This window comes from Hyalangium versicolor (assembly GCF_020103695.1).
Classification (GTDB): Bacteria; Myxococcota; Myxococcia; order Myxococcales; family Myxococcaceae; genus Hyalangium; species Hyalangium versicolor.
The window spans coordinates 1-113569 of sequence record NZ_JAHXBF010000036.1 but is presented as its reverse complement, the minus strand read 5'-3'; the positions used below and the strand labels follow the sequence as shown (position 1 = coordinate 113569).

Annotated in this window: 86 protein-coding genes; 53 read left to right on the top strand and 33 right to left on the bottom strand. The window is 67.1% G+C overall.

What is annotated here, in order from left to right; all coding sequences use genetic code 11:
* Positions 1–490: 490 nt before the first annotated feature.
* The gene (locus KY501_RS46490) at positions 491–847 is read left to right on the top strand and encodes a hypothetical protein (protein WP_224371433.1); all 357 of its coding nucleotides are present in this window, start codon (positions 491–493) and stop codon (positions 845–847) included.
* A 260-nt stretch (positions 848–1107) separates the two neighbouring features.
* Here KY501_RS46490 and KY501_RS46485 read toward each other — a convergent pair whose 3' ends face one another.
* A complete protein-coding gene (locus tag KY501_RS46485; RefSeq protein ID WP_224371431.1) occupies positions 1108–3507 on the bottom strand; it encodes an endonuclease MutS2 in 2400 nt (799 codons plus the stop codon).
* 72 nt (positions 3508–3579) lie between these two features.
* Here KY501_RS46485 and KY501_RS46480 point away from each other — a divergent pair, with 72 nt between their 5' ends.
* From KY501_RS46480 to nadD, 5 genes are all read left to right on the top strand, one after another.
* On the top strand, positions 3580–4278 hold the full coding sequence (locus KY501_RS46480) for a tetratricopeptide repeat protein (protein WP_224371429.1): 699 nt from the start codon (positions 3580–3582) through the stop codon (positions 4276–4278).
* A gap of 65 nt (positions 4279–4343) precedes the next feature.
* Positions 4344–5645, top strand: coding sequence for an adenylate/guanylate cyclase domain-containing protein (locus KY501_RS46475; protein ID WP_224371427.1), 1302 nt, complete (start codon positions 4344–4346; stop codon positions 5643–5645).
* 39 nt (positions 5646–5684) lie between these two features.
* Positions 5685–6863, top strand: coding sequence for an exo-beta-N-acetylmuramidase NamZ family protein (locus KY501_RS46470; RefSeq protein ID WP_224371425.1), 1179 nt, complete (start codon positions 5685–5687; stop codon positions 6861–6863).
* A gap of 15 nt (positions 6864–6878) precedes the next feature.
* Entirely contained in the window at positions 6879–7547 is a 669-nt protein-coding gene (locus KY501_RS46465; RefSeq protein WP_224371423.1) for a hypothetical protein, read from the top strand.
* A gap of 7 nt (positions 7548–7554) precedes the next feature.
* Positions 7555–8112, top strand: a complete 558-nt coding sequence (nadD, locus tag KY501_RS46460) for a nicotinate (nicotinamide) nucleotide adenylyltransferase (RefSeq protein WP_224371443.1) — start codon at positions 7555–7557, stop codon at positions 8110–8112.
* Positions 8113–8118: 6 nt separating this feature from the next.
* Here nadD and KY501_RS46455 read toward each other — a convergent pair whose 3' ends face one another.
* Positions 8119–11337 carry a hypothetical protein gene (locus KY501_RS46455; protein WP_224371421.1) on the bottom strand — a complete coding sequence of 1073 codons (3219 nt, stop codon included), beginning with the start codon at positions 11335–11337 and terminating at the stop codon, positions 8119–8121.
* 90 nt (positions 11338–11427) lie between these two features.
* Here KY501_RS46455 and KY501_RS46450 point away from each other — a divergent pair, with 90 nt between their 5' ends.
* The 7 genes from KY501_RS46450 to KY501_RS46420 all read left to right on the top strand — a co-directional run bounded on the left by KY501_RS46450 (position 11428) and on the right by KY501_RS46420 (position 17025).
* Positions 11428–12750 (top strand): hypothetical protein, encoded by a 1323-nt coding sequence (locus KY501_RS46450; RefSeq protein WP_224371419.1) that lies wholly within the window; start codon positions 11428–11430, stop codon positions 12748–12750.
* 189 nt (positions 12751–12939) lie between these two features.
* A complete protein-coding gene (locus KY501_RS46445) occupies positions 12940–13758 on the top strand; it encodes an ABC transporter ATP-binding protein (protein ID WP_224371417.1) in 819 nt (272 codons plus the stop codon).
* Positions 13758–14534 (top strand): ABC transporter permease, encoded by a 777-nt coding sequence (locus KY501_RS46440; RefSeq protein WP_224371415.1) that lies wholly within the window; start codon positions 13758–13760, stop codon positions 14532–14534. Before KY501_RS46445 ends, KY501_RS46440 begins: the two co-directional genes overlap by 1 nt.
* A gap of 25 nt (positions 14535–14559) precedes the next feature.
* Positions 14560–15603, top strand: a complete 1044-nt coding sequence (locus KY501_RS46435) for an ABC transporter substrate-binding protein (protein WP_224371413.1) — start codon at positions 14560–14562, stop codon at positions 15601–15603.
* 73 nt (positions 15604–15676) lie between these two features.
* Positions 15677–16432 (top strand): bifunctional demethylmenaquinone methyltransferase/2-methoxy-6-polyprenyl-1,4-benzoquinol methylase UbiE, encoded by a 756-nt coding sequence (gene ubiE, locus KY501_RS46430; RefSeq protein ID WP_224371411.1) that lies wholly within the window; start codon positions 15677–15679, stop codon positions 16430–16432.
* 57 nt (positions 16433–16489) lie between these two features.
* Positions 16490–16720 (top strand): hypothetical protein, encoded by a 231-nt coding sequence (locus KY501_RS46425; RefSeq protein WP_224371409.1) that lies wholly within the window; start codon positions 16490–16492, stop codon positions 16718–16720.
* Positions 16717–17025 carry a type II toxin-antitoxin system RelE/ParE family toxin gene (locus tag KY501_RS46420; RefSeq protein ID WP_224371407.1) on the top strand — a complete coding sequence of 103 codons (309 nt, stop codon included), beginning with the start codon at positions 16717–16719 and terminating at the stop codon, positions 17023–17025. Before KY501_RS46425 ends, KY501_RS46420 begins: the two co-directional genes overlap by 4 nt.
* Positions 17026–17049: 24 nt before the next feature.
* Here the strand turns inward: KY501_RS46420 and KY501_RS46415 are convergent, their stop codons facing one another.
* A complete protein-coding gene (locus KY501_RS46415) occupies positions 17050–18336 on the bottom strand; it encodes an AAA family ATPase (RefSeq protein WP_224371405.1) in 1287 nt (428 codons plus the stop codon).
* Positions 18337–18376: 40 nt separating this feature from the next.
* Positions 18377–19213, bottom strand: coding sequence for a Rossmann-like and DUF2520 domain-containing protein (locus tag KY501_RS46410; protein ID WP_224371402.1), 837 nt, complete (start codon positions 19211–19213; stop codon positions 18377–18379).
* A 187-nt stretch (positions 19214–19400) separates the two neighbouring features.
* Here KY501_RS46410 and KY501_RS46405 point away from each other — a divergent pair, with 187 nt between their 5' ends.
* Positions 19401–21209 carry a bifunctional lysophospholipid acyltransferase family protein/GNAT family N-acetyltransferase gene (locus KY501_RS46405; protein ID WP_224371401.1) on the top strand — a complete coding sequence of 603 codons (1809 nt, stop codon included), beginning with the start codon at positions 19401–19403 and terminating at the stop codon, positions 21207–21209.
* A gap of 20 nt (positions 21210–21229) precedes the next feature.
* Here the strand turns inward: KY501_RS46405 and KY501_RS46400 are convergent, their stop codons facing one another.
* The 4 genes from KY501_RS46400 to KY501_RS46385 form a co-directional block, all read right to left on the bottom strand.
* On the bottom strand, positions 21230–23839 hold the full coding sequence (locus KY501_RS46400) for an efflux RND transporter permease subunit (RefSeq protein ID WP_224371399.1): 2610 nt from the start codon (positions 23837–23839) through the stop codon (positions 21230–21232).
* A 42-nt stretch (positions 23840–23881) separates the two neighbouring features.
* Positions 23882–24448: a hypothetical protein gene (locus KY501_RS46395; protein ID WP_224371397.1), complete on the bottom strand. Its 567-nt coding sequence runs from the start codon at positions 24446–24448 to the stop codon at positions 23882–23884.
* A 276-nt stretch (positions 24449–24724) separates the two neighbouring features.
* Positions 24725–25474 carry a lysophospholipid acyltransferase family protein gene (locus KY501_RS46390; protein WP_224371395.1) on the bottom strand — a complete coding sequence of 250 codons (750 nt, stop codon included), beginning with the start codon at positions 25472–25474 and terminating at the stop codon, positions 24725–24727.
* Positions 25475–25678: 204 nt separating this feature from the next.
* A complete protein-coding gene (locus KY501_RS46385; RefSeq protein WP_224371393.1) occupies positions 25679–28240 on the bottom strand; it encodes an AAA family ATPase in 2562 nt (853 codons plus the stop codon).
* Between the two features lie 262 nt (positions 28241–28502).
* Here KY501_RS46385 and KY501_RS46380 point away from each other — a divergent pair, with 262 nt between their 5' ends.
* From KY501_RS46380 to KY501_RS46350, 7 genes are read left to right on the top strand one after another with little or no spacing between them, the layout of a single operon-like run.
* Positions 28503–29240 carry a YIP1 family protein gene (locus KY501_RS46380; RefSeq protein WP_224371391.1) on the top strand — a complete coding sequence of 246 codons (738 nt, stop codon included), beginning with the start codon at positions 28503–28505 and terminating at the stop codon, positions 29238–29240.
* Positions 29237–30679 carry a TolC family protein gene (locus tag KY501_RS46375; RefSeq protein ID WP_224371389.1) on the top strand — a complete coding sequence of 481 codons (1443 nt, stop codon included), beginning with the start codon at positions 29237–29239 and terminating at the stop codon, positions 30677–30679. The genes KY501_RS46380 and KY501_RS46375 overlap by 4 nt, the downstream gene beginning before the upstream one ends.
* Complete coding sequence (locus KY501_RS46370; RefSeq protein ID WP_224371387.1) at positions 30676–31941, top strand: efflux RND transporter periplasmic adaptor subunit; 1266 nt, start codon at positions 30676–30678, stop codon at positions 31939–31941. Before KY501_RS46375 ends, KY501_RS46370 begins: the two co-directional genes overlap by 4 nt.
* Before the next feature lie 14 nt (positions 31942–31955).
* Complete coding sequence (locus KY501_RS46365; protein ID WP_373691725.1) at positions 31956–32702, top strand: ABC transporter ATP-binding protein; 747 nt, start codon at positions 31956–31958, stop codon at positions 32700–32702.
* Positions 32699–33928: an ABC transporter permease gene (locus KY501_RS46360; RefSeq protein WP_224371383.1), complete on the top strand. Its 1230-nt coding sequence runs from the start codon at positions 32699–32701 to the stop codon at positions 33926–33928. The genes KY501_RS46365 and KY501_RS46360 overlap by 4 nt, the downstream gene beginning before the upstream one ends.
* A gap of 12 nt (positions 33929–33940) precedes the next feature.
* The gene (locus tag KY501_RS46355) at positions 33941–35170 is read left to right on the top strand and encodes an ABC transporter permease (protein ID WP_224371381.1); all 1230 of its coding nucleotides are present in this window, start codon (positions 33941–33943) and stop codon (positions 35168–35170) included.
* Entirely contained in the window at positions 35167–35829 is a 663-nt protein-coding gene (locus KY501_RS46350) for a hypothetical protein (protein ID WP_224371379.1), read from the top strand. Before KY501_RS46355 ends, KY501_RS46350 begins: the two co-directional genes overlap by 4 nt.
* On the opposite strand, the gene KY501_RS46345 is transcribed toward KY501_RS46350, so the two are convergent.
* The 6 genes from KY501_RS46345 to KY501_RS46320 all read right to left on the bottom strand — a co-directional run bounded on the left by KY501_RS46345 (position 35826) and on the right by KY501_RS46320 (position 43792).
* Entirely contained in the window at positions 35826–38267 is a 2442-nt protein-coding gene (locus KY501_RS46345) for a PAS domain-containing sensor histidine kinase (RefSeq protein ID WP_224371377.1), read from the bottom strand. The genes KY501_RS46350 and KY501_RS46345 overlap by 4 nt on opposite strands.
* A gap of 238 nt (positions 38268–38505) precedes the next feature.
* Positions 38506–39228, bottom strand: a complete 723-nt coding sequence (locus KY501_RS46340) for a hypothetical protein (protein WP_224371375.1) — start codon at positions 39226–39228, stop codon at positions 38506–38508.
* Positions 39225–39821 carry a hypothetical protein gene (locus KY501_RS46335; RefSeq protein WP_224371373.1) on the bottom strand — a complete coding sequence of 199 codons (597 nt, stop codon included), beginning with the start codon at positions 39819–39821 and terminating at the stop codon, positions 39225–39227. Before KY501_RS46335 ends, KY501_RS46340 begins: the two co-directional genes overlap by 4 nt.
* 262 nt (positions 39822–40083) lie before the next feature.
* Entirely contained in the window at positions 40084–40959 is an 876-nt protein-coding gene (locus KY501_RS46330) for a hypothetical protein (RefSeq protein ID WP_224371371.1), read from the bottom strand.
* Between the two features lie 51 nt (positions 40960–41010).
* On the bottom strand, positions 41011–42015 hold the full coding sequence (locus tag KY501_RS46325; RefSeq protein ID WP_224371369.1) for an RNA ligase (ATP): 1005 nt from the start codon (positions 42013–42015) through the stop codon (positions 41011–41013).
* A gap of 79 nt (positions 42016–42094) precedes the next feature.
* Positions 42095–43792, bottom strand: a complete 1698-nt coding sequence (locus tag KY501_RS46320) for a serine/threonine-protein kinase (RefSeq protein WP_224371441.1) — start codon at positions 43790–43792, stop codon at positions 42095–42097.
* A 369-nt stretch (positions 43793–44161) separates the two neighbouring features.
* On the opposite strand from KY501_RS46320, the gene KY501_RS46315 reads away from it, so the two are divergent.
* Positions 44162–46027, top strand: a complete 1866-nt coding sequence (locus KY501_RS46315; protein WP_224371367.1) for a DUF7151 family protein — start codon at positions 44162–44164, stop codon at positions 46025–46027.
* Between the two features lie 34 nt (positions 46028–46061).
* Here KY501_RS46315 and KY501_RS46310 read toward each other — a convergent pair whose 3' ends face one another.
* Positions 46062–47885 carry a sigma 54-interacting transcriptional regulator gene (locus KY501_RS46310; RefSeq protein WP_224371365.1) on the bottom strand — a complete coding sequence of 608 codons (1824 nt, stop codon included), beginning with the start codon at positions 47883–47885 and terminating at the stop codon, positions 46062–46064.
* 355 nt (positions 47886–48240) lie between these two features.
* On the opposite strand from KY501_RS46310, the gene KY501_RS46305 reads away from it, so the two are divergent.
* Both KY501_RS46305 and KY501_RS46300 read left to right on the top strand, forming a co-directional pair.
* Positions 48241–49806: an endo-1,4-beta-xylanase gene (locus KY501_RS46305; RefSeq protein WP_224371363.1), complete on the top strand. Its 1566-nt coding sequence runs from the start codon at positions 48241–48243 to the stop codon at positions 49804–49806.
* 88 nt (positions 49807–49894) lie between these two features.
* The gene (locus tag KY501_RS46300) at positions 49895–50650 is read left to right on the top strand and encodes a hypothetical protein (protein ID WP_224371361.1); all 756 of its coding nucleotides are present in this window, start codon (positions 49895–49897) and stop codon (positions 50648–50650) included.
* Positions 50651–50659: 9 nt separating this feature from the next.
* Here the strand turns inward: KY501_RS46300 and KY501_RS46295 are convergent, their stop codons facing one another.
* The 7 genes from KY501_RS46295 to KY501_RS46265 form a co-directional block, all read right to left on the bottom strand.
* A complete protein-coding gene (locus tag KY501_RS46295) occupies positions 50660–52411 on the bottom strand; it encodes a serine/threonine protein kinase (RefSeq protein ID WP_224371359.1) in 1752 nt (583 codons plus the stop codon).
* Positions 52412–52426: 15 nt separating this feature from the next.
* The gene (locus KY501_RS46290; RefSeq protein WP_224371357.1) at positions 52427–53614 is read right to left on the bottom strand and encodes an Ig-like domain-containing protein; all 1188 of its coding nucleotides are present in this window, start codon (positions 53612–53614) and stop codon (positions 52427–52429) included.
* A 46-nt stretch (positions 53615–53660) separates the two neighbouring features.
* Positions 53661–55667 (bottom strand): Ig-like domain-containing protein, encoded by a 2007-nt coding sequence (locus tag KY501_RS46285; RefSeq protein ID WP_224371355.1) that lies wholly within the window; start codon positions 55665–55667, stop codon positions 53661–53663.
* A 210-nt stretch (positions 55668–55877) separates the two neighbouring features.
* Positions 55878–58100, bottom strand: a complete 2223-nt coding sequence (locus KY501_RS46280) for a peptidase domain-containing ABC transporter (RefSeq protein ID WP_224371353.1) — start codon at positions 58098–58100, stop codon at positions 55878–55880.
* Positions 58087–59034: an efflux RND transporter periplasmic adaptor subunit gene (locus KY501_RS46275; protein WP_224371351.1), complete on the bottom strand. Its 948-nt coding sequence runs from the start codon at positions 59032–59034 to the stop codon at positions 58087–58089. The genes KY501_RS46280 and KY501_RS46275 overlap by 14 nt, the downstream gene beginning before the upstream one ends.
* A gap of 57 nt (positions 59035–59091) precedes the next feature.
* Entirely contained in the window at positions 59092–60057 is a 966-nt protein-coding gene (locus tag KY501_RS46270) for an efflux RND transporter periplasmic adaptor subunit (RefSeq protein WP_224371349.1), read from the bottom strand.
* Positions 60058–60460: 403 nt separating this feature from the next.
* The gene (locus tag KY501_RS46265; protein ID WP_224371347.1) at positions 60461–60985 is read right to left on the bottom strand and encodes a hypothetical protein; all 525 of its coding nucleotides are present in this window, start codon (positions 60983–60985) and stop codon (positions 60461–60463) included.
* A gap of 152 nt (positions 60986–61137) precedes the next feature.
* Between KY501_RS46265 and KY501_RS46260 the strand changes: the two genes are divergently transcribed.
* Both KY501_RS46260 and KY501_RS46255 read left to right on the top strand, forming a co-directional pair.
* Complete coding sequence (locus tag KY501_RS46260) at positions 61138–64317, top strand: serine/threonine-protein kinase (protein ID WP_224371345.1); 3180 nt, start codon at positions 61138–61140, stop codon at positions 64315–64317.
* A gap of 357 nt (positions 64318–64674) precedes the next feature.
* Complete coding sequence (locus KY501_RS46255) at positions 64675–65283, top strand: hypothetical protein (RefSeq protein ID WP_224371343.1); 609 nt, start codon at positions 64675–64677, stop codon at positions 65281–65283.
* Here the strand turns inward: KY501_RS46255 and KY501_RS46250 are convergent.
* From KY501_RS46250 to KY501_RS46240, 3 genes are read right to left on the bottom strand one after another with little or no spacing between them, the layout of a single operon-like run.
* Positions 65277–66641: a Dyp-type peroxidase gene (locus tag KY501_RS46250; protein WP_224371341.1), complete on the bottom strand. Its 1365-nt coding sequence runs from the start codon at positions 66639–66641 to the stop codon at positions 65277–65279. The genes KY501_RS46255 and KY501_RS46250 overlap by 7 nt on opposite strands.
* Positions 66562–68295: a hypothetical protein gene (locus KY501_RS46245; protein ID WP_224371339.1), complete on the bottom strand. Its 1734-nt coding sequence runs from the start codon at positions 68293–68295 to the stop codon at positions 66562–66564. The genes KY501_RS46250 and KY501_RS46245 overlap by 80 nt, the downstream gene beginning before the upstream one ends.
* Positions 68277–68759: a response regulator gene (locus KY501_RS46240; RefSeq protein WP_224371337.1), complete on the bottom strand. Its 483-nt coding sequence runs from the start codon at positions 68757–68759 to the stop codon at positions 68277–68279. Before KY501_RS46240 ends, KY501_RS46245 begins: the two co-directional genes overlap by 19 nt.
* Before the next feature lie 282 nt (positions 68760–69041).
* On the opposite strand from KY501_RS46240, the gene KY501_RS46235 reads away from it, so the two are divergent.
* From KY501_RS46235 to KY501_RS46225, 3 genes are all read left to right on the top strand, one after another.
* Entirely contained in the window at positions 69042–73106 is a 4065-nt protein-coding gene (locus tag KY501_RS46235; protein ID WP_224371335.1) for a protein kinase domain-containing protein, read from the top strand.
* 61 nt (positions 73107–73167) lie between these two features.
* Positions 73168–73824: an RNA polymerase sigma factor gene (locus tag KY501_RS46230; protein WP_224371333.1), complete on the top strand. Its 657-nt coding sequence runs from the start codon at positions 73168–73170 to the stop codon at positions 73822–73824.
* 164 nt (positions 73825–73988) lie between these two features.
* Positions 73989–75302 carry a sensor histidine kinase gene (locus KY501_RS46225; RefSeq protein WP_224371331.1) on the top strand — a complete coding sequence of 438 codons (1314 nt, stop codon included), beginning with the start codon at positions 73989–73991 and terminating at the stop codon, positions 75300–75302.
* Between the two features lie 12 nt (positions 75303–75314).
* On the opposite strand, the gene KY501_RS46220 is transcribed toward KY501_RS46225, so the two are convergent.
* Positions 75315–76055, bottom strand: coding sequence for a class I SAM-dependent methyltransferase (locus tag KY501_RS46220; protein WP_224371329.1), 741 nt, complete (start codon positions 76053–76055; stop codon positions 75315–75317).
* Positions 76056–76113: 58 nt separating this feature from the next.
* Between KY501_RS46220 and KY501_RS46215 the strand changes: the two genes are divergently transcribed.
* The 6 genes from KY501_RS46215 (at position 76114) to udk (ending at position 82052) form a co-directional block, all read left to right on the top strand.
* Complete coding sequence (locus KY501_RS46215) at positions 76114–77766, top strand: MbnB/TglH/ChrH family RiPP precursor modification enzyme (RefSeq protein WP_224371327.1); 1653 nt, start codon at positions 76114–76116, stop codon at positions 77764–77766.
* Positions 77767–77772: 6 nt separating this feature from the next.
* Positions 77773–78441: a hypothetical protein gene (locus KY501_RS46210; protein ID WP_224371325.1), complete on the top strand. Its 669-nt coding sequence runs from the start codon at positions 77773–77775 to the stop codon at positions 78439–78441.
* A gap of 37 nt (positions 78442–78478) precedes the next feature.
* The gene (locus tag KY501_RS46205; RefSeq protein WP_224371323.1) at positions 78479–78991 is read left to right on the top strand and encodes a hypothetical protein; all 513 of its coding nucleotides are present in this window, start codon (positions 78479–78481) and stop codon (positions 78989–78991) included.
* Between the two features lie 24 nt (positions 78992–79015).
* A complete protein-coding gene (locus tag KY501_RS46200) occupies positions 79016–79933 on the top strand; it encodes a phosphotransferase (protein ID WP_224371321.1) in 918 nt (305 codons plus the stop codon).
* A 44-nt stretch (positions 79934–79977) separates the two neighbouring features.
* Positions 79978–81294: a metal-dependent hydrolase family protein gene (locus KY501_RS46195; protein ID WP_224371319.1), complete on the top strand. Its 1317-nt coding sequence runs from the start codon at positions 79978–79980 to the stop codon at positions 81292–81294.
* A 113-nt stretch (positions 81295–81407) separates the two neighbouring features.
* On the top strand, positions 81408–82052 hold the full coding sequence (gene udk / locus KY501_RS46190; protein ID WP_224371317.1) for a uridine kinase: 645 nt from the start codon (positions 81408–81410) through the stop codon (positions 82050–82052).
* On the opposite strand, the gene KY501_RS46185 is transcribed toward udk, so the two are convergent.
* Positions 82053–83087, bottom strand: coding sequence for an alpha/beta fold hydrolase (locus KY501_RS46185; protein ID WP_224371315.1), 1035 nt, complete (start codon positions 83085–83087; stop codon positions 82053–82055). It lies immediately after the preceding gene.
* A gap of 56 nt (positions 83088–83143) precedes the next feature.
* Between KY501_RS46185 and KY501_RS46180 the strand changes: the two genes are divergently transcribed.
* From KY501_RS46180 to KY501_RS46170, 3 genes are all read left to right on the top strand, one after another.
* Positions 83144–84055 carry a hypothetical protein gene (locus KY501_RS46180; protein ID WP_309243055.1) on the top strand — a complete coding sequence of 304 codons (912 nt, stop codon included), beginning with the start codon at positions 83144–83146 and terminating at the stop codon, positions 84053–84055.
* A gap of 97 nt (positions 84056–84152) precedes the next feature.
* Positions 84153–85379: a hypothetical protein gene (locus KY501_RS46175; protein WP_224371311.1), complete on the top strand. Its 1227-nt coding sequence runs from the start codon at positions 84153–84155 to the stop codon at positions 85377–85379.
* Between the two features lie 118 nt (positions 85380–85497).
* The gene (locus KY501_RS46170) at positions 85498–87366 is read left to right on the top strand and encodes an NBR1-Ig-like domain-containing protein (RefSeq protein WP_224371309.1); all 1869 of its coding nucleotides are present in this window, start codon (positions 85498–85500) and stop codon (positions 87364–87366) included.
* Between the two features lie 96 nt (positions 87367–87462).
* Here KY501_RS46170 and KY501_RS46165 read toward each other — a convergent pair whose 3' ends face one another.
* Positions 87463–89652 carry an outer membrane protein assembly factor BamB family protein gene (locus tag KY501_RS46165; RefSeq protein WP_224371307.1) on the bottom strand — a complete coding sequence of 730 codons (2190 nt, stop codon included), beginning with the start codon at positions 89650–89652 and terminating at the stop codon, positions 87463–87465.
* Between the two features lie 111 nt (positions 89653–89763).
* Here KY501_RS46165 and KY501_RS46160 point away from each other — a divergent pair, with 111 nt between their 5' ends.
* From KY501_RS46160 to KY501_RS46130, 7 genes are all read left to right on the top strand, one after another.
* Positions 89764–91656: an HTH domain-containing protein gene (locus tag KY501_RS46160; protein WP_224371305.1), complete on the top strand. Its 1893-nt coding sequence runs from the start codon at positions 89764–89766 to the stop codon at positions 91654–91656.
* Between the two features lie 47 nt (positions 91657–91703).
* The gene (locus KY501_RS46155; protein WP_224371303.1) at positions 91704–92618 is read left to right on the top strand and encodes a HEAT repeat domain-containing protein; all 915 of its coding nucleotides are present in this window, start codon (positions 91704–91706) and stop codon (positions 92616–92618) included.
* A gap of 3 nt (positions 92619–92621) precedes the next feature.
* Entirely contained in the window at positions 92622–93212 is a 591-nt protein-coding gene (locus tag KY501_RS46150) for a hypothetical protein (protein ID WP_224371301.1), read from the top strand.
* A 9-nt stretch (positions 93213–93221) separates the two neighbouring features.
* The gene (locus tag KY501_RS46145) at positions 93222–94547 is read left to right on the top strand and encodes a homoserine dehydrogenase (protein ID WP_224371299.1); all 1326 of its coding nucleotides are present in this window, start codon (positions 93222–93224) and stop codon (positions 94545–94547) included.
* Between the two features lie 94 nt (positions 94548–94641).
* Positions 94642–95658, top strand: a complete 1017-nt coding sequence (locus tag KY501_RS46140; RefSeq protein ID WP_224371297.1) for a biotin--[acetyl-CoA-carboxylase] ligase — start codon at positions 94642–94644, stop codon at positions 95656–95658.
* A 42-nt stretch (positions 95659–95700) separates the two neighbouring features.
* Positions 95701–96471 (top strand): type III pantothenate kinase, encoded by a 771-nt coding sequence (locus KY501_RS46135; protein ID WP_224371439.1) that lies wholly within the window; start codon positions 95701–95703, stop codon positions 96469–96471.
* On the top strand, positions 96468–97595 hold the full coding sequence (locus KY501_RS46130) for a hypothetical protein (RefSeq protein WP_224371294.1): 1128 nt from the start codon (positions 96468–96470) through the stop codon (positions 97593–97595). Before KY501_RS46135 ends, KY501_RS46130 begins: the two co-directional genes overlap by 4 nt.
* 21 nt (positions 97596–97616) lie before the next feature.
* On the opposite strand, the gene KY501_RS46125 is transcribed toward KY501_RS46130, so the two are convergent.
* The 4 genes from KY501_RS46125 to ald all read right to left on the bottom strand — a co-directional run bounded on the left by KY501_RS46125 (position 97617) and on the right by ald (position 102688).
* Entirely contained in the window at positions 97617–99548 is a 1932-nt protein-coding gene (locus tag KY501_RS46125; protein WP_224371292.1) for a response regulator, read from the bottom strand.
* 241 nt (positions 99549–99789) lie between these two features.
* Positions 99790–100611: an anti-sigma factor family protein gene (locus tag KY501_RS46120; RefSeq protein ID WP_224371290.1), complete on the bottom strand. Its 822-nt coding sequence runs from the start codon at positions 100609–100611 to the stop codon at positions 99790–99792.
* Positions 100612–100684: 73 nt separating this feature from the next.
* Positions 100685–101326: a sigma-70 family RNA polymerase sigma factor gene (locus KY501_RS46115; protein ID WP_224371288.1), complete on the bottom strand. Its 642-nt coding sequence runs from the start codon at positions 101324–101326 to the stop codon at positions 100685–100687.
* A 231-nt stretch (positions 101327–101557) separates the two neighbouring features.
* Positions 101558–102688 carry an alanine dehydrogenase gene (gene ald / locus KY501_RS46110; protein ID WP_224371286.1) on the bottom strand — a complete coding sequence of 377 codons (1131 nt, stop codon included), beginning with the start codon at positions 102686–102688 and terminating at the stop codon, positions 101558–101560.
* A gap of 206 nt (positions 102689–102894) precedes the next feature.
* Between ald and KY501_RS46105 the strand changes: the two genes are divergently transcribed.
* The 3 genes from KY501_RS46105 (at position 102895) to KY501_RS46095 (ending at position 106772) form a co-directional block, all read left to right on the top strand.
* A complete protein-coding gene (locus KY501_RS46105) occupies positions 102895–104199 on the top strand; it encodes a radical SAM family protein (protein WP_224371284.1) in 1305 nt (434 codons plus the stop codon).
* A 92-nt stretch (positions 104200–104291) separates the two neighbouring features.
* Positions 104292–105827, top strand: coding sequence for a sugar-binding protein (locus KY501_RS54120; protein ID WP_224371282.1), 1536 nt, complete (start codon positions 104292–104294; stop codon positions 105825–105827).
* Positions 105828–105875: 48 nt separating this feature from the next.
* Positions 105876–106772 carry a hypothetical protein gene (locus tag KY501_RS46095; RefSeq protein ID WP_224371280.1) on the top strand — a complete coding sequence of 299 codons (897 nt, stop codon included), beginning with the start codon at positions 105876–105878 and terminating at the stop codon, positions 106770–106772.
* Between the two features lie 41 nt (positions 106773–106813).
* Here KY501_RS46095 and KY501_RS46090 read toward each other — a convergent pair whose 3' ends face one another.
* Positions 106814–107701, bottom strand: coding sequence for a response regulator (locus KY501_RS46090; protein ID WP_224371278.1), 888 nt, complete (start codon positions 107699–107701; stop codon positions 106814–106816).
* Positions 107702–107863: 162 nt separating this feature from the next.
* Between KY501_RS46090 and KY501_RS46085 the strand changes: the two genes are divergently transcribed.
* The 5 genes from KY501_RS46085 to KY501_RS46065 all read left to right on the top strand — a co-directional run bounded on the left by KY501_RS46085 (position 107864) and on the right by KY501_RS46065 (position 113385).
* Complete coding sequence (locus tag KY501_RS46085; RefSeq protein WP_224371437.1) at positions 107864–108346, top strand: chemotaxis protein CheW; 483 nt, start codon at positions 107864–107866, stop codon at positions 108344–108346.
* Complete coding sequence (locus tag KY501_RS46080; protein ID WP_224371276.1) at positions 108343–108714, top strand: Frizzy aggregation protein FrzB; 372 nt, start codon at positions 108343–108345, stop codon at positions 108712–108714. The genes KY501_RS46085 and KY501_RS46080 overlap by 4 nt, the downstream gene beginning before the upstream one ends.
* A gap of 5 nt (positions 108715–108719) precedes the next feature.
* Positions 108720–109982 carry a methyl-accepting chemotaxis protein gene (locus KY501_RS46075; RefSeq protein ID WP_224371274.1) on the top strand — a complete coding sequence of 421 codons (1263 nt, stop codon included), beginning with the start codon at positions 108720–108722 and terminating at the stop codon, positions 109980–109982.
* 62 nt (positions 109983–110044) lie between these two features.
* Positions 110045–112348: a hybrid sensor histidine kinase/response regulator gene (locus tag KY501_RS46070; RefSeq protein WP_224371272.1), complete on the top strand. Its 2304-nt coding sequence runs from the start codon at positions 110045–110047 to the stop codon at positions 112346–112348.
* A gap of 44 nt (positions 112349–112392) precedes the next feature.
* Positions 112393–113385 (top strand): chemotaxis protein CheB, encoded by a 993-nt coding sequence (locus KY501_RS46065; protein WP_224371435.1) that lies wholly within the window; start codon positions 112393–112395, stop codon positions 113383–113385.
* Positions 113386–113569: the final 184 nt, after the last annotated feature.

Below are 113569 nucleotides of genomic sequence, written 5' to 3'. Positions count from 1 at the left end.
TAGGCGTCGACGTCAGCCGCGAGCAGATGGCCGCCCTTCACCTTGAGCGCTCCAACTTCCATGGTGAGTGGAATTACACCCTCCGGCCAAACTGAAACTTTATTTCTGCGCGGCTCCTAAACCCGCGACGGCACACGCCTTTCGAGGAATCGCGAGTAGATATGGGGACTCTGAGTCCACGGGCTAATCCTCGTCCATCTCCCGTGTCCCCTGCCGCCTCCTTGCGTCTTGGAGACATATTGGAGACGAGGTCAGGGGGGCACCATGCTCCAGGAAATTCGGTGAGAGCCCACCGAGAGGAATCTTTTCCGCGCTAAAGACTGTCTGATTTCAAGCTGTCTCCCCATTCGTTGGGGGTGCTTGCACCTGCTGTAGGGTCTCCCCAGATCCTAGCCGCCGCCCACTAGGATTAGTCTTCGAAACCTGAACACTCCGTACTGGTGGTGTGGGTTGTTGCCCTAAACAAAATATGCCCGGAGCTGTTCTTCTTATGAAAGCCTATCGCAATCTCTCGAATATTGCAGCGCTTGCTCTCGTTCTTTCGGCGGGGGCCGCTTTGGCAGCTGGAGCCGAATCCGGCATGGTGAATGACGGTGAATACATCACTGTCCCATACGGGACAGTCAATGACTGGGCAATATTGGTTTCGCCAGCGCTGATGGGGATTGAGGAGTACAACTCGGAAGGAGATAACTCTCTTCTGAGGGTTGAAGCCTACGTTACCCCAATCAATCAGTACACTTGGCGGGTAGTGGCAAGGTTCAAGTTCAAGTGGTGGAACACCAGCCCTGCCAATGGAATTTGGTACTCGGGTAGAGCGAATTATATCTTGGTCTACAAGTATTAGACTGGCCTGCCCCACGGCTACGCGAAGCTCACCACCACCCAATGATGCATGCACATATCTCCGGCGGCCAGGGTTGCGGCGATCAGGCTGCTGAACGACGCAACCCCAGATTTCTGGAGACATCCTGGAGACGGGGAGCGTGCCGCAGGAGAAACCCAGGGGGCTGAAAAGACGAAGGGTCTGGAATCGTTGAAGTGTCCCTCTCGATTCCAGGTCCCTCTATTGGCGAGGAGTACGGGACTTGAACCAGTGGCTCGAAGTTACGCTCGCAGTGCCACCACCGTGACGCCGTCTCCGCCCTCGTGGCTCTCGCCCGGACGGAACATGCGGATGTAGGGCGAGTTGGACAGATAGTCGCGGATAGCTTGCTTGAGCGCCCCCGTGCCGTGACCGTGGATGATCAGCGCTGCTTCCTCGCCACTGCGCATGCCCTGGTCGAGGAACTGCTCTACCTCCGTCAGCGCCTCGTCCGCTCGCATGCCTCGCACGTCGCAGCGGAAGTTCGTTGCCTTCACCTCCGCGGGCGCCGCCGCCGAGGCCTTCTTCAGCGCCACTTCCTGCTTGTTGCGCTCCGGGAACTTCTGTTGCGGCTTCGCCGTCCGTGAGCCCGAGAGCTCCGATACCGGCACTCGCATCTTCAGCAGCCCCGCCGCCACCAGCGCCTCGCCGTCGTGCAACTCCAGGATCTCCACGTCCTTGTCGAATCCCGAGTGCCGCACCCACGCTCCCACCTTCAGCGTTGGCGGCTGTGGCGCTTGCACCTGGTAGAGCTCCGCTCGCGCCTCCTTGGCCCGCTTCGCTGCCTCCTCAGCCCGCTGCTGCAGCGCCGCTCGCGCCTCCGCCGCCGCTTTCTCGTTGCTTTGCGAGCGCAACGCCTGGAGCAGCTCCTTCACCTCCGCCGCCGCGTGCTCGCTCGCCGCCGCCACGTCCTCGTTGAAGCGCATCATCTTCTCCTTGCGCTCCTTCTCGAACGCCTGCTTCTGCGCCTCCAGATCCTTGCGCAGCTTCTCCGCAGCCTCCGCCGCCGCCTTTGCTTTCTCCAACTCCTCCGTCAGCCGCCGCCGCTCGTCCTCGGCCGCCGCCAGCGCCTTCGCCAGCGGACCGCCCGCGTTCATCGACAGGTCTCTCGCGCGCTGGCAGATGCGCTCCGGCAACCCCATCCTCGCCGCCACCTCGATCGCCGAAGACGCTCCCGCCGCTCCCAGTTGCAGCCGGTACGTGGGCGCCATCTTCTTTGCATCGAAGCCCACTCGCGCGTTCAGGAAGCGCTTGTCCATGTGCGCCAGCGCCTTGAGCTCCTCCAGGTGCGTGGTGACGAGCACCACCGCGCCCCTCTCCAGCAGCTCCTCCAGCACCGCGATCGCGATCGCCGCTCCCTCGCGCGGATCCGTGTCCGCCGCGATCTCGTCGATCAGCACCAGCGAGCCCTTGCTCACCTGCGCCGCGATGTCTCGCAGGCTCACCACGTGCGCGCTGAACGTCGACAGGCCCTGCGACAAATCCTGCGCATCGCCCACCGTCGAGTTCACCGAGCGGTACAGCGGCATCCGCGAGCCGTTCTCCACCGGAACCGGCAGGCCGCAGCGCAGCATCAGCGAGCACAGCCCCACCGCCGTCAGCGTCACCGTCTTGCCGCCCGCGTTCGGACCGGACACCACCAGCGCCCGCGCCTCGCCCGACAGCAGCACGTCGTTGGACACCACCTGCGTGCCCTTCAGCACCAGCAGCGGGTGACGCAGCTGGTACAGCGTCAGCTCATCCACGCCGGCGAACGTCGGCGCGTGCGCGTCCAGGTCCGCCGCCAGCATCGCCGCCGCCTCCGCCTCGTCCAGCTCAGCCACCGCCGCCAGCCCCTCCAGGACCCGATCCGCCTCCTTGCCAAGCTGGTTCGACAGCTCCTGCAGGATCCGCCGCTCCTCCTCGGCCACCACCGACTGCGCGATCGCCAGATCGTTGCCCATGCTCACCATCGCCTGCGGCTCGATGAAGAGCGTCTGACCCGTCTGGCTCGCGTTGTGGACGATGCCTGGCACCTCGCCCCGGAAGTTCGAGATCACCGGCACCACGTACCGCCCGTTTCGCAGCGTGTAGTAGTTCTCTCGCAGCTTCGGCAGGAAGCCCTCGTCGTGCAGCAGCTCGTCCAGCCGCGTCTTGATGCGGCGGTGCAGCCCGTTCGCCCGGTCCCTCGCTTCCTTCAGGTCCGGACTGGCCCGGTCCGAGATGGTGCCGTCGGGCTCGAAGCTGCGATCGATGCGAGACGCGAGCGCCTCCAGCATCGGGAGCCGGCGGCCCAGGGTCGCCAGCATGGGGACTGTCTCCTCGCGCTCCTCCAGCGCCTCGCGGGTGCGGGCGAACGCATAGAGCAACTGCGCGGAGGCGATGAGTTCTCTGGGTTCCAGCAGGCCTCCCTTGGAGGCCCGGTTCACCGAGTCCCTCAAGTCACTCACCCCTCCGAGGGGGAGGGAGAACTGCTCCTGGGACAGCGAGCGCGCCTCGCCGACGAGGGACAGCGCGTCCGTGACTTGATCCTCGGTGTCCAGGAAGGGGCGGGCCTGGGCGCGCTCCTTGCCAGGGGCGGTCCGACACCGTTGGGCCAGAGCGCGGAGCACCTCCGCGAAGCCGAGATCCTCGAGGGTTCGTTGGGCTATCTGCACGGACATGGTTTCATGCCTGGCCCTGGGGGCCGTCAAGGGAACATTGAGGGGGCCTGCTGCCTCTGTTATCAGCCGCCCATGGTGTGGCTCATGCTTGTGGGCGCTTTGGCGGGCGCTCTGGACGCCCCCGCGAACAATGCCCTGACGCAGGCTCTGGCTCGCGAAGAGGCCGGAGACTCCGCTGGCGCCCTCTCGGAAATGGAGGCCGTCATTCATAGCTGGCCAGCCTGGGAGCTGCCTCGAATCGAGGCTGCCCGGCTGATGCTCAAGCTGGGAGGAGAGCTGGACCGCATCGAGGCCCACCTGGATGTCGCCTCCGCGCTCGCTCCAGAGAATCCTCGCGCTTATTACCTACGTGGGTTGCTGTGCGAGGAGAGGGGACAACCCCTGCTTGCTGCCCAGGCCTACGAGACAGCGCTCCTCTATCGCCCCTCTTATGAGGAGGCCCGCTTCCGGGCCGCGGGCCTCTGGATGGCCCAGGGCGACTGGCTCAAGGCCGAGTACCACTACCGCTTCCTCACCAAGGCCCGGCCCGAGTGGGTGCAGGTGCGTCTGTTGCTGGCCCAAGTGCTGGAGCAGCAAGGGCGGGTGGGGGATGCAGAGCGGGAGTTGCTGGCCGCGCGCCAGTTCCAACCGGACAACGTGCTGGTGGTCCGGCGGCTCGTCGAGCTGTACGAGCGCACGGGCCGGGAGAAGCTCGCCCAGAAGCTGCGCAAGGCCACCGAGGAGCCCGCGCCCAAGCGTCGCCTGCGGACGCTCCAGCCGTCCCGTCGGTAGCCGAGCGGACGGTGAGGGCCCTGGCCGATTGCGCTGCGAGCGCCGACGCATAGACTGCGCGCGCCTTGAAGACCGCCAACCTCGCCATCGTCTTCACCGACATTCAAGGGTTCACCGAGCGCACCAGTCGGCAGACCCATGAGGAGAACCAGCGTCTCCTCCGGGTTCACCATGATCTGTTGGCGCCGCTGTTCACCGCCTTCGGTGGGAAGATCCTCAAGTCCATTGGCGACGCGTTCCTCGTGACGTTCGAGTCGCCCACCCAGGCCGTGCTCAGCGGCGTGGCCATCCAGGATCGCCTCTGGCACTACAACCGTACCGTCTCCGAGAACGAGCAGCTCCACGTGCGCGTGGCCATCAACGTGGGCGAGGTGCGCGTCGAGTCCCAGGACGTCTTCGGCGAGCCCGTGAACATCGCCGCCCGTGTGGAGGGCATCACCGATGCGGGTGAGGTCTTCTTCACCGAGGCCGTCTACCTCTCCATGAACAAGGCGGAGGTGCCCTCGCAGGAGGTGGGCGCCTTCGAGCTGAAGGGCATTCCCGGGAAGATCCGTGTCTTCCGCGTCCCCAAGGGGCCCTACCGCATGGAGGCTCCCGTAACGCCGGTACCTGCTGCGGCCGGGGTTCCGCAGGAGGGGCCGCCGTTCGCGAACATGGCCCTGTCTCGCGTCAGTGAGCAGCCGGGCTCGGCCGGGGCCGCGCTCTCCGCGGTGGGCCAGCGTGCGGCCGTGGTGGGGGTTCAGGCCCGGGGGCTCGCGAGCCGGTGGCTGGCCGCTGCCTCGCGATTCCTCCAGGGGCTCCCGGAGCGCCTTCCCGCGCAGTGGCGCTCGCGAGTGCCTCCCGGAGTGACGGGGCGCCGCCTGGCCCTGGGCCTGGGTGGACTGGCATTGGTGCTGGGTGTGGCAGTGGTGGCGTTCGGCTCCAGTCCGGCGGAGCGGGCCATCGACGCCGTTCGGGAGGCGCCTCCTTCCAAGCGGGACTCGCTCACGGATGCGGCTCGGAAGCTCATCCGCGAGGAGGCCAAGAACCCCGAGCGTGCGGAGTATCTGTACGCGCAGCTCAGCGAGGCCCGAGGGGACATGCGCGGCTCGGTGGAGCACTACGTGTCCGCCGTGAAGGCCGGTAGCTCGCAGGCCAAGGATCGGATCATCGAGCTGCTGGAGCACAAGGAATGCGGTGTGCGTCAGGCCGCGGTTCTGGCCGTGGCGGTGCTGAAGCTCAAGGAAGCCCGTGGGGAGTTGGAGGATCTGGCCGAGCAGGACGGGCCGGAGGAGGGGGCCTCGAGCGGCTTCCTCGGGACGGGGCTGGGCGGCTGTAACTCGCGACGCGCGGCGCAGGAGGCGCTCAAGCGTCTGGGTGATGACTGAAGCGCTGGGGAATTCCCCAAGGCGCGGAGGGCTGTCGGGATGAAGGTGAAGACGGGACTGGACGTATGGGTGGAGCAGGGCTTCTCGGCGCTGAAGGGCCGGCGCGTGGGGGCCATTGTCAATCCCACGAGCGTGGACTCGCGCTTCCGCCACCTGGCGGATTTGCTGGCGCAGACACCAGGAGTCACCCTGGCCGCGCTCTTCGGTCCAGAGCACGGCATTCGCGGCGAGGCCCAGTACATGGTGGCTGTGGGCGAGGCGAGAGACAGGCGCACCGGCGTGCCCGTGCACAGCCTGTACGGCTCCACCTTCGAGTCGCTGTCTCCCAAGGTGGAGTGGCTCTCCGGGCTGGACGCGCTCGTGTTCGACATCCAGGACGTGGGCAGCCGCTACTACACCTACGTCTACACCATGGCGCTCTCCATGAAGGTGGCAGCCCAGGCCAAGGTGCCCTTCTTCGTGCTGGATCGGCCCAACCCGCTGGGCGGCACCGCGCTCGAGGGGAACCTGGTGGGCGAGCGCTACCGTTCCTTCGTGGGGCTGTACCCGCTGCCCAACCGCCACGGCATGACGGCCGGCGAGCTGGCCCGCTTCTTCAACGCCGAGTTCAAGATGGGCTGCGAGCTGACGGTGGTGCCGTGCGAGGGCTGGCGCCGGGAGATGTTCTGGTCCGATACGGGGCTGCCCTTCATTTCGCCCTCGCCCAACATGCCCACGCCGGACACCGCGTTGGTGTACACGGGCATGTGCCTGGGAGAGGGGACCAACGTGTCCGAGGGCCGTGGCACCTGCCGCCCCTTCGAGCAGTTCGGCGCCCCCTGGTTGGACGCGGATGCGCTGGTGGCTCGGCTCGAGAGGGAGCGCCTGCCGGGCGTCACCTTCCGCCCCGTAGGCTTCACGCCCACCTTCGACAAGTTCCGGGGCGAGTCCTGCACCGGCGCCTTCATCCACGTCACGGATCGGCAGGCCTTCCAGTCGCTGCGCACGGGCATCGCCATCTTCCAGGCCGTGCGCGACGTGGGGGGCGGCAAGTTCGCCTGGCGCGCGGATGCCTACGAGTTCGTGGATGACGTGCCGGCCTTTGATCTCCTGTGTGGCACGGATCAGGTCCGCCGGGGAATCGAGGAGGGTTGGCCCCTGGACCGGCTCGTGGAGGGGTTCTCCGCACAGTCGGACACCTTCGAGCAGCAAAGGAGGCCCTACCTGCTGTACTCTTGAGAACAGGGTCCCCCCGTGATCGGCATTCTCTCCGACAGCCATGGTGATCTCGCCGCCTTCAACGCGGCGTACGAGTTGCTGCGGGAGAAGGGTGCCCGCCGCTTCCTCTTCGCCGGGGGGCGCTACACGGATCTGGATTCATGGATCCTGGAGCGCCGGGAGAAGTCTCGCGGAGGCCGCGAGTACTCGGACATGGACTTCCTGGCAGATGTCACGCAGTGGCTGTCCTCCAAGGACGCCTTGCCCCGGCCTCCCGCCTTCGGCGAGGTTCCCGCGGACGTCTCCGCCGAGGAGGATCGCCGCCTGGTGCTGGAGAGGTTCTCTCGCGTGCCCGAGCGCGACAGCCTCCAGTACATGGATCCGAACATCCCGCGGAAGATGCTGGACATGGTGGGCGATGCGCTGTGCTGCCTCGTCTACGACAAGAACGATCTGACGCGGGACGATCTGCTCAACGCCTCGGTCTTCATCCACGGCAAGGAGTCCGAGCCGAACGTGGTGCAGATCGGCCCTCGCTTCTTCATCACTCCGGGGCGGCTGGCCGGGGCGGCCGAGCAGACGTGTGGCCTGCTGGAGAAGGTGGACCGCAACCTGAAGTACACCGCCTTCCGGCTGGACGGATCCGTGGTGCTGGAGCCTCGGGAGCTCCAGCTTGGGCGTGGGACGAAGCTGCAGGTGAAGTGAGGTGGCCTTGCGGGTCGCGCTGCTGGGAGGTTCGTTCAATCCGCCTCATGTGGGCCACCTGCTGGCCGCCCAGTACGTGCACGCCACGCAGGAGGTGGACGAGGTATGGCTCATGCCCGCCTACCACCACCCCTTTGGCAAGGCGCTGGCTCCCTTCGAGCACCGCGTGAAGATGTGCGACCTGCTCTGTCTGGACACTTCCGGCTGGTTGAAGACGAGCCGGGTGGAGGAGGCGGTCGCCCAGAGCGGAGGCGCAGGGTACACGGTGGAGACGCTCGCCTATTTGAAGGAGCGTTACCCGGAGCGGAGCTTCTCGCTGATCATCGGCTCGGACATCCTGAAGGATGTGCCGAAGTGGAAGAGCTTCGATCGCATCGAGCAGATGGTGAGGGTGCTGGTGCTCTATCGCGCCGGTTACCCAGCGCCGGGCACGCTGGGGCCACCGCTGGCTGAAGTGTCCTCCACGCAGATTCGCGAGATGCTGGCTCGCGGCCAGCGGCCCTCGGAGCTGGTGCCTCGCCAGGTGCTCGACTACGCGCACCAGTCGAACCTCTACGGGCTGTGAGCTTCGTCAGAAGGCCAGGCCCACCAGGTGCAGCGGCTTGGAGCACTGATTCGCGCTGCTTTCTTCCACGCACGAGTCGAAGCGGTAGGCCACCTGGTAGAAGAGGCCCAGAGGGATCAACTGCCCGAGGGTGAGCTGGAGCCGGACCGCTCCGCCCGCGGCCCGGTGGTTGTCCTTGAAGTCCGTGCGAGCCCAGGAGCCGAAGCCCTCCACCTCGAGCTGGTTCACGAAGAGCGAGGGCAACAGGTACAGCGTGGAGGCCCAGCCGTAGTCGACGATGAAGCGGTAGCGGTAGAGCGCGTTGCCGATGACGGCGTGACGGGCCCGGAAGGTGATGTCCTCGTAGCCTCGCAGGTATTCGGAGAAGGCCAGGCCGGGCTGGTACTGCCGTGAGAGCCCCCGATCGCGGTTGTCCTCGGACTGGAAGAAGGGGGCGCCCGCTGCGATTCCGCCCACCTCGAGCAGTCCGTTGGGTGCGCCCGGCAGGAAGCGGCCCGCCACCGAGAGGTACAGGTTGTCCCTCTTGAGCCCCGGCAGTCCGCCCAGGTAGGTCTCCGCCTCGGCGCGCACGTCTCCCATCGCGGAGTCGGTGCCGAAGGCCTTGGGGAAGGCTCCCGCGGACAGGGAGAGCCCGAGCCCTCGCTGCGTGCCTCCGTAGGAAGTGCCCTCTCCGGCGAAATAGGCCGTGGCGATCTGCGGACCGAAGAGGGAGGTGACGTTCTCGCGGGTGCCGTCGGCCGGATCGAGGAACTGCCGCCTCAGGCCGAGGAGTCCGAACGCGACCGGCGTGGTCCAGAAGGTGCGCGAGCCGGTCAGCGAGGCCTGGATGTCCTCTTGATCCTCGTCCCGGGCGTAGGCGGCATCGGTCTGGAGGTACCAGGGAGCCAGCACCGCGTTGCCGTAGCTCACCGAGACGCTCGGCATCGGCCTCTCCACGCCCGAGTCATAGAGGGCGTTGATGGCCCACGCGTGGAAGCCGAGCCGATCCTGCCCCGCGAGCGAGATCAGGCCCACCACCTGGAGCTTCTCGGTGTCTTCGTTCTTGAAGGCGTACACGAACGGGACGCGCAACTCCGGGTAGAAGAGCCGCTCCAGCCGTGAGTAGGGCACATCGGACTGCACTTCCACTTCGGGCGCTGGGGGCACCACGGCCAGCGGGGCGTCCGCCAGCGGAACGGTGGCCAGGGTGAGGGGCGCAGAAGGCGCGGGAGGCACAGCCTCGGTGGCTGCTGCGGTGGGGGCGTCCGAGGCGGGAGCATTCGAGGCGGGAGCGTCCGAGGCTGCGGGCGGGGCTCCGGGGAACTCGGCGAAGGACTCGGGTGAGGGGGGAGAGCCTGGAGCCACCTCGGGTGGATGCGCCGCCGGCGTCTCGGGAGCGGAGGCGGATGGGGGAGGAGGAACGGTCTCGGCAGTCCCGGGCGCAGGCGATGCGGCCACTGCTGTCTGGGGCGGGGGCTCCGCAATCGCCACGAGCGGTGCCCGATCGAGCGAGAAGTCCACGCCATCGCGGTTGAGGAACACCACCTGCCCGTCGCCCGTGGGCTGTGCATCCATCACCAGGTGCGGTGCGTCGGTGATGCGGTGGAGCTCTCCCGTGGAGAGCCGCAGCAGGTGCGCCTGCAACCGCTGGTCATGCTCGCGCAGGAAGAGGATCTGGTCGTCATCCACCCAGGTGGGCGAGTAGTTGAAGCGCCCGTCCCGGGTGAGCCAGCGTACGCTTCCGTCCTGCTCGCGCAGCGCTAGATCCCAGCCATCGGGCCCGCGCATCGCGAACACCACGCGCTGCCCGTCCGGAGACACCGCAAGGGCCCCGAGCGAGATGTGGCCCTCGAACTGGGTGAGCGGCTCCTGCTGGCCCGTCTCCAGGTTCAGGCGGTAGAGGTTCGCGGTGTCTCCGCCTCGGACGTCCACGAAGACGTAGCCCGTGCCGTCCGGCGTGACGCTGCCGCCAATCCCGTCTTGGATGTCCCAGGTGCGCAGGACGTCGCCGGTGCGCGCGTCCACCCGCCACAGCCGGGAGATGAAGGCACCCTGGCTGTTCACGTCGGCGCCCACCAGGTAGAGCAGGGCGCCATCGCGCGTGAAGGACAGGCCGCTCATCGCCGTGGGGCTGCTCACGATCCACGTGCGCCCCGGCAGCAGCAGGGTGAGGCTTCGGGAGAAGCGCACGGAGCCATCCCGCTCGCGCACGGTGAGGTGGGAGGTCTCCTCGCGCCCCACGTGGATGAGCGCGATCGCCCCGTCCTTCGGCGAGGCCGCCATTCGCGCGAAGTACCCCACCTCCGGCGTCATCACCGTCTGGGTGGCCGGGCGCTCCCTCCGGACGAGCTCCTTCTTCAAGGCTTCGGTGTACTCGTCGAAGAGCCCGCCGATCGTCTTCCCATACACGCCTCGGAATCGCAGCGTGACGCCGAGGGGCGGGGCCCAGGCACCGCCCTGCTCGTTGATCAGCTGCCAGAGCTTCTTCTCGCCGTAGGTGTGCGCCAGCCATGCGATGAAGTGGCTGCCCGTGAGGTAGTTGCCGCCGAACGGGTCCGCCTGCCGGTGCTCGGGAGACATGTGGCCGGGGTTCAGGTCCCCTCCACGCTCCTGCACCAGGGACTCGAACCAGCCGCGCCAGATGGGGCTGTGGGGGCGCCCGGTGTCCTTGTCGAACTGCCCCTCGTAATAGGTGGCCAGCCCCTCCAGGAACCAGGACTCGGTGAAGATGTTGGGCTGGAGCAGGCCGCCGGTGAGCACGTTGAGGCCCCGCCAGATGCCCTCCTCCTGCTGCATCTGCACGTAGTGGACGGCCTCGTGGCAGCCCACGTCGCCCAACTCCGTTTCGCCCAGGTCCATGAAATGGAACAGCTCCATGCTCATGTGCGATGGCAGCACCATCTGTTGGGGGGTGCTCACCAGATCCGGCTGGACGTACGCGTTGTTGAAGCCCGCGCTCGTCATATAGATGAGCAGCCGATCCCTGGGCTGTTTGCTCCACGCGAGCCCTCTCAGGCGGTCCACACAGGCCTCGACGCGGGCGGCGACTCGCAAGGCGGCGGGCTTGAGCTGCTCCGGGTAGTACAGCTCCATGGAGCGGGTGGTCAGCTTCCGCATCTCGTCCCGGGCGAAGGACGCCTGTACTTCCTGGGAAAACCGGGGTGAGACGAAAGCGCACCCCGACGATAGCAGGAGCAGGCAGGCGAGGAGGGGGGAGCCCCGGGGCCAGCGACGGAGCGTGAGCATGTCACCATCCTAGGGGCACAAGTCGTAGCCAAGGCCACGTTTTTCACGATAAGGGGCCCCCCACGCTCTACACACTCTCCAGGATGTGACATGGCCCAACCTGTCCCTCAGGATCACCCCGTTCCGCAGCACGTTCACCAGGCGCAGGCGCAGCTCGCCGCCGCGCTCGAGAAGGTCGAGGGCAAGCCCGTCGATCTGCTGACGGCCCCCTGGGCGGACGTGGAGAAGGGCATCAGCAAGTTGATTGGTGGACCGTTCCAGCCGAACCAGCCGCAGCACCAGGCGTTGGCGCTGGGGCTGGCGGGGGCCTTCGCGGGGCGGATGATGGCCGAGCACCGGGCCTTCTGGTTCCCGAACCGGGACTCGCCGGAGGGGGCCACGCTGGGGTTCCCCGAGGCCATCATCATGCTGTCGCCGTTTGGCGCGGTGATGGACTCGCTGAGCCAGGGCAAGCTGGCGAAGCTGGAGGATCTGGCCTCGGACATCCGCCGCTCGCTGGGGCAGGTGCGCTTCGGGGCGAACCCGGCGGCGTCGTTGAGTGGGCAGCCCAAGCTGGGGCCGGTGGACTACCAGCGGCTGTTCGATCCGGGCTTCCTGCAGTTCGTGGTGCTGGATCCGGCCAAGGCGAAGACGACGTTCGATTCGAAGCCGGACTCGCTGGCGCGTGACGTGAAGGACGCGCTCGGCCGCACGCAGCCGCCGCTGCCCAAGGAGGCGCGGGACCAGTTCGAGGGGCAGATTGTTCAGTCGCTGCAGCGGCTGGATGCGAGCAAGTCCCTGGCGGACCAGGTGGAGCGCGCGCCCCGGTTGGTGGAGTTGATGGCGCACATGGTGGCCACGGTGGGCGGCACGGGCTGCGCTCCCGAGGAGTTCTGGGCCGAGATCGTCCTGCCGCTGCTCTTCATCGGCGTGCCGCAGCAGTTCCCGCCGCTCGACGAGGACGAGGTGGAGGCCTACACCCAGGGCGCCGAGCCGCTGGCGCTCTTCGTGGATGTGGTGCCGCACGCCCATAAGGCCCCCGAGGAGGGGCTGCTGGGTGCGTTCGAGATGACGGAGATCGGTCTGCCGCATCCCTCGTTCCAGAAGGTGGGCGCGCTCCGGTTGATCCAGCTCAACCCGGCTCGCATCAAGGGCCTGATTGAGCAGTTCGATCCGGACAAGACCGCGGACGTGGTGAAGCGCTTCACGCAGTATGTGGCCGAGAAGTCCGGCAAGCCGGCGGCGGAGTCTCCGCAGAGCAAGGAGATGCTCCAGGCCGCCCTGATGCTGCTGACGGATCTGAAGCGCGCGGTGACGGGCACGCAGGGGCCACTGTGCCTGCGCCGGCTCACCGAGGCCGAGGCTGCCTCCGAGCAGGCCCTGGCCCTGGTTCGCCGTGCCATGCAGGGCGGTCGCATCATCCTCACGACCTAGCCGCGGACCCGGGTCACGGGAACACCGTGGGGTCCACGGCCGGGGTGCTCGAGGTCGCGGGCCCCTCGGCTCGGTGCGGGTCCCCCCGTCGGCGGACGGGTCCTCCCGCACCGGCCGTCCCACTCTCCCAGGGCACACGGTGCGGGTTCCGTGGCCATTCATCCCTCGCGAGGATACATGCTGTCCGCGATGGCTCCCCTTGCCTCCGAGCTGAGCTCGCCCGTGAATGCCATCCCCCAGTCAGGCAGTGGCATCGGCGTACGGGCGCTCCAGGTCCACAGGACCTTCCCCGGTGGTGTTCATGCTCTGGAGGGCATCGATCTCGACATTGTCCCGGGCTCCTTCGTCGCGCTCGTGGGGCCCTCGGGCTGCGGCAAGTCCACCCTCCTGCGCATCATCGCCGGCCTGGATACCGCCAGCAGCGGCCGCGTGGAGCTGGAGCCCTCCTCGGGTCAGGTGCTCGCCTCTCGGGCTCCCATCGCCTACGTCTTCCAGGACGCCCACCTGCTGCCTTGGCGCACCGTGCTCGACAATGCCGCGCTCCCCCTGGAGCTCTCTGGAGTCAGCAAGCCCGAACGCCATGCCGCCGCCCGCGAGGTCCTCGCTCAGGTGGGGTTGGGCGAGTTCACTGCCCGTCATCCGGGCCAGCTCTCTGGCGGCATGCGCATGCGGGTGTCGCTTGCCCGGGCGCTGGTGACCCGGCCTCGGCTGTTGCTCATGGACGAGCCATTTGGTGCCTTGGACGAACTCACCCGGGGACGGTTGGATGAACAACTCCGTGGGCTGTGGCACGAACTCGGGATGACCGTGCTCTTCGTTACCCACTCGCTCTCCGAGGCCGCCTGGCTTGCCGAGCGCGTGGTGGTGTTCTCCCCACGTCCCGGGCGCATCGTCCTGGACCGAGTGTTGGACCTGCCTCGCGAGCGATCTGCCTCCCTGCGCCTGGAGCCGGCTTTTGCCCGTGAGGTCCAGGTCCTCTCCGATGCCATGGTTCGAGGAGGCGCCTGATGCGCGGCACCTTCCTTCGCTCCGTGGTTCCTCCGCTCGTGGCCCTCCTGGTGCTGCTGGCCCTGTGGGAAGGGTTGGTGCGCATCCTCGGCATCCAGGCCTTCCTCCTGCCTCCTCCTTCCGCGGTGCTCGCCACCGCGGCTCATGATGCTCGGGAGCTCGCTGCCAGCGCCTGGGTCACTGCCGAGGCCGCGCTTCTGGGCTTCGGCTTGAGCGCTCTGGCCGGCGTGCTCGTCGCGGTGGTGCTCGCGTCTTCACGGCTGCTCGAACGCGCGCTGTACCCGTACACGCTCTTCCTCCAGACGGTCCCCATCGTCGCCGTGGCGCCGCTGCTCGTCCTGTGGTTTGGCCCTGGGCAGCGAGCCGTCGCCGCTTCGGCTTTCATCGTCTCGGTGTTCCCGGTCATCGCGAACACGCTCAGCGGACTGCGCTCGGTGGAGCCCGCGCTGCGCGACATGTTCCGGCTCTATGGCGCGCGGCGGATCGCCACGCTGCTCAAGCTGGAGCTGCCCGCGGCCCTTCCTCACATCTTCACAGGGCTGCGCATTGCCTCGGGCCTGGCCGTCATCGGGGCCATCGTCGGCGAGTTCGTCGCGGGCTTTTCGGAGGGGACGGCGGGCCTGGGAATCCTGGTGCTCGCGGCCTACCGGCAGCTGCGCACGGATCTCATGTTTGCGGCGGTGCTGTGCGCCGCGGGGCTGGGTATCGTCCTGTTCGGGACGGTGAGCCTGGCGGGGACTCGCCTGTTGCGGCATTGGCATCCCTCGGCCTCATGAGGTTTCAACCTGGGAGGAAGCATTCATGAAGAAGCTCTCTTGGATGGCGGTGCTGTCTTGCCTGGCGGCACTCTCCGCGGGCTGCAGCAAGGACAAGGACAAGGCTCCTCCCACGGGAACGGAACCGGCGGCCAGCAAGACGGTGGCTCCGAAGCCTGCGCCCACTCGGGTGAAGTTGGCGCTGGACTGGGTTCCTGAGCCTGAGTTCGGAGGCTTCTACGCCGCGCGCGAGAGCGGCGCCTTCACCCGTCATGGCCTGGAAGTGGAGGTGCTAGGCGGTGGCGCCGGGGCCCCTGTGACGCAGATGGTAGGGGCGGGCCAGGTGGAGTTCGCCACCACCAGCGCGGACCAACTGCTGGTGTCTCGCGCCCGAGGGGTGGATCTGGTGCCGCTGTTCGCCGTGTACCAGGTCTCTCCGCGCGCCATCATGGTGCACGCCTCGCGGGGGATCACCTCGATGGAGCAGGTGTTCACCGGGGGCACGCTGGCCATCGAGCCTGGTGCTCCGTTCGGGGCCTTCCTGAAGAAGAAGTTCGGCTTCGACAAGGTGAAGATCGTTCCCTACGACGGCGGCGTGGCGCGCTTCGTGGCGGACAAGGACTTTGCCCAGCAGTGCTTCCTCACCTCCGAGCCGCTCGCGGCGAAGAAGCAGGGCTCGGATCCGGTCGTCTTCAAGGTGGCCGATGAGGGCTTCAACCCGTACGCCACCGTGGTGTTCACGAGGCGGGAGCTCGTGCAGAAGTCGCCCGAGCACGTGCGTGCCTTTGTCGAGGCCGTGCGCGAGGGCTGGAAGGCCTACCTCGAAAACCCCAAGCCGGCCAACGACATCATGGCGAAGCTGAACGCCACCATGGACGCGGAGACGTTCGCCGCGGTGGCCGAGGTGCAGAAGCCGCTCATCGAGACGGAGGAGACTCGGGCCAAGGGGCTGGGCGTCCTGAGCCGCGAACGCTGGGAGACGCTGGGCAAGCAGTTGGTGGACCTGGGGCTGCTGGACAAGGCTCCGTCGGTGGACGAGTACCTGCTTCCCGAGTTCACGGGGGCTGGGGCCGCCACCCCCTCGAAGTGAGGGCATCCTCGGCGCGGTCTTCGCGCCCCGAAGGTGCTATAGAGGGGGGCAGCCGTTGAGCCGGAAGGAAGCCATGAGCACGGAGTCTCAGTCGTCCGCAGTCTCGCCGCAGCCGGGAGCCGCCGTCGTCCAGGCGGGCTCGGGAGCCATGTTCGACAAGATCGCGCGGCGTTACGATCTGTTGAACCGGCTGATGTCGTTCGGTGTGGACCAGCGCTGGCGCAACAAGACGGTGGACGCGCTCGAGCTGAAGCCGGGAGCGCGGGTGCTGGATCTGGCCACTGGGACGGCGGACCTGGCCCTCAAGGTGATCAAGCGCCATCCGAAGACGACGGTGGTGGGACTGGATCCCTCGGTAGGGATGCTGGAGATCGGCCGGCGGAAGGTAGCGGAGCTGGGCTTGACGGGACAGTGTGAGCTCCAGGTCGGGGATGCTCAGGAGCTTCCGTTCCCCGAGCGCAGCTTCGATGGGTTGTGCATGGCGTTCGGTATCCGCAACGTGCCGGACCGGGCGCGCGCCCTGCGGGAGATGGCGCGAGTGGTTCGGCCGGACGGCCGGATCGCCATCCTGGAGTTGTCCGAGCCGAAGGGAGGCATTCTCGGTCCGCTGGCGCGGTTCCAGATCCGCACGGTGGTGCCCTGGGTGGGCAGTGTGCTGTCGGGGGCCAAGGAGTACCGCTACCTGCAGCAGTCCATCGCGGCGTTTCCGCGGCCGGAGGTTTTCGCGGACATCATGCGCGAGTCGGGCCTGGAGGTGCTGCAGGTGCAGCCGCTGACTTTCGGCGTGTGCTGCCTGTACGTGGCCCGGCCGAAGCCGACGGCAAGCTGACATCGTGCTCTTCGGGCTGCTTTGCGGCTCGAGAAGGCGGGGCCTACAATTTCAGGCATGGACACCCTCAAGGCTGAAGTCCGCAACGGTCGCCTGGTCCTCGACGTGCCGACCGAGCTCCCGGAAGGGACGACGCTCGAACTGGTCGCCGCCGATGGGGGGGACGAGCTGTCCGAGGAGGAGCGGCTGGCGTTACATGAGTCCCTCTCCCAGTCATGGGAGGAGGCTCAGTCCGGCAAGCTGATTTCCGCTCAGGACGTGCTGGCAAAGCTTCGCGCGAGGAAATGACGACCCAGGTTCAGTTCACCCCTCGGGCCGAAGCGCAGGTGAGCGAAGCCGCCCTGTGGTGGAGAGCGAACCGGCTCGCCGCACCTTCTCTCTTCGAGGAAGAGCTTGCCATGGCGCTGCAGTTGCTGGGCGCCTTGCCGGACATCGGCCGTCGGTACACGCACCCGAGAATTTCGGGAGTCCGTCGGCTGCTCATGCCGCGCATCCGTTATCACCTCTACTACGTCCATGATGAGCGGGGGAGGGTGGTCATCATCCTGTCGCTCTGGAGTTCTGTGCGAGGAAGAGGCCCTCAGCTTCGGTAGCAGGGATCTCCCTCTGCGGCGGTCTCACCACATTCCGTGGGCTTGCAGCAGCTCTCCGAGCGGTTTCGTCTGTGTCCGGTGCGCTTCGAAGAGCTTCGCGGCGGCCTCGCTCGTGGGCTTGGACCAGATGAGGCGCTCGCGCCCGTCTCGGAGTTCGGTTCCGCAGAGGATGAGCGAGGCACGCAGCGCTTCCGCGGAGCCGAACGCGATGTGCTCGAACAGGAGAGGGTTCTGGCTCGTGAGGAAGGCCTGCCTCGCTCCGAGCTCCCGGATGCAGGCCTCCACCCAGCGAGGATGCAGACCGTTCGCCAACTCGTCGGCGATGGCGAAGTCCTCGTTCACGTCCAGGTAGTACAGGAACGAGAGCAGCCGCTTCTGACCGTATCCCAACTGCGCCTGCGTCAACTCCGTGCCATCCGGCCGGGTGAAGCGGAAACTGAATTGGCCAAATCCCAGCCGCCCGCCGTTCTCGTATGTCCGCTTCTCCAGCACCTCCACCCGGAACCGGCCCGATGCAAACCCGGCCAGCGAGGTGAACCGGGCCAGGAAGCTCTGGGCGATCGCGTCATGGGTCACTTCGAGCGTACTCTTGGGGGGCTGGCGCTCCACCTGCGCGCGAAGCCAGGCCGGCATCCACGTGGGCAGCGCCATCAACCCCAGGGGGAACACTTCGTCCCCCTGCATCTCCATGGCGTACTTGATGGTGCCAATGTGCTCGAACATCCCGAGCGTCTCGTCGAACCGCGAGGGCGCCAGCAAGAACGTGCGGTGAAGGAGCTCCTTGAGCCGCTCCTTCATCGCGGGATCGATGTACTGCGCCACCATGAAGATCAGCGTCCACACCGAGCGATCCAACACCGACCAGTGCATGGACCGTGCGTAGGCGGATTGCCCATCCACCTCGCAATACAGCCCCGTTGAGTCTCCCCGCACCACGATCCGGGCCTCGGGCGCGCCGAGTCTCAAGGTTGCCTCGATGAGCGGCTCGAGGCTCGTCATCGCCCCCGGAGTCCGCAGAGGTATCAGCGCCGCGGCAACAGGAACTTCGGGCTTCGGCGTGACGGAGTTCCGCTGGTTCTGGGCGCGGACGTGGATCTCCATTCCCGGAAAGGCGAGTTCGTACTCCAGGGAGAACTCCTCCTCGACCAGCCCCGAGAAGTCCGAACAGAGGATGATTGAGATCAACTCCAGCAGCGTCGTCCTGCCGGTACCGTTGCGTCCCAGCACCAGGGTGCGAGCTGGACCGAACGTGAGCTCGGTGCCGGGGGCAACGCCCCGATACTTGTCGATCTTGAGCTTCGTGAGCTTCATACGGGCTGAACCGGGACCCTAGCCGCGATGACCGCGCGCTTCACCGCTCAAACAGGAGCTTTGTCAGATCGTCGAGTGCTTCAGGTGGGAGCCGGGAGCCGATCAGCCGGAGCGCTCGCTGAGAGAGGAGCCGGTACACCTCCGCCACCTCGGGAGACAGTGCCGCCAGATGGGCTCCCACCACGCCCGCATCCCCTCGGACGACGGGGCCGGTGAGTCCCCGAGCCAGTCCGCGAGCTTCCATGCCTCGCACCGACGATTTCATCAGAGGCAACAGCGCCGCGAGCGCCGCGTCCCCAGGGATACCAGCCTGGCCCAGCGCCTCCACCGCCGCGGACATGAGCGCCACGGCGCCTCCCGCGCTCAGCACAGCCCCCGCGTGGTAGGCGGCGCGGTGGCGCTCCGAGACCTCCAGCACCTGGAGTTCCAGCCCCTTTGCCATCTGCCGCAGCACGGCCTTCAAGGTTCGTGAGCGGGTGCTGATGGCCACCGCATGTCCCGCGAGCGAGTCCCTTGGATCCGAGACGGCGCAGAGTGGATGGAAGGAGCCCAGGGGCCGTCCTCGGGGAGTCCCCAGCGCCTGGAGCGACAGTGCCCCCGCGCAGTGCACCAGCGCCGCGCCCCGGCCCAGTGTGCGAGCCATCTCCCGAGCCACCTCGGGCACGGCCTTCTCGGGCACGCAGAGCAGGGCCACTCGCGCCTGCTCCAGTTCCCTGGGAGTGGCCGGCTTCAGCCCCAGTGCCTGCACACGGCCGCGTCCTTCTTGGGTCCGGCTGAGGACGCTCACGGGCCAGCGCTGCGCGGAGAGGGACAGCGCCAGGGCTCCTCCCAGGCGGCCTCCTCCCACCACGACGATTCTCGGACGTCTCGCGGCCATGCACCCTCGACCGGCTCTCTCCGCGGAGAGCCACGAAGCCGTGACGTTACCAGCCGGTGACAGGCGCCTGGAAGAAAGGAGGGTGAGGCAGATCGGATACGGCGTTGTCGTGGTCTTGGCACGGAGCAGTCGCGGTGTCGTGGCGGCTTCGCGGCAGGGTGCGGAGGACCTTCGCCGAGGTGATGCCATGCTGAAGCCCGACTCTGCTCCGCAGCTCATCGACCTGAAGAGTTCGATCGAGCACCCCATGATGCGAACCCTGTACTCCCTGGTCGAGCAACCCGTCGAACAGGCTCTCTCGCTCTCGACGCTGAACCGGCTCTACTCCCGCTTCCTCTCGCTCTACGAGCCCGACACGTACTTCCACACCGTCTTGCAGGTGCTCGATGTGGACTACAGCTTCACCGAGGAGGATCGCGCCCGCATCCCCGCCTCGGGTCCCGTCGTCGTGGTTGCCAACCAACCCTTCGGCTCGATCGAAGGCATGATCCTGGGAGACCTCCTCACGCGAGTCCGCTCCGACGTGCGGCTGCTCGGGAACCACGATTTCTGGAAGGTGCCCGAGGGGCAGCCGTGGAGCTTCCCGGTGAAGTCTGGCCGCGAGCCGGAGACCCTCCGCGCCAACGTGGCGCCCCTTCGGGCCAGCATGCGCTGGCTGGAGGCCGGGGGCGTGCTGGTGGCCTTCCCCTCCGGGACGATGTCGCACCTGGATCTGCGCGAAGGGCACATCTCGGATCCGCCGTGGCACCCGCGCATCGCGGCGCTCGTCCGTCGCACGGGCGCCACCGTGCTGCCCGTCTTCTTCGAGGGGCGCAACAGCATGCTCTTCCAGTTGGCCAGCCTCATCCACCCGCGCCTGCGCGCGGCGCTCCTGCCTTCCGAGTGCCTCAAGCGCAGCCACTCCACGATCGGCGTGCGCGTGGGCAAGCCCATCCGCCCGGAGAAGCTGGCGCGCTACGAGGACGATGAGACGCTGATCAGCTACCTGCGCTTCAAGACGTACCTGCTCGGGCGCCGCGAGAGCCCCATCCGGCCGCGGTTCCTGCCGGGGCTGCGCAAGGCCATCGCTCCCGCGAAGATGGAGCCGCTGGGTGAGGCCGTTCCGCCGGAGACGCTCGCCGCCGAGGTGGCGAAGCTCCCGGCCGAGGCGCTCCTGGCGGAGCACTCGGACTTCCAGGTGTTCATTGCCCGTGCGCCGCAGATCCCCCAGGTGCTGAGGGAGATCGGCCGGTTGAGGGAGAAGACCTTCCGAGAGGTCTCCGAGGGCACCGGCCGCGCGCTGGATCTGGACGGCTACGACGAGAGCTACCTACACCTCTTCATGTGGAACCACGCGAGCAACGAGCTGGTGGGCAGCTACCGCATCGGCCAGGTGGACGAGGCGCTCGCGCGAGGCGGGGCGTCGGACCTCTACACGAGCAGCCTGTTCAAGTACGAGGAGGGCTTCCTCCACAGGTTGGGCCCGGCGTTGGAGCTCGGGCGCTCCTTCATCCGCTCCGAGTATCAGCGCAAGCCCACCTCGCTGGCTCTCATCTGGCGCGGCATTGGCGAGTTCCTGGTGCGCAATCCGCGCTACAAGATCCTCTTCGGGCCGGTGAGCATCAGCCGGGACTACCAGAGCCTCTCGCGCCGGATCATGGTCGAGTTCCTGGCGCAGGAGCGCGGGGACGAGCGGCTCGGGGCGCTGGTGAAGGCCCGCAACCCGCTCAAGGAGCGCTTCGCGCGCGAGGAGCGGGCCGTGCTCGATCGCCTGGTGAAGGGCGTGGAGGATGTCTCGGCGCTCGTGACGGAGATCGAAGAGGACAACAAGGACATGCCGGTGCTGCTGCGCCACTACCTGCGCCTCAACGCGCGGCTGCTCAGCTTCAGCGTGGATCCGGAGTTCGGAGACTGCATCGACGGGCTCGTCGTGGTCGATCTGCGCACGACGGACCCGAAGATTCTCAAGCGCTTCATGGGCGAGGAGGGCTACCTGCGGTTCTCCTCCGCCTCGTAGGTCTGCTTCCCCTCGGAGGTTCAGGCTGCCCGGCTCTCGGGCTGGGCGGCCGGGGAGGGGGGAGCCTCCGAGGGGGGCTGCTGTCCATGCTGGCGCTGCCGGCGGTCATGCATGAGCTGCATCACCGCGGCGAGCACGGTGAAGGACACCCCGAGCGTGGTGATGAGGCCGATGCACGCCACCATGCCCATGGACTTGAGGCCGTTGTGGCTGGCGGCCAGCAGTGAGGCGAAGCCCGACACGGCCGTGAGCGTGGAGGAGGCCACGGCGGCGCCCACGCTGCGCAGCGCCACCGCGGGCGAGGTGCCTTCCAGGAATCGGTGGAGCAGGTAGAGGCCGTGGCTCACGCCGAAGCCCAGGAGGATGGGCAGGATGATGATGTTCATGAAGTTCAGGCGCAGATCGAAGAGCGCCATGAACCCCAGCATCATCGCCAGGCCCACGGTGAGCGGAATCACGGAGGCGAGCGCCAGTGGCACGCTGCGGAAGTCCGCGAAGTGCATCAGGAGGATCCACAGCGAGACGAGCACCACCGTGAGCCGGCCATCCGAGAGGACGATCCGAGCCAGCCGGGCATACAGCTGAGAGGGCCCGGCGGCCCGGAACTCCTTGCCGGAGGCCGTCTTGATGAGCCGCGTCTCGTCGGCGAACTGGATCATCAGCTTGCCGTTCATCAGATCGATGCTCGGGTAGATGAAGGTGAGGAAGCCGTGGTTCTCCGGCTTCGTGGTGGGCAGGTGGCGGAACTGCTTGGCGTAGATCTCCGGCACTTCGTTCACACCAAAGGGCCGCGCCGACAGCATCCGTTGGAAGGTGGCGGCCTTGTCCTGCACTTCGGGGGGGAGGGCGGAGACGTTCAACTCCTTCAGCTCCTCCTGCCACTCCGCGAGGATCTTCGCGTTGGCCTGGGCTCGCTCTGGAGGCGGCACGAAGGAGTAGAGGCTCACCACCTGCTCGATGGTGGGGTACTTCTCCTTGTGCCGGGTGAGCTCGTCGTAGACCTCCTTCGCCTCCTCGAGCGTCTTCGTGTAGACGGCGATGGGGTCGCTGGACATCTGGAAGCGTCGGCTGATCTCCTCCTGGAGCCGGACGGAGGGCTGGCCGTCGGGGATGAGCGCGCGGGTGTTGTAGTTGAAGCGGACGCCGTACTGGAGGCGCTCGAAGAAGCCGAGCTCCCGGCCTTGTGGAGGCTGGGCGTTGTTCCAGGGGATGGCGCACGCGCAGACGATGACGATGAGGGTGGTGCTCACGCCCAGCAGCAGGCCGGGACGCTGGAATCGGATCTCCTGGCCCGAGGCGTTGTGCGTGGCGGGCGGCTTCATCATGCCGATGAGTTTCTGGGGCAGCGCGGGACTGGCGCGCCCGATGAGCGCCAGCAGCGCGGGGCTCCACGAGAACAGGGTGAGGCCTAGGATGAGTGTGCCGCAGCCCGCCAGGAAGCCGAACTGGCTGAAGCCGCGGAACTCGCTGACCATGAGCACGAAGAACGAGCCGCTCGTCACCACCGCGGACACCATGGCGGGCCGGCCCGCGTTGATGATGGCATCCCGGATGGCGATGTCGTACGGCTTGCCGGAGCCCAGCTCCAGCCTCGTGCGGAAGACGAAGTGGATGCCGAAGTCGATGCCGAACCCCATCAGGATTCCGCCGAGGATGCTGGTGATCATGTTGAGCTCACCCACGGTGGCGTAGGTGAAGCCCATGGTGATGATGGTGCCGATCACCATGCCGCTCACGACGATGACGGTGGGGGCCCACTTGCGGAAGAAGGCGATGGTGATGCCGAGGATGGCCAGGAAGGCGATGAACGCCACCGGCTTGAGCGACTCCTCGATGGCGTACGAGTCATCCACCACCGTTTGATAGGAACCGGTGAAGCCATAGGCGACCGTCTTCGCGTCGCCCATCCGCTCATAGTCCTCGACCAGCTTCACGCCGCCGGCATTCGCCTGGGAGTACTCCGCCAGCATGCCGCGAAGGTGCTCGACATACTCCTTCGTCTTGCCGAGCTGGTTCATGTCCCACAACGGCTTGATGAGCAGCAGGAGCATCTTCCGGTCGGGGGAGATGTAGTAGTCGTCGGCGATGCTCTTCTTGCCGACGCTGGAGTACTTCTGGATGAGGTCCTGCAGGTCGAGCTTCACGGGCTCGGTCTTCTTCAGCTCGATGAAGAAGGGGTTGTTGCGGCGCAGCTGGTCCTTCAAATAGGCGCTGATGCGCCGCTTTCCCTCGGCCAGATCCTCCGTCTCGAGGAAGAGGACCATGTTGTCCTGGATGAACTCGACGGGGATCTTGTAGGTGATGAAGCGGACGTGCTCCGCGTCCGCCTGGAGCCGCTCCGCGAGATCATCCGAGACGCGCTTGAGGGTGGCCTCGTCCGAGGAGCGCAGCGCGAGCATGAGGTAGCCGCTGCCACCGACCATGTCGATGACGCGTTTGACTTCCTTCACCTCGGGGAGTTCCTGCGAGATGAGATCGAGCTGATTGGAGTTGATGGTCAGCTTCGATGTGCCCCAGGCGGAGACACCCAGCAGCACGAGGAGGACGAGGAGGACCCGGCCGGGTCTGCGAACCAGGAGTTCAGCGCAGGCCAAGGCCAGACGGTGAGAGGCAGAGGAGGGGGCGCTCATGCGGCGGTGACCGTATGGGTAGGCCGCCGTTCACCCAAGCAACTATCGGCTCACATTTTTTGACAACTCGATGGCGGCAGGTGACTCGCATGCAATGCAGTGCGGCCAGCTGCTCCCGCGAGAGCCGAACTCAAGCCAGCCGATGATGGCCGAGAACTCGCGGCTCTCGACGCCCCAGACCGCCTCGTTGAGCCCCTGGACTCCCGCGCCCCGCAGATAGTCGGTGAAGTCGTGGAGCGCCGTGAAGCGCTGCTCTCGCTCGTCCCGGGGCGCCCACAGCAGCAGGGGCATCTGTGCCGAGCCCGCGAGGCCGAGATCCGGCGTGGTCTCGGAGAGCGCTTGGGGATCCACGCCCGTGGCCCCCGCCATCAGGGCCACGGCGAACCGGTGCACGGGCAGTTGCCGGGCGTTGGGGAACTTCTTCAGCACCTGGGCCCGGTCTTCGGGACGCGTGGCGAGCTGCTCCAGCGTCACCCGGGAGATGGCCAGGAGCTGTTCGTTCGTCACGCGGGGATTGTCGAGGATGGCGCGCCGGAAGAGGCTCTCCACCGAGTCTCCCTCGAGTTCGAGGCCCAGTGCTTCATCCGCGTGCCGGAGGCGGGCGAGCATGGCCGCCGAGACTTGTTCCACCGCGCTGTCGGGTTCACCGCGCCACACCGGGCCGGGACAGGACTGTGCCTCACCGCGGCGGCTGGAGAGCGCCGAGACCACGACTGCGACCAGTATCAGCCTGCCCCAGGCAGCCCGGCTCCCGCGAAGCAATGAGCGCACCTCGTCCGTCCTTCGATAGCGTGAAGAGCATATCGAAGCAGCGGACCCTGACGGTGCACATGTCCAGCCGCCTTGCCCAGAGGCAAGTGCACCGGTCAGTCTTGATGCGATGCGCTATTGATGGGAGTTGGACGCGGGGGCGCCTCCTTGCGGCGATTCTTCAGCAGGCTCGGGAGCGTGAACGAGCTGTTCGCACAGTTGGCGCAGATGTGCGCCATCATGCTCTGCGGCCTTCACCGGGCGACTGAAGGTCAGATGGATGCGGATGCGAGGACGGGCCGCGAGCTGGAGCAGGTGGCCCACGAAGGTGGCGTCTCCTACCCAGTCCGAGTGCTCGTCCTCATAGCGGAGCGAGGCCGGCACGATCTGGATCGGCGTCCCCGCGACGGACTGGAAGAGGCCGGGACGGAAGTTCAAGGTTTCGTCGCTGCGGCAGGTCGTCCCCGTCGGGAAGTTCACGACGGAGAAGCCCAGGTCGAGCCGCTCGAGGATGGCCTCCGTGGCGGCCTTGCGGCTTCGGGCCGAATCCCTCTTCACGAAGGCGATGCCGGCTGCCGCGGCTCCGGGACCGATGAGCGGCCACCGTTTCACCTCGGCCTTCGCGAGGAAGAGGCAGGGGGTGGCCGCGCCGAGCGCGGCGATGTCGAGGTAGGAGTGGTGGTTGGCGACGATCAGGCAGCCGGGCGCCGGGAGCTGGCCCCTGACGAGGAGCTTGATGCCGAAGATCCAGGCACCGATCTGGGCGAAGCGGTGCAGGATCGCCTGGCCGAGGCGGATGCGTCGCTGGGGGCCCCACGGAGAGGCGACGAGCAACGTCAGCCTCGTCGCGATCGATGAGGCAAGCACGAGCAAGAAGAAAGCCATGAGCCGGAGCCCCGCGCGCAAGACATCCACGAGTCCGTAAGAGGACCCGACCAGCGAGGCGGCTACGCGTCCCTGAGTGTCTGTTCCCGGAGGCGTCGCGTTCACGCACGGAAAGCTAGCGTGCGCATGTCACGGCTCTGCTCCAACCGGGTTCCAAGTTCGCAGCGGCTCGGTGCCGAAGGGGTGGGGCACCGAACCTGCCGCTCAGGCCGCCACGAGCTGGAACGCGAGCTGGCTGTCCCGCACCGCCACCTGCACCCGGTCTCCCGCCACGAACTCGCCGGACAGGATGCGCTCGGCCAGCGGAGCCTCCACCAGCCGCTGCACCACTTGGCGCATGGGCCTCGCTCCGAGCTGCGGATCGAACCCGCCGGACTTCAGCAGGAGGCCCACCACATCCTCGCCGGCCACGTACTCGATGCCCCGCTCCGTCGCGAGCCGCTTGCTGCTCTCGGCCAGCAGCAGCGTGGCGATCCGCGCCACCTCCACCTCGCGCAGCGGGCGGAACGGCAGCCGCTCGTCGATGCGGTTCCACAGCTCCGGAGGCAGGGCCTTGCGCGCCGCCGCGCTGGCCTGGTCCATGTCGCTCTGGCCGCCCGCGCCCGCGTCCGCGCCAAACCCCAGCGCGCGGCCCGTGCGAGAGAACGCCTCCGCGCCCAGGTTCGTCGTCAGGACGATCACCGTGTTCGAGAAGTCGATGTGCCGGCCCTTGCCATCCGTCAGCCGGCCCTCCTCGAGCACCTGGAGCAGCAGCATCTGGACCTCACGATGCGCCTTCTCGATCTCGTCCAGCACCACCACGGATGAGGGGCGCCGCCGCACCGGCTCGGTGAGCTGGCCTCCCTCGCCAAAGCCCACGTAGCCTGCCGGAGAGCCGATGAGCCGCGACACGCCGTGCTGCTCGGACATCTCGCTCATGTCCAGGCGCACCAGCGCGTCCTTGTTCCCGAAGAGCACCTCCGCCAGCGCCCGGGCCATCTCCGTCTTGCCCACGCCCGTGGGCCCCAGGAACATGAACGAGCCCATGGGACGCCGCGAGGCGAACCCCGCGTAGTTGCGCCGGATGACCCGGGCAATCTTGCCGATGGCGTCCTCGTGCCCGATGACCCGCTGCGACAGGTCCGTCTCCAGGCTCAGCAGCCGCGCCGAGTCATTCAGCAGCAGCCGCTCCTCGGGCACTCCGGCCAGCTTCGCCACCACCCGAGCCACATCCGCCGGCTCCACGGACGTCTTGCCCTCGCGGCGGCAGCGCGAGCCCGCCAGGTCCGCCACGGAGATGGCCTTGTCCGGCATGAACCGGTCCGTCACGTAGCGGGAGGCCAGGGACGCCGCCGCCTCCAGGGCCTCGGACGCGTACTTCAGCCCGTGGTGCTCCTCGTAGCGGCCAATCACGCCCCGGAGGATCTCCACCGTCTCGGGCACCGAGGGCTCGTTCACCACCACTGGAGTGAAGCGCCGCTCCAGCGCCGGATCCTGGGTGATGAACTTCCGGAACTCGTCATGCGTGGTGGCGCCGATGCAGGGGAACTCGCCGCGCGCCATGGCCGTCTTCAGCTCGTTGGCCGCGTCCTGAGGCCCGTCGCCCGTGGAGCCCGCGCCCACCAGGGTGTGGATCTCGTCGATGAAGACCACCACCCGGCCGTCCGCCTTGCGCACTTCATCCTTGAGAGCGTTCAGCTTCTCCGAGAACGAGCCGCGCAGCTGCGTGCCCGCCACCAGGGACGCCATGTCCAGCTCGATGAGGATCTTCGTGGCCAGCGTGCCGCGCAGCGTGACGAGCTGCTGCGCCACGCCCTCCACCACGGCCGTCTTGCCGACGCCGGCCTCGCCCAGCAGGCACGGGTTGTTGGTGCGGCGCTTGCCGAGGATGTCGATGACCTCCTCGATCTCCTTGGCCCGTCCCACCACGGGATCCAGCTTCCCCTGTTGCGCCAGCAGGCTCAGGTTGCGGCCCAGGGAGGTGAGGAGCGGGTAGTTCTTCGCCTCCAGCACCAGGGACTCGCCCGCCTTGGCCTGCTGCGGGAAGGGCACGGGAGTGGGAGTCGGCCGGGCCGCCGGAGCCGGAGCCGCTGCCGGAGCTACCGGAACAGGAGCCGGGGGCGGCACGGGAATGGCACGGGCCACGGGAGCAGGAGGCAGCGGCTCGGCCACCTCGGGCGCCTCGTTCTGGCCCTCATCCTCATCGATTAGATCCCGCGGAGAGATCGCGGGCAGGGAAGGGCGGCTCGGGGTGGCCGGCCGGGGCAGGCTCAGCGCCACGGCGGACTGGGGCAGGGGCGTCGGCGGAGCACCCAGGGGGCGGCCCATCGGGTAGCGCGTCCCAATCGCATGGGGCGCCTGCTGGGTCCGTCCCGCCTGGAGCTTGCGAGGCATCCGGCCGCTCGTGAAGTACGAGAGCGCGGTGGTCCTCAGACCAATGAGGTCCACCCCGGCTTGGGTCAGCAGCTCGTTGGCCGAGCAGCGTACCCGCGCGAAGGCGATGAGCAGGTGCAGGCAGTCCGCCTCGCGCGAGTCGCACTGCTGGGCGATGACGCGGGCGCGCTGGCACAGCTCGCGCACCAGGGGCTCCTCCTCGGCGGGAGCCTCCGTCATGCGCTCCAGCAGCAGATCCTCGTCGATGCCCTTTTCCTTGAGGAGCACCTGGGCGGGATTGTCCACCGTGAAGAGCGCCAACAACACGTGGGCGGAGCTGAGTTTCTGGGAGACGCTCTGGGCAATGTCCTTTGCCTCGAGGAGTACCTGCGCGAGATCCGTGCTATCAACCATTGGCGCTCCGGCAAGCGGGCATTCGAGCAAATACACCCTCCCGATCCCGGTCGCAAAATTTCTGCTACAGCCCGCTACAAGGTAGGGGTAACCCCGCTAAATCCGTGGAATGTGGCAGGTTGCTCGCCTGTTCGGCGGCCCGACTGTCGTGGACCACGCAATCAGCAGGCAGCAACCGACGTAGAGTGGGTGCCCCTCTCACCGGCGCGTCGGGGTTTATCGTCCGTTTAAGAACGGGGCGTATCTTTCTGACCCTCACCATATGACCTCTCTTGCTCAACCCGCCCGCGTCCTCGTCGATCCATTCGACGGGATGGGGGCTGCTATCGAGGCCCGCCGCTGGGTGTGGCCGCTGCTCTTCTTGTGCTTCTCCGTGGCGCTGTCCGGCACGGCCTTTGCCATGCGCTGGGATGCGGCGCCGGCCACCCTCCAACGATTGGAGACGAGCGGCGAAATCAGCCGGTACTCCGAGAGCGAGATCGCCGACGAGATCCAGACGGCCTCGCGCAAGGCGCTGGTGGGGGGCATCGCCAAGGGCGTGTTCCTCATGCCGCTGCAGGTGCTGGTGCTGGCGGCGGTGCTGTGGTTCGCCGCGTGGCTGTTCGGCACGCCCACGGCGTTCGGGAGGCTGATGACGGTGGCGGCCATCGCCCTGCTTCCCATCGCCCTGTACCACCTCATCTTCGCTGGCTGCGCCGCGGCCCAGCACACGATGACCGAGGCGCGGGTGGCCACGTTGGTTCCCTCCAGCCTGGCGGCGCTCGGTGGGCTGTCTCCCAAGGCCCAGAAGCTGCTGGGCGCGGTGGACTTCTTCAACCTCTGGAGCGTGGGGCTGCTCGGGCTGGGCTTCTCTTCGGCCACGGGGATGCGCAAGAGCCGGGCGCTGCTGCTGGCCGTGGTGCTCTACGCCATGTTCGTGGGGGTCTTCGTCATTGGCCTGCCGGCCATGGGCGATGGGGGTCCCCCTGGCAAGGGTGGTCCGGGCGGAGGTGGGCGATGAAGTCGCTCATGATCGCGGCGGTGCTCGCCGCTGCTCCTCAGGCTCCGCAGGATGCCCCGGCTGCTTCGGGTGCTGCTCCCGCTTCGGCCACTCAGGCGGCGCCAACCTCTCAGGCGGCACCGGCCGAGGCGGTGGTCCCCGTCACCCTCGACGAGGTCCGCGCCGAGGGCCGGAAGAACACCCAGGCCTTGCTCGCTCTGTTGGATGTGGAGCGCTCGGAGCAGGACGTCCGCGTCGCGCGTTCGTCCTTGCTGCCGCAGGTGAGCTTCAGCCTCAGCGGGGGTGGTGCCTATAGCGGCCGCTCACGCATCCTGACCCCCGTGAGGGACGAGACCACGGGACAGTGGGTGCAGGTGCCTGGAGAGGTGCCCTCATCGACGAGCCGCAGCTACGATCTCTCGGCGACCTTGAACCAGGTCATCTATGATCGGGCGCGCTGGAAGCAGCTCGAGCAGAGCGGCGCGACGGCGGCGGCCACGCGCGGCCAGTCCGCGGAACAGGCGGACGCCTCCGAACTCGAGGCCATCAACCGCTTCTACAACCTCTATCGCTCCCAGGCTACCATCCAGGTGCTGGAGGCCACCGTGCAGCGCAGCCAGGAGCAGCTCGAACGCGCTCGAGCGCTCTTTCAGGCAGGCCGCGTGGGCCGGGGCGAGGAGCTGTCCGCGCTGGTGAACCTGGGCAACGATCGCATCAACCTGGTACAGCGCCGCGCGCAGCTGGTGCAGGACCAGACGCAGCTCGCGGTGTGGCTGGCCCGGCCTGGCACCACGCCGTTGCTGGCCAAGGACCCTGGGATTCTCACAGTGGCGCCCGAGCCGGCTCCCGCCCTGGACACCTCCGTCGCGCAGGCCCGCCAGAGCCGTCCCCTGGTTCGCGCGCTTCAGGAGCAGGTGCGTGCCGCGCAGCTGGGCCGGGACGTCGCCTTCGCGGACTACATCCCGCGGCTGTTGGCCCAGGGCTCCTATTCCCGCCAGGGTTCTTCTACCCGCCAGGTGATCGAGGGGACCCCCCTCACCGCGCCGCGGCTCCAGGACACGCTGTCGGGTGCGGTGGTGCTGCAGTGGGATCTCTTCAACGGCTTCGCCACGAAGGCCCAGGTGGCCCGGGCGGAGGCCACGGTGCGGACGGCCGAGCTGAACCTGGCGCAGGCCGAGCGGGAGCTGGACGCCACGGTGCGCTCCGCCCTCGAGGCGCTGGTCACGCGCATCGAGGCGGCGCGGTTGTCGGCGGACAACCGGGAGGCCGCGGCCCAGAGCCTGGCGCTCGCCGAGGAGCGCTTCAAGGCAGGAGCGGGCTCGACGCTGGAGGTGCGCGACGCGCAGCTCAAGCTCACCCAGGCGGAGTTGACGTTGCTCGGCAACCGAGTGGATGTGGAGATTGCTCGCTTCGCGCTGATGCGGGCCATGGGCACCCTGAGCCCGGGAGAGTCGAAATGAAGTGGTGGAAGGCGGTCATCGCTGGTGTGCTGTTCCTGGGTGCTGCGGCCATCACCGCGGGAGGGCTCAAGGACAGGCCTCCTCCGACGGTCGAGGTGCAGATGTCCAAGGCTCGCAAGGGCACCATCACCCGCACCATCACCGGCGCGGGCAAGGTGCAGGCGGCCACCACGGTGAAGATCTCCTCCAACCTCTCCGGCGATCTGATCGAGCTGTCGGTGAAGGAGGGGGACCGGGTGACGAAGGGGCAGGTGCTGGGGAAGATCGATCGCCGGCGCTTCGAGGCCTCGGTGAACCAGGCACGCGCCTCGCAGAACGCGGCCAAGGCGGATGTGCAGGTGGCCGAGGTGGAAGCCCAGCGCAGCGCCGCCGAGTACGGGCGCGTGGAAGGGCTGGTGGGCAAGGGGCTGGCGTCCGGCGCGGAGCTGGAGCAGGCCAAGGCGGCCAAGGACACCGCGGATGCACGCGTCGCGGCGGCGCGCCAGCGCTACGAGCAGGCCTCCGCCGTGTATGACGAGGCGTCCACGGATCTGTCGAAGACGACGCTCACCTCGCCCATCGAAGGCAACGTCATCGAGATGTCCCGTGAGGTTGGCGAGCGCGTGCGCGGTTCGGACTTCTCCGAGGACGTGGTGATGACGATCGCCGCGCTGAGCGCCATGGAGGTGAAGATCGAGGTGGGCGAGCACGAGGTGGTGCACCTCAAGCCCGGCCAGCCCGCAGAGGTGGCGGTGGACGCGCTCGAGGGCGAGACGTTCCCGGGCTCGGTGGTGGAGATCGCCCAGAAGGCGCTCATCAAGAACCCGGGTACGGAGGCGGAGGTGACGACGTTCCCCGTCACCGTGGCGCTGGACTCGCGGCCGCCGGGCGTGCTGCCGGGCATGAGCGCGGAGGTGCGCATCTCCTCCGAGACGCACAACGACGCGGTGCTGGTGCCCATCCAGGCGGTGACGGTGCGCTCGGAGAAGACGCTGCCGGACTACAAGCCGCCGGTGGAGGGCGGGCTCACCGCCAAGCGCAAGACGGAGTCGCTGGCCAAGGTCGTCTTCGTGGTGGACTCGGACAACAAGGCGCAGGTGCGCCGCGTGCGCACGGGCATCGCCTCGGACACAGAGCTGGAGATCCTCGAGGGACTGCAGGAGGGGGACAAGATCGTCGAGGGTCCCTACCGCACGCTCTCCAAGGAGCTGACCCATGGCGCCGCCGTCAGCGAGCCGAAGGCGGGCGGTCCTGGGGGGATGAAGGGTGGGGGGAAGTCGTGACGGTAGAGAGTGGCATCAGCGACGGCCGGCTCATCCAGCTTCAGAACATCACCCGCGTCTTCTCCGTGGGCGGTGAAGAGGTGCGGGCGCTGCGAGGGGTTTCGTTCGGCATCGCCCGAGGCGAGTGGGTGGCCATCATCGGCCAGTCCGGCTCGGGGAAGACGACGCTGATGAACCTCCTGGGCTGCCTGGACACGCCCAGCAGCGGCCACTACTTCCTCAACGGGAAGGACGTCTCGCGCATGAGCGATGACGAGCTGGCGATCATCCGCAATAAGGAAATCGGTTTCATCTTCCAGACCTTCCAGCTGCTGCCGAAGGAGACGGCGCAGTCCAACGTGGAGCTGCCACTGGTCTACCGCGGGATGCCAGCGCGCGAGCGGCGCGAGAAGGCGAGGGCGGCGCTGGAGAAGGTTGGCCTGGGCCACCGCATGCACCACCGGCCCAATGAGCTGTCCGGCGGTCAGCGTCAGCGCGTGGCCATTGCGCGGGCGCTGGTGGCCGAGCCCTCCATGCTCCTGGCGGACGAGCCCACGGGCAACCTGGACTCGGCCACGGGCGAGGAGATCGTCCGGCTCTTCGAGGAGCTTCACCGTGCGGGGCACACGCTGGTGCTGGTGACGCACGAGCCCAAGCTGGCGGCGCGTTGCCCGCGAGCGGTGCGCCTGAGCGACGGAGAGGTGGTGGCGGATGGGCCTGGCCGTGAGGTGGCGCTCGCGGATCGCGAGCTGCCCCTGGCCCAGGCTGCGGGTGGCGCATGAGCACCTTTCGCATCGACGTGCTGGAGGGAGGGCGCATCGCGCTCTTCTCGCTGAAGGCCAATCGGATGCGCACAGTGCTCACCACGGTGGGTATCGGCATCGGCGTGGCCACGCTGCTGGCCATCGTCGGCATCATCCAGGGGCTCAACGCGTCCTTTGACAAGCAGCTGGCCACCATCGGCGCGAACACGCTCTATGTGTCCAAGTTCCCCTGGGTGATCAGCGGCGACTGGTGGATCTACCGCAATCGCAAGAACTTCACCCTGCAGCAGGTGGAGCAGATCCGCGCGCAGTCCACCTACGTCACCGCCATCTCTCCCCTCGTCGGGCGCGGGGCGGACGTGTCCCATGGCGCGGAGCAGCTGTCCACGGTGGGCGTCAACGGCGTGACGGGCGAGTACCTGACCATCTCCGGCTACGAGGTGACGCAGGGCCGCTTCATCACCGACGCGGACGACGAGACGAACCGGCCCGTGGCGGTGCTCGGCGCGGACGTGGCCTCGGGGCTCTTCCCGAACATCAGCCCCATCGGGCAGACCATCCGCATCGAGAACCGGCCCTTCCAGGTGGTGGGCACGCTGTCTCGCAAGGGGAAGCTCCTGGACAACAACCAGGATCTCGTGGTGCTCGTCCCCTTCAAGACGTTCTACGCGGCGTTCGGCAAGCAGCGCCCGTTCAGTATCTCCATGGCGGTGACGAGCGCGGAGGACGTGAAGAAGGCGGAGGATCAGCTCGTGGGCATCATGCGGCGCCTGCGAGGCACGCCAGCTGGAGCGCCGGACGACTTCTCCATCAACCGGCCGGAGATGCTGGCCAACACCTACCAGCAGCTCACGGGCGCGCTCTACGGCGTGGCGGTGGGGGTGGGTCTCATCACGCTGTTGGTGGGCGGCATCGGCATCATGAACATCATGCTCGTGTCCGTGCGCGAGCGGACGCGGGAGATCGGCATCCGCCGGGCGCTGGGAGCGCGCAAGCAGACCATCGTGATCCAGTTCCTCATGGAGGCCTCGGCCGTGTCGGCGGTGGGCGGCACGTTGGGCACCGTGGTGGGCCTGGGCCTGGCGAAGGTGGTGTCGCTGATCACTCCGCTCGCGGCGGATGTGCAGGTGGTCACCATCGCCGCTGGCGTGGGCTTCGCGGCCCTGGTGGGGTTGCTGTTCGGCATCTGGCCGGCGGCGCGCGCGGCGAACCTCGATCCCGTGGAGGCGCTCCGCTACGAGTGAGCGGGCGGACCCATGCGAGCCTTCTTAGACAATCTCCGGCTGGCCTTCGGGACGTTCCTGGGCAACCCGCTGCGCTCGCTGCTGACGCTGCTGGGCATCGTCATCGGCGTCACCACGGTCATCACGATGATGGCCCTCATCGAGGGCCTGCGCATCAAGGTGAACCGCGATCTGTCCCAATTGGGCGCCAACACCTTCCAGACGACGAAGTGGCCCTCGGGGTTCGGGCGCTTCAACTGGGCGAAGTACGCCAAGCGGCCGAACCTGACGGTGGACGACGCGCGCGCCATCGTGGAGTCGTGCCCCTCGGTGGGGGCGGTGGGGCCCGCGGATGACGAGGGTGGGCAGAAGGTGGCCACCGCCAGCGCGGAGACGCGGCCCTCGGTGCGCGTCTACGGCGCCACGCCCGAGTATCCGGAGACGAGCGGCATCACCATCGGCTCCGGGCGCTTCTTCACGGACACGGAGGCGGTGGACGGACGGAGCGTGGCGGTGGTGGGGGTGGACGTGGCCGATGCGCTGTTCCCTGGGGCGGATCCGCTCAACCACGAGATCCGCATCAAGGGCCGGCCCTTCACCGTCATCGGGGTGTTGCAGCGGCGAGGCAGCTTCCTGGGGATGATGAGCATGGACAACATGGTCATCATGCCGCTGCGCACGTTCCAGCCGCTCTACGGGAAGAACCGCTCGCTGGATCTGAACATCCAGGCGCGCGATCCCACGCTGGTGACGAAGGCGCAGGACGAGGTGACCAACCTGCTGCGGCGTCGGCGCGATGTGGGGCCCACGGAGGAAGCCAACTTCGAGGTTGTCACCAACGAGTCGATGACGGAGTCCTTCAATCAGCTCTCCCAGGTGATCACCATCGCGGGCTTCGGCGTGTGCCTGCTGTCGCTGGTGGTGGGCGGCATCGGCATCCTGAACATCATGCTGGTGTCGGTGACGGAGCGGACGAAGGAGATCGGCATCCGCAAGGCGCTGGGGGCGCGCAGGCGGCGCATCCTGGGACAGTTCGCCACGGAGGCGGTGATCCTGGCGCTGGTGGGCGGAGTCATCGGCGTGGCGGTGGGCTTCGGGCTGGCGTTCCTGGGAAGGTGGATGCTGGGCTTCCCCACGGTGGTGCCGCCGTGGGCGGTGGCGCTGTCGTTGGGCATGAGCTCCGGCGTGGGGCTCATCTTCGGCATCTACCCCGCGTACCGCGCGGCTCGGTTGGATCCCGTGGAGGCGATGCGCTCGGAATGAGCACCGGGAGGTGGGCTGCCGTGGGGGTGCTGCTGTTCCTGGGGTGCGCGTCGCCCCGGCCGGCCCCTCCCGTGGAGTCCCCGGCTCCTCCTGTGCAGCAGCCTGCTCCGGCGGATGCGGGAACAGGACCGGTGGACGCCGGGACGGAGGATGGGGGCACCTCGCAGTCCGCGGTGTGTCCCTCCGAGCCTCCGATCGAGCTGAGTTCCTGTACGCAGCATGGACTCCGCTGCACGTACGTCGAGCGGCCGGAGTGCGGCACTATCTCGGAGTGCTACCTGGGGCAGTGGTACGCGCGGGCTCGAGGCAGCTGCTCGCCGCAGTTCGAGGGAGTCTGTCCGGCGAAGGCGGGGGAGGTGCCAGCGGACGTCTCTCCCAGGTCCGGGATCGTCTGCATCTATCCGGAGGGAGTCGCCTGCAGCTATCGCGTCGAGCGCGGCCAGCCCGAGTGCAGTGGCGTGGCGCGTGCGCTGCCACTCCCATCCGCTCCCTCGTACCGCTGCGAGGCGCCAGGTCCCGCGGCCTGTGTGCTGGGAGGCTTCAAGCAAGGAGGCCCGTGCGAGCCGGATGGCGTGTCCTGTGGCGCGGCCTGCTGCGGCCTGGGCGGAGTCTGCGTCCAGGGCGAGTGGCAGCTCGAGATGCGCCCGTGTCCGCCTTAACCCGCTCCCGGCAGAACCGCTGGCAGGTCGACGAGGAACGTCGCGCCTCGGCCTGGGCCCTCGCTCTCGACCCAGATGGAGCCACCGTGCGCTTCCACGATCTGCCGGCTGATGAAGAGCCCCAGGCCCAGGCCTGATACGTCGCTGGCGGAGATGGCCCGCTCGAAGCGATTGAAGATGCGCTCCTGGCTCTCCTTCGAGATGCCCAGGCCCTGATCTTGGACGCTGAGCAGGATGCGCCCCTCGCGTGAGCGCAGCGTCACGGTGATGGGCTTGTGGTCTCCGTAGCGCATGGCATTCGTGAGCAGGTTCGTCAAGACCTGCTCGATGCGGAAGGGATCCCAGCGCGCCTCGAGCCGCTCGGGCGCGTTCATGGTGGCGGGAGTGCCTGCCTCGGCGAGGTGCGGCCCCAGGCGTGTCAGCACATCCCGGACGAGCTCGACGGCGTCCATGCGAGCGGGCTCGATGATGAGGCGGCCCGTCTGGATTCGGGCGATGTCGAGCATGTCGTCGATCAGCCGCCCCAGTCGAGCGATCTGCCGGTTCGACTGCTCCACGAGCTTGTATACGCGCTCGGGCGCGGAGGCGCTCGGGTCGCCCCGCTCGAGGCCTCGCTGCATCAGGTGCAGTTGCAGCTTCAGCGAGGTGAGCGGTGTCTTCAACTCATGGCTGGCGATGGAGAGGAACTCGTCGCGCATGCGCAGGGCCTCTTTCAGCCGCGTCTCGGCCTCGAGCTGCGCGGTGATGTCCGTGTTGGTGCCGAACCAGCGGCGCACGTGGCCCGAGGCATCGCGAATGGGCCGGGCGCGGGTGAGAAACCATCGGTACTCGCCCGACTTGTTGCGCAGGGGGAAGGTGTCCTCCCAGACGTCACCCGTGGAGATGTGCTGCCTGAAGCTCTCGACGACGCGCCGCACATGATCCGGGTGGTGGACCTTCACCCAGCCCCAGTCCTGCATTTCCTCGAGTGTGGTGCCCGTGAAGTCGAACCAGCGCTGGTTGTACCAGAAGATGCACCCGGTCTCGTCCGCCATCCAGGCGAGCTGCGAGATGTTGTCAGCCAACGCCTCGAAGCGCTCCTTGCTCTCGAGCAGGGCGGCCTCGGTCTGGTGGCGCTCGGTGAGATCGAGCATGGAGCCGATCATGCGGACCGCCTTGCCGGAGGCATCCCGGCCGATGTACCCGCGATCGAGAAACGTGGCGTAGGAACCGTCGCTCCTGCGGAAGCGATACTCGTCGGTCCAGCTCTCCTGATGGCCATCAATGGCCGCGTGGATGCTGGTGAGTACCCGTTTGCGGTCTTCCGAGTGGATGCGGTCGGACCAGCCTTCGATGGAGGGGCCGAGCTCCTCGGGCGTGCACCCGAAGTGGGTGAGCACCGCTTCATTCCACTCGAGCTGGCCCGTCTGGAGATCCCAGTCCCAGATCACATCGTTGGTGGCGCGGCTGACGAGCCGGTGCCGCTCCTCGCTCCTGCGGACAGCGGCCTCGGCTTCGAGGCGGGCGGTGATGTCCATCTGCGCCGCCACGGCGCCGAGGATCTGTCCCGTGGCATCTCGTACGGGCGCCGCGGAGTTGAGCATGGTGCGGCGAGTGCCGGGCGCGTCGAACGGCTCGATCTCGACGATGTCGCTGGGAACGATCTCTCCGCGCAGGGCGCGGGCCATGGCCCAATCCTGAGCACCCAGGCGGCGCCCGTGCCGCTCCGAGCCATCCGCCCACCAGCCCTTCCACTCCAGGTATTCATCCACGCTGGAAGAAAAGGGAGCAGGTCCCCACAAGCGTTCATTGGCAGGGTTCATCCGGACGAGCCTGCCGCTGGCATCCGCCACGACGATGCCGGCGGGGGCGGCTTCGAGTACGGCGTCGAGGAGCCGGCTCTCGGCTTCGGCCTTGGCTGCCGCCTGGTGCGCTCGGGCCTCAATGGCGCGCAGAGCCTGCTCGGTCCGCTGGCGCTCAGGGGTGTTCACATGGGCGGTGATGTCACGGGTGATGACGACCGCGAGCACCTGCTTTCCCGACTCATCCCGGACGGGAACTCCGCTGAAGAGGAGGTGCCACTGCCGTCCGGTGTCGCGCTGCCGGGCGCGGAGCTTCCAGTGGGTGAAGGTCTGTCCTCGCAGGGCCCGGGAGACCGGCCACTCCTCTATAGGGAGAGGCTGCTGGTCATCGGAAGAGAGCTCATAGTGTTCCGCGAAGAAGGCGAGATCGCGCTGCATCTCCGTGGCGCTCATGAAGCCGTGGATGTGGGCCTCCGCGTCGTTGAGGAGGACGATATTGCCCGCCATGTCGAAGACGACGACGCCATCGGCCATGGCGAGGAGGACGGCCTCGAGCTGGGCCCGGCTGCTTGCGGAGCCACGCTCGAACATGGGGCGGAGGGCGGAGCGAAGCTCATCCTGCAAGGAGAGCAGGCGCTTCCCTGGCTCCCGGCTCACGGTAGCCCCCTTCTGGGGGAAGACGTGAACTTATGATGCATCCACGCAGCCACGCGGAGAGTCCTCCTGTCATGAGAAGGTCCATCCGCGAGTTCCAGAGAACACACTTCCCTTCAGGGCTTCCCGCTGAGTTGACAGTCGGCTGGGCGCAGGCACTCATGCACGGCAATGCGTCTGACCGCACACCCGTGAAGCGCGGCGGGGCGTATGGCGAGAGGACCTTCGCGAATCCTCATCCTCAGTCCTCTTGAGTAATCCAGCGAACTTGGCCGAACGCTGGCCCGTCCAGGATCTTCAGGGGGATCGACATTTCCGCGCACGACTTTGTTAGTCGCTCCCACACTCGTGGAGCTGCCTCGCGCCGAACGACGAAGTGCGCGAAATCGCCATCAGGGCCAGGACGCATCCACACTAGGAGTGGGTCTTTTATAGCGCCGAAGATTTCCTCCACCCGGTTTGAGTTGAAAGCCGCGTCGACGAGCGGGTAATCCAGCTCGAGTGGTGCTTCTTCGAGATGGGAGACCAGCGCGAATTGTCCTCCCTGGAGCCAGGAGAACGTTGGATCACGGAAGAGCTTCCGCACCAGCTCGGGATCGCGGGTGCAGCGAAGTGGAAATGCGGGGCGTCGTAGAAGCGCCTGGAGTCGAGTCGGTGCAATCAGTCGTGCAGAGCCGCCAGTCACGGTCCTCCATGGAGCGCCCGGAGCCAGATCGACAGTGGAGTCCAGGAACGTGACCAAGCCCGTGTGGCACAAGGTGGCGGCGAGGATTCGCTGAACGTCCTCGGGCACGGCCGCGTCGACGCTGTCGCGGCTCATGACCCAGCCCACCATCGCTTCATCGAGAGGCAGGCGTGAGCCGACAGGGGGACCGGCCAGGGGAGGTGGCGGGGCATGCGTCAGGATCAACGCCACGACCTGCGGCGCCTGATGTCCCGTGCTGGCCTCGTGGCCACCTGTCATCCGCCCTCCGGCACCTTCTCGAAATACGTCTCTTCAATGTAATCGTACCCTTGGCCCGCCGCCCACGAGGCTCCGAAATATCCTCCGATCCCACCAATTACTCCGCCCACAACCCCACCTACCACGGTGCCTCCACCGGGCTCGATCACCGTTCCGACTCCCGCACCGAACTCGCCGCCAACCTCCGTGCCCAACGCCGCGCCAGCCCATCCAGAGGCGACCTTGATGACCTGCCGAAGTCGCTTCTTGGCGACGACAATCGAGTACACATCCGTCACCGCGCCGACGATAACCAAGGTGCGTCCGGCGTATTTGAAAACCTTGGCGGCGTTATAGAGAGCCTTGCCCATGTTACCGGCAGGCGAATGGTTCGTGATGCCGAACACCTGCGCGGTGCCCTGTTGATTCCAATGGTAGTTGAAGGAATTCGTGGTTTTGTTGTACCCGTAGTCGAGTCGCAGATGGCGCTTGCCTGCCACGTCCTGAATGAACACGGTGCTGGTCGAGCCTGTTTTAGGTACATAGCCGCGAGGCGAGAACTCGATGAAGAGCCCGTTTGTTCCAGGAACCGGGATTCGGATGATCGAGGGCATGCCCAAGCCCACGAAGAACGTGCCTGACGGCGTTGAGCCATCGCCGGGATCTGTCTGGGATTGCTGAGCAGAGGACATAGGAGTGCGTCGCGGGATGGGTGAAAGTCACTGCGGTCCTGCAGGGACTTCTTTGCTGCATGGCAGTAACGGTCACCACTTTAAAGACAGTGTGCTCTCCGGGCGTTACCACCTAAGTGGTATTTCTCACTGCTCCCAAGTCACTACTCATGCGCGTGAATTCTTCGCGCACGGCTCCCAACACTCAGGGACAGCCGGAGCTCACCTGGAGCGTGTCATATGCCATCCATCCATTGCGCTTGGTGGTGGTGGCCGCGATGACGTAGCCATAGATGAACTTCATCGTCCCCGACTGCACGCGGTAGCGGCCCGCGCTGTCCTCGACCCAGAGCGGGATGTCGATGGACGGAGCGCCGGAGTCGGTGGGCACATCGAGGCGCTGGAACTTCGTGCCTGCGGGGAAGTGATCCACTGCCGGGCCGCCCAGAGCCATGCCCGGTACGTTGAAGATGAGGTTCACCGAGCGTTGGCCGTTGGCTCGGACCAGCGGCAGATAGTCGCCCGCGCGCTCGTGGGTTGCCGTGCTGTCGTAGACCACCTTCTTCATCTCGAGGGTGGTGTCATGCGAGTTGCGAACTTCGTAGCAGCCCATCTTGGCCAGCCCCGAGCCCAGCGCGGAGACGTGGCCGACCTTCTGCTCGAAGGACGTGCGCCCCAGGATGGCGGAGATGGGCAGCCAGCCCGCGCTCGAGTTGGAGGTCGACACCGCGAAGGCATGGAGCTCACCGGCGAAGGTGCGCGTCTGGCCGTAGTTGAAGGCGGAGCTCGTCCGGGTATTGGTGCCCACGATCGTGCCGTTGCCATCCCGGATGGGCACACCGGACACCAGGCCCCAGTTGTCATCAGCGGGATCGTTCGTGGGGACGCGGTTGCCGCCCGAAACCTGGAGCTTGCAGTTGTACGGGCTCTCCAGGCAGTAGTCGCCGTTCACTCCCGCGTAGGCGGCCTGCTTCTGGCTCGACAGCTCCTCGCCTGCGGCCGAGCCTTCCAGGACAGGCTCGCCACCGCAGGCGGAGGAGATCAGGGCAACGCTGCAAATCGTGAAAATGTGGTTTCGCATGGTAGGATGGAATACCAGGAAAACCCCAAGTGTCAACGCTGCCTGGGCCGTTCAGTCCTCATCCTTCAGCAAGTAGTCATTGTTGATGACCTTGAACGAGAGGCGGCCTCTCAGCGTGGTCGAAGGAGTCTCCACGAGGGGGCGGATCACGATGCCCTCCTTGCGGTTCTTCGTGCCGGCGTAGAGGCCGCGGGCGCGCTCGAGCCAGTGCTCGAGAGTGTGCTCGAAGCGGGCCGCCGCCTCGCCCTCGACGACCTGCTCGATGGGCACGGAGGTGAGACCGTGCTCGGCGCAGAAGGCCACGAAGTCGCGGAACGGCAGGAACCAGCCGGCCCCTGGGCGTGCGTCGTAGACGCTGAACACGCGCAGCTCGACCGAAGCCAGCCCCAGGCGGTTCTTCTGGATGCCCGGCCCGCACAGCTCGCCCTGGATGGCGCGCCCCGGGGGCAGCACCTCGGCGAGGCGGAGTGCCTCGACGGTCCTCCACACCGGGTTGGAGCTGGGGCGAAGCGCCCAGTTGCGCGAGCAGACGACGAGCGGACCCTCGAGCGGCCGGAAGAAGGTGGCCGAGGTGCCATCGCACTTGGTGGACACGTAGAAGTCCCGGCCTCGCAGCTCGTCGAGCACCCCGAGCGCGGACTGGAGGCGGATCTCATCCGTCTTGGGAATCTCAGCGGGGAAGGGGCCGGCGACCTCTCGGGTGTCGGGCAGGGCAGGCTCGAACTTGGTGACGCCGAGGCGATCGCGGACGTCGGTGCCCTCGGGAGGCACCTCGCCGGAGAGGATGTTGACCGGCAGCGCCAGCCCCTGGGAGAGCACGCCTCGGAGCTTGAGGGTCTTCACGCGGAAGCCGTGTGGGCGGAGGAACTCGGCCCAGGGTGCGCCCTGGGGCAGGAGGCTGTCGATCTCGAAGAACACGCAGGGATCGCCGGGACGGAACTCCCCCTTCTTGACGACGACGTTCCAGCCCATGACCCGGGCCGCGACGATCTGATCAGCACCGGCGATGGGCGTGATGCTCTCGACGGTGCGGATCGACACCAACTTTCTCTCCATGACACGATTCTCCTGGGGATTGCAGAGGGGCGCAAAGCGGGGCAGGGGACGGGAGGATCTCCGCCGTCTGACGTGCGCCTCAATGGGGCAGGAGGAACTTGCGCTCCCAGGCATCCAGCATCGCCGCCGCCTTCGTGCGTTGCTCTTCGGTCGTGGCGAGGTCGGCCATCCCCTGGATCTCCATCAACCGAGCCATGGCCGGGGAGGACACTGCCCGCTCGTCCATTCTGCGCAACCGCACCGCTGCATCAGCCAACCTTTGCTGGAGGGCTTCGTGATCAGGAGCCTTGCTGAGCATGGTGGGCTGGTTCGCATTGGGCGCCAAGCCAGTTGGCGTCGGCATCCGTGGACCTTGTGAAGGAACGTGCTTGCCGGAGGTGGCAGGGGGCTCCTTCTCGATCGGAAGGGGAGTTGGATCTGGCATCCGGGGAGCCCTGGCTGGACGCCGAGGCGGCGTGGAGGGCTCGGTTTTGACCTTCGCCTCGGTAGCAGGCTCAGAAGCTCTGGATGTCCCTACAACGGCTTCTGCCGCGCCGTTCCGTATAGGGGCGACAGGCTCGGGCGTTGATGGGGGCGGACTCGGTGCAATGTGGGCAGTTTCTGCCGCAGGTGCAGGTTTGGGCTTTGGTGCCTGCACTGAAGAGGGTGGCTCTTGAGAGAACACCTTCACCAATACTCCTCCCGTTGTGAGAGCTAGGACGAGGGCTCCTGCTCCCAGCCGCCACGAGTGTCCGAACTGGCTGGATATCGTCGAGCGCGCGGATGGCTTCTGCTTGGGTGCGAGCACGCCAACGATGGACGGGGGGGTTGGAAGGACGATGGTTGGCGACGATTCGAGCTCTTCGGTAGCCCGTGTGCTCCTCTGCAAATCTCCGCCATGCCGGGGGAGGAATGCTTCGAGTTCCTGGCGCACAGCCTCCGTGGACTGGAAGCGCTGGGACGGTCGCTTGGCGAGCAACTTCAGCACGATCCTTTCGAGTTCCACGGGCAGGTCAGGCACGAGGCTCGAAGGCCTTGGTGGCTCCTCTTCAACCTGCGCGAAGATGACCTGCATCTGCTCTCCAATGAAGGGACGTCTCCCCGTGAGCAATTGGAAGGCGATGACTCCGACGGCGTAGAGATCCGCGGTGGGCTCTACCCGTTCCCCTCGGATCTGCTCTGGAGCCATGTACTCCGGTGTTCCCAGGACATGACCTGACATGGTCAGTGAGCCCAGGCTCTGCGACGCCACCTTGGCGATTCCAAAGTCGAGCAGCTTGACAGAGTGGGAGCCACCGGACTCCTCGAGAAATACATTACCGGGCTTCAGATCGCGGTGGATGACTCCTCCTCGATGGGCTGCCCCCAACGCGGCCAGCATCTCGTCGAGGATTCTCGCAGCCTCATTCGCTTTGACCCTTCCACGCTGTCGGATGAAGACGTCCAGAGATACTCCCTGGAGGAGCTCCATCACTACATAAGGCCGGCCGTCTGGGAGCTGTCCGAAGCCGAAGATGTCGATGACGCCGCGGTGTCGGATGGCGTTGACGACTTGCGCTTCCACCAACAGCCGCTTGACCAGATCGCCAGCTTCAGCGAACTCGGCCTTCAGCACCTTGATTGCCACCTGCTTGCCGATCAGCGGCTGAACCGCGCGATAGACGATTCCCATCCCTCCCGCGCCGATACGCTCTTGGATGACGTATTCGCTGACCTGGAGGTCTACCAGGGGATCACCCCGTCGATCCGAGACGGGAGCGGGAGCGAGTGAATGCCCGTCCCATGGACAGAACACCATGCCATTCGGAAACTGCCGGCCGCAGGACGAGCACTTCATGAGGGGCCGCCTGCCGAATGGGCATTCTGAAGCCGCGGGACCTGGGAGAACTCGCGCACGATCCATGGCCGTACGCGTCTCTGCTGACCCCTGCCATTCTCTTCGAGGGGTACCTCCCTGCGGCGCGGTCTCGGCGCACTGGTACGGTTGTAGGACCAGTTGGCTCCAGCCGCCAACCGGAGGCGCTCCAGACTCACGGGTATGGCTGTCGGATCTTCCGTTCGTACTTTCGTGGCGGTACAGAACCCCTCTCTCTCTCCGCATACCTTGAGTGGGTACTGACGCTGCATCTCCTGCTCTGCCTTTCAGGTAGCCCTGGACGGCACAGGCATGCGCGAGCTTTCAGAGAGGGCTTTGGACATGACAATGGGAAGGCTGCTCGGTGGCGGCATTCTGGGAGTGCTGCTCGTCGCGTGCGGCTCGGCTGGGAGGAATGGCACCGATGGAGAGGATGGGAGGACTTCGTTGGTCCAGGTCGTGCCCGAGCCACCGGGAACGCACTGTCAGTACGGCGGCACATGGGTGAAGTCCGGGCTCGATACGAATGGCAACGAGAATCTGGACGCCAACGAGGTGACTCAGAGTTCGTACACCTGCAATGGGGCTTCTGGTGGAGACGGCTCTCGCATGCTGGTGCGAGTGGATCCCGAGCCGGCGGGCGTCAACTGCGCTCAAGGGGGCAATCGAGTTGGCGTCGGACAGGATGTCGACGGCAACGGTACGCTCGAGCTCTCGGAGGTGACGACCTCGGCTTATACCTGCAATGGAGCGCCGGGCAATTCGACTGGAACGCTAGCGCTGGTGAGTCTGGACCCCGAACCCGCCGGTGCGAATTGCGCGCAGGGTGGAACTGCGGTGCGCAGCGGGTTGGACTCCAATGGCAATGGGACGCTGGATGCGAGCGAGGTGAAGCAGACCCAATATGTCTGCTCGGGCATTTCGCTCTATGCGACGCGCTGGGCCACGTCGCCAGCAGTCTCGTCCACGGGCGAGTTGCCTGCCGGCTTCTGGTTTCCCTCTGGGCGCAAGGCAAGCATTTTCAAGACGACCAGTTCATCCAGGCTCAAGATCTCCATCTCCGACAACCTGGCCGTAGGGAATGGCGTCAATGGAGGCTCTGGCTACTATCAAGTGAGGATGAATGGCGGTTACGTGTTGAATGCTGATTGTATTCAGCGGCAACTCACCTGGAATGTGAGTGGTTGGGCGAGTTTATATTACTTCCCATTCGCGACAGTATGTCTCACAGACCCCCTCCCGGCGGGGCTCTACGAGTTCGAGACCTGGGGTTATGCTGTAGCTGGCACTGAGTTCGTTGGCGGCCCCATGTCGCAACCCGTGATGCTGGTGGAAGAACTGAACTCGGCGTCCACATATGGTTTCAGCATGGCGGGTGGTCTTGCGACGACAACGAGCACGACCTTCCAGCGCGCGCCTGGACGAACCGCCGTCTACACCAAACAGACCGCGAACACCTTGCTCAAGGTGACGTTGGCTGACACATTTCGTGCGGGCTACAACTCCAATGGGGGATCGGGCTACATCCTGATCAGGATGGATGGTCAGGATACGACTTGCTCCACGATCCAGTATGACGCACAAGGGACTGGCGGTGATTTCCATCACCCGTTTGTCATGACCTGTGTGCTCTCGAATGTTGCTGCGGGTGATCATACATTTACAACATGGTTCCGCTCGGTTAATGGCAGTGAGGCGTATATAGGTTGGGAACGCCCCTACTCCTTGCTGCTGGTCGAGGAGATTTCGGGCCAGAATCTCACATATGTCAATGCGGGCACTGCCAGTGGTGAGATTAGCGGTGATTGGGCAGGGGTCGGTGCTCGCCAGATACAACACACGGTAGGTGCGGCAGGGAAGACGCTGCTCGTCACATATTCGGACACATTTAGAGCAACTTTGAATTGCAATGGGCGATGGGGATACTATCAACTCTATGTTGATGGCCTACCCACTTACTGCACGAATGGTCAATATGCATACAACGGGAATGCTGCGGCGGCTCAGAATCATCATCATTCCGTCAATCAGTTGTGCTTAGTGAAGAACTTGGCGCCGGGACCGCACACGTTTTCTATCTGGTCGTCGACGAAGCACTCCGACGGCACGACTTGTGGTTCCAACTACTTTGGGTGGAATCGTGGCCAGAGTCTGCTGATGGTGGAAGAGCTTCCTTAAACACCAAGCAGAGCCAGGGCAGAGTTTGGCTTCGTCAATCCTTGCGCGATGGCATACCCGATAGGAATTGAGGGTCCATTGCTGCATACCGCTTGAGTTTGGTGAGGAAGGTGCGCAGCGGCATGTGGATCAGTTCCGCCGCTCGCGTCTTGTTGCCCCCGGCGGCCGTCAGTGCCGCCTGGATTCGGCTCCGTTCCAGATCCCGGATCTCCTCGTCGATGGGCCGGAATTCGGGGTGCGATCGGGCGGCTGGCTGTCGCGGCTCCGGAGTCTCCAGCGAGGAGCTGGAGGTGACCGGGCGCCCGATGGCCTCCCATAGCGGCTCCGGAGTCAGCACGTCCTCGGAGACGCTCGCCGCGATGAAGTCCATCAGGTTCTTGAGTTCGCGGACGTTGCCCGGCCAGGAATGCGCTGAGAGCACTTCGATCGCACCCGCTGTGATGGTCATCCTCGGGCGGCCCACCTTCTGGCAGGCCTCCTCGAGGAACTTCTGGCTCAGGATGGGCACCTCCAGCTTGCGATCCCGCAGCGGCGGCAGCCACAGCCTGGCCGCGCCCAGCCGGAAGTAGAGATCCTGCCGGAAGCGGCCCGCCTTCACGTCCTGCTCGAGATCGCGATTCGTGGCGCTGACGAGGCGCAGGTTGAGGGTGTGCTCCACCGTGCCGCCCACCCTCGTGAAGCGCTGCGTGTCCAGCACGCGCAGCAACTTGGCCTGGACGCTCAAGGACAGCTCTCCCACCTCGTCGAGGAAAAGCGTCCCTCCGTCCGCTGTGGCCAGCAGGCCTTCCTTGGTGCTCACCGCGCCGGAGAAGGCTCCCTTCTCGTGCCCGAAGAGCTCACTCTCTACCAGTGCCTCCGGGAGCGCGGCGCAGTTCATCGCCACGAGCGGCCCTCCCGCACGGCTGGACCAGTGGTGGAGCGCCGAGGCTGCCAACTCCTTGCCCGTCCCCGTCTCTCCCAGCACGAGCACGGGCAGCTCGGCCTTCGCGAGCCTCCCCACCAGCGCGTAGAGCCGCAGCATCGCCGGGTCCGCCACCGCCACCGAGGCGTTTCCCACCTTCAGGACCTTGAAGGTCTGTGCCGCAGCCCCCACCTGGCCCGTCGTCGCCGCCGAGGCCGCCGAGCGCGCTCCCGACAGCAGCGTGTCCACGTCACAGCCATCCGACGGGTAGCAAGCGAAGCCCGCCCTCCACTCGCCACCCCCACGCGCCCCCACCAGCCGGGCCACGACCGTTCCCGCCGCTTCTCCGCCCACCTCGGGCAAAAGGATGAGCAATTGCCCGTTGCCGGCTCGCCCGAGCACGTCGATGAAGCGCAACTGCCCCGCGATGGCCGTCGCGGCCGCGTCGTCCAGCCCCTCCTGGCACAGCAGCGTCACCAGGGTGACGGGCCGCCCATATCGGACAGCGCGCTCCAACTCTTCCTCCACGCGCTGGCGGAAACGCCCCAGTTCCAGTGGGGGCCGCCGCGTCCGCGGACCCGTACGCCCGTGGAAGATCAGCGTCACCCCGCACAGGCTGATCACGTCTCCCGAGATCAACAGCCGCGGAGCGTGGATGCGCTCTCCATTCACCAGCGTGCCGTTCTGGCTCCCCAGATCGGCGACATAGGCCTCGTCTCCGCTTACCAGGAGCCGGGCGTGCGAGCGGGAGATGGCCGTGTCTTGCAGCCTCACCTGGGCATTCTCCGCTCGGCCGATCAGCACCTCGCCCGAAGAGGGAAGATGCACGATCCGTGACGAGTCGCTCTCGAACACAAGCAGATAAGCGCTCTCGAGCACCGGCGGATGTTCCCGGCGGGTGCTGGGTCCCCCCTCGTTGACGGCGGTCGAAACGCCGACCTCGCTGGCCTTGCTCATGTGTCGCCAGAAGCCTTCCATAGGGGCTGTGCACGCACAACGTCCACCAACGTGAGCCGGCACCCCCTCGGGCCATGCCAGAGCGGCACGCCAAAGCTGCATGCCACCATGCGGACGCGGCACGGTCGCTGTCCCTTCGGACACCCGCCCCGCTCGGGAACGCCCTCCTGGCATGTTTTACGCACCGCACACCGCGGTTTCCTGCTCGCAGAAGGGAAGCAGGCGGTCGAACGCTCTCCAGCGCGCCCCGCTCCGGGGCTGAAGGTGCAACGGCATGCAGTGCAGATGGGCTCTCGGGTGTCTGGTTGTCGTTCTGGGGGTGGCGTGCGGGGGGAAGCCTTCTCCCGACGAGCCTGTGGATCGCACTGCACCTCAGCTCTCCCTCACGTGGCCTTCGTCTGCGGCCGTCGTGAGTGGCTCGGTGGAGGTGCGCGGCGAGGCCTCGGACGACCAGGAGGTCAGTGCGGTCGAGGTCCAGGTGGACAAGGGCTCCTTCGAGCCGGCCTCCGGAACGACGGAGTGGAGCTACCTCTGGGACACCTCCTCCGTCTCGGAGGGCTTCCACACGTTGACGGTGCGCGTCACGGACAGTGGGGGCAACCTCGCACTCACCGCGGTGCTGGTGAACGTGAGCCAGCCCCGTCCGGAACTCCCCATCGGCATGTCGCTCGCCTTTCCCCTGAGCGGCGGCGTGGTCGGAGACACCCTCCGCGCCTCGGCCTCCTTCACCAACACCAGCACCCAAGCCGTGACACTGCCTCGGCTGCTCCTCACGGCACGGCCTCCGGGATCCACCCTCTCCGAAGGACCCGTGGTGGACTTCGAGCCCGTGCTCGGTCCGCAGACGCTCGGTCCGGGCGAGACGGTGCAACTCGAGGCTTTCGCTCGGACGCGGATGCTCGATCCCGTCGGCATCTGGCAGGTCCTCCCGAGCTACGAGGATGACACTCACACCGCGCACTTCGGCCCCGTGCAGGCCATTCCGATGCGGCGGCAGGTGCGCCTGGGCGCCGCTACCAACCAGGGGCCTCTCTTCAATCCGAACGAGCCCCTCTATCAGCAGACCTTCCTGGCCTGGTTCGACTCGTTGACCCCCGAGTATGAGATGAAGATCGCCCAGCTTCAGCCCAAGGAAGGCCAGTTCGAGTTCGCCAACGCGGACCGGTTGGTGGCCTTCGCGGAGCAGAACGGCAAGACGGTTCGCGGCCATACCCTCATCTGGGGCAACTCGCTGCCCTCATGGCTCACCTCGAAGACCTGGACGCGCGAGGAGCTCATCCAGGTGCTCGAGACGTATGTGACGACCGTGGTGGGGCACTACCGCGGCCGCATCCCCGAGTGGGACGTCGTGAACGAAGCCATCGACGACAATGGGGCGATGCGCAGCAACCTCTGGATGGACACCATCGGCCCTGAGTACATCGCCCTGGCCTTCAAGGCGGCGCACCAGGCCGATCCCGCCGCCAGGCTCTTCTACAACGACTTCTCCGCAGAGAAGCCCAACGCCAAGGCCGCCGCGATCTACGACATGGCCGTCGCGCTCAAGGCGCAGGGAATCCCCATCGACGGCATCGGGATGCAGGCGCACGTCTCGCCGAATTACTACCCGACCCAGCAAGAGCTCGAGACGGTGATCGCCCGGCTCGAGAGCGCGGGGCTGGAGGCCGAGTTGACCGAGGTCACCGTCAACCTCTCCAAGGTCTCCGACATGCCCGAGTCCGAGCGGTTGGCACTGCAAGCGAAGATCTACCAGGGCATGGTGGCCGCCTGTCAGGCCCACCGCGCGTGCACGCGCGTGACGACCTGGGGGCTCACCGATAAATACAACTCGATGGGGAGCCAGAGCGCGCCACTCCTCTTTGATATCCAGTATCAGCCCAAGCCCGCGCTGGGCGTGGTCCGGAGCATCCTCGGGCGCTGAGTTCTCCTTTTTCCCGAGGATGTCGCGTTGTGGCCCTTGCGAGGGCTGCGGTAGATTGCTTCCGGTTTTCATCGGATCCGGAGCGGGTATGCGTCTGAGCTGGCAGGGCCTGTTGCTCGTCCTCTTCCTCGCGGTACCCGCGTTCGCCGCACCCAAGCCCAACCCCTTCCTCGCCCAGGCGAAGGTTCACTACCAGGGCCTCGAGTTCGAGAAGTGCCTGAAGCGGCTCGAACAAGCGGGCCGGTGGAAGGACAACACCCGCGCCGAGCAGGTGGATATCGAGCTCTACTCGGGGCTCTGCTCGTTCAGCCTGGGCAACGAGACGGATGCGCGCAAGGCGTTCTCCCTGGCGCTCGAACTCGATCCAAAGGTGGAGCTGCCTGCGTACTCGAGCCCCCGGTTGATCACCTTCTTCGATGCGCTCGCGCAAGGCGTGCCAGGCCGGGCCGCTCCCGTGGCGGAAACTCCGCCCGCGCAGCCCGAGCCCACGCCAGCTCCGGTGGCGCCTCCTCCGGTGCAGGAGGCGCCTCGCAAGGTGGAACTGCAGCCGCCGGCTCCGGGTCCGACACCGGTACTCACCCAGACGGCGCCGGCCCCGGAGCCCAAGAAGGTGTTGCTCCCCCTGTTGCTGTCGGGCACGAGCGTGGCGGCCGCGGGCGGAGCGATCTACTTCGACTCGCAGGCGCGCTCACACGAGAAGCAGGCGAATGATCGGGACACCTTCTATGAAGATGCGCTGGCCAGCCAGGACAAGGCCCGGCGAGATGCGCGCCTGGCCAACGCGGCCATCGGAGTGGCTACCGCCGCGGCGGTGGGAGCCGTACTCGCCTACGTGCTGCAGTGAGCTGTCCGCTCACATCCCATCGAGCAGGTTGATGCGCAGCACCACGCCCCGGTGCGGCTGGACGACGACCTTGACCTTCTTCTCGACCTCAAGGTCCTTGTTCACCAGCGTGAGCGTCTGCGTTCCGCTCGGGAGTTCGATGGCCCCCATGGGCGTCACCCCCATCGACTTGCCCGCGTAGAAGACCTCGGCCCAGGGATTCACCCGCAGCGTCACGGTTCCCGTAGAGGGTTTAGCCGGTGTGCGCTGTGCGGGGTGGGCCGCGGGTGCGGCGGCATCCTCGCGGCGTGGCTCCTTCGCCTCAGGGCTGGGGACGGCGGGCTGTGCTGCCGCGATGGCAGGAGGCGTTGCCGAGGGCGGGGAAGTGGGGGCCGCCGGCGCCTGAGGTTCCGGGGTCTGCGGTGGCGGGAGTTGCGCGGCTGGCACCGCGGTGGGAGGCACTGCCGCGGGAGCCGGGGCTGGCTCGGATACGCGCTCCTCGCGGCGCGTGAGCATCGCCGCGCCAACGGCCACCACGAGCATGAGCGCGCTGACGCCAGGCCAGAGCCAGCGCTTGTTCGAGGGCTTGTTGGGAGACGGCTCGGCGGGCGGTGAAGGCGAGGCCGCCGGGGCAGGAGCCGCGGCCGCGGAGGCCGCGAAGTCGGTGGAGATATCCACGTTGACCCACTGCGACGTCGCTGCTTCCTGCGGCTGTACCGGTTTCGGGGGAACCTGTACGGAAGAAGGTGTCACGCCCGAGAAGGACTCGGGCGTGGGCAGCCCGAAGGGCGCGCCGTCCCGATGGCGAGGGCTGATCACCGTGGCCATGTCCGCCTCTTCGGTGAACAGGCCCTGCAGCAGCGTCTTCACCTCTTCCTGTGCCACGCCGCCCATGCCGAGCACGAAGATCTCGAGTGCCGTCGACATGCTCTCCGCCGTCGGGAAGCGCTCCTGGGGGTTCTTCTCGAGGGCGCGGCGGCAGATCTCCTCCAGCTCCGCGGGGATGTTCGGCCGCAGCTCTCTCAGCGGCTTGGACGAGTCCTGGATGATGGCCTTGACGAGCGCGGCCTCCGAGGTGCCCTGGAAGGGACGCTCTCCCGAGAGCAGCTCATAGAGGACCACTCCCATGGCGTACACGTCCGTGCGCGCATCCGCCGGGTGGCCGCTCAGCTGCTCGGGGGCCATATAGGCGTACTTGCCCTTCACCGTCCCGGCGCCCGTGGTGGAGATGGACGTGGAGGCCTTGGCGATGCCGAAGTCCACCACCTTGACGCTCCCGTTGAAGCCCACCAGCACGTTGTCCGGGCTCACGTCGCGGTGGACGAGCTTCAGCAAGCGTCCGGTCTCGTCCGTGAGCGTGTGCGCGTAGTGCAGCCCCTTGAGCGCCTGCGCGCAGATCCATGCGGCGAAGCCCACGGGCCCATCCATCTGGCGCTCGTCCATGCGGCGCTTGATGGCGCGCAGGTTCATCCCGTGGATGAACTCCATCGCGATGAAGTAGGTGCCGTGGTGCTCTCCCAGCTCGAAGATCTGGACGCAGTTGGGGTGCGAGAGCTGCGCAGCGAGCCGCGCCTCGTTGAGGAACATCTCGACGAATTTCGGCTCCCTCCCCAGATGCGTCAGCATGCGCTTGACCACCACCGTCTTCGAGAAGCCAGCGGGTCCCTCCTGGCGCGCCAGGAAGACCTCCCCCATCCCGCCCGTGGCCAGCAGCTTGATGAGCCTGTACTTGCCCAGGCGGTTCTCGGACATGGGGAAGGCGAGGATCTGAGCGGGAGCCATGGAGTCCGGCCGATCTTACGGGAAGTAGCGGTCCTGCAGGTAGGCCTCGACCAGATCCACTTCGGACTGGCTCAGCAAGCGAGCGAAGACGAGCACCTCAGCGAGCTCGGTCTGCGCGAAAGCGCTGTCGAGGAGATCCTGGCGGCCACCGAGCATCAGGCCACCCATGCCGGCGGAGCCCGGATCATGGTTGTTGATGAACTCGTCGATCCGGTTGGCGCGCAGGCGCGAATTGGCGCCGTCGTACACGGCGGTGACCTGGTAGAAGCTGTCGGTCGTCTTCTGGGCGCCCGGGCTGGCGAACTTGCCCGCGAAGAGCTGGAGCCCTCCCAGGGGGATGTTGGTGGCCTGCAGCCGGATCCGGTTGCCACCTGCCGCCGTGGGCGCGTCGTACAGCGTCTTGTTCACGTCGGCGGGCGGGGCCTTGTACACGAGGAAGACGAAGAGCGGCTGGGGCAGCGGCCCGGTGAAGGCGGGCGAGCGCAGGTAGTCTCCGGTGCCCGTCGTATTGCCATCGAACGCGACGGTGGGCCGGCCATTGACTCCGGTGAGCTTGAAGAGGGGCTGACGGGAAGCGTCGGGCTGGCTCACGTCGTGCGCGTTGCCCGACAGATCCGACCAGGACGAGACCGGAGCGCCATCCGCCGGGAGCGGCACGTCGCGGCCGAGCAGGCTGTCCGCGGAGAGGTGCAGCGCCAGGCCCGGTGGCAGCAGGGCCACGTACACCGTGGCGGTGGAGGACTGGGTGGTGTCCTCCACGCTGGTGGCGACCACGTGGTAGGTGCCGTTCTGGGCCGGAGCCGTGTAGAGGCCGGCTGCATCGATGGTCCCACCGGCGGCGCCCTCGCTGACGCTCCAGGTCACGGAGGTGTCGCTCGCGTTGGTCACGGTGGCCGTGAACGTATAGCTCTTGGAGGGGGCGACGCTCACCGAGGAGGGGTTCACGCTGATCGTGACGGTGTGGGGCCCTCCGTCCGTGCCGCCATCGGTGCCACCATCGGTGCCGCCATCCGTCCCCCCGTCCGTGTTCGGGCCTCCATCGGGCAGCGGCTCCTCCACGGACTGGCAGCGCAGCTCGATGCAGACCTGCTCGGGAGGACAGGCGTGCGTGTCATCGCACCGGCGCCCGGGGGGCTCGGTGAAGTTCACCGAGCATCCGGCAAGCAGGATGCAGCCAACGCAGAAGATCAGGAGTCTGTTCATGGAGGGGAGAGCGACCGGCTTCGACGAGGGCCATGCAGGCCCTGGATCAAGGGAAGTAGCGGTTCTTGAGATACCCTTCGATCTGAGTCAACTCCGGGTCACTGAGGTCGCGGGTGTAGACGAGCAGCTCCGCGAACTCGGTCTGAGCGAAGGCGTTGGCCAGCAGATCCTGCCGCCCACCCAGCATGAGACCGGCCATGCCCAGGGAGCCGGGATCATGGTTGTTGAGGGTCTCATTGGCTCCGTTGGCGCGCAGGCGCGTGTTGGCGCCGTTGTACACGGCGGTGACGTAGAAGAAGTTCCCTGCCGTCTTGGCGGTGCCAGGGCTGGTGAACGTACTCGAGTAGAGCTGCAGCGCACCTACGGGCACGGTGGTGGCCTGCACCCGGATCCGGTTGGTACCCGTGCTGGGCGGTGCGTCGATCAGGGTCCTGTTGGTGGTACCCACGTTGGGGGACCTGTACACGAAGAAGAGCGTGATGGGCTGGGCGAGCGCGGACGGGAAGGCATCCGAGCGCAGGTAGTCTCCCTGGCCCGCGGTCGCCGAGCCATCGAACACGACCGTCGGGCGCCCGTTGAGGCCATTGAGCTTGAAGAGGGGCTGCCGGACGGCCTCGGTCTGGCTCAGGTCCCGCCCATTCCCCGAGAGGTCCACCCAACTGCTCACGGTGGCTCCATCCGCGGGCAGGGTACCCGAGGGGCCGAGCAGCTGATCCGCCGACAGGTGCAGGGCCAGGCCGTCCGTCGGGAAGGGCGTCGTCACCGTGATGGTGGCCGTGGCGCTCTTCGTCGGATCCGCCTCGCTGGTGGCCACGACGTGATAGGTGCCCGGCGTGGAGGGCGCGGTGTAGAGGCCGGCGGTGTCGATGGTGCCACCCGCGGTGCCCTCCTGGATCGTCCAGGTCACCGCGTTGTTGCTGGTGTTGCTGACGGTGGCCACGAACTGCTGGGTCTGGCCGACGATGAGCGCCGCGGTCGCAGGGCTCACGCTCACCATGATGGAGTCCGTGACGGTCACCGTGGCGGTGGCGCTCTTGGTGGAGTCAGCCACGCTGGTGGCGACCACGTGATAGGTGCCCGCAGTGTCAGGAGCCGTGTAGAGGCCCGAGGCGTCGACGGTGCCGCCGCCTGTCTCCGTCACGCTCCAGGTCACCTCGGTGTTCGTCGTGCCCGTCACCGTCGCGGTGAATTGCTGGGTGCCGTTCGTGCGGAGCATGGCGTCTGTCGGGTTGAGTGAGACACCCACGACCGGACGCGCGGTGACCGAGACGGTCGAGGTGGCTTTCTTCGAGGGATCCGCCACGCTGGTGGCGACCACGTGGTAGGTGCCCGCGGCGCCAGGAGCCGTGTAGAGGCCCGAGGTGTCGACGGTGCCGCCGCCCGTCTCCGTCACGCTCCAGGTCACCTCCGTGTTCGTCGTGCCCGTCACCGTCGCGGTGAAGGCCTTGGTCTCGCCCGTGAGGAGGGTGGCGGTGGTCGGCTCCACACTCACGGAGATGATGGTCTGCAGCGGATCCACCGTCACGGTGGCGGTGGCGCTCTTGGTGGCGTCGGCCACGCTGGTGGCGACTACGTGGTAGGTGCCCGGTGCGTCGGGGGCTGTATACAGACCCGAGCTGGAGACAGTGCCGCCGTCCGCCTCCGTCACACTCCAGCTCACCGCGGTGTTCGCATTGCCCGTCACCGTCGAGGTGAACTGCTGCGTGGTGCCGACGGTCAGCCGCGCCGACACAGGCGACAGGCTCACCGCGACCGGGAGCTCCAGGGCGTGCACGTTGACCGTCGCAGAGCTGCTGCGCTTGGAATCCGCCTGGCTGACGGCCACGACGTGATACGTCCCCTCGACGGAGGGGGCGGTGTAGAGGCCGTCCGGGTCGAGCGTCCCGGCGCTGGGGCCCTCGTGGAGCGACCAGGTCACCGCGGTGTTCTCGAGGCCTGTGACGGTGGCTGTGAAGCGCTGCTGCTGCCCGAAACCCAGGTTGACGGCACGAGGGTTGATCGAGATGGAGGGGAGATTCTCTCCCGGTTCTTCATCTTCAGCGCACTGTATCAAGAATGCTGCGACAAATAGCAGGACGATACTTGACGACACTCGAGCACGGCTCATCTGGCTCCCCAATGGCCAAGGTGAAATGCCCTGCGATGTAGGCAATAAATGCCACATATCGAATAGTCGTGAAAATGTGGGAATCCGGAGTGAACCGCGCACCCTTCTTAGGGTGGAGGTCCATGATTCCGGGCGACAGAGAAATTTCCGCCCACTTCACTCCAGGCGCCCCGTCTTGTCGATCTGCGCTCGAACGAGGTCGGCGTAGACACCGCGACGCAGGAGCAATTCCTCGTGGCGCCCCGCCTCCACGAGTTGGCCTCCGTCCATCACGAGGATGAGGTCCGCATCCACCACGGTGCTCAACCGGTGGGCGATGACGATGCGCGTGCAGCGCAGGGAGGCCAGCGCCTCCTGGACCCGGCTCTCGGTGATCGCGTCGAGCGCGCTGGTGGCCTCGTCGAGCAGCAGCACGGCCGGGCTGTGCACGAGCGCTCGGGCGAGGGCCAGCCGCTGCCGCTGCCCTCCGGAGAGCGAGGCGCCGCGATCCACCAGCGGCGTGTCGTAGCCCATGGGCATGGTCGTCACGTCCTCGTGGAGCCGCGCCAGCCGGGACGCCTCGATGACGGGCTCCATGGGGAGGGAGGGATCCCTCAGCGCGATGTTCGCGCGGATCGTGGTGCTGAAGAAGGCTGGCTCCTGGGGGACGACGCCCATCTGCCCGCGGACCGATTGCAGATCCAGATCTCCCAGATCCGAGCCGTCGTAGAGGACCCGGCCCGAGGTGGGCAGGTACAGGCCCAGCAGCAGGTTGGCCAGCGTGGTCTTCCCCGCACCCGAGCGGCCCACGATCGCCACGAACTGGCCCGGTTGGATCTGCACCGACACTTCCTTCACCACCAACGGGGAGGTGGGTGCGTAGCGGAACGAGACCCGCTCCAGCTCGATGCCGCCCTGGAGCCGGGCCTGCTGGCCGGGTTTTGCGGGGTCTCGCTCGGGCGGCGTGTCGAACACGTCGTCGATGCGCTCGATGTAGCTGCCCAGCAGTTGGAGCTGGCTGCCCGTGCTCACCAGGTTGGACAGCGGCACCAGCAGCGCGCCCGCCAGGGCATTCAGCCCCATCATGGTTCCCAGCGTCATCTGCCCGCTCAGCACCTGCAGCGCCCCGAAGCTCAGCAACACCAGCGGCGCCGCCACGCGCAGGCTCCCATTGAGTGCCTCCACCCAGGCGGACAGCCGGCCCCGCCGCAGCGACACGTTGAGCACGTTCACGAACAGTTCCGAGAACCGCTGCACCGCCTGGTGCTCCACGCCGAACGCCTTGAGCGTCTGGATGCCGGTGAGCATCTCCACCTGGTAGCTCTGGCTCTTGGCTTCGACTTCGAGGCTCTCCGAGAGCAGGGAGCGCTGGCGCTTCGTGGAGAGCACCAGGATCAGCACCTGCAGCAGCCCCAGTCCCAGGACGATCAGCGCGAGCAGCGGGCTCACCGCGAACATCAGCACCAGGTAGAGCACCACGAGCGCACCATCCAGCAGGCCCGAGAGCGCGCTGGAGGAGAGGATCTCCCGCACCGTCGCATTGCTGCTCATGCGCGCCAGCAGATCGCCCGCCGCACGCACCTGGAAGAAGGACCATGCTAGCCCCACCAGGTGCTCCACGAAGCTCAGCGTCATGTTCGAGTCCAGCTTCGTGCGCAATTCCAGCAGCAGGTGGCCTCGGATGAGCGTCGACAGCAGCTGGAAGCCTGTCAGCGCAATCAGCCCCGCGGCCACCACGCTCAGCAGGTGCACATCTCCTCTTGGGACGACACGATCCACGATCAACCCCGTGAGGATGGGGATGGCCAACGCGAAGAGCTGGAGCACCAGCGAGATCACCAGCACCCGCGTCAGGGTGTGGGACTCGCGCAGTACCTGGAGCGCGTAGCGCGAGGCGTTCCTCGGGCGCGCCTTGCCCGTCTCGAAGTGCTCTCCTGGCTCCAACAGCAGGGCCACGCCCGTGAACGACTGGCGGAAGCGCTCCATGGGGATGCGCCGTCGGCCCTGGCCCGGATCCACCAGGTAGACGCAATCCCGCCCCAGCCGTTCGAAGACCACGAAGTGCGAGAACTGCCAGTGCAGGATCGTTCCTGGCGCGAGGTACTGCAGCGCGTCCTCGTCGATCGACACGCCTCGCCCCCGCAGCCCGAAGGTGCGCGCCGTGCGCAGGATGTCCAGCGCCGACACGCCGTCTCGCGCCACACCCATCGCCTGCCGCACCTCCTCGAGCCGCACGGGCCGGCCGTGGAAGCCCAGGACCATGGCGATGCATGCCGCGCCACACTCCGTCTCCGACAACTGGCGGACGAGCGGAATCCTGCCTCGCGCTCTGGCATGGAGGTTACGCAGGGCTGGGAAGCGCTCCACCAACCCCTGTCCTTTCTCTTCAGCGGTCCTCATGTCCCATGGCTCCCTTCAGGCCTGGCACCAGGGCCACGAGGATGCGCTCCTCGCGCACCCGCGCATCCGCTCGCGCCAGCATCCCGTCGAAGTAGTTGAAGGTCCGGCCCTTGCTCTTGAAGGTGGAGGAGGGGAGCCGCGCCCTCACGAGCACCATCGGTCCGTTGAGCTCCAGCGCGTCCGCGATCTCCGGCCCCAGGAAGCGGCGGACCTCTCCCGGTCCGACGATCTGGTCTCCCACCGACTCGATCGTGAAGGCGTGGTACTCGTGCGGGAAGCCGTTCAGCTCCACGCGCAGCGGGCGTCCGGGCGCCAGCGTCGGCCGGTAGCCACCCGGCAGCAGCGCCACCATCGACACCGTGACGTTGTCTCCCATCACGGAGACGACGCTCTCGCCCGGGGTTACGTACTGGCCTGGGCGGATGCGCAGATCGCTGATCACTCCCGATTGAGGGGCTCTCAGCGTTCGAGCCTGCTGCCGGGAAGCGGCCAGCTCGCGCTCGGCGCGCAGTGAGGTCAGCGTCTGCCGGGCGCTCTCATCCGAGGGATCCCTCAGGACGCGGATGAGCTGGAGATCGAACTCGTGCTGGGTGCGCTCCAGCGAGGCGGTCTCCTCCTGGGAGCGGAAGGTGACCAGCGCCTGGCCCTGCTCCACGCGCTGCCCGGGGCGGACCTCCACGGATGACACGACGCCTGGCTGATCCACCGTCAGGTGGCTCTGGCCCTCCACCTTCACGATGGCAGGGCCCGTCGCATACTCGGGCAGCGTGCCGAGCAGCGAGTACACCAACGCCGACAGCAGCAGCCCCAGCAGCGTCCAGTACGTCCACCGGGTCCACGAGGGCGAGATGCGGAGGACATCTCCTTCCTGCTGCGCTCCCTCGTGGTGGCGCAGGGCTTCCTCTCGGAAGATCTTCGAGCGAACGGCTTCCATGTCGGGTGCTCCTGGCCGGGGACGTGCCGAGGCACGGGCTCCGGCTGGCATGAGGACCTACGGCCCGCTCCGCGTCGGGGTGGGGCCGCTGGACTCGAGCTGCACGACGCTCCCTTGCGCCGGGCCCGGCCGGACGTGCGCCACCATGCCGGTGGCCACCGTGTCCGGTGGCGGCGAGTCGAAGGTGGCGACGGCGAACACCAGGCGGGCCGCCGCGTCCACCTCGGGAGCAATGCTCTCCACGTGCCCCGCGAGCGTCTGCGCGGGCTGATCGATGAACAGCCTCAACGGTGAGCCGGGCTCCAACTGGCGGGCCTGATCCTCGGGGACGGCGAAGCGGACCTTCCGGCCTCCCGTGCTCAAAACCCGGAGGATGGGCTGGCCCGCGGAGACACGAGTCCCCGGACTCACCGGCCGCGTGGCCACGACGCCATCAAAGGGCGCTAGGAGTTCCGCCTCGCCCACGTTCTGCTCCAGCTCCACGACGTGGGCCTGCTGCTCCTGGCTCCGAGCCCGTGCCGCCTCCAGCCGCGCGAGGGCCGTGCTCTCCTGGTAGCGAATGGTGGCCAGCTCTTCCTGCGAATAGACGCCCAGCTCCAGTGAGCGCGGGGTGAAGTAGCGGCCCTTCTTCTCCCGAGCCTCGGCGAGCGCAAGCCCTGCGGCCTGCTCCTCGGCCCGCGAGGCCTGCAGCGTGGCTTTCGCGACCGCCAGATCCTGCTCCAGTGGACGCACGTCGAGCCTCGCCAGGACTTCTCCCTTGCGGACGCGATCGCCGACGTCGACGAGCACCTGCTCCATGCGGCCTTCGAACTTCGAGCTCAGGTCGACCGAATCATGGGGAATGACGACGCCCAGGAACGGAGCGGGAGAACCCGTGCGAGGAGCTCCACCGTCCGACGCCGGGACGGGCGATGGAGTCTCCTCGCTCCGGGCCCCTGCGGAAGCAGCGGGCGCCGACACAGCGAGCCCGCTCACGCAGAAGACCATCAGCGCCAGCCACCGTCTCCATCCCCATCGCTCCATCCGGCGCTCTCCCCTGGAAAGTTCAAGGGGAAGGAGCGCGCTCAAGTGGGTTGTGACGGACGTGCGTCCTGCCTCGTTCGAGTGGGGAGCCTGGCGGGCAGGCGGTTGGCGGGCCAGGCGCCATTGTTCGCGCGGAGCAGTTTCAGTGCTGCGCATTCAGCTCCATTCATCTCCCAGGAAGGCAGTCTCACCATGAGTGACATCGCGCCTCCGGCGAGAACACCCTCGCCGCGTTCGAGGACATGGGCCGGACCCTGGAGGACGTGAAGACGATCTACGGCATCTGGATACGATCGACTCCGCCGAGGCCTATCGCGCCTTCCGAGGTCGGGACGCAGGCATCGGCGCGTTGATGCGCAAGCGCGGCTTCCCTGTACCCCGCGGCTCGTGACGCGCGAGGCGTTCAGCTCCACATGCTCCGCGCGGCCTCGTCCAGCGCGCGGGCCAGTTCCAGGGCGGGGGCGATGAACGCCTCCATCTCCTCCGTAGTGTGGAGTGAGCCGAACTGCTCGGCATGGATGAAGCTGTCCTCGATGTAGAAGTCCCTGTAGGCGTTCGACACCCGCTCGAAGCACTGCTGGACTCGAGGTTGTTTCAGCAGTGCCTCCATCTTGGGAGTGGTGCTCTGCTGCCGCACGGAGCCGTCCAGGAACCCACCGCGCTTCAACTTGACCGCTGGGGGAATGGCGGGGAGCAGCATGTGCAGAGCGGCTGTGGGGACGACGCTCTTTCCCACCCTGCGCCCATGGAGGTCCACCGCCAGCGAGTAGCCACTGTAGGTGCCCTGGATGAAGTGTCCTTGAGCGTTCAGATTGTGACGATGGGCAAAATCGGCCCAGGCCGTGGCGGATTCCTCGAGCTTGTACTTGTTCGTGAAGAGCGCCGCGATCCTCACGCCGATCAGGAGGATGAGAAGAAGGGTTCCCACGGCTGTCATGCAGTGGATTCTGCCTGGGGAGGTCGGGTGGTCGCCAGGAATTCGCCCGGGTCTGGGGCTGCAGCAGGAACACGGCGTCTCGGTGTAACTTTCTCCTCACGGGTGCGGTGCTGGTCGCACCCGGTGGTTCCGGGGGGAGCCTCATGTCCCAGGACGATGGCCAGGGCAGTTCTACGCTCGTCGAGACACTCCTGGGCAGGGGCAGCGATTCGACACCTCCTCCGCGCAGGAAGGTCCCCGCCTCATTGGCCGAGCGGTACGAGGACATCCAACTCGTCGGTGAAGGTGCCGTGGGAGTCGTGTTCCGCGCGGTGGATCCGCGGCTGGGCCGCACCGTCGCGCTGAAGCTCTTGAAGGGAGACAATCCGGCGCTCGGGCGGCGGTTCATCACCGAGGCTCGCGCCCAGGCCAGCGTCCAACACGAGCACGTGTGCCGCGTGTACGAGGCCGGCCAGGCCGACGGCGAGCCGTACATCGTCATGCAGTTCATCGAGGGCAGGCCGCTGTCACGGCTCCGGGGCGAGATGACGCTCGAGCAGCAGGTGAAGCTGCTCATGGAGGTCTCCGCCGCGGTGCACGAGGCGCACCGGCTGGGGATGATCCATCGGGACATCAAGCCCGGGAACATCCTGGTCGAGCAGCGCGAGGACGGAGGTTGGAAGCCCTATGTCATGGACTTCGGTCTGGTGCGCCAGGTCGAGGACCATGGCCAGACGCAGACGGGAGAAGTCGTCGGGACACCCGCGTATATGTCTCCCGAGCAGGCCCTGGGGGAGGTCCGGGGACTGGATCGCCGCACGGACATCTATTCGCTGGGAGCCACGCTCTACGACGTGATCGCCGGGCGGCCTCCCTTCGTCTCGGATCATCCGTGGAAGCTGCTCGCGATGGTGACGCTCGAGGAGGCTCCACCGCTCGGTCAGGTGAAGCCGGGGATTCCCAAGGACATCGAGACGATCGCGATGAAGTGCCTGGAGCACGAGCCTGCGCGCCGCTACGACTCGGCGTGGGCGCTCGCGGACGATCTGCGGCGCGTGCTGGATGGAGAGCTGATCCAGGCCCAGCGTGCCTCGTGGCACCAGGTCCTCTGGAAGAAGGCGCGCAAGAACAAGCTGCTCACGGGGCTTGTGGGGGCGGTGGTGTTGGGCGCGCTTGGGCTGGGGAGCGTGTGGATTGGAGCGCAGCGGCACGCGGCGGAGCAGGCCCGGCTGGCGCGGGAATTGGGCGAGAGCGTGAAGGAGATGGAGCTGTTCCTGCGCGCGGCGTACGGGCTCCCCCTGCATGACGTGGAGCGGGAGCGGGACGTGGTGCGCACCCGGCTCGGAGAGATCGCTCAGCGGATGGACGTGGCGGGCTGGGCCGGGCAGGGGCCAGGGCACTACGCGCTGGGACTGGGGCAGCTCGCTCTCGGCAATCCCGAGCGGGCCCGGGAGCAGTTGGAGCAGGCGTTGGCGGCGGGGTACTCCTCGGCGGATCTCGAGTACGCGCTGGGCCGGGCGTTGGGTGAACTCCTGCGGCGCGCGCTGGAGGATGCCCGCCGTATCTCCAACCTGGAGGAGCGCCAGCGGCGGATGGCTCGGCTGGACCGGGAGATTCGTGAGCCAGCGCTCGCTCATCTGCGAGCCGCCATGGGGGCGCGGATCGAGGTGCCGGAGTACGCGCAGGGCTTGATCGCGCTGTACGAGGGAAAGAACGCGGAGGCGGTCGCCCGTGCGAGGGCGGCGTTCGACAAGGCGCCGTGGATGTATGAGACCAAGAAGCTCGAAGCGGATGCGCTGTACGCGGAAGGCAGCAAGTACCGGCATGACGCGGCGTTCGACTACGAGAAGATGAAGGGCTACTTCGATCGGGCGGCGGAGGCGTACCGGGTCGCCGCGGAGATCGGCAGGAGCGATCCGGACGTGCATCGGGCCGAGTGCGAGCTCTGGGAGAAGATGGGATGGGCCGCCGCCTCGCAGGGTCTTCCTCCTGGCCCTCCGTTCGAGGTGGCCAGGGCCGCGTGTGATCGTGCGGTGCACTCGAGCTCGAAGGATGGCAGGGCCCTGGTGCAGCGCGCGCTCGTGCTCCTGGCGCGGATCCATGTCGTGCAGGAGGATCCCTCGGAGGAGGCGATCCCGGCCGTGGACGAGGCGCTCGCGGCGGCGGAGACCAGCGCGCGGGCGCGCCCCCAGGATGTGATGGCGCACTACGCGGTGGCCCTGGCCCTCTATCTTCGCGCGCGGACTCTCTACGATCTTGGCAGGGATGCGTCCATGCAGCCCTCCATTGAGGGATATCAGCGAGTCCTCGCGATGGATCCCGATTTCACCTGGGCAGTGAACGAACTGGGGGACGTCTACCTCCAGGAGGCCAAGGAGCGGCTGATACGGGGAGGAGAAGCAGGGCCGCTGCTGGAGAGCGCGATCCATCAGTACGATCGAGCCATGGAATTGGACTCCGGGTTCGTGCTGCCCGCGGGCGGCAGGCTGGAGGCGCTGACGGTGCAGGCGGAGTCGGAGCTGGCTCGGGGGCGGGATGCGCACGCGGTCGTCCAGGCGCTGGCTGCCGCCGTGGCCCTGTTCGAGCGGACGAACTCCAGCGCCTGGATCGTCGCCTTCTGGAAGGCGCGCTCGCTGCGGCTCCAGGGCCAGCGGGAGTTCCTTCTCGGCCACGATCCACGGGACGCGCTCCAGCAGGCGGTTGCCACGATCCATGCCGTCGCGGGAGAGGCTCCAAAGGATTCGTGGCTCCTCAGGGAACTGGTCCTGAGCCATCTGTTCGCGGCCGAGTACGCGGGGCGTCAGGGATTGGATCCAGTTCCGGCTCTGCAGAGGGCCCGAACTGCCGTGAAGCAAGCTGTGGGGCAGGGAGCGTCGATGAGTTCATCTCTGGCACTGCTCGCCGCGAGTGTTGAACTCACGGACATTCGCGTGGCGAAGCGGAGCGCGGACGCTCGCGAAGAATCCTTCCAGGCCGCCTTCGGTGACCTGCGGGTTGTGCTCGCGCAATCGATGAGCGACTCCGTGCCCTATCAGATCGCCGCCGAGCTCCACGCCGCGCGCGCCGCATGGCTGAGGCAGCAGGGTCGCAGTCCAGAGGAAGACATTCGCAAGGGGCTCGTCCGGGTCGACGAGGCACTCTCGAAGAACCCTCGCAACGCCAGGGCCTTGATCGCCAGGGGGCGCCTCCTGCTGGAGCAGGCGCACGCGGCTCACACGCAGCCAATGCGCATCGAGGATGGACAACTCGCCCAGAAAGCCTTCGAGGCGGCACTTCGAGAAAACCTCTTCCTGGCACCAGAGGCTCTGGCATTGCTGGGAGAGGCTCGGGACCTTGTTCGCTAATCCCCACTCCTCATCGACTTCGAGGCGAAGCCAAAACACGCGCGAAGCTTCAACATGTCGGCGATGTCTGGAAAGGCATGATCTTCGTGCCTGACGGAGTCGGGGGTGCTTGTGTTGATCTTTTACGTGCGTTTTGTGTTGGTTGCTTCGCTCGGGGTTACCCTCGCGGGTTGCGGAGTGGAGGAGGGAGACGTCGATCCTTCCACTCCCCTGGAGACACACGACCAGACGCTCGCTGGCGGTCGCCCACCTCCCAATGGGGCGAACGGAACCCGTCCCTCTTGTTTCTGGGCGCCAGGCACCCAGCAGGCCCTGAGGTCGCTGGGGAGTAGCGCTCTCGATCACGGCGGAGGGTTCTTGCCGAACATTCCCCTCGATCAGGTGTCCAGCAATTGCCGAGAGGTTCTTCGCTCCGCCATCGAGTGCGCCCTGACCCGAGAGCAATCCGTGACGGATCCCGTGACGGGAGAGGTCTACACAGGCTGGTGGGGACTCGCTCCCTCGTGGCGCGGGAACACCCTGGATGTGCCAGGGCGGCGGTTCGTCACCGGGTGCATGGTTCAGCGGCTGAACTATTACGGGGCGTCCGTCCCCATCCTCCTGGAAGGCAGCCATCCCGCCATTGCGAGGAACCAGACCTTTGGCCCGCAGTACCCCATCACCGAGTCGACCGTCTTTGGCGATCTGTTCTCGTCGACTACCCCGTTGCTGGGGATCCTGCCTGCGTTCAACCTGTTCGTCTGCTGGGAGGGATTGCTGCCTCAGTCGTGTGGCCTGCTCGGACTGCCCCTGCTCTTCGAGAAGCGCATCTGTGACGACCTGCCACTGTGCGGGCTCATGCCGGTGGGGCCGTGCGCGCTGTCGTGCGTGCCGAATGACTCGTATTGGAGCTGCAGGCCGAACCTGTTCGCCGCACCGTGGCCGGAGACGGTGCGGGTGAAGCTGGAGACGAGCTCCTGTCAGTAGGGGAGGCGTGCCAGGAAGTCCAGGGCGCGGATGCTCGGGAGGAAGAAGTAGCCGCCTCCCTTCATCGTGACGAAGCGCTCGATCCCCTCGACGCACCGGCGGAGCGGCTGCCGTGGCAGGGTCAGCCGGCCCGCACCGTGCGTCATCAGCGGATCCCGCTCGTCATACCGGCCGCCGAACTTGCCGTTGTTCAGCCAGGTCTGCTGGAGGAACTCGAACTGCCGGGCAATGTTCGCGTTGACGGCGATGAAGAACATCCCCTTACCGCTTTCGTCCGAGTAGGTGATGCCCCGGCGCAGGATGCGGTGCCGGCGTGTCGCCTGCAGTGACATCTGCGCGTTGGGGGGCAGGGCATCCCGAGGGTTGGCACGCCGGACATGGGAGGCCACCGGGCAGCCGTAGCCGTCCTGATCCTTCTCGTTGAAGCCGAAGTTGTTGTCGTGCCCATTCCCTCGGCCGGAGGAGCGATGGGGTGGCACATCCTCTCCCGGGCGGAGGGGGGCGCCGTTCGGCCATCGCCCCATGAGCTTCGCCGCCAGCCACTGCTTCTTGTGCTCGTCGGTCTCGCCGACCGCCAGGCTCTTGTGCGCCTCGAGGAAGTGATGAAACCCGTCCACGTCCTGCTGGAGCTTGCGAACGACCAGGTAGCTCCCGTTGCGCCCCAACTCCTTCCAGTCAGGCCGGTGCTCCTGGGCCGCGAGCACTCCCTCTACGTCCAGGGCCGCGGGCGCGACAGGGGGATCTGGGACCTCCGCGTACTCGTTCTCGTAGCCCAGCAGGAACTCTCCCATCTTGATGGCACCGACCCCGTCCGGAGCTTCGTGCTTCGCCTCCCGGAAGCCCTCGATCCGCGGCTGGGAGATCCCGTCGCGGAAGCCGAAGTGCTCCACGACGCCGCCTTTGTCATCCCGGATGCGAGCGGTTCGCTGGAAGGCCAGCTCGCGCAGGCCGCCCTCCGCGAGCCGGGAGCGCTGCGCGTCGGCCAACGAGGACACCTCCGCCTCCGTGGTCCCGTACAGCATCAGCAGCAGATGAATCTCGTCCTGGGAGGCAGGGCCCGAGGTGCCTCCGAACTCCCACCGCTCAGGAGCGTTCTCGTCCGAATCGCCCAGGATGTCCGCGCGTGAGGACATGCCCTCGCGGAACTCCGTGGGGAAGGTCTCCAGGGCCTCCGCGGGGAGCCCCAACGCCTTCAGGCCCTCGGAGGTCAGCGCGAGGTTCAGGCTCGTCTTCCACCGAGAGAGCTGCTCGGAGGACTTGTCCGCCGCCGTCGTCACTTCAGGGAGTGTCTCCCGCAGCCACGTCCGGGCTCGGCTGGGGTCCTCGATCTTCAGCAGCAGGAAGCAGGCGGCGTCCATGGCCTTGTAGCCATGAAGCACGAGCCCCTGGATGTCTTCCTGGGGCCGCCGCGGCTCGGGACGCGGGCGTCGCCGGAGGAAGGGCGGCAGCAGCCGCTGGGCGCGTTGGCGTACGGAGTCTCGTGATGGCTCGTTTCGCAACATGGTCCCTCCACTGTGTCAGGCGGCGGCCCGGCTCTCGCGGGGCGCGTCGCGTCAGGATGTAGCTCAGCCATTCCCGAGCCCTCATCAGCTCGGGCCCGGGCGAGAAGACGCCTCGGGACAGGAAGGAGCGCAGTGTCTCCTCGGGCTCGGGTGCGGAGAGGCTGTCGCGTGCGAGCAGTCCTCTCAGCTGGAGCACGTGGTGGAGATCGTTGATCGCGGGCTCCACGCGTCCCTCGGGCCTGTGGAAGTGGGCGCTGTACCAGACGCGGGTCGGCACCTGCTTCTGGTGGATCCAGGCCTTGAAGGGCTCGAGGAAGGGCCGGCCCTTCGCGCGAGCGGGAAAGTCCTCCGTGTCCTTCCAGATGCTCACCAGGAAGCTCCTCACCTCCGCGTCGTCGATGAACGAGTCGATGTACGACTCCCAGCTCCCGTCGTAATTGGTGAAGAACAACAGCCGGCGCGTCCTGGGCCGGAAGAGGGCGCCCTTGCCTCGGCGCTTCGTCTTCAGGATCACCCATCGCGCGCAGTGGATGACACGGATGTGGCTCAGGCCGGCCACGTAGCGCCGCAGCCGCAGGTTCACGCTCCGCAGCGTCATCCACAGCGCGATCCGGTTGCCCACGCCGGGCTCCAGCATGGCCACGTGGATCATCGGGTTCTGCACCTGCCCCTGGGGCTCTCGCACGTACCGGGGCATGGCCGCGGCCCGTCGAGCCGCGGGGCCCTCCGCCGTGGAGGCTCGGCGTCTCAGCGCGCCGCGCACCTTCTTCTCCAGCCAGCCGATTCCCATGAAGAGGCCCACCGTGGGGACGGCCACAAGGTAGCGGAGGGCGGGATAGAGGAGGGTCGCTCGTGCGGCGCTGCGCCGCGCGTGATCCCAGCGCTGATGCCACTCCGGATCCGGTTGCACGGATCGGTCCTCCTGGATCCGCTCGTGGAGCTCGTGCTGCACGCGCTCGAGCCCGTCGGGGCCATCCCGGACCAGCTCCTCCAGTTGGTTGCTGGAGGTGTTCAGGTGGTGCTCGACCGCCTCGCTCAGGGCCAGCAGCCGGCGCATTCCCGTTGCCGTCTCCACCCGGTAGGCGAAGTCGACGTGCCGCGCCGTGAAGTGGACGGAGTGGGCCTGGAGGAACTCGCGCACCCGCGTTGGCTTGCGCAGCCCCTTGGCGGGGTAGCCCACGCAGGTCCGGTAGATCGCATCGAAGGCCTGGGCGCCGGGCTCGCGCCGGTGCTCGGCCAACGCATCCACGAAGCGCGTGAGGAACTCGTTCAGCCGCTTCCGGTAGCGCCCATCCTCCGTGCTGAAGTCCATTCCCAGCGCCAGGAGCCGCTCTCCATCCGGGCCCGGAGAGAGAATTCCCCAGCGCCCGAAGTAGAGCCCGTCCACCTGCTCGAAGGGATGCGGCTGCCCCTGGCGGATGCGCTGGTCGACCTCCTTCAGGAGCGACTCGAGCGCCTCCACCTTCGAGGGCCGGATCCTTGTCACGACCGTCAGTGTGCCGTGCAGCATGAAGCCTCACCTTCCCGATCGAACCTGCGCGCCCGGTTCGTTGTGTGCACGGGCGGGTGGGGGAGGGGAGGCGCGCGCGATCCCTCGAGCTCGTGAGATGCCACCTGCCGGTGGGTGTGAGTGCTGGAGAGCAACCGGCTCACCAGCCTCTCGAACTCATCCAGCGCGCAGCTCTTGGGGACGAACTGGACGCCCGGAGCATGCGGGTTGCCCGCGGAGCTGTGCAGGATGATGGGAATGTCTCGCAACTGCTCGTCCTCGTGCAGGGCGTGGCACAGCTCGAGTCCCGTCATGCGCGGCATGTTCCAGTCCGTGACCACCAGATCCGGTGAAGTCTCCCGGGCGATGGAGAGTGCCTCGCGCCCATCCCGGGCATTGAGGACGCGGTGGTCCATCAGCTCGAGCACCTCGGTGAAGAGGTCGAGCATTTCCTGTTCATCATCTACGAGGAGGATCGTGCTCATGGGGTTACCTGCTGAACTTCACGGCCTTTCTGTTTGGATCGAGTTCGTCTTCCGCTTGTGTGATGAGGTGCGGAGGCATCGAGTCTCAGGATGGGGAGGCCTCTGAGGGGAGGCCTGGCTGTCCTGGCGGGCGGCGCAGGGGGGAGCAGGCCGTCGCCTGCTCGCGCCTCCAAGCGGGCATATCGTCCTGCGGATCAGGTGCGTTGCTCCGCCCCAGCGCGGTTCTTACCCTGTGTCGAGGCGCTGCGCCGAGGGTCAAGGGAAGGACCAGAGGGCGGGGAGATGCGTCGAGGCGAGGAGCATCCAGACGAGCAGGCGCCCGGGTCCGAGGATCCGTGGGACGAGGCCGATGATGCGGACCTCGACGACTCACTCCTGCATCACGTGGCCCAGGTATCCGTGCCGCTGCGTGTGCCAGCGCGAGGCGAGCTCCTGGGAGGCGCGGATGGGCAGCGCTTCGAGATCCTGGAGCAGCTCGGCGGTGGCGCCATGGGCCAGGTGTTCCGGGCCCGGGACAAGGAGTTGCAGCGCGAGGTGGCCCTCAAGTTCTTCTTGCCTCGCGAGGGGCTCGTCGAACTGCCGATGAGCGCTCTGTTGCGGCAGGAGGCCAGGGCCATCGCGCAACTGGATCACGACAACATCATCCGCATCTTCGACGTGGCCGAGTGGGGTGGCTCGCCGTGGGAACCTCGGGTTCCTTTCCTGATCATGGAGTGTCTGGAGGGAGAGAGTCTCTCCGCGCTCATGAAGCGGGAGCAGCCCACGCTCCAGCGGGCCCTGGAGATCATGATCGGTGTGGCCTCGGGGCTGGCGCACGCCCACGAGCACCATGTCATCCACCGCGATCTCAAGCCCGGCAATGTCTTCCTCACCCAGAAGGGGCAGGTGAAGATCCTCGACTTCGGGCTGGCGTGGCTGACCGCCGCCATCTTCCCGTCCGTGTCGAACCTGCCAGTGGCTGGGACTCCGGCCTACATGGCTCCGGAGCAGTGGAAGGGCGAGGCACAGGACGAGCGCACGGATATCTGGGCGGCAGGCGTCCTGCTCTTCGAGCTGCTCACGGGTGAGCCGCCGTACATGGTGACGAGCCTGGCGGAGCTGCGTGATCGGATGCAGTCCGATGCTCTCATGCCTCGCGTGCGCGAGCGGCGCCCGGGAGTGCCCGAGGAGCTGGAGACGCTGGTGGCGTCCATGCTGCTCAAGGAGCCCGAGAAGCGACTCGCCAGCGCCGCGGAGCTCAGGGAGCGCCTGCGCCGCATCGAGGAGCGGCTCACGCCCTGGAGGGACGAGCCTCGGAGCCTGGCCCCCCAGCGCCGGCAGGTGACGTTGGTGGCGTGCTGGTTGGCCGACCTGACGGATCTCGCCGAGCACCTGGATGCGGAGGACTTCAGTGAGCTGGAGGGCGCCTTCCACCAGTGCTGCTCCGAGATCATCCAGCAACACGGAGGGTTCATCGCCACCTGCGTGGGGGACGAGGTGCTCGCCTGCTTTGGCTATCCCCAGGCCACCGAGGAGGACGCGGAGAAGGCGGCCCGGACGGGGCTCTCGCTGTCCGCGCACCTGAGCACGGCGATCCAGCAGAAGCTGCCGTACCTGCCGCGCCGCAAGCTCTCGGTGAAGGTGGGGTTGCATACAGGCACCGTCGTCCTGGACAACCTCCCCGTGGAGCTGAGCGGCCGCGCCTCCGCGTTGCAGGGCGAGGCCCCGAAGATCGCGCAATGGCTGGCACGCCAGGCTCCGCCCGACATGGTGTGCCTCAGTGACACGACCTGGCTGCTCGTACGCGGTGTCTTCCGGACCGAGCCGCTGGGCTCGCATTCCTTTCAGGGCGTGTCGGGCGTGACGAAGTTGGAGCTGCACCGCCTGGTCCGGGAGAAGCGGGCCGCGAGCCGCTTCGAGGGCACCCACGCGCAGGGTTCCCTCACTCCGCTGGTGGGCCGTGAGCCCGAGATGCGGCAATTGCTGGAGCATTGGGAGCACGCACGAGCAGGGCAAGGTGCGTTCGTGCTCCTCCGCGGGGAAGCGGGCATCGGCAAGTCGCGGCTGATCCAGGAACTGCGGCAGCGCATTCCCTCCGATAGCGCGATCCGGCTGCGGTGTCAGTGCTGGGTTCAGTTCAGCACCAGCGCCTTCGCCCCCGTCATCGAGCTGCTCCAGCACCTGCTGCGGCTCGATTCCGAGGGCAGCCCCCAGGTGAACCTCCGCAAGATGGAGGGGCGCATGCGGGCGGCGGGCGTGCCCGCGGAGCAGGTGTATCTGATCGCCAGCCTTCTCTCGCTGCCCGTGACCGAGGTGCCCCCGCACCTTCGATTCACTCCCGAGCGCCTGAAGGAGAAGACGCTCGAGACTCTCACCACGCTGCTGCTGCGGATGGTCGAGGAGCGCCCCGTCTTCGCCGTGGTGGAGGATCTGCATTGGGCCGATCCCTCGACCCTGGAGCTGCTCGGTCAGTTGCGGACCCGCCTCGAGAAGGCGCGGCTCTGTGTCTTCCTCACCGCGCGTCCGGCCTTCCAACCCTCGTGGCCGGAGACGGAGCAGTTCCACGTGCTCGCGATCGAGCGGCTGGCGCCGCGGCTCACCGCGGAGCTTGTCCGTCAGTCCTCCACCGGGCGGGAGCTGTCGGAGGACACCGTGGAGCAGCTCGTGGCGAAGACGGATGGCGTGCCGCTCTTCGTCGAGGAGATGACGCGCATGGTGGTGGAACGGGGCTCCACGGAGGCGTCCACCGCGGAGCAGCCCTCCATCCCCCTCACGCTGAGCGGACTGCTGCTGACCCGGTTGGACATGCTCCCACGCCGGCAGAAGGCGCTGGCCCAGCTCTGCGCCGTGGTAGGCCGCGGCTTCAGCCACGGCCTGCTCGTCACGCTCTCGGGCCGGAACGAGATGGCGCTCTCGCAGGATCTCTCCGGGCTGCTGCATGCCGGGCTGCTCCAGTCCGTGGACGATACGGGCGAACCCCGGTACCAGTTCCGCCACGCGCTGATCCAGGATGCGGCGTACCAGTCCCTGCTGCGGCGCACGCGGCGCGAGTACCACCGGCGCATCGCCCAGGTGCTGGCCTCCCAGTTCCCCGAGCTGGCGGAGGCCCAACCGGAGATGCTCGCCCATCACTACACCGAGGCGGGGGAGCTGGAGCCCGCGATTCGCTACTGGGCCAAGGCGGGAGAGCGCGCCAGCCGGCGCTCGGCGAACATGGAGGCCATCAGCCACCTGAACCAGGCACTGCGGCTGCTGCGCCGCCTGCCAGAGGCCGCTCGGAGCCCCGAGCAGGAGCTGCGGTTGCTGGTGGGGCTGGGACTACCGCTGATGCAGACGCGCAGTGTCCGTGCCTGCGAGGTGGAGCAGACCTACGCCCGTGCCCTGGAGTTGTTCCATCAAGTGGGCGATCAGTTGCCGGAGATGCGTGTCTCCACCTGGGGCTCGTTCGCCTACTACTTCATGCGGGCCCGGTTTCACGTGGCCCAGGAACTGGCTGAGCTGCTCGTGGACGTGGGCGAGCGCAGGCAGAGCGCGGAGCTGCTCTCGTTGGGCCACCGGATGATGGCCACCAACTTCTTCACGTGGGGGCAGATGCCCACCGCCCTGGTGCACCTGGAGCGGGCGCTGGAGTACTCGGAGTTCGAGCTCGAGAAGCACCGCGAGCTCGCGGTGGGCCAGTGGGTCAATCCTCGCGTGGCGGTGCTCGCCTACAGCTCCCTCGTCCACTCGGTCGTCGGCAACGAGTCGCGGGCCCGTGCCCATGGCTACGAGGCGGTGGAGCTGGCCGAGCGGATCGGCCACCACCACACGCTGGCGTTCGCGCTCAACTACACGGCCCTGGCCTGTCAGCTCCGCGGAGAGCTCGAGTGCGCCCAGGAGCGGGCCAGTCGGTGTCTGGCGATCTCCACCGAGCACCGCTTCCGCCTGTGGCTGGCCTGGTCCGTCTTCATCAAGAGCTGGGTGGTGTCCGAGCAGGGCTCTCCTCGCGAGGCGCTGGCGATGCTGCGCGCCAACCTGGCCCGGTGGCGCAATGCGGGGATCCGTGCCGGGATGCCACTGTTCCTGGGCATGCTCGCGGAGTACCACCTGAAGCTGGGGCACTACTCGCAAGGGCTCACGGCGGTGACCCATGGCCTGGCGTGGGCGGACACGCTGGGCGAGCACTCCTACGAGGTGGAGCTGCACCGCATCGAGGGAGAGCTGCTCCAGGCGCTGGGGCATGAGGCGGCGGCAACGGTGTCCTTCATGCACGCGCTCGACGTGGCCGAGGCGCAGGGCTCTCACGGTTTTGGCAGGAGGGTGGAGGCGAGGCTCGAGCGCCAGCTGCGAGGCTTGCAGGGCGACCGGCCGCTGTTCCGGCCTCACTAGGGGGAGGGAACGCTGGATGTCACAGGGGAGGGCTCGCAACTCAGCCAGCGGGAGACGAGCCATGGACAGACAGGGGACGATGATGGCGAACGATCGCGAGAAGTTGGAGCAGGAGATCCGCGAGCTCTGCGAGCGCGGGGACACGGCGGGGGCGGTGGAGCGCGCGCTGCAGGGCTACGGCATGGAGATCATGCGGTTGATGGCCTCGGTGCTCCACAACCCAGAGCTGGCCAAGGATGCCTTCAGCGTCTTCTGCGAGAGTCTCCTCAAGGGCCTGCCGACATTTCGCTGGGAGAGCTCCTTCCGGACGTGGGCCTATCGCCTGGCGCGCAACGCCTGCTACCAACTGGTGCACGCGCCCTCGGCGCGGGAGACCCCCGTCAGTGCCTCGGCCATTCCCGAGGCCCCGCTGCGTCACCGCTCCGACACCCGGCCCTGGCAGCGGACCTCCGTGAAGGAGCGCTTCCGTGCGCTGCGCGAGAGCCTCGAGCCCGATGAGCGGATGCTCCTGCTGCTGCGCGTGGATCAGCGGCTGGCGTGGACCGAGGTGGCCCGTGTCATGTGGGACTCGGATGAGGAGATGACCCAGGCCGCCGTCACGCGCAGGGCCACCGCACTCCGCCAACAGTTCCAGCGCATCAAGACCCACTTGCGGCAGATGGCCATCGAGCAGGGCCTCATCGAGGAGGATGGGCAGTCCGCCGAGCCCTTTCATTGAGCTGCCAACTGGTATGCCCGGCATACCAGTTCGTTCCAGGTCCGGCCGGCAGGGAAGTTCCCTCCTTGTCGGTGCGGGGTGGATGTCGCATCGAGGACGCAGAAATCCGGTCCGGTTGCGCTCTGTGAAGAATCATTCCAGGCTTTTGTAGTGCAGGAGGCACCATGAGCCGGGCAGCTGGAGCGAGCGAGGGCGGCGGGTTGCGGCAACGGACGATGTATCAGTTCGCGGTGCTCGTGGTCGCGCTGTATGGGGTGGATCTTCTGATCGTGGGGTACGCCAGTTGGGAACTGTTGTCGGTGCGGCTGTTCTGGGCGCTGGCGATGATCCTGACGGGGCAGTTGATCCGGAGCTTGAGCCCAGAGCAGGTGCGGTGGGTGAGTGGCAGCTACGGAGTGGTGGCCGCGCTCTGCTATCTCGGGCTTCTTGTCTTCACGGGGGGCTCACGCAGCCCCTACTTCGCATTCTTCCCGATGTTGCCGCTCATCATCGCGCTGGCATCCATGGAGACGCTGGCAGCGGCCGTCACGTGCGGACTCGTGAGCGCATTGGGGGGTGGATGGTTGCTGCACCAGGCCGGGGAGCCGCTGAGCCAAAGCTGCATCTGGGCTGTGGTGATGCTCACCATGATGTTCTTTGGGACCTATGGCGGTGCACAGTTCCGCAAGGCCCGCCGTGCGGAAGAGGCGATGCTGGTGGAGCGCACGCGACGCGAGGCGCTCGAGAAGCTGGCGGTGAGTGAGCACCGCCGAGCCCAGTCCGAGAAGCTGGCGACGATCGGCCGGCTCGCGGCGAGCGTGGCGCACGAGCTGAACAACCCCATCGCCTATGTCCGCTCGAACCTGGGCTTCATCGAGAGGGAGGTGCAGCGCCTGCCCCTGGAGTCCATGCCGGAGCTGCGCGAGGCGTTCCAGGATGTGAGTACCGGAGTGGAGCGGGTGCGCCAGATCGTGTCGGATCTGCAGAGCTTCTCTCGCATGGACGCGACGGAAGAACCGATGCGGTGCACGCTCCCGGATGTGGTGAAGGACGCGGCGCGGTTGGCCTCGGTGCGGCTGAAGAGCGTGGCCCGGTTGGAGGTGGAGATGCCGCCGGAATTGCCCGAGGTCTTCGTGGTGCGCCGGCGGTTGGCGCAGGTGCTCCTCAACCTGCTGGTGAACGCGGGAGATGCGCTGGAGTCCGTGCGAGGCGCGGAGGGGGAGGTCCGGGTGCACGCCCGGTTGGAGGGGAGCACTGTCCAGTTGGTGATCGATGACAACGGGCCGGGGTTCCCGAAGGAAGTTCTCTCACGGCTGTTCGAGCCCTTCTTCACGACGAAGGGGCCGGAGCGGGGGACAGGCCTGGGGTTGGTGCTGTCGCGCGAGTATGTGGAGCAGTTCGGTGGGACGCTGACGGCGATGAATCGCGCTGAGGGCGGCGCGCGGCTGTGCATCACGTTGCCGGCCGGCACACAGCTGCAGACGGCTGTCGCGGCGTGAGTCCGGTGCGGCTCAGGGGGGGGCGCGAGCGCCGGATGCCTTCTTCGTCGCGATGACGATGCTGAAGGGGGTGAACGGAGGCGGCATGAGCCCGTCCCGCACCTCCACCTCGAAGCCCTGGGCCTCGAGCAGCTCGCAAGCCCGTGGCACCAGGAACGTCAGGTAGTACATGACGAACGGGGGGTTCCACAGCGCGTTGCGCACGCGCATCGCCGCGTTGAAGCCCTTGGCCAGCCAGTAGCCGGGATTGAGCGCAGAGGGTGGGTGCGCGGTGACGAAGACGAAGCGGCCTCCGGGACGCAGGGCGCGGGAGATGACTTCGACCAGCCGGGGCTCATCCTGCTCGAGGATGTGGCCGAAGGCTCCGAAGCTGGTGACGACGTCGAACTCCGACGCGTAGGACAGCTCCAGGGCGTTGCCCTGGACCAGGGTGATCCGGGCCTCACCCGGAGCGTCCGCGAGCCGCTGCTGGGCCTCATCCAGCATGCCGCGGCTCAGATCCACGCCCACCACTTCCTGGCGGCACAGGGGGCGCAGGAAGCGCATGGCCGCTCCGGTGCCACAGCACAGATCGAGCGCTCGATCGATGGAGCCCGGTGGCCCCACCTGCTCCATGGACGTCCGGAGCACCGGATCCGGCGTGCGGAAGGGCGTGTACTCGAACTTGGGGGCGAGCAGATCGTAGCCGTGCTCCACCGAGCTCAGCGCCTGCCGTGCCAGTTCGAACAAGGTGGGGCCCTGACGATGGAACATGAACATCCGTCTAACAGAGACGGGTGAGCACGGCGAGGGGCTCGGGTAGGGTAGGGGCATGGCTCCATCCCCCGAATCTTGGACGCTGCCCTGGCGAGGGCTCGGCCTGAGCAGCAATCTCAGCGCCGCGGACCAACCCCACCCGTACCGGATGCTCGACGAGGAACCCGAGCTCTTCGACTTCGTCGAGTACAGCGCTCCACTGTCTATCGCGGAGACGAAGAAGCACGCCTCGCTGTTCCCGGAGATGTTCCGGCGGTTGAAGGAGGTGCCGGTGCTCTTCCACCCGGTGCACCTCAACCTCTACGGGCCGGTGCTGGAACCCGAGCAGGATCTGTCGGATCTGGATGCGCATGCGCGCACGGTGGGCAGTGCGTGGGTGGGCAATGACGTGGGGTGGTGGCACTCGGGAGGACAGCCGTTTCCGGGCTACCTCTATGTGTCGCCGCAGCTCACCAACGAGGGACTGCAGGACTGCGCGTCGCATGCGCTCCACGTCCAGGCGATGCTGAGCATGCCTCTGGCGTTGGAGAACCCGGCGGTCTTCGCCCGGCGCGGGGACATGCACGTGCTGGAGTTCATGGGCCGGTTGCAGGCGCGCACCGGGTTGCCGCTGCTGCTCGATCTGGGGCATCTGTTCAGCTACCAGCTCGCCTCGGAGCTGCCGCTGGATGCGGGGTTCGATCATTTCCCTTTCGAGCGGGTCATCGAGATCCACATTGCTGGGGGCGTGGTGACGCGCCGGTGGAATCGGCGCTTCTATGTGGATGATCACACCCAGCCCGTGCGCGAGGAGCTGTTCCAGATACTGGAGTACGTGCTACCGCGCTGCACCTCGTTGCGAGCGCTGACGTTCGAGGGAGATGGGCATCCGCCAGAGGTGGCGCGGCTCGCGCTGCATCGGCTGCGGAGTCTGGTGCCGCGAGGGAATCGGGAGCCGCTGCGGTTGACGCCCGTGCAGGCGGTGCCGCCGCCGCTGGGCAACATGAGCCGGCCGTGGGAGCTGTTCGATCTGGGCTACGGGGCACGGCGAGCCGTGGTGGCGGATGACGTGGAGGGCAGCATCGCGGAGACGGACTTCCGTTTGGCAGTGGTGGCGGAGCAACTCGACAAGGACTTTCCGATCTCGCGGCTGATCCTTGCGGGCACGCGCGAGGGGTTGCTGGAGTTCACCATGTCCACCGAGTTCCGGGAGCTGTTCGAGGGCTCTGGGCGTTCGTTCGGCCACGCGTTCCTGGACTACGCGCGGAGGCGATTGCGAGAGCAGCCGGAGGTGGGAGCGGCGGCGGCAGCCGCGCTGTCATTCGAGACGTTCCTGCCCACGTTGATGCAGCGCACGGTGGTTCCGCCGAAGGCGGGGGAAGTGGGGCTGGCGGAGGAGGTGAGGGTGGGCACGTTCCCGGCGGATCTGTCCGAGCTGGTGTACTCGGCGCGAGCGGTGCGCCGACACCTGACGGGGCGGGCGTGGGCGAATGGGATGGTGGAGTTGAGCGCGCTGGAGACTTTGACGCAGGTGGCGCGGCGGACGGTGTCCCGGCCGTGGCGTTTCGCCGTGCGCCGCAAGCGGGGAGGGGGCATGGAGGTGTACACGGCGCCGCCGCTGCTCTCCGAGGTGCTGCGCATGCTGACGAACGGGCCTGTGCTGGAGAAGGACGTGGCCCCGCCGCTGCTCACGGAGGCCATGGGGCGGGGGTTGGTGCGCAGAGGGTGAAGCGAAATGCGTATCTTCGGAACAATATTGGTGGCGCTCATGATCGCTTGCGCCACACAGCCAGTCCCTGCTGACGACGCTCGAGATCTGCGCTCACAGCAAGAATTGGGGCCATTTCGCTCCGTTGATGATGTTGAGGAGGCGCTCTGCCCGATCATCATGGAGATGCCTGGCGCGCAGAGTGGCCCGGCAGGAATCGAATACTGTGGATTCATTTATCACGCGCCACAGGGCTGGTATTCGACGAAGCTGACATATCTGCCGCACCAAAGACCGGGTGATGTTCGCAGATGCCGGTTGCCAGATAACATCGGCAACGCACAGGATCCGACGGCGCTCATCGTCACCGTCGCTGACTTCCATAGCCATCCCTGGCCGAATACGGAATTCTCGGAAGCGCGCTGGGTGCAAGGGCGCTTACGAGGGGATCTCATGCCAACGCCCGGGCATCCGACTCGGCTCTCTATTGATGGAGAGATCTATCAGTATCGAAGGGTCCTTTTCTCGACCAGGTGTGACCACTATCGATACTTTCCCTATTCCCAGGAGATCCTCAAACATGAACACTCGACCAGCAAATGGGACAAGATCGCCAATGTCGAACTGACCGTGGACAGTCAGACGGGCGAAATCATTCGCGGTACGGCCAGGCTGCTACCTGGAAAGAACTGGTGATGAGGATGGTAGGGAGTTCTCCTCTGAGATTACAAAAATGAAGACCGAAATCATCTGGATCCCATTGCTCTCAGCGAGCATCCTGTGTGCTGGGAGCGATCACTCCACGCGTATTACACCCCAAGGTTCCAGTCCGGATACCTCTTCTTCTAGCGATGCGGGCAGTTCTTCCCCTTCGCTCCCAAACTCAGGCTCGCCAGGAGATTCGTCTCTTGGAGATGCCGGTACATCCGTCGCCTTTCCAGATCCGACCGAGATGTTGAAAGGAGATGTCAGCATCGACGGATCGGCCTTCAAGGCGATTCGCGTGGCCATGGAAGACTTGAAGCCACGAAATCGCACTCCCCCAGCAGACAAGATAGAAGCCTGTCTTGACGATGAGTCTGCTTACGACTTCCAGGTTCAGAAGCGAGGCAATCTCTACTTTGTCAGCATTGTGACGATACCTGAGAGGTGTGATCCCACTGGGGTCTACATGGATGGAGGCGTGCGTTACGTCATCAGTGCAGATGGGCACATTCTGTTGAAACGCTACGATGGTCAGCGCTGACGATTCACCAGGTACCCAATACCCATGTCGCCAGTCTGGGAAGCGGACATCTCATTGACGCAGGAGGGTGCCGCCCAGTTGGTCGAGCGCCAGTTCCCGCAGATCGCTCCGGCGAAGCTCGAACCTCTCGGGGCTGGCTGGGACAATTCCGCGTATGTGGTGAATGGACGCTGGGTGTTCCGCTTCCCGCGCCGTCGCGTGGTTGTCAGCCTGCTGGAGAACGAGTCCCGCCTCCTTCCCCGGTTGGCGCCTTACCTGCCGCTGCGCATCCCTGAACCTGTCTGGATCGGCCAGCCCGAAGAAGCCTTCCCATACCCGTTTGCTGGCTACGCCCTCCTGCCAGGAATCACTGCTTGCGCAGTCGATTGGACGCCTGAGGAGCGCCTGAGGAACGCAGCACCGCTCGGCAGATTCCTCGCGGCGCTGCACGGCGTTCCGATCGACGATGACGCGCTGGCTCGAGGGCCGAGAGACGAGTTCGCCCGTGCGGATCTGCACAAACGCGCACCGATGATCCTGGAACGGCTCGAACGTCTGGAGGCGGAGGTTCCAGAGGTGAATGGCGCGGCAGTGCGATCCTGGGTGGCGCAGTTGCTGGACACTCCTCCGTGGAACCAGCGGCCCTGCTGGGTACACGGCGATCTGTACGCCAGGCACCTCCTCGTGGATGATCACCACACTGTGACCGGCGTGCTCGACTGGGGAGACGTTCACCTGGGAGATCCAGCCATCGATCTGGTGATCGCCTTCTCCTTCCTTCCCCCAGAGGCCCGCGATGCTTTTCGCGCGGCCTACGGACCCATTGATGACGCCACGTGGGATCGCGCACGCTTCCGAGCGTTCCACTATGGCGTGGCGCTGCTGATCTATGGACGCAGCGAGGGAGACGCGGCCATTGCGCGTGTCGGCATGGACGCGTTGCGCTTCGGCGCCAGCAGGTGACGCGGGAGCTTGACTCGGCAGCGTGGGGCGCTCGGAATGTGCCCATGCGAATCCCGCTCTTGCTCGTCCTGCTCTGGGTGCTGCCAGCCTCCGCGGCGGAACCTTCCAAGGTCCTCGTCCTCAAGGCCGCGCGCCTCTTTGATGCGAAGGCCGGCAAGCTCGTGACGCCAGGCTTGGTGGTGGTGACGGCGGGGAAGATCTCCGCCGTGGGCTCGGGCGCCGCCGTGCCCGCTGGAGCAGAGGTCATCGATCTCGGCGATGCCACACTGCTGCCTGGCTTCATGGATGCACACACGCACATCACCGGTCAGCCCGGTGAGGACTGGCGTCAGGATCTCATCGACGACATGCAGCAGACCGTCGCCGATCGCACTCTCAAGGCACTCCCCTATGCGCGCGCCACGCTGATGGCGGGCTTCACCACCGTCCGCAACCTGGGGGCGGATGACTTCATCGATCTCGGTCTGCGCAACGGCATCCAGAGAGGCGATGCGGTGGGGCCGCGGATCATCGCCGCCACCGCGGCGCTGGGCACCACGGGGGGGCACTGCGACAACGGCAACTCGTTTCGCAAGGGACTGCTCGCCGATCCTGCTTCCGCCGGAGTCGCGGACGGCCCCGAGGCCCTGCGCCTCAAGGTGCGCGAGACCATCAAGTACGGCGCGGATGTCATCAAGGTATGCGCCACCGGCGGCGTGCTCAGCTTCAGTGACGAGGTGGACTCGGCGCAGCTCACCCAGGCCGAGATGGACGCCCTCGTGGACGAGGCCCACTCTCGCAAGCGCAAGGTGGCCGCGCACGCCCATGGCGCGGAGGGCGCGCGACGGGCCATTCGCGCGGGTGTGGACTCCATCGAGCACGGCTCGTTCCTGGATGACGAGGCCATCGAGCTCATGAAGCGCAAGGGCACCTTCTTCGTTCCCACCGCCATGGCCCTGCGCGGCGTGCGCGAGCGCTACGAGAAGGGCCAACTCCCCCAGGAGATGGTCCCCAAGTTCATTGCCGCCGAGGCCAGCGCCCGTCAGGTCCTGCGCAAGGCCATCTCGCGAGGCGTGCGTATCGCCTTCGGCACGGACGCCGGTGTCTACGCCCACGGACGGAACGCCGGGGAGTTCGCCCTGCTCGTGGCCGGAGGGCTCTCCCCCGTGGACGCGCTGCGTGCCGCCACCTTCATCGACGCGGAGCTGCTCGGCGTGGCGGACCGGCTGGGCACCCTGGAGCCCGGCAAACTGGCCGATGTCGTCGCCGTACCGGGCGACCCGCTCCAGGACATCCGCCGCACCGAGCAGGTCTTCTTCGTGATGAAGGAGGGGGTCATCCACCGCAATGACCGAGCCGGCCAGCCGGGGGGCGAGCGCTGATCCGTACGCCCCGTCCGACTGTTCGGATTATTCCGGGGCTGGGGTGCCAGGCAGTTGTTCCCTGGCCGACGGAGCCTTGCGCCGGCCAGCCCGCTGCGGTAGGTGGCCCGGCCATGTCGTCACCCCTTGTCGTTGGTATCGCGGGCGGCACCGCCTCGGGCAAGACCACGGTGGCTCGGAAGGTCCGCGAGGCTCTCGCCGACTGCCGGGTCGCCTTCATTGATCAGGACTCCTACTACCGGGATCTGCAGGACATGCCGCTCGAGGAGCGGCGGCAGGTCAACTTCGATCACCCGGACGCCTTCGAGACGGACCTGCTCGTCCGCCACCTGCAGGAGCTCAAGGCCGGCCGGGCCATCGACAAGCCCGTCTACGACTTCCGCACCTGCACCCGTCACCCCGAAGTCGTCCGAGTGGACCCCGGGGACATCATCCTCATCGAGGGCATCCTCGTGCTCCACATGAAGGAGGTCCGCGAGGAACTGGATGTGAAGATCTACGTCGACGCGGATGACGACCTGCGCATCCTCCGGCGGCTCACCCGCGACATCAAGGATCGCGGCTTCAACTTCGACTCCGTCGTCACCCAGTACCTGCGGCACGTGCGCCCCATGCACATGGGCTTCGTCGAGCCCTCCAAGCACCACGCGGACATCATCGTCCCTCACGGTGGCAACAACGACATCGCCATCAGCATGCTCGTGGGAGCCCTTCGCGCCAAGCTTGCCTTGATGGGCGCGCCCCTCGCCGCGAAGTAGTCAGCGCAGCCGGCGCAGGAAATCTTTCACCGGGCCGTGCATGCGGCGCGTCTCGGTGAGCAGCGCCCCGTGGTCGCCCGCGCCCTGCAACTCGTGATAGCGCGCGTGCACTCCGGAGGCCGTCAGCAGGTGGTACGTCTCGCGCACCCTCGCCGGAGGCGCGAGCACGTCCGATGCGCCCGCGATCAGCAGCACCTTTGCCTGCACCTTGGGCAGCACCTCCGTCAGATCGCACCCCGCGTACGCCGTGCACATCAGGATCCACGCGTTCGGATCGAACGTCTTCGCGAAGTCGTCGGCGTCCGCCTCCAGGGCCTTCTCGGCGGCGTCGATGTCCCGGTAGCGCGCCGTCAGGTACTCGCGGCCGTAGATCAGCTTCAGGTACTCCAGCCGCGTCTTGCGCATCGTCCGGTGCGGCCCGCCGCCCAGCCGGTAGAAGCCTTCCTTGTACTCGGGGTCCATCCAGAGCATCTGGTGGAACATGCCGATGCGCTCCCGGAGCGGCTCCGGAAGTGCCCGCGCCGCGCCGATGGCCACCACTCCGGCCGTCATCTCGGGGAAGAGGGCGGCCAGCCGCAGGGCCACCAGGCCCCCCAGGCCTACTCCCACCATCGCTCTCACCCGCCTCAACCCCATGCTCCGCATCAGCGCGGACACCGAGCGCGCCATGTCCAGCGTCGTCAGCAGGGGCAGGGCCGGGCCCAGCGTCTGCCCCGTGAAGGGGTCCTCGGTGATGGGCGACGTCGTCCCGAACGGGCTGCCGAGCAGGTTCACGGAGAGAACGTGGAGGCTGGACGGATCGAGCGGGCGCTTCTCACCGATTAGCTCCCGGCCCCACCCGGACGGCTGGTATGCGGACGTCTCCGGCGGTCCCATCGCTCGGTGGGAGGCCGCCACGTCGTGCAGCAACACCACCGAGTTCTCGCCGGACGGTTCCCCATAGGCCTCGTAAGCGACCTGGGTGCCGTCTAGCAGCCCCCCTTCCTCGAGAGGGAGCGGTACTGTCAACAGGTGGGTTCCCGTGGCCTGGATCACTCAGGGGAATTCTTCTATCACTGTGCGCCCGAACGCCTAAGGAGAGTCTCCGCTTGATGCGTTACTTCGGTGTCCTCGTCGTTGTCGCCGGTGTTTTTATTGCCTCGATCCTGTTCTACCGGCGGCTGAGTGCCCAGACCCAGGAGGCGCAGGCCGAGGCGGACATGGCTCGCATCCAGAAGGATTACCTGGAACGGGTAGGGTGGTTGCGCACCAACCCGGACGAGGCCTCCTACAAGGAAGAGGTGGGCCCCTTCTTCAAGGCGTACTTCGAGCAGGTGGACGCCCACCTGGACAAGTTCAAGGGCAACAAGGACTTCGACAGCTACATCCAAGAGGTGGAGCACAAGGCGGAGAGCGGCAAGGACGACAAGCTCGCCGAGCGCAAGGCCACCTACGAGTACACGCGCAAGGTGTTCGATGCGTTCCGCAAGGGCCGCTACGAGCCGGTGTGGACCTCCACGGACAAGGGCATGCGCCTGGACGTGGTCTCCTCGGACGTGGTGATGGTGAAGGGCACCCCGCAGGTGCGCCTCCAACTGGCGCTGTGGGGCGCCCAGCGCGAGCTGAAGGAGGACGGCAAGGTGAAGAAGATGGTCACCAGCGCCACCTTCGAGACGGCGTGGAAGCTCACGGACGCCAAGGGCAAGCTGCTGGGCGAGATGCGCGGCGCGGACCCGGCCAGCAAGATCGACTTCCCGGAGCGCTACATCGCCGAGTTCCCGCCGCAGATGGTGCTGGGGCACTACGACATGGATCTGGTGCCCAGCGAGGTGACGAAGATGGAGATCACCTTCAAGGTGTCCTCACGCTCTGCTTCCGGAGGCACCGCGGCGGCCACGTACCTGTGGAAGCTGGACGTGCCCTCGGAGTGGAAGCTCGGCGCCGGCGAGAAGTGGGAGGGTGCCACCGAGGAGGAGCGTTCCGAGGAAGAGATCGATCCGTCGAAGGCAGCGGCCAAGAATTAACGCCGTTGTCACTTGGGTCGGCCCCGGGGCGTGCTGAGAGGGCGGTGCGAGTGGCGGATTCGTCACTCGCCTTGAACCTCTCCTGGGAGCATCCCCCGTGAAGCGACACCTGATTGCGACTTTCCTGGCGCTTGCGTCGGCTCCGGCGCTGGCGCAGACCCCTGATACCTCCTCCACGCCGCCGGCTCCGGCCGACGCCCCGGCTCCAACCCCGGCCGCTCCGGTCGCGGAGACGCCCCCCACCGAGTCCGGGAAGGTCACCCCGACCACCCAGCCCGCCGAGGCCCCCAAGAAGGAAGCGGCCTCCAGCTGGACGGACCGGGTGAAGTTCGGGGCCAAGGCCTACCTGCGCTACTCGTACGAGCTCGGCGAGGAGGCGAAGAACAGCGACCAGTTCAACATCGATCGGCTCTACCTGCAGGCGGAGTTCTTCGCCACCGACAAGGTCCGTTTCCAGATCACGTTCGATGCGGGCGACACGCGCAACGGCACGGGCAACCAGGTCTTCTTCGCCGAGACCAAGAACGCCTACATCGAGGTGAAGGATGTGCTGGGCCCGGGCCTGTACCTGCGCGCGGGCGTCATCCCGCTGGCGTGGATCCCCTATGAGGAGGACCTCTGGGGTTATCGCGTGCAGGGCGCGCTGCCGGTGGATCGCTGGGGCTACATCACTTCGGCGGACCTGGGCCTGTCCGTGGGCGGGGCGCTGCCCTCGAAGTACGGCAGCTTCCAGGTGAACGTGAACAACGGCGAGGGCTACAAGGCGATAGAGGTCAACAAGCGCAAGGAGGTGCAGGCCCGGCTCTCGCTCAACCCGCTCGCGTCCATGGGTGGGCCGGCCGCGGGCCTGTTCGTCACGGGCTACGGCTCCTTTGGCGAGTATGACGATGCCGGGCTGGCGTCGCGGGTGAAGTCCCGCGTCATCGGTGAGGCGGGGCTCCAGAGCACGCCGCTGACGCTGGCGGTCGCGTACATGTCCGCCCGGGACTCCAACGCCAAGGTGAAGGGTCGCTTCTCGGTGGGCCCGGAGGACATCGTCACGGGCCACGGCCTCTATGCCTTCGGAGTGCTCAACGTGGGCGCGCTGGCGCACGCGGTGGACGGGGTGGATCTCTTCGCGCGGTACGATCACCTCGATCCCGACAGGGAGATGGATCACACCAACGTGGACCTGCTCATTGCTGGCGCGGGCTATCGGTGGAACAAGAACATCAAGAGCCTCGTCGACTATGAGACGGTGACCTACGGCGCGGACTTCGGCGGCGTCGACGCGGGCAAGCCCGCCGAGAAGCGCGTCAAGCTGCAGACCGAGTTCAAGTTCTGAGGCGAGAGGCCCCTGGGCGCGCCCGAGGCGGAACGTCACGCTCGTTTTGCCTTTGATGAGGTGCTAAAGCCTCTCACTCCATGCTCGTTCGCGAGCATATGACTGTTGAAAGGCTTCCATGTTCCAAAGACTCATCATCTTGACCAGCACCCTGTTCGTCAGCCTGACCGCGAGCGCGGCGGACAACGCCGCGTTTCTCTCGCAAAGTGTTCCGACGGTGCTCACCACCGGCGAGGTCCGTACCGTCTCCGTGACGATGCAGAACACCGGGACCACGTCTTGGACTGCCGCGACCTACAAACTCGGCACTGACAACCCCATGGACAACACCCTCTGGATAGGGGGCACCCGGGTCTACATGAATCCTGGTGAGGTGGTGGCGCCTGGCGCCTCACGGACCTTCACCTTCAACATCACCGCGCCCCTTTCCGCCGGCAGCTACAACTTCCAGTGGCGCATGGTGCAGGACGGCGTCGCCTGGTTCGGCGCCCGCTCCACCAACGTCGTCATCACCGTTCAGGCGCCGCTGCCCTTGGACTCGCAGTTCGTGTCGCAGTCCGTACCGACGACGCTCACTGTAGGTCAGACGGCGTCGGTCTCCGTCACGATGCGGAATACCGGCGCCAACGTCTGGACCGCCGCGGGCCAGTACAAACTCGGCTCCCAGGGGCCGCAGGACAACCTCACCTGGGGTGTGGGCCGGGTGGACCTCGCGTCGAGCGAGTCCGTCGGTCTGAACGGACAGAAGACCTTCACCTTTGCCATCACTGCCCCCTCGACCGCTGGCGTCTACAACTTCCAATGGAAGATGCTCCAGGAGGGCAACGTCTGGTTTGGCGCGCTGTCTCCCAACGTCGCCATCACCGTCTCCCAGCCGCCCGTCACCCTCTGTTCGGGCGTTGCGGTCGTCCCTGACGGCGTCACCGACCTGGGGCCCGCCATCCAGAGCTGCGTCAACGCCACGCCCTCTGGCGGCACGCTCGAGCTTCCCGCTGGCACCTATGGCATCGCCACCCAGGTGGTGATCAACAAGCCGTTCACCCTGCGTACTCAGGGGCTCGCAAGCTCCTCCGCCAACTGTGAGGCCCTGGGCAACGCCTGCGCCGTGCTCAAGGCGTTGCCGTCGTTCAGTGCCAACGTCGGCGGTTTCGTTGCCGCCGTGGCCACCAGCAACGTGACGTTCGACCACCTCGTCCTCGACGGAAACCGGGCGGCCCGGTTGGGAACGACCGCGGCATCTCAGTGCGCGGCCGGCGCCAACTTCTGGGGCTTCAACGCCCGGATGAGTGACTGCGCCTCCTGCCGCTTCACCTACAACGTGAGCAAGAACACACTCTGCGGCACGGCGCTGGAGTTCCGGGGCCACGACGGCACTCTTACCAACAATGTCTTCCGCTCGAATGGACAGAACTCCCAGCCCGGCATGTGGTCCGACGGGCTGACCATCCACATCTCGGATCGGGTGCTGGTGAACAACAACGCTTTCATCGACAACAGCGACGTGGCGCTCATCCTCGGCGGAGGCCGCCAGGCCGTCGTCACCAACAACGCCATCAGCCAGCCAGGCCAGGTCACCTTCGCGGGCCTGATGCTCGACAACTTCAACAGCAGTGCCTTGGGCGATTTCACCGGTGCGGTCGTTACCGGCAACACCATCGACTGCTCAGCGGCTCGCAACTGCCACTTCGGCATCAACCTGGGGCCACACCCCTGGTACCTGCCTCCCGGCAACATCCTGGGAGGCGACGTGCACGGAAACACTGTCATCTCCGCGCGTCAGGGCATCAACGTGGACGGTGCGGGCACCGCGAGCGCCCCCTTGGTCCTCTATGGCAACTCCGTGAGCAACCCCGCCCCCGGCTCCGCGAGCTTCAACTGCGGCAGCCACGCCACCTCCGCGCTCAACATCAACACCGGAGACTCCGTGGTGAACCGCGCCGGCGACACGGCCCCGATGACCACCTTCGTCTGGCACAACTGCCCCTGACAGGCCCTCGAGTCGGGCGGGTTCGAGGGCGCCTGAGTCCCAGGCGTTGCCAGCCTTGGTCATCCGGCCCTTGCGCTGCTGCTCGCCGCAGGGGGGTCACTCCTCGACCACGGCGAAGTGGGACATGAGCTGGTACGCGGACAGCGTGCCGGCCTCGTCCAGGAAGTAGAGCCCGAGCCGGGAGTCCGTCTGGAGCGCCGTGAGCCCGGCGCCCGCACGGACCTCCGCCAGTACCTGGCCCCCTCGAGGCTCCACCGCACGGACACGCTCGCCCGGGATGAGCACCACCCCGCGCGACACCCGGGCCGGCAGGGCCTTGGCGAGTGGATCGCCCACCGCGCCCACCCGCCACTGCAGCGCTCCGCCCGAATCCACTCGCGCGGCCGCGCCACTGGCGGAGGTGACGAGCACCCCACGCGGCAGCTCGGTGAGCGCGAAGGGGCCCGCTCCCAGGTGCAGCGAACGCTCCCAGAGCTCCTTCCCGCGAGCGTCCAGGCACGTGAGGATGCCCTCGCGATCTCGCTCTCCCGCGAGGTAGACGCGAGTTCTCGCAGGCAACGGAGCCGAGGGCAGCGAGAGGTTGAACTCGCGCGTCCACGTCACGTCCCCGCTGTGCGCGTCCGCGAGCAGCAGTGCGTGCTGGGTCCCTCGGCCCAGCACCGTCACGAAGCGCTTGCCCCATGGCACCGGCGTCCCGTGGAAGGGCAGGGGAGCGCGCATCCGGAAGCGTACCTGTCCATCCGTGAGATCCAGCCCGTACAGGTACCCCGAGTCCGTGGCCACCAGCGCCCGATGGCCCTGGGTCGCCAGCCAGCTCCGCTGCGTTCTCGCGGGCGCCAGGCGCCACACCTCGCGGCCACCCACCTCGGCGAAGGCGAGGACCGTGCGGTCATCCGACAGCGTCAGCAGCAGCCCCTCGTGGCGCAGCAACTGCGGGCCCAATGGCAGCCCGTCATGATCGTGCAGCCAGCGCGCGCTCGTCCCCGCGCCAATGAAGCAGTAGATGCGGTCCGGATCCGCCGCCACCACGAACCCGTCCGCCGAGGCCGCCACGCCCTGGCTGGCCTCTCGCCGCCACAGCTCCTGGCCATTCTTGCGCGCGAAGGCGCTGGCCTGCTCGCGTGAGCAGAACACTGGCCCCTGGCGCCCCAGCAGCAGGGTCCCGAACTCGGCCCCGGCCAGCCCCTTCAGCTCCCACCGTTTGTCGAAGCGCAGCCGGCGCAGGCGCCCTGGTACGGGCAGGGGACTCCCAGTCCGGCGCGAGCCGCGTGACTTGCCCCGAGCCTCTCCCTCGCCCTCGGGCGGCTGGACCGCGCCGCGCAGGTGGGACAGACCCTCTCGGCACCGCTCGGTCAGCTCCACCAGGTACGGGTTGCTCGTCTGGCTCCGCTCCCGCTCGGAGATGGCGACCGCGAGCGACTGCCCCAGGTGGAACATCGCCGCCGCCAGTGCCGTGCCATCCACTGCCAGGGGGCCACTCGTGCCCAGCCGGCCCTTGCCCGTGGTCAGCTCCAGCGCCAGCCCTGGCCGCACGCCTCCGGGCTCGAAGGAGAACCGCGGCTCGCCCAGCTCCACAGCTCGCGCCAGCTCCCCGGCCTGTCGGGACAGCTCCAGTGCCGTGAGGAACGGCGGGCCCGCCGCTCGCCAGGCCTGCTCCCGGCCGGGCAGTGACAGCCACACTTCTCCCGAGCACAGCAACGAGCCCAACGCCGCTCCTTGCCCCTTCTCGTAGGCGCGCAGCAAATCCGACGGATCCCTCAGCTCGAAGCCGAAGCCCGGCTCCTCGGAGGGCTCCACCCGGCGGGTGAAGGACTCCGGCAGGGCCTCCCGAGGCGTACTCACCGCGCCATGGAGCACGCGCAGCGCCTCGTCCAGCTCCTTCGCCACGTCCGCGGGCAGTGCCTCCGGGGCCGCCTGCGAAATGTCCTTCAGGAAACTCTCGCCGCACTCCCGCGCCGCCTCGGCGAATTCCTCCAACTCCACCCGCACGGGAGGCCGCAGCATCCGCGCCGGCCGCCCCAGGCTCGCCACGCTCAGCTCCACGTCCAGCCCGGCCCGCCGCACCACCAGCTCCAGGCTGGCCTCGGGCAGCGACACCTGGGCCAGCTTCTGGCGCCCCGCACGCAGGGTTGCCGCCACCCCCACCAGGCGGGGGACCACCTCTGCCAGCGGCTCTTCCACCGCTCCCGCGAGCAGATTCACGCCATCCAGCTCCAGGGCGATGGAATCCGACGGCTCGGCCGTGGGTTCGCGCTTCCAGCGCTGTCCGAGTCGGAACCGGGTCATCCTTTGCCTTCGTTCTCCATTCGTTGACAAGCCAGAATACCGGTGGCTACCATCCGCCGCCCATACGGACCTACATTTTTGTAACCGTTCGAAATTCTTGGGGAATACTCGATGACATTTTACGAGGCCGCGCTCCGTATCCTGGAGAGCGAAGGTCGTCCCCTCCACTTCCTGGAAATCACCGAGAAGTCTATCGCCCAGAACCTGCTGTCCCACATCGGGAAGACACCTGAGATGACGATGCTGTCGCGGCTGGCCGCGATGGCACGAAGGACGCGCGATCGCAAGGTGATCGTCACCGCGAAGGACACGTTCGCTCTGGTGGACTGGTCGGTACCGGAGGATTTGGAGGCATTGGCGCAGACGGGGGTGGTGGAGCCCCATCCGGAGGAGGATCTGCCTCCGCTGCGTCCTGTGGAGCGCCACCCGGAGCCGCGCAACGACAGTGTGCGTGTCTCGGGCCGGGGCAGTGAGCGCAAGCAGCGCCGCCGCGAGGAGGAGGAGGATCAGAAGGGCCGCAAGCGCCGCTTCCCGCCGCTCCCAGAGGTGGTGTTCGAGATCCTCAGCGAGGCCGAGAGCGGCCTGCGCGCCGAGCATCTCATCGAGCGCGCCCGCACGCGCGAGCTGTGCGCCGAGGACATCACCGTGGAGGCCGTGCTCACCGCGCTGTTGGAGGACAACCAGCGTCGCATCGATGCCGGCCGCCGCCCGCAGTTCGCCTTCAACAAGCAGACGAGCGAGGTGGTGACGCTGGAGCGCGCGGGCTCTCCGAGCGAGCCGCCCCCGCTGGATCTCCAGGCCGCCTTCGCCGCCGCGCTGGGCATCCCGTTGGAGGATGGGCGTCCGGTGCTGGGCAAGCCCGCCGTCGCGGGCGAGGCGCTGGTGGATCCGGCGCTGCTCACCACGCTCAAGACGTCCCTCAAGGACGCGCGGCGCGCGGTGGCTCGTGGGCTGCGCAAGCGCCTGGGCGACGCGGACGTGGGCACCTTCGAGAAGTCCGTCGTGAAGATGATGCACGCGCTGCACTTCCGCGAGCTGAAGGTGGCCAAGCGCTCCAAGGAAGGACCGCTGCTCACCGCCCGCAAGCGCGAGGGCAGCGTGGAGCTGCGCTACGCGGTGCGGATGCTCAAGGGCTCGCCTTCCATCGATCGCAAGACGGTGCAGGAACTGCGGCGGGATCTCGGCCACTACTCGGCGCAGGTGGGCCTGCTGGTGAGCGCGGGCGACGTGCGCGGCGATGCGCGCGCAGAGGCCCAGGCCAGCGGCGCCCTGGTGATGCTGTGGTGTGGCGACGCGCTGGGGGAGAAGTTCCTCGAGGCGAAGACGGCCGTCACCGTCACCACGGTGGAGCTGTACGATCTGGACGAGCGCTTCTTCGAGGCGGCCCGGCTCGATGCCGAGGAGGCCCAGAAGCGCCGCGAGGAGCGTCAGCGCGAGAAGCAGCAGGCTCGCGACGAGGGCGAGGAGGCACCAGCTCCCAAGGCCAAGGCCAAGCTCAAGGCGAAGCCTGCTCCCGTGCGTGAGGAGTCCCCGTCCGAAGAGTCCAAGCCCGAGGAGCCGGAGGAGGAACTCAGCGTCGTCACCGCGGCTCCCGAGTCCGCCGAGGCCCCGTCCGCTTCCGAGGAGGACGACGAGGAGGGGGATGACGAGGGCGATGATGAGGATCTCGAGGCCGCCAGCGCCTTCGTGGCTGGGGCTGGTCGTCCGGAAGGAACCGCCGAGGGTGGGACCCCGGGTGAGCGCAAGCGCCGCCGCCGTCGCCGCCGGGGCCGTCGCGGCCGTGGCAACCGTGGCGCCGAGGCTGGCGCGCCTGGCACGACTCCCGCGGGTGGAACCCCGGCTGTGGGCGGAGCCCCCTCCGAGGGCGCGGCGCCTGCCGTGGCGGCACCTTCGGGTGGTGAGAGTGCACCTTCCTCGGGTGGCGAGCCCCCCCGGGCGTCGGAGCCGCCCCCACCTCCACCGAGCCCCCCGAGCAGTGACTCGACCGAGGGAAGTGCCTCCTGACGCATTGTGGGACGCGGGCGGGGAGAGTGCGTTACGTTAAGGGGGCCATGAAGCCGGCCCTGCTCCTCACCGCCTGCGTGCTTCTGCTCGGCGCCTGCCGCAACCCAGGGTCTCGCTACCCGGTGGAGGAAGTGCGGCTGTCGGGGGAGACCCTCACGGACAACTCCCTCCTCGCGCTGGGGCCTGATCAGGTCCGGACGCTGCTCGCCCAATCCTTGGAGGACACGAAGCGCTTCGAGCCCACGGCAGGCAAGTCGCTGGGCCAGAAGCGCCCGTGGCGGATGACGCTGGAGCTGCCCTTCACGCGCGAGGTGCTGAAGGACGACGGCCAGCACACTTACGCAGAGGTGGGCGCCACCCTGGTGCTGGAGCGCTTCGGCGGCGATGTGCCCGAGCGCTACGAGGTGGTGGGCCTGGGAGAGATCCGCATGGAGTCGGAGAAGCCCGAGGCCCGGCGCCAGGCGCTGCGCTCGGCGCTCGAGGCGGCGCTGCGGCAGGTGGCAGAGTCCGCGGTGCTCCAATTGACGGCGCTGGAGCGGGACAACACCGCGCTGGTGCTGGATCTCCAGTCGTCGGATCCGCGGATTCGCGAGTTCGCCCTGCGCACCCTGGCTGAGCGCCGTCACCCGGCCGCCGCGCCGCTGCTCATCGAGCAGCTCAAGTCGACCGACGCGGACACGGTGCGGCGGGCCATTGGGGCGCTGGTGGAGATGCGGGCGGCCAGTGCGGTGCCCGCGCTCATCGATCTGGCGCGAGGTAAAGAGGTGGGCTTTCTGCAGGAGATCGTCTTCGCGCTCGGGGAGATCGGCGGCAGCGAGGCGGAGGCCTACCTCTATACGGTCGCGCAGGGGCACGATCAGCCGGCCATCCAGGCCGCGGCGCAACAGGCGCTGGACACGCTCTATGCGTCACGCAAGCACAGCTCACCGGAGGCGCGTGGGACCGACCCCGCGGATCATTGAGATATGAAGTTCTCTTCTGTCGTTGGCGGGTTGGTGCTCGGGGCGCTGGCCCTGGGATGGGGTGGCTGCGCGAAGCACGTCGAGGCGGAGGACAAGCCGCCCGAGACGGCGAAGCTCACCGAGTACTATCCGCTCGCGGTGGGCAACCGCTGGACGTACAAGGTGAACGGCCGGAACGACAGGCCCGTGGAGGTGAAGATCCTCAAGGAAGAGGACGGCTTCTACCACGACAATCAGGGCGGCCAGCTCATGGTGGACACGTTCGGCATCCGCGATCAGAAGCGCTATCTGCTGCGCGGCCCGGTGGAGCAGGGGCGCACGTGGTCCAACGTGGTGTCCGTCTCGTCCACGGAGCGCTACCAGATCGTCCAGGCGGGCATTCCGTGTCAGGCGCCTGCGGGAAGCTTCGAGAACTGCGTGCTCGTCGAGGCGCGTAACCGCGTGGATGCGGATACCACGCTCATCAACACGCTGACCTTTGCGCCCGGAGTGGGCATCGTGAGCATCCAGCTGGAGGCCGAGCGGGACGGCCGGCGCATCCGCCAGACGTGGCTGGAGCTGACGTCGTACCAGGTGAAGCCGGGGCAGAGCTAAGAGGAGAGCATGAAAGAGATTGGCATCGCGCTGCTGGGGCTGGGCAACGTAGGACTCGGCACCTATCGGATCCTGGCGGATCACGCCCGCGACATCGAACGGCGCCTGGGCGCTCGGGTGCGGGTGCGTCACATCCTCGTGAGGGACACGGGCCGGTCGCGCCCCGAGGACGTGCCCGCTTCGATCATCACCCGGGACATCAACGCCATCCTCTCGGACCCCGAGGTCTCGGTGGTGGTGGAGTTGATGGGGGGCCTGAATCCCTCCAAGGAGTACCTGGAGCGCGCCATCGCCTCCGGGCGCAGCGTCGTCACCGCCAACAAGGCGCTGCTCACCACCCACGGTGAGGCGCTCTTCTCGCAGGCGCTCTCGCGCGGCGTGGACCTGCACTTCGAGGGTGCCGTCTGCGGCGGCATTCCCATCATCCGCACCCTGCGCGAGGCGCTCGCCTCGGACCGGGTGGCCTCCATCCACGGCATCGTCAACGGGACGACGAACTTCATCCTCTCGGCGATGGCGGACGGCGGTTCCACGTACGAGGCCGCGCTGGCCGAGGCCCAGAAGCTCGGCTACGCCGAGGCGGATCCCACGCTGGACGTGAACGGCATGGATGCGGCGCAGAAGCTGTGCCTTCTGGCGTCGCTGGCGTTCGCCGCCAAGGTGTCTCCGCAGGATGTGCACGTGGAGGGCATCACCTCGCTGCGTCCGGTGGACATCATCCTGGGCCGCGAGGCGGGCTACGTCCTCAAGCTGCTCGCCATCGCCCGGCGCCAGCCCGAGGGCCTGGACATTCGCGTGCACCCGGCCTTCATTCCCGAGGCCAGCCCGCTGGCGGATGTGCGCGGCGCCTTCAACGCCGTGCTGCTCCAGTCCGCGGCGCTCGGTGCGTCGCTGTTCTCGGGCCTGGGCGCGGGCTCGTTGCCCACCGGTAGCGCCGTGGTGTCGGACATCATCGACATCTGCCGCAACCTGCTGGCGGGCGTCTCCGGTCGGCTGCCCATGCTGTGCTCACCGTACGTGCAAGAGCAGCCCCGCATCCCCTCGGATGATCGCCGTGGGCCCTTCTACCTGCGCTTCTCCGTGAGCGATGAGCCGGGCGTGCTCGGACGCATCGCCACGGTGCTGGGCGAGAAGGGCGTGAGCCTGGCTTCCGTGCTCCAGCGTCCGTCCCGGCCCGAGGACCCCCACGCCACCATCGTCGTGTTCACCCACGGCGCGCGGGAGCGGGACGTCCAGGCCGCCATCCAGTGGATTGACGCGCTGCGTAGCACACGCGCTCCCACCCAGGTCATCCGCATCGAGGAAGGCCCTGGTGTGCTGAGGGCCGGCGGCTGAGCAACCAGCCAGGTGGCGCTCTTCCCGGGAGGCCACTCCCGTTGCGTGCGAGGGGGGCCTTCCATACCCTGTGCCTCTCATCCGAGAGGCCGCCATGGCTCTAGAAACGACTGAGCAGACGCAGGAGGAACTCATCCTGGGGTTCCTCGCCGAGAGCGGTGAGGACTTCACGTCAGGCGAGGCCCTCTCCAGCAAGCTGGGCTTGTCTCGCACGGCCGTGTGGAAGCACGTGGAAGCGCTGCGCAGCAAGGGCTACCGCATCGAGGCGGTGCCCGCCCGGGGCTACCGGCTGGTCGAGGTGCCGGATCACCTGACGACGCTCGAAATTTCGCCGCTGCTCTCCACGCACGATCTCGGTCACACCATCCACTTCCACGAGACGCTGGGCTCCACCAACGAGCGGGCCTTCCGGCTGGCGCACGATGGCGCCGAGCACGGCGAGGTGGTGGTGACGGAGCAGCAGACGGCGGGCAAGGGCCGCCGGGGGCGCACGTGGGTGTCTCCGCCGGGGCTGAACCTTTACTTCTCGGCCATCCTCCGCCCGGAGCTGCCGCCCCAACGGGCTCCAGAGCTGACGCTGGTGGCCGCGGTGGCGCTCACCGAGGTGCTGCGCGAGTCCGGCGTCGAGGCCTTCATCAAGTGGCCCAATGACGTGCAGATCGACGGGCGCAAGGTGGCGGGCATCCTCACGGAGCTGTCCGCGGAGCCCGAGCGCGTGCACTTCGTGGTGCTGGGCGTGGGAGTGAACCTCAACTCCCAGCCGGAGCACTTCCCCGAGGAGCTGCGGGACACGGCCACCTCGCTGGCCCAGGCGCGCGGGCAGCGCGTGCCGCGGGCCCTCTTCGCCGCGAACCTGTGGAACCGGCTGGAGGAGTGGTTGGATCTGCACTCGGAGATGGGCTTCGACGCCGTCCGCGAGCGCTGGAAGGAGCTGTCCTCCACGCTGGGCCAGGATGTGTTGGTCCGCACCGATCGCCGGGAATTCCGGGGACTGGCCGAGGACATCGACGCCTCGGGTGCACTCCTCGTGCGGACGGAGGATGGGTCGGTCGAGCGGGTGCTGGCCGGAGACGTGGAGCGGCTGCGGCCCCGCGTGGTGGCCAGTCCCTGAACTGGTCAGCAGGGAGTGCCTTCGCGGTAGAGTGCGCGTGTGATGCTCCTCGCGATCGACGTCGGTAATACCAACACCGTGTTTGGGGTGTACGACGGGAAGAAGCTCCTGGCGCACTGGCGCATGGAGACCAACGCCCGCCGCACCTATGACGAGTACGGCATCTTCGTGCGCCAGTGCTGCCAGTACAGCGGCATCGACCCGGACAAGGTGGCCGCGGTGGCGGTGTCCAGCGTGGTGCCGCCGCTCCAGTTCAACCTGGAGAAGATGAGCGAGCGCTACTTCAAGACGCGCCCCATGTTCGTCGGCCCGGGGGTGAAGACGGGCATGCCCATCCTCTACGACAACCCGAAGGAGGTGGGCGCCGATCGCATCGTCAACTCGGTGGCCGCCTTCGAGAAGCACCACTCGGGCCTCATCGTCGTGGACTTCGGCACGGCGACGACGTTCGACGCGGTGTCGCCCAAGGGCGAGTACCTGGGCGGAGCCATCTGCCCCGGCATCAACATCGCGATGGAGGCGCTGTTCCAGAACGCCTCGAAGCTGCCGCGGGTGGAGTTCGCCCGGCCGCCGCACGTGGTGGGCCGCAACACGGTGCACTCCATGCAGTCTGGCTTCGTCTACGGCTACGTGGGCCTGGTGGACGGCATCTGCGAGCGGATGCAGGCGGAGCTGGGCTTCGCAGTCCGGGTTGTCGCCACGGGAGGCCTGGCGCCGCTGGTGGCCAGCGAGTCCAAGGCCATTCACGAAGTGGACGAGTTCCTCACGCTCGAGGGCCTGCGCATCATCTACGGAAGGAATCACGCCACATGACGACCGCCGCTCCCGTGCCTCCCGCTCCGGCGGGCTGTCCGTTCAACTCGGAGTTCCTGCCGCCCAACATGCGCAAGCATGTGGACCCGGCCGCGCCGCCGCCGCTGCGGATGATGGCGGCCAAGGGCCTGGTGCCGCTGGGCCCCTCGGACATGCTGGGCGCGCTCTTCATGCTCACGTTCGACGCGGAGCAGAACGTGCGCGACACGGCGGCCAAGACGGCCTCAGGGCTGCCGGACAAGATCCTCGGCTCGGCGCTGCGGGACGAGGGCGTCCAGGCGCCGGTGCTCGGCTGGTTCCTGGGGCTGCTGAAGGCCAATGACACCTACTCCGAGATCCTGGTGCTCAACGCCACCACGCCGGACGAGGCGGTGGCGGACGTGGCCGCGACGTGCAGCGCGAAGCTGGCGGAGATCATCGGCCAGAACCAGCTGCGCCTGCTGCGGCACGAGGACATCGTCCGCAAGCTGTGCACCAACCCGAACGCCAGCCAGGCGCTGGTGGACTCGGTGTGCGACTTCGCGGTGCGCAGCGGGCTGACGCTGGCGGATGTTCCGCAGATGCAGGCGGCGCGGGTGCGTCTGTTCGGGCCTCAGGCGGTGCAGGCGCCGCCGGAGCAGGGCCCCACCGCCGAGGAGGTGCTGCAGGACTTCCAGGAGGTGCAGGAGGAGAGCGCGGAGCCCATGGAGGAGGGCAAGCGCCTCAACCTCACCCAGCGCATCATGAAGATGAGCATCGCCGAGAAGATCAAGCTGGCGACGCTGGGTAACAAGGAGGCGCGCACGCTGCTGATCCGCGACTCGAACAAGCTGGTGTGCACGGCGGTGATCCGCAGTCCGCGCATCACGGATGGCGAGGTGCTGGCGACGGCCACCAACCGCGCGGCCAACGAAGAGGTGCTGCGCATCGTCTACAACAACCGTGAGTGGACGAAGAACATGAAGATCAAGCTGGCCCTGGTGAAGAACCCGAAGGTGCCGCTCACGGTGGTGATGAAGTTCCTCAACACGCTGCGAGACAACGAGCTGAAGGATCTGGCCCGCGATCGCAACGTGCCCTCGGGCGTGGCCGCGTTCGCCAAGAAGCTGGTGGACAAGAAGTCGGCGCCGAAGGAGGAGAAGTAGCCCGGGCGCCGTGCCCCCTCCTCAGGCAGCGGCTTCGTCCGCCTCTTCCGTGGCGGAGGGAGCCTCTTCCAGCAACTGCTGGGCGATGCCGAGCGCCTTCTTCGCGCGCTCGCGGAGCTTCTCGTCGTTCTTGATGCGCGTGTAGAGCTTGGTGACGCGCTCCTCGTTGCGCACCGCCGTCTCCTCGAGCTCGGTGATGCGCTTGCGCAGGCCCTCGGCCTCCTCGGAGGCGGTGGCGGCCTGGCTTTCCAACTCGGCACGGGCCGTATCCAGCTCGCTGCGGACTGTCTCCAACTCGCTGCGAGCCGTATCCAACTCGCTGCGAGCCGTATCCAACTCGCTGCGAGCCGTATCCAGCTCGCTGCGCGCCGTATCCAGCTCGGACTGGACTGCCTCGAGCTGACCCCGCGCCTCGCTGGTCTCCGACTGGGCGGTGTCCACCTGTCCACGGAGCTGGTCTGCCTCGCCGCGCGCCGACTCGACGTCCGATTCGAGCTGGCTCACCCGCCCGCGCAGATCCTCCAGCTCCGTCTGCGTGGCGGCCTGCTGCTCGTTGTGCGAATCCACCTCGGCCTGCAGCGTGGTGAGCTTCGAGGAGGCCGCGCGCGCCTCTTCCTTGGCGGCCGTGAGCTGCTGCTCCACCTTCCTCTTGTCCGAGGTGAGCGTGTCCACCTTGCCGGTGAGCGTCTTGATCTGCGCATCCCGGCGAGCCATCTCCGCGGCGGACTCGGTGTTCTGCCGCTCCAGCTCCAGCTGCTTGTCCTGCAGCTCGACGAAGTCGTGCTCCTTCTGGGTGAGCTCGCCCTTGAGCCGGCCGATCTCCTTGTCCTTCTCCTGCTCCTTGAGGTTCAGCTCGCTCTTGAGGCGGAGGAGCTCCTTGTCCTTCTTGTTGACCGCGTCCTTGAGCGCGAAGGAGTCCTTGTCGTTCTTGCCGGCGGCGGCGCGCGCCGTCTCCAGCTCCGTGCTCTGGGTCTCGAGCTGGGACTCCAGCTCCTGGACGCGGCTCTCCGCCGTGGAAGTCTGGGCCTGTGCATCCGACAGGGCGCTCTGCAGCTCCGCCACCTTGGCGCGCAGGCTGCGCAACTCGGCTGCATCCGCCGCGGACGTCACCGCGGCCGCCGCGGATCCGATCGCGGGCCGGGAACCTGAAGTGGAGCCCGTCGAGGGCACCGCGGGCAGCGTCATCGCCGGACGCGAGGGTGCCGGGGCGGGCTTCACGGGCTCGGGGACGGGGGCCGGCGGCGTGGGCGCCATGAAGCCGATCTGGGTCTTCTCATCGTCTCCCAGCGAGTCCAGCGCGTCCTCGGCGTCCCGGCCCAGGTTGTCGAGCGCGTCGAACTCCTCTTCGCCTCCGGAGGACTCCGGCGGAGCCACCACGGGCTCCTCATCCGCGGAGGCTCCCGCGTCGGACATGTCGTTGAAGGCCTCGTCGAGCATGTCCAGGTCTTCGCCCGCGGCGGGCTCATCACTGACGGCGATCTCCTCGGCTCCGCCAGCGAGCGGCTCGTCCTGGTCGAGCGGCTCATCCGTCAATCCGTCCAGCGTGAGGCCCTCGTCCTCGACGACTTCACCGACGACGACCTCGGGGAAGCCGATGAGCGCACCCACGCGGTCCACCAGCTGATCCGAGTCCACCGGCTTGGCCACGTACTCGTCCGCGTGGGCCTTGAGCTTGCGGTGCGCCGCGAAGCCGTCCGGGTTGCCGATGATGACGATGGGGACGTTCTTGAGATCGTCGTCCTTCTTCAGCTTGCCGCAGATGAGGTAGCCGTTCTGTCCGCCGGACAGATCCACCGCGAGCACCACGAGGTCCGGCCGATCCCGGCGGATCTGATCCACGCTCCCCTTGCCGTCGGTGGTCTCGTCCACGATGAAGCCCTTGGCCTCGAGCGCCTCGCGCAGGGTGGAGGAGAGGGCGGTGTCACTTTCGACGATGAGGATTTTCTTGGACATGAACGGGCGGCCCGACCTGGGGAGCGCGCTGGCCTGGGGCCACGCGCGAGCGGCAGCATGCGAAAACGACTGTCCCCAAGAGGCTATCGGCCATGGGGGGGACGGTCAATGTTCGGGCCAGCCAATGTCCGCAGGCGTCCTCCCGTCGGGCAACCGAGCGATCAGGGGTGAAAACCACCCTCGGACCGCCGGGCAGGATGCGGAGACTTGATCAGGGAACGTGGAACGCTTCGAGGCCTGATCAGGGAACGTGGGACGCTTTGGAGATGGGGAGAACGGGCTGGGGCGCATTGACGACGCGCGAGCGCTCCTTCTCCAGCAACATCTTCCGGATGTCCGACTCGGACAGATCCGTCACGAGCTCGTAGACGACCTCACCGTCGCGCCAGACAGCCACGTTGTAGCCCTGGCTCGAGTCCACCTGCACGGCGGGCAGCGCCTGGGCGTCCAGATCCCGCGCCGCGTCGTCGAAGACGAAGACGCCGATGCGGCGGGCCTGCTGGCCCTCCTGCTCGGGGCGCGTCTCATAGCTGATGTAGGCGGCGGGGCGATCCTTGACGTTGGAGATGCGCGCGCCGGCCAGCTGAGCGTTGGGCAGCCGAGGGATCGACACCTGGTGATCCAGCTTGCCGTGGAACCACTGCTCCACGTGCTCGGGCCCCACGTTGGCGATCTCGACGGGCAGCCGCTTGGCGTGACGCTTGGCTGCATCCTCCACGAAGCGCTGGCGCTCCTCGGGGCGCAGGGCGATCCAACCGCCTCCCACGGCCACCACCACCATCGCGGCGGCGCTCAGGCGCAGCCACTGCACCTGCGAGGCCCGGCGCTGCTCACGGCGAAGCCCCACCTGGATGCCCATCCGCAGGGACTGGGGGGCTCGGCTGGACTGGATGGAGTGACGGGCCGCGCGCCGCAGCGCTTGTCGCATCTCCCTCTCACTCTCCACCCGGTGCGTGCAGTCCGCGCACGTCTCGAGGTGGGTCTCCACGTCCATCCGTTCCTCGGGCTGAAACTCGCCGTCGAGGTAGGGGTAGAGCAGGCGATCGAGTTCCTGGCAGGTCATGAGCGCTCGAAAGAGGGGGCAGTCAAATGCGACGGGCCCTCGGGAAAATACCCTCGGGCCCGTCAACCTCGTTCTACCCTGTCTTCTTCCTTTGCCGGTACTCTTCCAGATTCGCGGGGGCCACCACGGGCTCTCCGTCGTGACGGAATACTCCCTGGCCCTCGGCGTACTCGCGCAGCGTCTTCTGCAAGAGCTTGCGTCCGCGGAAGAGGCGGCTCATCACCGTGCCCACCGGGCACTCGAGGATCTCGGCGATCTCCTTGTAGGAGAACTCCTGCAGATCCGCGAGGATCACCACCAGCCGGAAGTCGATGGGCAGCGAGTCAATCGCCCGGAGCACGTCATCCGACAGGAGCCTGTCGAAGAAGTACTGCTCGGGGTTGGCCGCGAAGTCCGTCGCGTCCCGGCTGACGAACCGCTCGTGAACGGCCTCGCGCTCCACGCCTTCGACGACCGTGCGCTCCTTCACCTTGCGCCGATAGCGGTTGATGAAGGTGTTGGTGAGGATCTTGAACAGCCAGGCCTTGATATTGGTTCCGCGTTCGAACTTGTCGAAAAAGCGGTAGGCCCGCATGCAGGTGTCCTGCACGAGATCCTCGGCGTCGCGCTCGTTCTTCGTCAGGCGCAGCGCAGCCGAATAGAGCGGGTCCAGGTGGGCCAGGGCCAGCTCCTCGAATTCCTGCTTCGTCCGGTTTGGTTGCCTGAAGTCCAACATGTCCCGCCTTCCAAGGGCCCGAAATTACAGGCGAATGCGTCGTTGTCTGCCCATCAATGTATGCACGGGAACAGAGTGGTCAACAACGCTTTCCGCCTCCCTTGCCGTTCGCACGGCTGCTCCTAAGAGCCGGATACACCTGGCAGCAACGTTTATTCCGGACAGTTTCCCTGGGGAGGTAGGAGACCAGACGACCCTACCTCCCTTGGTGGACCAAGGTACGGGCTTGGCTTACCGACCCTTGGAGCCGAGGGCGTCCTGGAGGGCCACGTAGTCGTAGCCCATGTCCTTGGCGACGGCCTCGTAGGTGATCTTGCCGTCGTAGGTGTTGATGGCGCGGGCCAGGGCCTTGTCGGACTTCACGGCCTCGACCAGGCCCAGGTCGGCGATCTTCTTGGCGTAGGGCCGGGTGGTGTTGGTGAGGGCGAAGGTGGAAGTCTGGGGCACCGCGCCGGGCATGTTGGCCACGCAGTAGTGGACCACGTCGTGCACCAGGTAGGTGGGGTTGTCGTGGGTGGTGGGCTTGCACGTCTCGATGCAGCCGCCCTGATCCACGGCGACGTCCACAACGACGGAACCGGGCTCCATCTCCTTGATGAGGGCCTCGGAGACGAGCTTGGGGGCCTTGCCGCCGGGGATGAGCACGCCGCCGATGACGAGATCGGACTCGCGCACGGTGCGGGCGATGGACTCGGTGTCCGAGGCCAGGGTGGCCACGCGGCCGAGGAACACGTCATCCAGGTAGGTGAGGCGCTCGAGGTTGACGTCGAGGATCGTCACTTCGGCGCCCATGCCCACGGCGACCTTGGCGGCGCACAGGCCCACCACGCCACCGCCGATCACGGCCACGCGGCCGCGACGCACGCCGGGCACGCCGCCCAGGAGGATGCCCTTGCCGCCGTGCGCCTTCTCGAGGCAGGTGGCGCCGACCTGGATGGCCATCTTGCCGGCCACCTCGCTCATGGGCTTGAGCAGGGGGAGGCTGCCGTCATCGAGCTGCAGCGTCTCGTAGGCGACCGCGGTGGCCTTCTTCTTCACCAGCGTCTTGGTGAGCTCGGGGTCCACGCCGGCCAGGTGGAAGTACGTGTAGATGATCTGGCCGTTCTGCATGCGCTCGTACTCGGGCGCGATGGGCTCCTTGACCTTGACGATCATCTCCGCGCGGGACCAGACCTCATCCGCGCTCTTGACGATCTGCGCGCCCACGCGCACGTACTCGGAGTCCGGGATGCCGGAGCCGACTCCAGCATTGGTCTCGACGAGGACCGTGTGGCCGGCGCTGGTCAGCGCGCGCACGCCCGCGGGCACCATGCCGACGCGGTACTCACGGGTTTTGATCTCCTTGGGAACTCCGACGATCACGAGGTGCCTCCAGGGCAAAAAAAGCGGGCGGACCATACCAGCGGATCCTCGGGAATCAAGGCACCCCCCCGAGCAGGACTCATGGCTCCAGGAAGCGAGGGAGCGTGCCGCGCCGCGGCGTTCCGTGACGCACGGTGGCCAGGGGGGTGACGCAATTGGACATGCAACCATCGAAGGGAAGGGGCGGCGATGGTAGTTAAGGAAGCATGACGTCCGGCCCCAAGCTGCTGTTTGCCGATCCGAAGGGACGGGTGATGGAGCACCCGTACCTGATTGCCACCCTGCGCAGTGGGGAGGAGCTCGTCCCCCCGCAGGACCGACCCATTCCGTTGCCCTCCGCGGGGCGGCTCGTGCACCTGCCGGGCCGGCTGCCGGTGGGGCTGCACCCGGAGACGGGGGAGTTGGAGCTGGTGCGGGAGATGAAGGTGGGAGGGAAGACCTTCGTGCCGAATGCGGTGGGGGCGCTGCTGCCTCCGGGCTACACGCGCACCTTCCTGCCGGGCGAGGTGAAGGGGGATGGGCCGATCCTGCCGCAGTGGGCGTACACGGCGGCGGCGTGGGGGAAGGAGGGGCCGGTGGCGTGGGCGATCCACACGGACACGCGGAGCCACTGGGATCCGGAGAAGTACTCGACGCCGGAGATGCGTTCGCTGGTGGACAGTCACATGGCGCGCTTCCCGGGGAACCGGGTGCTGAAGCAGTTGAAGACGTGCGCGCTGCTGTACCGGTGCTTCACGTCGCAGAACACGTTCTACGTGCGGGACGAGGCGGCGATCCCGGCGTCGGTGATGTGCAACGCGCGGTGCGTGGGGTGCATCTCGGATCAGCCGGAGGATGGGCCGCCGGCATCTCACGAGCGGATGGATGACGGGCCTTCGGGCGAGGAGATGGGGGTGATCGGGCTGTACCACCTGGAGCGCGCGCCGGGCAGGACGATGGTGAGCTTCGGGCAGGGGTGCGAGGGCGAGCCGCTCACGCGCTACAAGGCGATCGCGGAGGCGATCCGCTACATGCGGGAGCGGACGGACAAGGGCTCGATCAACATCAACACCAACGGGAGCCTGACGCACGGCCTGGTGGCGCTGTTCGACGCGGGGCTGGATGCGATCCGGGTGTCCTTGAACTCAGCGGTGAAGGATCTCTACGAGGCCTACTACAAGCCGGTGAAGTACACGTGGGAGGACGTAGAGGCATCGATCTCGCTGGCTCGGGATCGAGGCGCGTACTTGGCGCTGAACCTGCTGTTGTTCCCGGGTGTCACGGATCGCGAGGGTGAGGTGGAGGCGCTGGAGCGGTTGGTGAGCAAGTACCAGGTAGATCAGGTGCAGACGCGTTCGCTGTGCATCGATCCACTCCAGTACCTGGATGTGGCGCGTGAGAAGGGCGCGGGCGGAGAGCCGGTGGGCATCCGCACGCTGCTCAAGCGCCTGAAGGCGGCCCGGCCCGGATTGATCATCGGCAACTTCGCGCGCGGGCTGGACGAGCGGGAGAACGCGGCGGGCTCTGTATAGAAGTCGGTCCGTTGCGGCTGTCCGGATGACGTGAGGGGGAGCAATGTGGCGCACCGCGCGGTCAGTGGAACGACAGTCCTATCGAGGGCTCTGTGAGAAGTGACACGCGAAGGACCCTCTTCGGCTGTCTGGCGGTGGTGGCTGTTCTCTGTGGACCGGGTAGCGCGGTCGCGGATCCTCCGGGGGAGGACAGCGACAAGCTTGTCGAGGGGAGCACCTCGCTCAGCAATACGCGCCGCCTCGCCTGCGGCAGCCGGTTCTGCGTGTGGTACGTCGCCACCTCCATGGGCGCATGTGCTGGAGGTGATTGCACCTCGCACGAACTCGTGATCAGCGATCGCAAGAACCGGAGGCTCGCCGCCACGGAGACTTTTCGCGGTCCCATCGCCCGGTTCCTCGGTGATCGAGAGATCGAGATCATCACCTCGAGCAACTTGATTGGAGGCGATGATCCGTGGTCCGCCGGTGTGAGCCCCGTGCTCTCTTCCAGGCGTGTGCTGAAGCTCTCGTCGGATGGTACCCAGTTCGTCTCCGACAAGAAGGGGCCGGTTTCTCCTGAGCGCTACCAGAAGCTCCAGCAGTTGCTGAATGCTCCGGAACCTCATCTGAAGAAGGCCCAGCCCATCACCGAGGCCATGGTCGCCAAGGCTCGTGCGGCCTGTGATGCTTCAGCGGCGCTGGAGGTCCTGCACCAGGAGTGCCGCAAGGAGAGTTGTGTGTTCGTGCTGGGCGGGAAGTCCGACAGCCAGGACTCACAGCGGCCGCCGCTGTGCTTCGTGGAATTGAAGGGACAAGAGGCACGTCGCCTACCCACCGAGAGTCTCGTGGACGGTGCGGATGTCTTCTCGCTGCAAGGCAACCGCTACTGCTTTCTGTTGACCTACGGCGGTCGCTATGGCTCGCAGGGTGACGAGCAGTGCATCTCACGTGAACGGCCCGGCCGTATGGCCTTCGTCGAGACCGCCGGATTGCAGTTGGAGCATGGATGGCTGTACCCGGTGCGCAAGGCCGACTCGGTCGCGGCGGGACGCGCTCTGGCCCCCACGGTGCACGCCGTCACGTTGGCTCAGGTTCCCTGGGGGCAGGGGGCGTGGAAGGACGAGAAGGATCTGTCCATGAAGTGGCAGGCGCTGCGCATCGCCGACACCCTTCACCTACACGTCGAGGTGACCGACGACAAGGTCGTGCCACTGGAGAAGAACCCTGAGGCCGCTCTGCACACCGACCACCTGGAACTCTCCTTCTCGGGCCCTGAACATCCCATCCGTGAGACGAAGGGCCTGTCGTTCAAGCTGGGCGTGCTGCTGGCCGGTGAGGGAAAGGTGCGGGTGCAACTGTGGGAGAGACTCGGAGACGCCAAGCGCGTGCAGGGCCTCCAGGAGTTTTCCGCGAGTGGGACGTGGTCCCAGGCAGAAGGAGGCTACGTCGTGGACGTGGTTCTGCCCTTGGAGTCACTCCGAAAGGAGATGGACTCCCAGCTTCCCTTCGGCTTCACCCCAGTCGCTTCAGATGCGGACGAGAAGGGACGCCAGGAGACTCTCCTCGCCAGTTGGGGTTCGTTGCGCTTCTGGGACGAGTATCCACCGACCATCGAGGAATACGTCCGGGCCAACAATCGCTTCCCGTGAAGCTGTGTGCCGAGGGCGGTCGTATATCGTCGCCGCGAGAGGTGCTTCATGCCGAGCGTCGCACGCGTTGTGGGAGTCCTGGTGGGAGTGGGCTTGGGCCTCGTGGGAGTTCCCGTGGAGGCCGCACCCCCTGAGTCGGCATCGGCGCAGAATGAAGCCGAGCTGATCGTCTGGTCCGGTGGCAAGACGCGCGAGGAAGCCGAGCGTCAGCAGGAGGGACTCAAGGACTACTTGAGTGCACTCTCGCCCGTCTTACAGGCGAAGCCCGCCGTACTGGAGAGCTCCAAGGTGGAGGGGCTGAAGCCAGGGTTCTTCATCGTTACCCTGGGGCTCTGCTCGAAGGACAAGGTGAAGGAGCCCCTGAGCCTCTTCCAGGCGATCTACCCGGACGTTTACACCCGGACCGTGAAGTACCAGCCCGGCGAGGACCTGCCGGTCCTGGAGTGTCCGCAGGCAGAAGAGGTCACCGAGGACGATTCGGGCAGGCCCGTGCTCTGGAGGCTGAAGGGAGCGCAGCGCGTCACCCAGAAGGGAAAGGCGCTCGCGGGGCTGGCCTTCACCTACGAATGGGACCAGGCAGGAGACTTCGCGCGCTCCTACTTCACCGTGAAGGGGGTCTACCTGCTCATCGACTCCAAGACACGGCAGTTGGTGGAGTCCAAGGTGTACGACGGCCCGAGCGACGCCACGACGCTCACATCCTTCACCTCGGAGAAGGAGCGGCTCGTCACCGAACTGGATTACGCAGATCCGCCGTGTTCTCCGAGCGGTGACGCCTTCGAGGCCTGGGAGGCTCGCGTGGTGGTGTCGATCCGGAAGGACCACATCGAGCTTGTGCAGGGCAAGCCGAAGCTCACCAAGCAGGGCTCCTGTGGCTACGCCGAGGAATCCAGGATGATAACGGGCGAGGGCCGGGGGGACGACAGCTCCACCGAGAGCCAGTGAAGTAGGACCCCGAGTGTGGGTGTTCGCACTCGAAGAGCGCGTTACTCAGTGCTGGCGGGCGCCGGGCCAAGCTCCTTGGCCACCAGGCTGCTCATCACCGCGTCCTTGGGGACGTAGCCGTCCGCTCCAGCCTCGCGGCAGATGCGCTGCAACTCCTCGACGTTCTCTCCTGAACAGAGCAGGACCTTGATGCCCCGGAACAGGCTGTTGCTCTTGATGAACCGGCAGAACTGCTCGCCGTTCACGTTCGGCATCCGCACGTCCAGCAGCACCAGATCCGGCCGCGTCTGCTTCTTCAGGATGATCTTCGTCGCCTTGTCCGCCGTGTCCGCGACGTGGACCTCGAACCCTTTGGTCAGCAGATCCGCAGCGATGATCTGCGCCGTCATCTCACTGTCGTCCACAATGAGGATGCGCGGCTTGCGCCCACCCGTCTTGGCCGCAGCCAGGCTGCCGGTCAGCGGAGGGGGCGGGCCACCCGACCCACTGGATGTGGGCGGCGCGGAGGACGCCGGAGGTGTCGAACCGGGTGGGGGAGAGGAGACGGGCGGCGTCGCCGTCACCGCCGGCGGGCCAATCAGCTTGATCACCCCGTCCAGCACCGCCTCCAGGCCTCCGCCCTTCAGGATGTAGCCGTCCGCCCCCGAGACGCGTGCCTTGGTGGCCAGCTCCTCCTCGGAGATGTCCGAGTAGAGCACCAGCTTCGAGGTCACCTTCTTCTGCGTCCGCAGGTACTCGACGACGTCGTCACCGAACATCTCCGGCATGTTGACGTCCATCAGGATCAACGCGATCGGCCCCTCGCCGAGCTTCTGTTCGAGGCTCGCCAGATCCATCGCGCCGCTTGCCTGATAGCCTGCCGCGGTGAGCGCCCGCACGGTGAGCTCCACCAGCATCGGGCTGTCGTCGATGACCAATACTCGGGACATCTGCCTCCTCAAGAATCCTGAAACAACCCTACACTGTTGAGGCTTGGGGGACCATCGAAACGGCATCCAGGCAGGCGACCGAGCAAGTCCCCTTGACCCGTTTTGATCGCCTCCGGATACTTTGGCGCCTTGACTTCGACTCCCCTCCAACGCGCGCTCCGGATCGCGCCGGATCGTGCCATCGCCGCACAGGCCCGGCCTGAGCAAGAGTTCTTCTGCTTTCGTGTAGGAGACTTGCGCCTCGGTGTGCCCAGCGAGAACGTCCTCGAGGTGCTCCGCGCCGGCCTGCTCACGCCGCTGCCTCGAGCCCCCTCGTTCCTTCTGGGCGTTACTGGACACCGCGGCGAGGTGCTCCCCGTCATGGATCTGCTGCGCTTCCTGGCCAAGGGCGAGGCGCGCATCATGCCCCGCACCCGAATCTTCGTGGGCGTCAGCGGCAGCTACGTGGCAGGTGTGGTGGCCGACACCGTCCTCGGGCTCCGGCGGATCCTCGTTTCGGACATCCTCCCTCCGCCCGTGGGCGCGGACGCCGCCACCGAGCACATGCTCGGAGTCGTCGCCGGGCCCACCGCCGAGGAGACCATCAATCTGCTCAACTTCTCCAAGCTGCTCCAGACGGCGCGGCAGCGGGCGGTGGCGCGATGATGGAGGAACAGCATGTACTCGAGGAGGAGGTGGACATCCTCTTCTTCGAGGTCGGCCCGCACCTCTATGGCACCGACGCCTCGCAGGTGCTGCGCATCGAGCGCGCGCTGCCAGAGGACATCGCCCGGCCGGAGTTGGGACAGCTCCACCGTGGCAGACGGGCGCTCGTCTTCGCCACCGAGGAGGGTGAGGCCCACCTCAAGGTGGATGTGGTGCAGGGCGTACGCCCCATCTCTGTTCGCGATCTGCGGCGGCTGCCCCCGGCCGTGAACGCTTCTCGCTTTACCATCGGCGCGTGCCTGGATCAGGCCCGCCTCGTGTTGCTCATCGATCTGGTCGAAACCGCTAAGACTCAAGGAAGGCACTGACAGCAATGGCTCTGGACACCACCAACGACAAGCCGACCAAGGCCCGCGGAGCCAAGAAGCCCGCGGCGGCCAAGACCGCGGCCAAGAGCAACGGCAACGGCAACGGTGCCGCTCCGTCCCTCAAGCCCCTCTCCGACACCCTCAAGTCGGTGCTGGCCGGCAACCTCCAGGCCCGCGTGGCCTCGGAGATCGTCACCGGCGAGATGGCTGAGGTCGCCGCCCTCTTCAACCAGGTCCTCGACCGTTTCTCCGAGTCCGAGCACCGCAAGCAGGTGTCGGCCCAGGAGATCGATCAGGCCCTGGATGCCCTCATCGCCCTGGTTCGCGAGGGAGACCTGTCCCGGTGGAACACCACCACCGAGGATGCCCAACTGGCCCCGCTGCTCGAGGGCTTCGGCAAGGTGATCGAGACGCTGCGCACCTTCGTGCGCGAGATCAACGAGGCGGCCCTGCGCCTATCCTCGTCCGCCAACCAGGTGCTGGCGGCCTCCACCCAGCATGAGACGTCCTCCACTGAACAGGCCGCCGCCATCCACGAGACGACGGCCACCATGGAGGAGCTCAAGCATGCCTCGGCGCAGATCGCCGAGAACGCAGGCGCTGTGGCTCGCGTGGCCGAGGAGACGCTGGGCGCGGCGCGCGCGGGCCGTGGCGCCATCGCCGAGTTCATCCAGGCCATGCAGCAGATCCGCAGTGATGGGATCGCCGTGGCGGACTCCATCGCCAAGCTGTCCAAGCGCGTGGAGCGCATCGGCACCGTGGTGGAGGTGATCGACGAGATCGCCGACCGGTCGGACCTGCTGGCCCTCAACGCGGCGCTCGAGGGCAGCCGCGCCGGTGAGGCCGGCAAGGGCTTCTCCATCGTCGCGGCGGAGATGCGGCGCCTGGCCGAGAACGTCCTGGACTCCACCAAGGAGATCAAGAGCCTCATCACCGAGATCCGCGAGGCCACCGCCAACGCTGGCAGCGCGGCGGACGCCTCCAAGGTGGCCACCGAGTCCGGCGAGAAGCTGGGCGCCGTGGCCGCGCAGGCCGTCGAGGGCATCCTCGCGGGCGTCCAGGAGACCAGTGATGCGGCGCGCGTCATCAACCTCGCCACGCAGCAGCAGCGCACCGCCACCGAGCAGGTCGTGGCGTCCATGGCGGAGATCGAGGACGTGACCCGGCAGACGACGCAGGCGTCCAAGCAGGCCACGGGCGCTTCGGCCGAACTGTCGCAGCTCGCCGGCCGTCTCGCCGAGCTCATCAAGCGCTTCAAGGCCGACTAGCCCAGACCGGAGGGTAGGGCTGGCTCCCCCGCCAGTCCGTGCCCCCCGGATCACTTCCGGCCATGGATACCGAGGCCCTCAAGAAATCCCTCCTGAAGAAGTTCCAGGAGGTCACCGCCGACCGACTGCAGAAGATCCAGCTCGGGGTCCTGGACCTCGAGAAGGAGACGGCAGAGCAGGCCGCGGAGGACGTCGCGCGCGAGCTGCACACGATGAAGGGCGAGGCCCGCATGCTGGGGCTCGCCGCCATCGGACAGCTGGCGCACGCCGCCGAGGACGTGCTGCGCGCAGAGCGCGAAGGCAAGACGGCCACCGAGGTGGCCACGGACCTGCTCCTGCGGGCCTGTGACGTCCTCTCGGATCTGATCGAGGATCTGCCCGCCGCGCACACCGGCACGCCCATCAGCGAGGAGATGGTCCAGGCACTCGCGGCGGCTTCTGGACACCCCGCGCCGACTCTCAGTGGGAAGGCCGCGCCCGCGAAGCCCGCTCCCACGCCTCCGCCCGCGCAGGCCGCTGCTCCCGCCGCGCCCGCTGCCACACCCGCGGTTCCAGCTCCGCGCCCGGCGGCTCCGGCTCAAGCCGCTGCGCCCGCGCAGACCTCCGCGCCCGCCAAGGCCGAATCGGAGGACACACCTGTCGCCACGGCCACGGCCAAGACGGCCATCGCCGATCGCAGCATCCGGGTGAACGTCGAGGTCCTCGACTCGCTCGGCGTGCTCGCGGGCGATCTGCTCGTGGAGAGCGCGCGCGGAAGGCTCCGAGGCATGGAGACCGCGCACCTGTTCGAGCGCTTCTCCCGCCTCAGCGATCGCTTCCTGCGGTTGGGTGAGGAGTTCCCGCTCTCGACCGAACTGCGCACGGCGCTGGAGGGCATCGAGAGCGATCTGCACATGCTGCGGGACGATGCGTTCCGCTTCGTGCGGCGCAACGACGACGGCATCAACACGCTGCACGGCAACCTGGCCAAGCTGGCCGACACGGTGGCCGAGGCCCGGCTGGTGCCGCTGTCCACCGTCTTCGACGCCTTCCCCCGCGCGGTGCGCGATCTGGCGCGCAACCAGGGCAAGGAGGTGGATCTCGTCGTCGAGAACGCGGACATCGGCGTGGATCGCTCCATGCTCGTGGACGTGCGCGACGCGCTGGTGCACCTGCTGCGCAACGCGGTGGACCACGGCCTGGAGTCGCCGGAGGCCCGCCAGCAGCTCGGCAAGCCTGCCGCGGGCCGCGTCCGCATCCGGGTGCGCGCCGATGGCGACATGCTCCACATCGAGGTGGAGGATGATGGCCGCGGCATCGATCCCGAGCGGCTGAAGGCTGTGGCCGTCAACCGGCACCTCATCACCCAGGTCCAGGCCGCCGCGCTGTCCGAGCGCGAGGCCATCGATCTCATCTTCCGCCCCGGCTTCTCCACCCGTGACCAGGTCAGCGAGATCTCCGGCCGCGGCGTGGGCATGGACGTGGTGAAGCGGAAGGTGGAGACGCTGGGCGGTTCGGTGGGCGTCGTCAGCCGCCTGGGCCGAGGCACCACCATCTCACTGCGCCTGCCCCAGTCGCTGGCGTTGATGAAGGTCCTCCTGGTTCGCCTGGGGGACGATGTGTACGGCGTCCCCGCGGCGGACGTGGTCGCTGTCACCCGCGTGAAGCCCGAGGACCGCATGGAGGTCTTCGGCACCCTCGCGGTGAAGCACCGCGGCAAGCCCATCGCGCTGGTGGCCATGGGCCCGCTGCTGGGCGTCAACGGCGGCAACCGCATGGACAAGCCGCCCGCCGTCGTGGTCCGTCATGGCGAGGACAACGCGGCCCTCGTGGTGGACGGCTTCGTGGACGAGCGCGAAGTCGCGGTCAAGCCGTGCGGCGGGGACTTCCTCAAGGGAGCCCCCTTCATCGCGGGCACCGCGGCCCTGGAAGATGGGCGCATCGCCGTGCTCTGCCACGTGCCGGACATCATGGCCGAGGTGCGCCGCATGGCCCGGCCCGTCACCCAGCAGCAGTCCTCCAAACGGCTGCGGGTGCTGCTCGTGGATGACTCGCCCATCGCCCGGGCCACCGAAGGCGCGCTTGTCAAGGCGCTCGGCCACTCGGTGGAAGAAGCCCAGGACGGTGAGGAGGCCTACGCCAAGGTCCAGGTCAACGCGTATGATCTGATCCTCACCGATGTGCAGATGCCAAAGATGGATGGGTTCTCCCTCACGCGAAGGCTCAAGACGACCCCTGCGGTGGCGCGCATCCCCGTCATCATCCTGTCCTCGCTGGCCTCCCCCGAGGACAAGCGCCGAGGCCTGGAGGCGGGCGCGGACGGCTATCTCGTCAAGGGCGAGCTGGGCGTGGAGAGCCTCGCGCAGACCATCGAGCGGCTGACCTGACGTGAAGTGGAGTTGAAGAGGACCGCGTGCGTATCGCTTCAGGGCTGTCATATCGGGTGCTGCTCGTGGGCGGTGGGCTGCGGCTCCTGGCTCGCACCCTGTTCGACAGCGATGCGCTGACGAATGCGGGCGACTGCAGCTTCATCGATGCCCTGGAGGTGGTCCGCTCGCAGAGCCCCGATGTGATGCTCATCGATCTGTCCTCGGCGGATGCGCTCGACGCCATCGAGCGCGTCATGGCCGAGCGCCCCACGCCCATCCTCGCGCTGGATCCGGGGGTGCTCTCCCGCCATGAGGCCTTCCGGGCCCTGGCGCTGGGGGCGCTGGACGTGGTGGAGCGTTCACCCGCGCCTGCACCGGAGTTCTGGCAGGCCACCGCGCGCCGGCTGACGATGCTGGCGCAGGTGAGGGTGGTGCGCCATGTCCAGGGCAAGCTCAAGCGGCTGGCCGCCCAGGAGGGTCCGGAAGCACCCTTTCCCCTGGTGGCCATCGCCGCGTCGCTGGGAGGCCCCAAGGCCATCTCCCAGGTGCTGCGCGTCATCCCCCGGAAGTTCCCGGCGCCCGTGGCCATCTGCCAGCACATCAGCGATGGCTTCACCGAAGGGCTGGCGCACTGGCTGTCCACGGAGACCGCGCTGCGAGTGCAGGAGGCCACGCATGATCTGACGATGGAACCGGGCTCGGTCTACATCGCTCCTTCGGGGGCGCACATGCTGGTGCGTCCGGAAGGGAAGCTGGTGCTGGACAACAGGCCTCCGGTGCGGGGGTTCCGGCCCTCGTGCGATCTGCTGCTATCCTCCGCGGCGGAGGCGTTCGGGCGGCGGTGCATCGGAGTGATCCTCACCGGGATGGGGCGTGATGGGGCGCGTGGGCTGAAGGAGATCCGCGAGCGCGGTGGACGGACCATCGCGCAGAACGCGGAGACGTGTGTCGTCTACGGGATGCCGCGCGAGGCCGTACAGATGGGCGCGGCAGAGGAGATCCTGGCCCTGGATCGGATCGGACCAACACTCCTGGAGTGGGTGGACGCGTGCTGAATGTGAGCCAGAAGGCCCTGCAGCAGCTCGCCGCCCTCTTGCTGGAGCGGGCCGGTCTGAAGATGAGCCTGTCGAGATAGTGAGTGGGGGCCAGGAAGAGACGGTGGCACGCGAATCCCCGGCGCTGGGGCGCGTGGGGTTGGAACCGCTAGAAGAAAGCGATAGCGAGCAGGCCGAGCCAGAG

Bases quoted from the DNA above. Each gene is read 5' to 3' on its own strand.
- KY501_RS46490 (WP_224371433.1), top strand. From the start codon at position 491: ATGAAAGCCTATCGCAATCTCTCGAATATTGCAGCGCTTGCTCTCGTT.
- KY501_RS46485 (WP_224371431.1), bottom strand. From the start codon at position 3,507: ATGTCCGTGCAGATAGCCCAACGAACCCTCGAGGATCTCGGCTTCGCG.
- KY501_RS46480 (WP_224371429.1), top strand. From the start codon at position 3,580: ATGGTGTGGCTCATGCTTGTGGGCGCTTTGGCGGGCGCTCTGGACGCC.
- KY501_RS46470 (WP_224371425.1), top strand. From the start codon at position 5,685: ATGAAGGTGAAGACGGGACTGGACGTATGGGTGGAGCAGGGCTTCTCG.
- KY501_RS46455 (WP_224371421.1), bottom strand. From the start codon at position 11,337: ATGCTCACGCTCCGTCGCTGGCCCCGGGGCTCCCCCCTCCTCGCCTGC.
- KY501_RS46450 (WP_224371419.1), top strand. From the start codon at position 11,428: ATGGCCCAACCTGTCCCTCAGGATCACCCCGTTCCGCAGCACGTTCAC.
- KY501_RS46445 (WP_224371417.1), top strand. From the start codon at position 12,940: ATGGCTCCCCTTGCCTCCGAGCTGAGCTCGCCCGTGAATGCCATCCCC.
- KY501_RS46440 (WP_224371415.1), top strand. From the start codon at position 13,758: ATGCGCGGCACCTTCCTTCGCTCCGTGGTTCCTCCGCTCGTGGCCCTC.
- KY501_RS46435 (WP_224371413.1), top strand. From the start codon at position 14,560: ATGAAGAAGCTCTCTTGGATGGCGGTGCTGTCTTGCCTGGCGGCACTC.
- ubiE (WP_224371411.1), top strand. From the start codon at position 15,677: ATGAGCACGGAGTCTCAGTCGTCCGCAGTCTCGCCGCAGCCGGGAGCC.
- KY501_RS46425 (WP_224371409.1), top strand. From the start codon at position 16,490: ATGGACACCCTCAAGGCTGAAGTCCGCAACGGTCGCCTGGTCCTCGAC.
- KY501_RS46420 (WP_224371407.1), top strand. From the start codon at position 16,717: ATGACGACCCAGGTTCAGTTCACCCCTCGGGCCGAAGCGCAGGTGAGC.
- KY501_RS46415 (WP_224371405.1), bottom strand. From the start codon at position 18,336: ATGAAGCTCACGAAGCTCAAGATCGACAAGTATCGGGGCGTTGCCCCC.
- KY501_RS46410 (WP_224371402.1), bottom strand. From the start codon at position 19,213: ATGGCCGCGAGACGTCCGAGAATCGTCGTGGTGGGAGGAGGCCGCCTG.
- KY501_RS46405 (WP_224371401.1), top strand. From the start codon at position 19,401: ATGCTGAAGCCCGACTCTGCTCCGCAGCTCATCGACCTGAAGAGTTCG.
- KY501_RS46400 (WP_224371399.1), bottom strand. From the start codon at position 23,839: ATGAGCGCCCCCTCCTCTGCCTCTCACCGTCTGGCCTTGGCCTGCGCT.
- KY501_RS46395 (WP_224371397.1), bottom strand. From the start codon at position 24,448: ATGCTCGCCCGCCTCCGGCACGCGGATGAAGCACTGGGCCTCGAACTC.
- KY501_RS46390 (WP_224371395.1), bottom strand. From the start codon at position 25,474: ATGGCTTTCTTCTTGCTCGTGCTTGCCTCATCGATCGCGACGAGGCTG.
- KY501_RS46385 (WP_224371393.1), bottom strand. From the start codon at position 28,240: ATGGTTGATAGCACGGATCTCGCGCAGGTACTCCTCGAGGCAAAGGAC.
- KY501_RS46380 (WP_224371391.1), top strand. From the start codon at position 28,503: ATGACCTCTCTTGCTCAACCCGCCCGCGTCCTCGTCGATCCATTCGAC.
- KY501_RS46375 (WP_224371389.1), top strand. From the start codon at position 29,237: ATGAAGTCGCTCATGATCGCGGCGGTGCTCGCCGCTGCTCCTCAGGCT.
- KY501_RS46370 (WP_224371387.1), top strand. From the start codon at position 30,676: ATGAAGTGGTGGAAGGCGGTCATCGCTGGTGTGCTGTTCCTGGGTGCT.
- KY501_RS46360 (WP_224371383.1), top strand. From the start codon at position 32,699: ATGAGCACCTTTCGCATCGACGTGCTGGAGGGAGGGCGCATCGCGCTC.
- KY501_RS46355 (WP_224371381.1), top strand. From the start codon at position 33,941: ATGCGAGCCTTCTTAGACAATCTCCGGCTGGCCTTCGGGACGTTCCTG.
- KY501_RS46350 (WP_224371379.1), top strand. From the start codon at position 35,167: ATGAGCACCGGGAGGTGGGCTGCCGTGGGGGTGCTGCTGTTCCTGGGG.
- KY501_RS46340 (WP_224371375.1), bottom strand. From the start codon at position 39,228: ATGACAGGTGGCCACGAGGCCAGCACGGGACATCAGGCGCCGCAGGTC.
- KY501_RS46335 (WP_224371373.1), bottom strand. From the start codon at position 39,821: ATGCCCTCGATCATCCGAATCCCGGTTCCTGGAACAAACGGGCTCTTC.
- KY501_RS46330 (WP_224371371.1), bottom strand. From the start codon at position 40,959: ATGCGAAACCACATTTTCACGATTTGCAGCGTTGCCCTGATCTCCTCC.
- KY501_RS46325 (WP_224371369.1), bottom strand. From the start codon at position 42,015: ATGGAGAGAAAGTTGGTGTCGATCCGCACCGTCGAGAGCATCACGCCC.
- KY501_RS46320 (WP_224371441.1), bottom strand. From the start codon at position 43,792: ATGGTGTTCTGTCCATGGGACGGGCATTCACTCGCTCCCGCTCCCGTC.
- KY501_RS46315 (WP_224371367.1), top strand. From the start codon at position 44,162: ATGCGCGAGCTTTCAGAGAGGGCTTTGGACATGACAATGGGAAGGCTG.
- KY501_RS46310 (WP_224371365.1), bottom strand. From the start codon at position 47,885: ATGAGCAAGGCCAGCGAGGTCGGCGTTTCGACCGCCGTCAACGAGGGG.
- KY501_RS46300 (WP_224371361.1), top strand. From the start codon at position 49,895: ATGCGTCTGAGCTGGCAGGGCCTGTTGCTCGTCCTCTTCCTCGCGGTA.
- KY501_RS46295 (WP_224371359.1), bottom strand. From the start codon at position 52,411: ATGGCTCCCGCTCAGATCCTCGCCTTCCCCATGTCCGAGAACCGCCTG.
- KY501_RS46290 (WP_224371357.1), bottom strand. From the start codon at position 53,614: ATGAACAGACTCCTGATCTTCTGCGTTGGCTGCATCCTGCTTGCCGGA.
- KY501_RS46280 (WP_224371353.1), bottom strand. From the start codon at position 58,100: ATGAGGACCGCTGAAGAGAAAGGACAGGGGTTGGTGGAGCGCTTCCCA.
- KY501_RS46275 (WP_224371351.1), bottom strand. From the start codon at position 59,034: ATGGAAGCCGTTCGCTCGAAGATCTTCCGAGAGGAAGCCCTGCGCCAC.
- KY501_RS46270 (WP_224371349.1), bottom strand. From the start codon at position 60,057: ATGGAGCGATGGGGATGGAGACGGTGGCTGGCGCTGATGGTCTTCTGC.
- KY501_RS46260 (WP_224371345.1), top strand. From the start codon at position 61,138: ATGTCCCAGGACGATGGCCAGGGCAGTTCTACGCTCGTCGAGACACTC.
- KY501_RS46250 (WP_224371341.1), bottom strand. From the start codon at position 66,641: ATGGACGCCGCCTGCTTCCTGCTGCTGAAGATCGAGGACCCCAGCCGA.
- KY501_RS46245 (WP_224371339.1), bottom strand. From the start codon at position 68,295: ATGCTGCACGGCACACTGACGGTCGTGACAAGGATCCGGCCCTCGAAG.
- KY501_RS46240 (WP_224371337.1), bottom strand. From the start codon at position 68,759: ATGAGCACGATCCTCCTCGTAGATGATGAACAGGAAATGCTCGACCTC.
- KY501_RS46235 (WP_224371335.1), top strand. From the start codon at position 69,042: ATGCGTCGAGGCGAGGAGCATCCAGACGAGCAGGCGCCCGGGTCCGAG.
- KY501_RS46230 (WP_224371333.1), top strand. From the start codon at position 73,168: ATGGACAGACAGGGGACGATGATGGCGAACGATCGCGAGAAGTTGGAG.
- KY501_RS46225 (WP_224371331.1), top strand. From the start codon at position 73,989: ATGAGCCGGGCAGCTGGAGCGAGCGAGGGCGGCGGGTTGCGGCAACGG.
- KY501_RS46220 (WP_224371329.1), bottom strand. From the start codon at position 76,055: ATGTTCCATCGTCAGGGCCCCACCTTGTTCGAACTGGCACGGCAGGCG.
- KY501_RS46215 (WP_224371327.1), top strand. From the start codon at position 76,114: ATGGCTCCATCCCCCGAATCTTGGACGCTGCCCTGGCGAGGGCTCGGC.
- KY501_RS46210 (WP_224371325.1), top strand. From the start codon at position 77,773: ATGCGTATCTTCGGAACAATATTGGTGGCGCTCATGATCGCTTGCGCC.
- KY501_RS46205 (WP_224371323.1), top strand. From the start codon at position 78,479: ATGAAGACCGAAATCATCTGGATCCCATTGCTCTCAGCGAGCATCCTG.
- KY501_RS46200 (WP_224371321.1), top strand. From the start codon at position 79,016: ATGTCGCCAGTCTGGGAAGCGGACATCTCATTGACGCAGGAGGGTGCC.
- KY501_RS46195 (WP_224371319.1), top strand. From the start codon at position 79,978: ATGCGAATCCCGCTCTTGCTCGTCCTGCTCTGGGTGCTGCCAGCCTCC.
- udk (WP_224371317.1), top strand. From the start codon at position 81,408: ATGTCGTCACCCCTTGTCGTTGGTATCGCGGGCGGCACCGCCTCGGGC.
- KY501_RS46180 (WP_309243055.1), top strand. From the start codon at position 83,144: ATGCGTTACTTCGGTGTCCTCGTCGTTGTCGCCGGTGTTTTTATTGCC.
- KY501_RS46170 (WP_224371309.1), top strand. From the start codon at position 85,498: ATGTTCCAAAGACTCATCATCTTGACCAGCACCCTGTTCGTCAGCCTG.
- KY501_RS46165 (WP_224371307.1), bottom strand. From the start codon at position 89,652: ATGACCCGGTTCCGACTCGGACAGCGCTGGAAGCGCGAACCCACGGCC.
- KY501_RS46160 (WP_224371305.1), top strand. From the start codon at position 89,764: ATGACATTTTACGAGGCCGCGCTCCGTATCCTGGAGAGCGAAGGTCGT.
- KY501_RS46155 (WP_224371303.1), top strand. From the start codon at position 91,704: ATGAAGCCGGCCCTGCTCCTCACCGCCTGCGTGCTTCTGCTCGGCGCC.
- KY501_RS46150 (WP_224371301.1), top strand. From the start codon at position 92,622: ATGAAGTTCTCTTCTGTCGTTGGCGGGTTGGTGCTCGGGGCGCTGGCC.
- KY501_RS46145 (WP_224371299.1), top strand. From the start codon at position 93,222: ATGAAAGAGATTGGCATCGCGCTGCTGGGGCTGGGCAACGTAGGACTC.
- KY501_RS46140 (WP_224371297.1), top strand. From the start codon at position 94,642: ATGGCTCTAGAAACGACTGAGCAGACGCAGGAGGAACTCATCCTGGGG.
- KY501_RS46135 (WP_224371439.1), top strand. From the start codon at position 95,701: ATGCTCCTCGCGATCGACGTCGGTAATACCAACACCGTGTTTGGGGTG.
- KY501_RS46130 (WP_224371294.1), top strand. From the start codon at position 96,468: ATGACGACCGCCGCTCCCGTGCCTCCCGCTCCGGCGGGCTGTCCGTTC.
- KY501_RS46125 (WP_224371292.1), bottom strand. From the start codon at position 99,548: ATGTCCAAGAAAATCCTCATCGTCGAAAGTGACACCGCCCTCTCCTCC.
- KY501_RS46120 (WP_224371290.1), bottom strand. From the start codon at position 100,611: ATGACCTGCCAGGAACTCGATCGCCTGCTCTACCCCTACCTCGACGGC.
- KY501_RS46115 (WP_224371288.1), bottom strand. From the start codon at position 101,326: ATGTTGGACTTCAGGCAACCAAACCGGACGAAGCAGGAATTCGAGGAG.
- KY501_RS46105 (WP_224371284.1), top strand. From the start codon at position 102,895: ATGACGTCCGGCCCCAAGCTGCTGTTTGCCGATCCGAAGGGACGGGTG.
- KY501_RS46095 (WP_224371280.1), top strand. From the start codon at position 105,876: ATGCCGAGCGTCGCACGCGTTGTGGGAGTCCTGGTGGGAGTGGGCTTG.
- KY501_RS46090 (WP_224371278.1), bottom strand. From the start codon at position 107,701: ATGTCCCGAGTATTGGTCATCGACGACAGCCCGATGCTGGTGGAGCTC.
- KY501_RS46080 (WP_224371276.1), top strand. From the start codon at position 108,343: ATGATGGAGGAACAGCATGTACTCGAGGAGGAGGTGGACATCCTCTTC.
- KY501_RS46075 (WP_224371274.1), top strand. From the start codon at position 108,720: ATGGCTCTGGACACCACCAACGACAAGCCGACCAAGGCCCGCGGAGCC.
- KY501_RS46070 (WP_224371272.1), top strand. From the start codon at position 110,045: ATGGATACCGAGGCCCTCAAGAAATCCCTCCTGAAGAAGTTCCAGGAG.